At 42.7% G+C, this 115343-nt stretch carries 111 protein-coding genes (2 of these 111 cut by a window edge); 55 read left to right on the top strand and 56 right to left on the bottom strand.

The window, feature by feature from the left end; all coding sequences use genetic code 11:
- Both P8629_RS01335 and cynS read right to left on the bottom strand, forming a co-directional pair.
- Nucleotides 1-611, bottom strand: partial view of a 2OG-Fe(II) oxygenase gene (locus tag P8629_RS01335; RefSeq protein ID WP_278163732.1) — the 5' portion only. It extends 34 nt beyond the left edge of the window; the window shows 611 of its 645 coding nt (coding positions 1-611); its start codon is at nt 609-611; the stop codon falls past the left edge of the window.
- A gap of 148 nt (nt 612-759) precedes the next feature.
- Nucleotides 760-1203 carry a cyanase gene (gene cynS / locus P8629_RS01330; protein WP_278163730.1) on the bottom strand — a complete coding sequence of 148 codons (444 nt, stop codon included), beginning with the start codon at nt 1201-1203 and terminating at the stop codon, nt 760-762.
- 236 nt (nt 1204-1439) lie between these two features.
- Between cynS and P8629_RS01325 the strand changes: the two genes are divergently transcribed.
- Entirely contained in the window at nt 1440-2654 is a 1215-nt protein-coding gene (locus P8629_RS01325; protein WP_278163729.1) for a cation:proton antiporter, read from the top strand.
- Between the two features lie 3 nt (nt 2655-2657).
- Here the strand turns inward: P8629_RS01325 and P8629_RS01320 are convergent, their stop codons facing one another.
- Nucleotides 2658-4010, bottom strand: a complete 1353-nt coding sequence (locus tag P8629_RS01320) for an SLC13 family permease (RefSeq protein WP_278163727.1) — start codon at nt 4008-4010, stop codon at nt 2658-2660.
- A gap of 173 nt (nt 4011-4183) precedes the next feature.
- Here P8629_RS01320 and P8629_RS01315 point away from each other — a divergent pair, with 173 nt between their 5' ends.
- The 3 genes from P8629_RS01315 to P8629_RS01305 all read left to right on the top strand — a co-directional run bounded on the left by P8629_RS01315 (nt 4184) and on the right by P8629_RS01305 (nt 9344).
- Nucleotides 4184-4951 (top strand): EAL domain-containing protein, encoded by a 768-nt coding sequence (locus P8629_RS01315; RefSeq protein ID WP_278163725.1) that lies wholly within the window; start codon nt 4184-4186, stop codon nt 4949-4951.
- Between the two features lie 290 nt (nt 4952-5241).
- The gene (locus P8629_RS01310; RefSeq protein WP_278163723.1) at nt 5242-8121 is read left to right on the top strand and encodes a methyl-accepting chemotaxis protein; all 2880 of its coding nucleotides are present in this window, start codon (nt 5242-5244) and stop codon (nt 8119-8121) included.
- A gap of 56 nt (nt 8122-8177) precedes the next feature.
- A complete protein-coding gene (locus P8629_RS01305; RefSeq protein ID WP_336618913.1) occupies nt 8178-9344 on the top strand; it encodes a DUF3095 family protein in 1167 nt (388 codons plus the stop codon).
- Nucleotides 9345-9381: 37 nt separating this feature from the next.
- Here P8629_RS01305 and P8629_RS01300 read toward each other — a convergent pair whose 3' ends face one another.
- The 7 genes from P8629_RS01300 to P8629_RS01270 all read right to left on the bottom strand — a co-directional run bounded on the left by P8629_RS01300 (nt 9382) and on the right by P8629_RS01270 (nt 15749).
- Nucleotides 9382-10101, bottom strand: coding sequence for a VIT1/CCC1 transporter family protein (locus P8629_RS01300; RefSeq protein WP_278163722.1), 720 nt, complete (start codon nt 10099-10101; stop codon nt 9382-9384).
- 21 nt (nt 10102-10122) lie between these two features.
- Nucleotides 10123-10350 carry a lipopolysaccharide assembly protein LapA domain-containing protein gene (locus P8629_RS01295; protein WP_278163720.1) on the bottom strand — a complete coding sequence of 76 codons (228 nt, stop codon included), beginning with the start codon at nt 10348-10350 and terminating at the stop codon, nt 10123-10125.
- A gap of 24 nt (nt 10351-10374) precedes the next feature.
- Nucleotides 10375-11787: an MBL fold metallo-hydrolase RNA specificity domain-containing protein gene (locus tag P8629_RS01290; protein ID WP_278163718.1), complete on the bottom strand. Its 1413-nt coding sequence runs from the start codon at nt 11785-11787 to the stop codon at nt 10375-10377.
- A gap of 73 nt (nt 11788-11860) precedes the next feature.
- Complete coding sequence (locus P8629_RS01285; RefSeq protein WP_278163716.1) at nt 11861-12490, bottom strand: LysE family translocator; 630 nt, start codon at nt 12488-12490, stop codon at nt 11861-11863.
- A gap of 7 nt (nt 12491-12497) precedes the next feature.
- A complete protein-coding gene (locus P8629_RS01280; RefSeq protein WP_278163715.1) occupies nt 12498-12896 on the bottom strand; it encodes a hypothetical protein in 399 nt (132 codons plus the stop codon).
- 77 nt (nt 12897-12973) lie between these two features.
- Complete coding sequence (locus P8629_RS01275; RefSeq protein ID WP_278163713.1) at nt 12974-14233, bottom strand: diguanylate cyclase; 1260 nt, start codon at nt 14231-14233, stop codon at nt 12974-12976.
- A gap of 367 nt (nt 14234-14600) precedes the next feature.
- Nucleotides 14601-15749 (bottom strand): polysaccharide deacetylase family protein, encoded by a 1149-nt coding sequence (locus P8629_RS01270; RefSeq protein ID WP_278163711.1) that lies wholly within the window; start codon nt 15747-15749, stop codon nt 14601-14603.
- Nucleotides 15750-15909: 160 nt separating this feature from the next.
- On the opposite strand from P8629_RS01270, the gene P8629_RS01265 reads away from it, so the two are divergent.
- Entirely contained in the window at nt 15910-16470 is a 561-nt protein-coding gene (locus P8629_RS01265) for an L-threonylcarbamoyladenylate synthase (RefSeq protein ID WP_278163710.1), read from the top strand.
- Here P8629_RS01265 and P8629_RS01260 read toward each other — a convergent pair.
- Nucleotides 16467-17285 carry a M48 family metallopeptidase gene (locus P8629_RS01260; RefSeq protein ID WP_278163708.1) on the bottom strand — a complete coding sequence of 273 codons (819 nt, stop codon included), beginning with the start codon at nt 17283-17285 and terminating at the stop codon, nt 16467-16469. The two genes, P8629_RS01265 and P8629_RS01260, sit on opposite strands and share 4 nt — an antisense overlap.
- Before the next feature lie 89 nt (nt 17286-17374).
- Here P8629_RS01260 and hemF point away from each other — a divergent pair, with 89 nt between their 5' ends.
- The 8 genes from hemF (at nt 17375) to P8629_RS01220 (ending at nt 24621) form a co-directional block, all read left to right on the top strand.
- Complete coding sequence (gene hemF, locus P8629_RS01255; RefSeq protein WP_278163706.1) at nt 17375-18346, top strand: oxygen-dependent coproporphyrinogen oxidase; 972 nt, start codon at nt 17375-17377, stop codon at nt 18344-18346.
- A 14-nt stretch (nt 18347-18360) separates the two neighbouring features.
- Nucleotides 18361-18738: an RNA-binding S4 domain-containing protein gene (locus P8629_RS01250; RefSeq protein WP_278163705.1), complete on the top strand. Its 378-nt coding sequence runs from the start codon at nt 18361-18363 to the stop codon at nt 18736-18738.
- Nucleotides 18739-18825: 87 nt separating this feature from the next.
- On the top strand, nt 18826-19086 hold the full coding sequence (locus tag P8629_RS01245; protein ID WP_278163703.1) for a phosphopantetheine-binding protein: 261 nt from the start codon (nt 18826-18828) through the stop codon (nt 19084-19086).
- A gap of 5 nt (nt 19087-19091) precedes the next feature.
- On the top strand, nt 19092-20468 hold the full coding sequence (locus tag P8629_RS01240) for an AMP-binding protein (RefSeq protein WP_278163701.1): 1377 nt from the start codon (nt 19092-19094) through the stop codon (nt 20466-20468).
- Complete coding sequence (locus P8629_RS01235) at nt 20469-20813, top strand: hypothetical protein (RefSeq protein ID WP_278163699.1); 345 nt, start codon at nt 20469-20471, stop codon at nt 20811-20813.
- Nucleotides 20813-21718: an LpxL/LpxP family acyltransferase gene (locus P8629_RS01230; protein WP_278163698.1), complete on the top strand. Its 906-nt coding sequence runs from the start codon at nt 20813-20815 to the stop codon at nt 21716-21718. Before P8629_RS01235 ends, P8629_RS01230 begins: the two co-directional genes overlap by 1 nt.
- Nucleotides 21719-21725: 7 nt before the next feature.
- Complete coding sequence (locus P8629_RS01225) at nt 21726-22325, top strand: LolA-related protein (RefSeq protein ID WP_278163697.1); 600 nt, start codon at nt 21726-21728, stop codon at nt 22323-22325.
- A gap of 28 nt (nt 22326-22353) precedes the next feature.
- A complete protein-coding gene (locus P8629_RS01220; protein WP_278163695.1) occupies nt 22354-24621 on the top strand; it encodes an MMPL family transporter in 2268 nt (755 codons plus the stop codon).
- A 21-nt stretch (nt 24622-24642) separates the two neighbouring features.
- On the opposite strand, the gene P8629_RS01215 is transcribed toward P8629_RS01220, so the two are convergent.
- The 11 genes from P8629_RS01215 to P8629_RS01165 all read right to left on the bottom strand — a co-directional run bounded on the left by P8629_RS01215 (nt 24643) and on the right by P8629_RS01165 (nt 32967).
- Nucleotides 24643-25860: an NAD(P)/FAD-dependent oxidoreductase gene (locus tag P8629_RS01215; protein ID WP_278163693.1), complete on the bottom strand. Its 1218-nt coding sequence runs from the start codon at nt 25858-25860 to the stop codon at nt 24643-24645.
- Between the two features lie 71 nt (nt 25861-25931).
- Nucleotides 25932-26687 (bottom strand): glycosyltransferase family 2 protein, encoded by a 756-nt coding sequence (locus P8629_RS01210; protein ID WP_278163692.1) that lies wholly within the window; start codon nt 26685-26687, stop codon nt 25932-25934.
- A 4-nt stretch (nt 26688-26691) separates the two neighbouring features.
- Nucleotides 26692-27378, bottom strand: coding sequence for a YdcF family protein (locus P8629_RS01205; RefSeq protein WP_278163690.1), 687 nt, complete (start codon nt 27376-27378; stop codon nt 26692-26694).
- A gap of 9 nt (nt 27379-27387) precedes the next feature.
- On the bottom strand, nt 27388-27792 hold the full coding sequence (locus P8629_RS01200; protein ID WP_278163688.1) for a hypothetical protein: 405 nt from the start codon (nt 27790-27792) through the stop codon (nt 27388-27390).
- A gap of 26 nt (nt 27793-27818) precedes the next feature.
- On the bottom strand, nt 27819-28379 hold the full coding sequence (locus P8629_RS01195; RefSeq protein ID WP_278163686.1) for a hypothetical protein: 561 nt from the start codon (nt 28377-28379) through the stop codon (nt 27819-27821).
- Between the two features lie 70 nt (nt 28380-28449).
- A complete protein-coding gene (gene fabG, locus P8629_RS01190; protein WP_278163684.1) occupies nt 28450-29178 on the bottom strand; it encodes a 3-oxoacyl-ACP reductase FabG in 729 nt (242 codons plus the stop codon).
- A 3-nt stretch (nt 29179-29181) separates the two neighbouring features.
- A complete protein-coding gene (locus P8629_RS01185; protein WP_278163682.1) occupies nt 29182-29631 on the bottom strand; it encodes a hypothetical protein in 450 nt (149 codons plus the stop codon).
- 5 nt (nt 29632-29636) lie between these two features.
- Nucleotides 29637-30416 (bottom strand): beta-ketoacyl synthase chain length factor, encoded by a 780-nt coding sequence (locus tag P8629_RS01180; RefSeq protein WP_278163680.1) that lies wholly within the window; start codon nt 30414-30416, stop codon nt 29637-29639.
- Nucleotides 30413-31612 (bottom strand): beta-ketoacyl-ACP synthase, encoded by a 1200-nt coding sequence (locus P8629_RS01175; protein ID WP_278163678.1) that lies wholly within the window; start codon nt 31610-31612, stop codon nt 30413-30415. The genes P8629_RS01180 and P8629_RS01175 overlap by 4 nt, the downstream gene beginning before the upstream one ends.
- A gap of 61 nt (nt 31613-31673) precedes the next feature.
- Entirely contained in the window at nt 31674-32183 is a 510-nt protein-coding gene (locus tag P8629_RS01170) for a hypothetical protein (protein WP_278163676.1), read from the bottom strand.
- 1 nt (nt 32184) lies between these two features.
- Nucleotides 32185-32967, bottom strand: coding sequence for a MipA/OmpV family protein (locus tag P8629_RS01165; RefSeq protein WP_278163674.1), 783 nt, complete (start codon nt 32965-32967; stop codon nt 32185-32187).
- A 220-nt stretch (nt 32968-33187) separates the two neighbouring features.
- Here P8629_RS01165 and P8629_RS01160 point away from each other — a divergent pair, with 220 nt between their 5' ends.
- Nucleotides 33188-35071 carry a DUF389 domain-containing protein gene (locus P8629_RS01160; RefSeq protein ID WP_278163672.1) on the top strand — a complete coding sequence of 628 codons (1884 nt, stop codon included), beginning with the start codon at nt 33188-33190 and terminating at the stop codon, nt 35069-35071.
- Nucleotides 35072-35141: 70 nt separating this feature from the next.
- On the opposite strand, the gene P8629_RS01155 is transcribed toward P8629_RS01160, so the two are convergent.
- From P8629_RS01155 to P8629_RS01085, 15 genes are all read right to left on the bottom strand, one after another.
- Nucleotides 35142-36083, bottom strand: coding sequence for a phosphoribulokinase (locus P8629_RS01155; RefSeq protein WP_278163671.1), 942 nt, complete (start codon nt 36081-36083; stop codon nt 35142-35144).
- 175 nt (nt 36084-36258) lie between these two features.
- A complete protein-coding gene (gene gyrB, locus P8629_RS01150) occupies nt 36259-38700 on the bottom strand; it encodes a DNA topoisomerase (ATP-hydrolyzing) subunit B (RefSeq protein ID WP_278163669.1) in 2442 nt (813 codons plus the stop codon).
- Between the two features lie 296 nt (nt 38701-38996).
- On the bottom strand, nt 38997-40031 hold the full coding sequence (locus P8629_RS01145; RefSeq protein WP_278163668.1) for a ChaN family lipoprotein: 1035 nt from the start codon (nt 40029-40031) through the stop codon (nt 38997-38999).
- Between the two features lie 10 nt (nt 40032-40041).
- On the bottom strand, nt 40042-40602 hold the full coding sequence (locus P8629_RS01140) for a lipid-binding SYLF domain-containing protein (protein WP_278163666.1): 561 nt from the start codon (nt 40600-40602) through the stop codon (nt 40042-40044).
- 115 nt (nt 40603-40717) lie between these two features.
- Nucleotides 40718-41623, bottom strand: coding sequence for a DMT family transporter (locus tag P8629_RS01135; protein WP_278163664.1), 906 nt, complete (start codon nt 41621-41623; stop codon nt 40718-40720).
- Nucleotides 41624-41708: 85 nt separating this feature from the next.
- Nucleotides 41709-42029 (bottom strand): DUF3240 family protein, encoded by a 321-nt coding sequence (locus P8629_RS01130; protein WP_278163662.1) that lies wholly within the window; start codon nt 42027-42029, stop codon nt 41709-41711.
- A complete protein-coding gene (locus tag P8629_RS01125; protein ID WP_278163661.1) occupies nt 42026-45112 on the bottom strand; it encodes an efflux RND transporter permease subunit in 3087 nt (1028 codons plus the stop codon). The genes P8629_RS01130 and P8629_RS01125 overlap by 4 nt, the downstream gene beginning before the upstream one ends.
- A gap of 1 nt (nt 45113) precedes the next feature.
- Nucleotides 45114-46250 carry an efflux RND transporter periplasmic adaptor subunit gene (locus P8629_RS01120; protein WP_278163659.1) on the bottom strand — a complete coding sequence of 379 codons (1137 nt, stop codon included), beginning with the start codon at nt 46248-46250 and terminating at the stop codon, nt 45114-45116.
- A complete protein-coding gene (locus P8629_RS01115) occupies nt 46247-47440 on the bottom strand; it encodes a TolC family protein (protein WP_278163658.1) in 1194 nt (397 codons plus the stop codon). The genes P8629_RS01120 and P8629_RS01115 overlap by 4 nt, the downstream gene beginning before the upstream one ends.
- Before the next feature lie 112 nt (nt 47441-47552).
- Nucleotides 47553-48893 carry a sensor histidine kinase gene (locus P8629_RS01110; RefSeq protein ID WP_278163656.1) on the bottom strand — a complete coding sequence of 447 codons (1341 nt, stop codon included), beginning with the start codon at nt 48891-48893 and terminating at the stop codon, nt 47553-47555.
- Nucleotides 48890-49561: a response regulator transcription factor gene (locus P8629_RS01105; RefSeq protein ID WP_278163654.1), complete on the bottom strand. Its 672-nt coding sequence runs from the start codon at nt 49559-49561 to the stop codon at nt 48890-48892. The genes P8629_RS01110 and P8629_RS01105 overlap by 4 nt, the downstream gene beginning before the upstream one ends.
- Nucleotides 49562-49661: 100 nt before the next feature.
- On the bottom strand, nt 49662-50750 hold the full coding sequence (gene recF / locus P8629_RS01100) for a DNA replication/repair protein RecF (RefSeq protein WP_278163653.1): 1089 nt from the start codon (nt 50748-50750) through the stop codon (nt 49662-49664).
- Between the two features lie 98 nt (nt 50751-50848).
- Nucleotides 50849-51955 (bottom strand): DNA polymerase III subunit beta, encoded by a 1107-nt coding sequence (dnaN, locus tag P8629_RS01095; RefSeq protein ID WP_278163651.1) that lies wholly within the window; start codon nt 51953-51955, stop codon nt 50849-50851.
- A gap of 173 nt (nt 51956-52128) precedes the next feature.
- A complete protein-coding gene (gene dnaA / locus P8629_RS01090) occupies nt 52129-53535 on the bottom strand; it encodes a chromosomal replication initiator protein DnaA (RefSeq protein WP_278163649.1) in 1407 nt (468 codons plus the stop codon).
- A gap of 343 nt (nt 53536-53878) precedes the next feature.
- Complete coding sequence (locus tag P8629_RS01085) at nt 53879-54667, bottom strand: sulfite exporter TauE/SafE family protein (RefSeq protein ID WP_278163647.1); 789 nt, start codon at nt 54665-54667, stop codon at nt 53879-53881.
- A gap of 103 nt (nt 54668-54770) precedes the next feature.
- Here P8629_RS01085 and P8629_RS01080 point away from each other — a divergent pair, with 103 nt between their 5' ends.
- The 9 genes from P8629_RS01080 (at nt 54771) to P8629_RS01040 (ending at nt 62410) form a co-directional block, all read left to right on the top strand.
- Complete coding sequence (locus P8629_RS01080) at nt 54771-55109, top strand: MGMT family protein (RefSeq protein ID WP_278163645.1); 339 nt, start codon at nt 54771-54773, stop codon at nt 55107-55109.
- A 110-nt stretch (nt 55110-55219) separates the two neighbouring features.
- The gene (gene rpmH / locus P8629_RS01075; RefSeq protein ID WP_011371608.1) at nt 55220-55354 is read left to right on the top strand and encodes a 50S ribosomal protein L34; all 135 of its coding nucleotides are present in this window, start codon (nt 55220-55222) and stop codon (nt 55352-55354) included.
- A 9-nt stretch (nt 55355-55363) separates the two neighbouring features.
- A complete protein-coding gene (rnpA, locus tag P8629_RS01070; protein ID WP_278163642.1) occupies nt 55364-55852 on the top strand; it encodes a ribonuclease P protein component in 489 nt (162 codons plus the stop codon).
- 118 nt (nt 55853-55970) lie between these two features.
- Complete coding sequence (yidC, locus tag P8629_RS01065; RefSeq protein ID WP_278163641.1) at nt 55971-57626, top strand: membrane protein insertase YidC; 1656 nt, start codon at nt 55971-55973, stop codon at nt 57624-57626.
- Between the two features lie 20 nt (nt 57627-57646).
- On the top strand, nt 57647-57976 hold the full coding sequence (locus P8629_RS01060) for a hypothetical protein (protein WP_278163639.1): 330 nt from the start codon (nt 57647-57649) through the stop codon (nt 57974-57976).
- Nucleotides 57977-58069: 93 nt separating this feature from the next.
- Complete coding sequence (gene mnmE / locus P8629_RS01055) at nt 58070-59425, top strand: tRNA uridine-5-carboxymethylaminomethyl(34) synthesis GTPase MnmE (protein ID WP_278163637.1); 1356 nt, start codon at nt 58070-58072, stop codon at nt 59423-59425.
- Between the two features lie 51 nt (nt 59426-59476).
- On the top strand, nt 59477-60700 hold the full coding sequence (gene rlmD / locus P8629_RS01050; protein ID WP_278163636.1) for a 23S rRNA (uracil(1939)-C(5))-methyltransferase RlmD: 1224 nt from the start codon (nt 59477-59479) through the stop codon (nt 60698-60700).
- Nucleotides 60701-60756: 56 nt separating this feature from the next.
- Entirely contained in the window at nt 60757-61728 is a 972-nt protein-coding gene (locus P8629_RS01045; protein WP_278163634.1) for a cation diffusion facilitator family transporter, read from the top strand.
- Nucleotides 61729-61813: 85 nt separating this feature from the next.
- Nucleotides 61814-62410 (top strand): YigZ family protein, encoded by a 597-nt coding sequence (locus P8629_RS01040; RefSeq protein WP_278163632.1) that lies wholly within the window; start codon nt 61814-61816, stop codon nt 62408-62410.
- Nucleotides 62411-62425: 15 nt separating this feature from the next.
- Here the strand turns inward: P8629_RS01040 and P8629_RS01035 are convergent, their stop codons facing one another.
- Nucleotides 62426-62620 carry a hypothetical protein gene (locus P8629_RS01035; protein ID WP_278163630.1) on the bottom strand — a complete coding sequence of 65 codons (195 nt, stop codon included), beginning with the start codon at nt 62618-62620 and terminating at the stop codon, nt 62426-62428.
- Between the two features lie 74 nt (nt 62621-62694).
- On the opposite strand from P8629_RS01035, the gene queF reads away from it, so the two are divergent.
- From queF to P8629_RS01005, 6 genes are all read left to right on the top strand, one after another.
- Nucleotides 62695-63528: an NADPH-dependent 7-cyano-7-deazaguanine reductase QueF gene (gene queF / locus P8629_RS01030; protein ID WP_278163628.1), complete on the top strand. Its 834-nt coding sequence runs from the start codon at nt 62695-62697 to the stop codon at nt 63526-63528.
- A 119-nt stretch (nt 63529-63647) separates the two neighbouring features.
- Complete coding sequence (locus P8629_RS01025) at nt 63648-66530, top strand: EAL domain-containing protein (RefSeq protein ID WP_278163626.1); 2883 nt, start codon at nt 63648-63650, stop codon at nt 66528-66530.
- 34 nt (nt 66531-66564) lie between these two features.
- Nucleotides 66565-68052 carry a sensor histidine kinase gene (locus P8629_RS01020; RefSeq protein ID WP_278163624.1) on the top strand — a complete coding sequence of 496 codons (1488 nt, stop codon included), beginning with the start codon at nt 66565-66567 and terminating at the stop codon, nt 68050-68052.
- Complete coding sequence (locus tag P8629_RS01015) at nt 68049-68654, top strand: hypothetical protein (RefSeq protein ID WP_278163622.1); 606 nt, start codon at nt 68049-68051, stop codon at nt 68652-68654. The genes P8629_RS01020 and P8629_RS01015 overlap by 4 nt, the downstream gene beginning before the upstream one ends.
- Complete coding sequence (locus P8629_RS01010; protein WP_278163621.1) at nt 68635-70005, top strand: sigma 54-interacting transcriptional regulator; 1371 nt, start codon at nt 68635-68637, stop codon at nt 70003-70005. The genes P8629_RS01015 and P8629_RS01010 overlap by 20 nt, the downstream gene beginning before the upstream one ends.
- Nucleotides 70006-70524: 519 nt before the next feature.
- The gene (locus P8629_RS01005; RefSeq protein ID WP_278163619.1) at nt 70525-70764 is read left to right on the top strand and encodes a hypothetical protein; all 240 of its coding nucleotides are present in this window, start codon (nt 70525-70527) and stop codon (nt 70762-70764) included.
- A 173-nt stretch (nt 70765-70937) separates the two neighbouring features.
- On the opposite strand, the gene P8629_RS01000 is transcribed toward P8629_RS01005, so the two are convergent.
- On the bottom strand, nt 70938-71837 hold the full coding sequence (locus P8629_RS01000; RefSeq protein ID WP_278163617.1) for a LysR family transcriptional regulator: 900 nt from the start codon (nt 71835-71837) through the stop codon (nt 70938-70940).
- A 107-nt stretch (nt 71838-71944) separates the two neighbouring features.
- Here P8629_RS01000 and metE point away from each other — a divergent pair, with 107 nt between their 5' ends.
- The gene (gene metE / locus P8629_RS00995) at nt 71945-74293 is read left to right on the top strand and encodes a 5-methyltetrahydropteroyltriglutamate--homocysteine S-methyltransferase (protein WP_278163615.1); all 2349 of its coding nucleotides are present in this window, start codon (nt 71945-71947) and stop codon (nt 74291-74293) included.
- A 121-nt stretch (nt 74294-74414) separates the two neighbouring features.
- Nucleotides 74415-75572, top strand: a complete 1158-nt coding sequence (locus P8629_RS00990) for an NnrS family protein (RefSeq protein ID WP_278163613.1) — start codon at nt 74415-74417, stop codon at nt 75570-75572.
- A 188-nt stretch (nt 75573-75760) separates the two neighbouring features.
- Here the strand turns inward: P8629_RS00990 and P8629_RS00985 are convergent, their stop codons facing one another.
- Entirely contained in the window at nt 75761-76390 is a 630-nt protein-coding gene (locus P8629_RS00985; protein ID WP_278163612.1) for a hypothetical protein, read from the bottom strand.
- Nucleotides 76391-76560: 170 nt separating this feature from the next.
- Between P8629_RS00985 and mnmG the strand changes: the two genes are divergently transcribed.
- The 18 genes from mnmG to P8629_RS00895 all read left to right on the top strand — a co-directional run bounded on the left by mnmG (nt 76561) and on the right by P8629_RS00895 (nt 92276).
- Entirely contained in the window at nt 76561-78462 is a 1902-nt protein-coding gene (gene mnmG / locus P8629_RS00980) for a tRNA uridine-5-carboxymethylaminomethyl(34) synthesis enzyme MnmG (protein WP_278163610.1), read from the top strand.
- 8 nt (nt 78463-78470) lie between these two features.
- Complete coding sequence (gene rsmG / locus P8629_RS00975; protein WP_278163609.1) at nt 78471-79121, top strand: 16S rRNA (guanine(527)-N(7))-methyltransferase RsmG; 651 nt, start codon at nt 78471-78473, stop codon at nt 79119-79121.
- On the top strand, nt 79122-79889 hold the full coding sequence (locus P8629_RS00970) for a ParA family protein (protein WP_278163607.1): 768 nt from the start codon (nt 79122-79124) through the stop codon (nt 79887-79889).
- 11 nt (nt 79890-79900) lie between these two features.
- A complete protein-coding gene (locus tag P8629_RS00965) occupies nt 79901-80770 on the top strand; it encodes a ParB/RepB/Spo0J family partition protein (protein ID WP_278163604.1) in 870 nt (289 codons plus the stop codon).
- A 232-nt stretch (nt 80771-81002) separates the two neighbouring features.
- The gene (locus P8629_RS00960; RefSeq protein WP_278163603.1) at nt 81003-81305 is read left to right on the top strand and encodes an AtpZ/AtpI family protein; all 303 of its coding nucleotides are present in this window, start codon (nt 81003-81005) and stop codon (nt 81303-81305) included.
- 1 nt (nt 81306) lies between these two features.
- Nucleotides 81307-81657: an ATP synthase subunit I gene (locus tag P8629_RS00955; RefSeq protein ID WP_278163601.1), complete on the top strand. Its 351-nt coding sequence runs from the start codon at nt 81307-81309 to the stop codon at nt 81655-81657.
- Nucleotides 81658-81668: 11 nt separating this feature from the next.
- Nucleotides 81669-82496, top strand: coding sequence for a F0F1 ATP synthase subunit A (gene atpB / locus P8629_RS00950; protein WP_278163599.1), 828 nt, complete (start codon nt 81669-81671; stop codon nt 82494-82496).
- Nucleotides 82497-82647: 151 nt separating this feature from the next.
- Nucleotides 82648-82932, top strand: a complete 285-nt coding sequence (gene atpE, locus P8629_RS00945; protein ID WP_011371579.1) for a F0F1 ATP synthase subunit C — start codon at nt 82648-82650, stop codon at nt 82930-82932.
- Between the two features lie 60 nt (nt 82933-82992).
- Complete coding sequence (locus P8629_RS00940) at nt 82993-83463, top strand: F0F1 ATP synthase subunit B (RefSeq protein WP_011371578.1); 471 nt, start codon at nt 82993-82995, stop codon at nt 83461-83463.
- Between the two features lie 10 nt (nt 83464-83473).
- Nucleotides 83474-84010 carry a F0F1 ATP synthase subunit delta gene (locus P8629_RS00935; RefSeq protein ID WP_278163596.1) on the top strand — a complete coding sequence of 179 codons (537 nt, stop codon included), beginning with the start codon at nt 83474-83476 and terminating at the stop codon, nt 84008-84010.
- Nucleotides 84011-84025: 15 nt separating this feature from the next.
- Complete coding sequence (gene atpA / locus P8629_RS00930; RefSeq protein ID WP_278163595.1) at nt 84026-85567, top strand: F0F1 ATP synthase subunit alpha; 1542 nt, start codon at nt 84026-84028, stop codon at nt 85565-85567.
- A 13-nt stretch (nt 85568-85580) separates the two neighbouring features.
- On the top strand, nt 85581-86444 hold the full coding sequence (atpG, locus tag P8629_RS00925; protein WP_278163593.1) for a F0F1 ATP synthase subunit gamma: 864 nt from the start codon (nt 85581-85583) through the stop codon (nt 86442-86444).
- Nucleotides 86445-86473: 29 nt separating this feature from the next.
- Nucleotides 86474-87856 carry a F0F1 ATP synthase subunit beta gene (atpD, locus tag P8629_RS00920; RefSeq protein WP_278163745.1) on the top strand — a complete coding sequence of 461 codons (1383 nt, stop codon included), beginning with the start codon at nt 86474-86476 and terminating at the stop codon, nt 87854-87856.
- Nucleotides 87857-87862: 6 nt separating this feature from the next.
- Nucleotides 87863-88297, top strand: a complete 435-nt coding sequence (locus tag P8629_RS00915; protein WP_278163591.1) for a F0F1 ATP synthase subunit epsilon — start codon at nt 87863-87865, stop codon at nt 88295-88297.
- 122 nt (nt 88298-88419) lie between these two features.
- Complete coding sequence (gene glmU, locus P8629_RS00910; protein ID WP_278163589.1) at nt 88420-89784, top strand: bifunctional UDP-N-acetylglucosamine diphosphorylase/glucosamine-1-phosphate N-acetyltransferase GlmU; 1365 nt, start codon at nt 88420-88422, stop codon at nt 89782-89784.
- Nucleotides 89785-89839: 55 nt separating this feature from the next.
- On the top strand, nt 89840-90112 hold the full coding sequence (locus P8629_RS00905) for a hypothetical protein (protein ID WP_278163587.1): 273 nt from the start codon (nt 89840-89842) through the stop codon (nt 90110-90112).
- Entirely contained in the window at nt 90109-90966 is an 858-nt protein-coding gene (ubiA, locus tag P8629_RS00900; RefSeq protein WP_278163586.1) for a 4-hydroxybenzoate octaprenyltransferase, read from the top strand. Before P8629_RS00905 ends, ubiA begins: the two co-directional genes overlap by 4 nt.
- Before the next feature lie 206 nt (nt 90967-91172).
- On the top strand, nt 91173-92276 hold the full coding sequence (locus P8629_RS00895) for a hypothetical protein (RefSeq protein ID WP_278163584.1): 1104 nt from the start codon (nt 91173-91175) through the stop codon (nt 92274-92276).
- Nucleotides 92277-92404: 128 nt separating this feature from the next.
- On the opposite strand, the gene P8629_RS00890 is transcribed toward P8629_RS00895, so the two are convergent.
- Genes P8629_RS00890 through P8629_RS00880 form a run of 3 tightly spaced genes read right to left on the bottom strand, consistent with a single transcriptional unit; the run spans nt 92405 to nt 94744 of the window.
- Nucleotides 92405-93721 carry a porin gene (locus P8629_RS00890; RefSeq protein ID WP_278163583.1) on the bottom strand — a complete coding sequence of 439 codons (1317 nt, stop codon included), beginning with the start codon at nt 93719-93721 and terminating at the stop codon, nt 92405-92407.
- A gap of 53 nt (nt 93722-93774) precedes the next feature.
- Nucleotides 93775-94263 carry a DsrE family protein gene (locus P8629_RS00885; RefSeq protein ID WP_278163581.1) on the bottom strand — a complete coding sequence of 163 codons (489 nt, stop codon included), beginning with the start codon at nt 94261-94263 and terminating at the stop codon, nt 93775-93777.
- A gap of 25 nt (nt 94264-94288) precedes the next feature.
- Nucleotides 94289-94744, bottom strand: coding sequence for a DsrE family protein (locus P8629_RS00880; RefSeq protein ID WP_278163579.1), 456 nt, complete (start codon nt 94742-94744; stop codon nt 94289-94291).
- A gap of 211 nt (nt 94745-94955) precedes the next feature.
- Between P8629_RS00880 and P8629_RS00875 the strand changes: the two genes are divergently transcribed.
- Nucleotides 94956-95534: an RNA polymerase sigma factor gene (locus P8629_RS00875; RefSeq protein WP_278163577.1), complete on the top strand. Its 579-nt coding sequence runs from the start codon at nt 94956-94958 to the stop codon at nt 95532-95534.
- Nucleotides 95531-96235 carry a hypothetical protein gene (locus P8629_RS00870; RefSeq protein WP_278163575.1) on the top strand — a complete coding sequence of 235 codons (705 nt, stop codon included), beginning with the start codon at nt 95531-95533 and terminating at the stop codon, nt 96233-96235. The genes P8629_RS00875 and P8629_RS00870 overlap by 4 nt, the downstream gene beginning before the upstream one ends.
- Here P8629_RS00870 and P8629_RS00865 read toward each other — a convergent pair.
- The 5 genes from P8629_RS00865 to P8629_RS00845 form a co-directional block, all read right to left on the bottom strand.
- Nucleotides 96232-96789, bottom strand: coding sequence for a chorismate--pyruvate lyase family protein (locus tag P8629_RS00865; RefSeq protein WP_278163573.1), 558 nt, complete (start codon nt 96787-96789; stop codon nt 96232-96234). The two genes, P8629_RS00870 and P8629_RS00865, sit on opposite strands and share 4 nt — an antisense overlap.
- Nucleotides 96782-98854 carry an ATP-dependent DNA helicase RecG gene (gene recG, locus P8629_RS00860; protein ID WP_278163571.1) on the bottom strand — a complete coding sequence of 691 codons (2073 nt, stop codon included), beginning with the start codon at nt 98852-98854 and terminating at the stop codon, nt 96782-96784. Before recG ends, P8629_RS00865 begins: the two co-directional genes overlap by 8 nt.
- Before the next feature lie 89 nt (nt 98855-98943).
- Nucleotides 98944-99297 (bottom strand): putative quinol monooxygenase, encoded by a 354-nt coding sequence (locus P8629_RS00855; protein ID WP_278163569.1) that lies wholly within the window; start codon nt 99295-99297, stop codon nt 98944-98946.
- 105 nt (nt 99298-99402) lie between these two features.
- A complete protein-coding gene (gene amt, locus P8629_RS00850) occupies nt 99403-101241 on the bottom strand; it encodes an ammonium transporter (protein ID WP_278163567.1) in 1839 nt (612 codons plus the stop codon).
- A 214-nt stretch (nt 101242-101455) separates the two neighbouring features.
- A complete protein-coding gene (locus tag P8629_RS00845; protein WP_278163565.1) occupies nt 101456-101842 on the bottom strand; it encodes a RidA family protein in 387 nt (128 codons plus the stop codon).
- A gap of 218 nt (nt 101843-102060) precedes the next feature.
- On the opposite strand from P8629_RS00845, the gene P8629_RS00840 reads away from it, so the two are divergent.
- From P8629_RS00840 to P8629_RS00825, 4 genes are read left to right on the top strand one after another with little or no spacing between them, the layout of a single operon-like run.
- Complete coding sequence (locus P8629_RS00840; RefSeq protein ID WP_278163564.1) at nt 102061-102963, top strand: metal ABC transporter solute-binding protein, Zn/Mn family; 903 nt, start codon at nt 102061-102063, stop codon at nt 102961-102963.
- A 9-nt stretch (nt 102964-102972) separates the two neighbouring features.
- Complete coding sequence (locus P8629_RS00835; RefSeq protein WP_278163562.1) at nt 102973-103764, top strand: metal ABC transporter ATP-binding protein; 792 nt, start codon at nt 102973-102975, stop codon at nt 103762-103764.
- Nucleotides 103757-105154: a metal ABC transporter permease gene (locus P8629_RS00830; protein WP_278163559.1), complete on the top strand. Its 1398-nt coding sequence runs from the start codon at nt 103757-103759 to the stop codon at nt 105152-105154. The genes P8629_RS00835 and P8629_RS00830 overlap by 8 nt, the downstream gene beginning before the upstream one ends.
- Nucleotides 105151-106041: a metal ABC transporter permease gene (locus P8629_RS00825; protein ID WP_278163557.1), complete on the top strand. Its 891-nt coding sequence runs from the start codon at nt 105151-105153 to the stop codon at nt 106039-106041. The genes P8629_RS00830 and P8629_RS00825 overlap by 4 nt, the downstream gene beginning before the upstream one ends.
- 42 nt (nt 106042-106083) lie before the next feature.
- Here the strand turns inward: P8629_RS00825 and P8629_RS00820 are convergent, their stop codons facing one another.
- From P8629_RS00820 to gmk, 8 genes are all read right to left on the bottom strand, one after another.
- Nucleotides 106084-108096 carry a cache domain-containing protein gene (locus P8629_RS00820; protein WP_278163556.1) on the bottom strand — a complete coding sequence of 671 codons (2013 nt, stop codon included), beginning with the start codon at nt 108094-108096 and terminating at the stop codon, nt 106084-106086.
- Between the two features lie 241 nt (nt 108097-108337).
- Complete coding sequence (locus tag P8629_RS00815) at nt 108338-110497, bottom strand: RelA/SpoT family protein (protein WP_278163554.1); 2160 nt, start codon at nt 110495-110497, stop codon at nt 108338-108340.
- Nucleotides 110498-110521: 24 nt separating this feature from the next.
- Nucleotides 110522-110746 (bottom strand): DNA-directed RNA polymerase subunit omega, encoded by a 225-nt coding sequence (gene rpoZ, locus P8629_RS00810; protein WP_011371552.1) that lies wholly within the window; start codon nt 110744-110746, stop codon nt 110522-110524.
- 115 nt (nt 110747-110861) lie between these two features.
- Complete coding sequence (locus tag P8629_RS00805) at nt 110862-112088, bottom strand: 3-deoxy-D-manno-octulosonic acid transferase (RefSeq protein WP_278163552.1); 1227 nt, start codon at nt 112086-112088, stop codon at nt 110862-110864.
- 24 nt (nt 112089-112112) lie between these two features.
- On the bottom strand, nt 112113-112859 hold the full coding sequence (gene kdsB, locus P8629_RS00800; protein ID WP_278163551.1) for a 3-deoxy-manno-octulosonate cytidylyltransferase: 747 nt from the start codon (nt 112857-112859) through the stop codon (nt 112113-112115).
- Nucleotides 112860-112932: 73 nt separating this feature from the next.
- Nucleotides 112933-114006 (bottom strand): iron-containing alcohol dehydrogenase family protein, encoded by a 1074-nt coding sequence (locus P8629_RS00795; protein WP_278163549.1) that lies wholly within the window; start codon nt 114004-114006, stop codon nt 112933-112935.
- A gap of 21 nt (nt 114007-114027) precedes the next feature.
- Nucleotides 114028-115212, bottom strand: a complete 1185-nt coding sequence (locus P8629_RS00790; protein WP_278163547.1) for a DegT/DnrJ/EryC1/StrS family aminotransferase — start codon at nt 115210-115212, stop codon at nt 114028-114030.
- A 12-nt stretch (nt 115213-115224) separates the two neighbouring features.
- Nucleotides 115225-115343 carry the final stretch of a guanylate kinase gene (gmk, locus tag P8629_RS00785; RefSeq protein ID WP_278163545.1) on the bottom strand. 499 nt of this gene lie beyond the right edge of the window, so only the last 119 of its 618 coding nucleotides appear in the window; its start codon lies beyond the right edge, outside the window; the stop codon is at nt 115225-115227.

Below are 115343 nucleotides of genomic sequence, written 5' to 3'. Positions count from 1 at the left end.
TTATTACAGTGGAACCAGCCAGCAATACTGATACGGGCTTGCAGGGTTGGAAGCACTTCATGTGGAATCTGTTCGCTCATAAATACCACCAGTTTGCCTAGCTCCGGTGTCACGGTGGCCAGTTTTTCAGAAGAGTCTTCATTATAAATAACCAACTCACCCCCCCAACCCGTCTGCCAGCCCGGATTTAGATAAAGCACCGTGGTAACCATTCGGTTGGCGCGCCCACGAAAGCTATCTAGGTGTTTTTTATAGAAAGCGCCGGCTTTATAGACCGCAAAGTGGCTTTCATATTCAAACAACCCAAGAAACAAGGCTCTGTTCAGCTGGTACTGCAGCTCAGCCATTTGTTTGAAATAAGTTTGCTGCGAGGCCGAAGCGCCGTCTAACCATTTGATTTGATCGCGACGGATGTCGGTATTGAGTTGATGCACATCTCCGCGACCGATACCCGCACGTTGCAGATTGCCTTGGTCGTCATGATGTTCAGCTTCAGTCAACAATTGTTGACAAAGTTCATCCGTCACGGCATGCGGCCATTCAAACCAGCCTTTTTCAACCAATGCATCTAATAGCTGATCCATGATTGAATCGGTTAATTTAAGTGCCATTATTACACCTCATATAAAGAAGCGAATTATGCGCTTAAGTGATTCTTTTAGCAATTAAAATTATGGATGTGGGAGGGAAGTAGATTATAGGTCTGGCAAAGATGCTGGGCGTTGAATGTGTAGTTGCCCAGCAACGGTTATCTAAAGGTTACCAAGCCTTGTAAGGTAAGAATTTTCCATTCATCGTGACCACGACGCGATCACCCGCTGGGTTTTCTTCTTTATCGATGTCCATAGAAAAATCAATGGCACTCATGATGCCATCTCCGAATTTTTCGTGAATCAATTCTTTCATGGTCGGACCATACACACCGACAATTTCGTACAAACGATAAATCAAAGGATCGGTTGGCACCAATTTGTCCCATGATTTATGCGGGAAGTCTTGTAAAGCCGTTTCCACTTCACTGCCTAACCCTAATAAAGCACATACTTTTGCTGCGGGTTCGGCTTTCAAGTGGTTCATTCCCATGCAGGCAGAGGTGGTATAGACTTCACTTAATCCCGCAGCTGCGGCGATATCACACCATCCAACAGACTTTTCGGCCTTTGCCAAAATAATCGCTTCCGTCATTTCTACTTTTGACATCATAGTCTTTATCTCCAACGAGGTTAATGAAAATCATTGAGGGTATTGCAAAGCGTGTGCCATTTTTTATATTATTGATTTTATTACTAATATTGTTATTTTTGTTTTTGTTTTATTAAAAAGGTGCAACATTTTGTTGTTTTTTGGTGCGTCATTCAAAAATACATAATTAATCATAAGCAAGAAATAACGCCTTAGATAAATTCGCTTTCTGCTCATAAGGCGATAAAATAAAATCTATGACACATCCCGACCTTATTCCCAGCATCTTACTCACTTTTGGTGGTCTATTCCTGATTGGGTTGACCGCTGACCTATTAGGACGGCATACGCCTTTACCACGAGTGACTCTATTAATTTTTACCGGGTTTTTGATTGGTCCCGGTACTTTGGATTGGTTACCTACATTTGCCTATGATTGGTTTCCGCTTCTGACGGACATCGCTTTAGCGATGATTGGGTTTTTACTTGGGCAGAATTTAACGCGTGAAAAGCTAACCACCATGGGGCGGCCGATTATCGGAATTTCCATCAGTGTGATGTTGATGACAGCGACATTGATGTTTTTCGGCTTATGGTTGCTGGGTGTGCCGATTGAGATGGCATTAATCTTGGCGGGAATTGCCCCTGCGACAGCCCCTGCACCGGTGATTGATGTGACGCGTGAAATTGATGCAAAAGGACCCTTTACCGATACGCTACTGGGGGTGGTGGCGATTGACGATGCCTGGGGCATGTTGCTGTTCAGCTTCTTGTTGGTAATGGCGACGATTGTGGGCGGGAACGGCCATAGTCTAGATGCGATGAATAACGGCCTTTGGGAAGTGTTTGGTGCTTTGTTGTTAGGAGGTATTTTAGGCTTTCCGATGGCCTTCTTAAATAGTCATCTCTATCCTGGAAAGTCATCCCAAGCAGAGGTGTTGGGGTTGGTGTTATTGTGTGCAGGCCTGGCTGAAATGATCGGGGTGTCTTATATTTTATCCGCGATGATGATGGGCACCGTGGTGGCAAATTTCTCAACCCGTCATCGCCATCGCCCCTTTGATGAACTGGAAATGTTTGAGTGGCCGTTATTAATTTTATTTTTCCTGCTGGCGGGGGCTTCATTGGATTTATCAGCCTTGTATACGATTGGCTATATGGGCGTCGGGTATGTTGCTTTTCGAATTTTAGGACGGATTTTTGGATCCTACATCGGCGCCAAATGGGCGAGATGTGATCAAAAACAATATGCTTGGATGGGATTCGCTATGTTGCCCCATGCCGGGGTGCCGATCGGGATGGCGCTATTAGCCATTCAACAATTTCCACATTTAAAGGGATCCATTTTGGCCGTTATTTTAAGTGCTACGATTGTCTTTGAGCTGGCAGGTCCAATCGCGACGCGCTGGCTGTTAATCAAGTCGGGTGAATCGGCCAGACAAACTGAATTGGACTTCGATTCCAAATCTTAAATGTTATAAGAAAGCCTGCCAATAGACTGTCGCGGTTAAGGTCACCAGCAGAATGCCTAAAAAGTTAAAGATAATGCCATAGCGCGCCATGATTTTAACGGTGACGGCACCACTACTCATGGCGATAGCGTTAGGCGGTGTGGCAATAGGCAACATAAAGGCATAACTCGCGCAGATGGTGGCCACCATCATGAAAAGCCGGCTATCCAGTCCATTTTGTTCGGTAACGGCATAAATCACCGGAAGCACCATGGAAATTAGGGCGGTGTTGCTGGTGATTTCGGTTGAAAAGGTAACAGTGGCCGCAATCAAGACTAATAGTAGTAGCGGAGGCAAGCTCGTTGCGGTCTGTAACCAAGCTGCTAATTGATCCGCTAACCCGGTATCGGTAAAGGCATTGGCGATGGCGAATCCGGCGCCGAATAAGAAAATGATTTCATAAGGAATTTTATGAGAGTCATCCCAGTTTAAGATATTGAAAGGGGGCAAAAACATCATCAACCCGAATCCCAATAAGATCCCCTTTTCGCTTAACCCTAATCCACTGTAATAAGGTTCAATTGGAGAGTTAATGAGCAGTAGTCCGACTAAAGTCATGAGAGCAAAACTGACCTTTTTCTGGTTGGAAGACAAACTTTTGCTGTCTTCTTTCGTTGGAATGGGTTGATTATCGGTTCCCAGTGAGAGCACCCAACCCACCACACAAAACATCATCAGTGCCAATGGCAGAACTAACGTAATCCATTGCACAAATGGAATACTGGCGATCTGGTGTTCTTCAAAGATACCAAATAAAATGAGATTCGGGGGAGTACCGATGGGTGTGATAATGCCGCCGATACTGGCCCCGTAAGCAATGGCTAAAGCAAACCGGACTTTGAGCTTCATATCTTCCGATAAGAAAATTGCCAGCGGAATGAGTAATAAAGTGGTGGTGGTGTTGGATAAAAAAGCGCTTAAGGTACCCGATGTGATGGCTAAGGCGAAAATCATGCCGCGTGCCGTGTTGGGAAAAATCGCCAGCATTTTATTGGAAATGACTTTATGCAGGCCCGTTTTTTCAACCGCAATCGCCAGCATGAAACCGCCTAAAAACAAGAAGATGATCGACTTGGCATAATTGGGCGCTACAGTATTGGTGTCTGCAATGCCGAACATGGGAAAGGCGACAATCGGAAACAAGGCGACCCAGCCTAAAGGCAGCGTTTCATTACTCCATAAAATCACCATAAATGTCACTAGCCCAAGCAGAGCGGCTTGCTGAAAAGGCAATAAAGCACTCAAAAGGCCCCATACAATGACCCCCGCCAAGATGGCAATGAATAACCCAGTGGTTGTTTGTTTTGTATTCGTCATGCTCATTCCTTTTAGGCCTCTTCTTGGTAAGATTCTAATCAAATTAAAAGCATTTTATTCATGGTTTAATGTCTTTTCCTAGAGAGAGAGCAAAATGAAGTGAAATTTAGCATCAGTGCAATGGCTGTAATCTTTCTCTATAATGATTTTAACCATCAATAGAGCTTATTTTTATGACGACCCATTTTCCAGTAGAAAAATCCCAGTCTGGGTGTTTTCAGTGCCATGCCCCATTAGGGTTTGAGTTTACCTTCGCATTTCAGCCGATTATTCATATTTTTGATCAGGAAATATGGGGGTATGAAGCCTTGGTTCGCGGCATTGAAGAGAAGACGGCATGGAGTGTTTTAAAGAGAGTAAACGATGATAATCGTTATGCTTTTGATCAGGCATGTCGAACGACGGCCATTGCGCTCGCCAGTCGATTGAAGCTGGACAAAATGTTGAGTATTAATTTTTTACCGAATGCGGTTTATGAGCCGAAACATTGTATTCAAAGTACGTTAAAGGCGGCTAAAGAGCATCATTTTCCTTTAGAGAAGATCATGTTTGAAATCACTGAATCAGAGCAGGTGGTTGACCGAGCCCATTTAACGAATATTTTTGAATATTATCAATCCCAAGGTTTTACCACGGCTTTAGACGATTTTGGAGCGGGCCACGCCGGCCTGAACATGTTGGCCAGCTTTGTACCGAATATTTTAAAAATCGACATGGAATTGGTTCAAAATGTTGATCAAAGTCCGGTTAAGCAAGCCATTACAAAAAATTTAATTCAGATGTGCAATGATCTCAATGTCACGGTATTGGCGGAAGGAATAGAGCGGATTGAAGAGGTAAACTATTTTAAAGATCTTGGCGTGCCATTAATGCAAGGTTTTTTCTTTGCCAAACCGGGGTTTGAGTCGTTACCAGAAGTCGATTTTTCATCGTTAGACTGATGTTTTCTAAAAATCGTTAAAAAGCAATTGCTTAATAACATAAGTAACCTTTCTTATTTTCTAACTATTAATATCCTTAGTATTTACGCATATCTATTTTGTCAGGTGCTTAGATAACTTATTAGCATAGTAGTAATTTTTAAAGTGATTGCTTTTAGTAATTTACCGCATTATAGTGCCCTTCCTAAATGGCCTGTAAATAAGGCTTAGAGCAAATTTGGCTTGTGTTGTTAATCAATAATATGCCGTTTCATTAAACTTCAACGAAGAAAATTTAAGGAACAAGTTAGATGGTAGGTAATAAAATCAACCTAAGATTCATTGTCAAAGTCGATAAGCAGAATCGAATTAATTTTATCAATAATGAATATTCAGACTGGTTGGGCTATCAGTCAGAAGAATTATTGGGAAAATCTACCAGCGTATTACATGTCGATGAAACACCGGAAATCGTCCAAAAGAGTATTGATGTAGATGTTTCTCACGGAAGGGCTGTTAGTTTAGCAATTAAAGAAAAGAAGAAAAACGGTGAAACTTTCTGGGTAGATATCCGAATTCAGCCCATTATGAAGGCTGGACAATATCAAGGCTATACATCAATTAAGCGATTAGTTCTGCAAGAGGATCGTATTGCAGAACTCGAAAAAACCTATCAAGAGATTGGGAAAGGTAAAAAAACGCTTATTAAAGGTGAAGTTGTTAATTGTAGTAGTCATCGTTTCAGTAAATGGTTTCGTTTAGATAAGTTAAATATTGTTCAAAAAGTATTAGCAGCCGTTACCTTGACGGCAATCGTTTTGTTGTCATTGGCTTATATCTATGAAAATCAACAGAAAGACTTTATCTTTAATGAAGTAATCAGTGACCAGTCTGGTAATGTGCAAGATATGGTTGATACTTATTTTAATAATAAGTTGGATATTGGTGAGGCAGCTTTAGCCGGTATTGCAAAAATGCCAGGTTTTGCTGATGCTTTTGCGCAAAAAGATATGTCAAGGCTGGATGCTATGCTAGGGGGCTTAGACGCTTATTTTGCCAAGAACAGTAACAATAAAGGTGTAAAGCTGCAGTTAGTGGATAAAGATGGCATGTCTTTTTATCGAAGCTGGGTAAAAAAGCATAAACAGTTTGATGTTTCTTGGCGGATAGATGTTGCTCATCAGAACAAGTCACCAGGATTGCAAAGAACTTATTCCATTGGAAAAATGGCTTTAACACTTAAAAACCATATTCCAATTTATGACGCGAATAACCAATATTTAGGCTCTGCTATCTTAATACAAGGGTTAGGTTCTATTCATAAAGCTCTACTATCCAAAAATATCGTATTTATCACGGCCGTTAAAAAATCGTATTTAACGAAAAGAAACCAAGAAGTGGCTAAGTTTCCAGCTGTATTTAATGATGATAAGTTAGTTTTATCGTCTAAAAAGCATTATGAAACGGAAAGAGGGCGTCAGCTGATCAAAGATTTACAAAACATGTCCAGCCAAACTTTATTGAATAAGGGTCATATTCTGGACGATAAGTATTTGCATATTGCGTTGCCGTTGCAAGATGAACAACAAAAGGTCATGGGATATATCATTGCGTCTCAAACAATCAATAAGTTCATTAACACATTAAACAATCGTTACAAAGCAGCAGAAGATACAACCACGGCTATTTTAATTACTTTCATTATCGTCACCATCCTATTAATGATTATTCTGCAGTATGTTGTTATTCGCCCATTACGGAAAGCCGAAAAAACGATGCAGACAGCTGTTAAAAATTCTGACTTGTTCGCGCGCTTGTCCAGTTATGGAGAAGATGAAATTGCAAAACTGGGTTATGCCTATAACCAACAGGCCATGTTATCTCAGATAGCCATTTCGGAAATCAATACCGCCATGGAAGAAATTGTGGCTGGTCGTTTAGATCATCAGGTGACATTCCCGTTTGAATCAGATTACGGGTTATTAAAAGATCGTATGAATGAAACGTCACAGAGTTTGAAAGATACTTTTGCTGCCATTGCGGATGTGATGAATGATTTGAAAACGGGTCATTTTGATGCTCAGTCTGATGCGTGTCTACAAGGCGCTTACGCAGCAGTGGTAGAGGACTGTCTCAGTGCCATGCATGATTTGAATGTGATTTTTTCGGACATTTCTCGAGTGATGGAATTGGCTGCGAAAGGAAAATTTGATGAGTTAGTTGATGTTGCTGCAGAGGGTGATGTTAAACGTTTAATAGAAACATTAAACACAACCTTAAAACAACTGGATACTGGTTTCAGTGATGTAATCAGCGCCGCACAGCGTTTGGCAAAAGGCGATTTAACTCAGCCGATTGAAACAGCTTATGAATATAAAATTGGAGAAGCAAAGCAAGCCATTAACGAATCGATGTCTGGACTGAATGTCGCATTATCTAGAATTTTAGAAATCACCAATCAGTTGTCTTTGGATGTGAGTACAGTGAGTGAAGGCACACAAAGTTTGAATAGCCGAACTCAAGAACAGGCAGCTTCTTTAGAAGAAACATCGTCAGCAATGGAGCAGACAGCCGCTCAGACGCGTGGTAACTTGGATCACACACAGGAAGTGAATCGAATTACGGAAAATCAAAGTGGGCTGTTAACGGATGCGAATAAAGTGATGGTAGACACCCAAACTTCAATGGAAAGCATTGAACAGGCTTCTAACCAGATCAAAGAAATTACCACCATGATTGATTCTATTGCTTTCCAAACCAATTTATTGGCCTTAAATGCTGCTGTAGAAGCGGCACGAGCAGGAGATCATGGTCGTGGATTTGCTGTAGTCGCGGGAGAAGTTAGAAATTTAGCCGGAAAGTCTGCTGATGCAGCTAAACAAATTGGTAAACTGGTGGAGAACACTTCTGAAGCAATTGCAATTGGTGCCAACCAAGTAGAGGAAGTGGCACAATCACTTAATAATATTACCAGCGAGACGCTTAAAGTAAGAGAGCTGGTAGAAAATGTGACCCGCGCTTCTACAGAACAGTCGCATGGTATTGATGAGATCAATAAAGCGATTACAACCATAGATGGGGTGACACAGCAAAATGCCGCTTTAGTTGAAGAAACCACCGCAACAACTGAATCAATGAGTCGTTCCGCTGAAGAACTGACAGAGGCAGTAAATGCTTTTAAAATAAAGTAATTAATTATCGCCAGGCCTGGAAGGGAGTTTGCTAATGAATCAATGTTTAAAAGGAAATAACACTGAGTTTTCATGAACAGATTCCGGTTGTTCACTATTTAAATGACACGCTTCAGCCGGATGCTTATCTCGAACTTCTTCCAGATTGGTTGGTTGTGATTGCTGATGTGCAAAATTCCACTCAAGCCATTCAACAAGGTCGGTATCGTGATATTAATACCGTCGGTGGCAGTACGATTTCCGCGGTGCTTAATGCAGTTAAGCCCTTCAAAATTCCTTATGTGTTTGGTGGTGATGGTGCCTCTTTTTGTGTACCGCCCGAATTTATTGAAGCCGTAGAAAAAGCGTTGAAAGGGTGTCAAGAAATGGCCTCGAAAGGGCTGAATCTTGATTTACGTGTCGGCATTGTGCCTTATTCTGATTTAACACGCTCGATTCTTCTGTGCCGTTATCAAAGCACACCCAGTTTGACACAGTACTTCTTCATGGGCGGAGGCATGGAGGAAGCTGACGATAAGGTAAAACAACAAACGGTTTATCATTTATCAAAAACCATTGAACCCGATGCTGACTTTAGCGGCTTTGAGTGTCGTTGGAATGAAGTGCCAAGTGCCCAGGAAGTCACCTTCAGTTTGTTGGTGAAAGCGCGAACTGAAAATCAACAAGATGCCCTTGTTTTATATCAAGCCCTACATCAACATTTGATTGACTTATTGGGTGAGGTCTTGAGTCATCATCCTCTAAGTGAGCAAGGGTTGTCTTTATCGTTTAAGCCCAGCAAGCTTAAAGGAGAATCAGTCATAAAGAGTTTTCAGAATGCCAAAGGCATTTCTTGGGTAACTCGTTGGATAATGACTGTAAAACTGTTGTTTCAGAATGTCGTGGGACGATATTGGATGCGTTTTAACAAACATGAGATAGGCGCTGACTGGGGACGCTATAAGTCCGATTTAGTGATGAATTCAGACTATTTAAAATTAGATGATACCTATCGTACCGTGATGAGCGGTACTTATAAAACGGTTTCTGAGTTGTTATCTTGGTTAGAATCAGAGTACCAAAAAGGTCATTTATTCTATGGCTATCATCAAACCCATTCAGCGGTTGTGACCTGTCTGGTTGCCAAAACCGGTATTGAGCACATTCATTTTGTGGACAGCGCAGAAGGCGGTTATGCGATGGCCGCTAAACAACTAAAGAAACAGGTTCAACAAGCCAGTTAATTTTCAGTCGGTAAGTCTGTCTAGAAAGGCTTTTGACTTAGCCCATCGCGCCAAACACAAGACCGACATAAGTGGTTAATGCCATCGCTAAAAACCCCCATATTGACATTCTTAAAGCCCCTTTCAACATATCAGCACCGCCGGTTTTGGCCGCAATAGCCCCTAAAACAGCGAGTAGCATTAAAGAGCTGGAGGCAATAATGATCCCTAAATTTTCCATTGGCAACATTGCAACCAGAATAACGGGCACAGCAGCCCCCGAAATAAAGGAAGCAGCTGAGGCAAAGGCAGCTTGAAGAGGGCGTGCGGTATGAATTTCTGACAGCCCAAGTTCATCTCTGGCATGAGCACCGAGTGCATCATGTTCCATGAGCTCTGTTGCGACTTGGTTTGCAGTCGTTTCGCTGACACCGCGTTGTCGATAAATTAAAGCCAATTCGGCATGTTCGGTTTCCCAATCGTCTTCCAAGGCCTTTTTTTCTTTTTCAAGATCGGCTTTTTCTGTATCGGATTGTGAACTGACAGATACATATTCGCCAGCGGCCATTGAAAGCGCCCCTGCAACAAGTGCTGCCACGGCTACCAGTAAAATGGCCTCTTTTTCAGCGCCTGAAGCAATGACCCCCACCAATAAACTGACGACGGAAATAATGCCATCATTAGCCCCTAATACGGCGGCTCTTAACCACCCCATTCGGTGAGAGAAATGCTCTTCGGTTAAATGGGTATCCAGCATTTCTTCAGTAAAGTGCGCCATGGTTTTTTCCTTGAAGTGTTTTTATGGGTTGTCTGTGGGTGGATTTGGAAGTTTACTGTGGTTAGAAAAATTGGAAACCAGTAAGCCAATAATAAAGCCAATACCAATGAGAATAACGACCATTAATGCTCTAGGAACCGCTAAACTCCAGATAAGAAACTCAATTCTGACGGTAACCATATTCTGCAGCAAAAAAATCACTGACAAAGTAATCAAGATGATGGATAGAATCGATTTTGCATTTTTCATATGAACTCCTAAATTGAGCAGGGTTTAAATCCAGACTTCTTCAGCATATTCTACAATGTGAACGGTTTTATGGAACCGTTCTTCAATTGCTGTTTTAAATATTTCCTGTTTGTCTCTTTCACCGTGTATCAAGAAAACTTTGTCGAGTTTGTTAAAGTTTCCAATCCAATTCAATAATTCAGATTGATCGGCATGGGCAGAAAAGCCATTAATCATATACATGTTAGCGCGAACTTTGATCTTTTCTCGGTAAATACGAATTTCTTCAGCCCCATCCACCATTAAACGACCCAGCGTTCCTTGTGCTTGGTAACCGACAAAAATCACACTGTTGCGAGCATTCCACAAACGGTGCTTAAAGTGATGCAGGATTCGCCCTCCATTGCACATCCCGCTACCCGCAATAATGATACAGCCACTTTCTTCATCATTAATCTTTATCGAATCTGACCCTTTTAAAGTATATTCCAAAGGTGGGAAATCGAACACTGAACCATCTTTTTTAATGAACTCATTGGCGGTTTCATTTAGATCGTCATGATATTGATTGTAAATATCCGTGGCCCGGATGGCCATTGGGGAGTCTAAAAAGATTTTGCAGGGCGGGAGTTCATCGTCATAGTACATTTGCTTAAGTAACAGCAAAATCTCTTGTGAACGTTCTACTGCGAAGGAAGGAATCAGAACATTTCCCTGATTCATTAAGGTGTTAATAACAGCCTCTTTAAACTCTTGGATACTGCCTTCTAATGCACGGTGATTTCGATCGCCATAGGTAGATTCGATATAGAGCGCATCTGCTTGATGAACTGCTTCGGGTGGTGGCATGATCACATCTTCATCATTCCCTAAGTCCCCTGAGAAGACCACGGTTTTGCTTTGCTCTTCTTCTTTAAAATCAATCTGGATGGTTGCAGACCCTAAAATATGTCCTGCATTACGGAAAGTCGCGTGTACGTCTTTTGCAATGGAAACCGGTTCGTCATAGTCGGCATATTGGATGTCTAGGTCAAAAACGGATTGAACGTCTTCCAGTGTGTATAGCGGTGGCTTCACTTTGTCTTCTTCGCCGCGACGTTGCGCCTTTTTTAAGGTGGTGGCATAGTCTTCACGCATGATTTTAGCACTGTCTAGCAGAATCACTTCCATGATATCAATGGTCGCTCTTAGGCTTATAATACGGCCTTTAAATCCTTCTTTGACCAGTTTTGGAATGCGCCCGACATGGTCCAAATGGGCATGGGTTATCAGTAAAACATCGACTTTTTTAGGATCAAATCCAAAGTCTTCATAAGCACGTTTTTCAGCATAGCCTTGAAACATTCCACAGTCGACAAGAATTTGAGGCCCCTGTTTGAGTTGTAGAAAGTGACAAGAACCGGTAACGGTTTCAGCCGCCCCAAAGGATTGAATCGGTGTCATAGTGGTATCTCCCATTGGTTTATCGTTAAGCCGGGGTTTTAATAATTGTACATAAAATGACGCAGATTAGGCGGAAACAACTCTTTTTTTAAATGTCACTTAGCAGGCTAATGATGAGTTTGAGAGCAATGAGGACAAAGATTAATGCGGCAACTTGATGTAATCTTCGTTGCATCGTTTCCGATTGAAGCCAGTATTTGGTATATCCCGCCAAAATAGCAATGCTGCTGAAGACCACCAGTGTAACCACAATGGCAATGCCGCCTAACAGCGCCATTTGTTGAGCGATAGAAAAGGCGCCTGTTTCAATAAACTGTGGCAACAATGCGAGAAAGAAAATCGATACTTTGGGGTTGGTCAAGTTCATCCAAATGCCGCGTTGATATAGGTTTCCCGCAGATAGAGACGCCACAGACTTTTTTCTTAAGTGTATCGCGCTCGATTGATAGGTTTTCCAAGACAAATACAGCAGATACCCGGCGCCCATTAGTTTTAACAAAGTGAAAGCCATTTCAGAGGTTTGGAAGATAACGGTGACCCCAAAGATGGCTGCCATTGTGTGAATGAGCAGGCCGGTACAGAGTCCCAGCGTGACCCAAACTCCGGACATGGGTTGATAAAGCGCGGATTGCATTAACACATAAAGATTATCTGGGCCGGGGGAAAGCGCCAGTAAGAACATGATTAGAATGAAAGAAAAGAGCGTATCAAGAGGCATTGTGATGTTAAATCAAGTGCTTAATTTTAGCGACCAGCCAAGGAGAAAAGATCGAAGTCAGTAAGGCTAATACGAATAAGTTGCCTTGTTCAAAATTGAAGACTTGATGAATCTCTTCAAGAGAATGATGTAATACAAAATAGCCAAATCCATATTCAAAGCCGATGGTTAAAACTCCCCAAAAAAGACCGATTTTGATAAAAGTGTTCGGGTCTGTCGCTTTAAACCAATTAATAAAAAGATAAGTGACTGCCAAAATCATTGCCGATAAGGTTACCCCGCTGATTGGTAAGGCTAATTTGTTCCCAAGCATCGGATTTAGTATAGACTCTCTGATGCCGCCGTTTAAAATGGCGACTAAGACAATTAAACACCATATTGTCGACGCTTTTATCACGATTTTCATACGTTGCCTTTTTATAAGATAATGCCTATTTTGCCAGGCCTGGCTGATTTTTGAAAAGAGCTGAACAGGAAGAACAATCAGCTTGAATAAACGGTGACACGATTACGACCAGCATGTTTGGATTCATACAGTCCTAAATCAGCCATATGAATGAGTTCGGAAATGGTTTGGTTGGTTTCAACGGTTGAGACGCCGATACTGACTGTAATCTTATCCACTTGCGTAAAGGGCATCTCCGCAATTTCTTGGCGTAATTTTTCAGCAGCAGCTACCGCTTGTTCTAAGAAATCATTTTCTAAGATGACGATGAATTCTTCTCCCCCCCATCGTCCAATATGGCCATGTTGGGTAAAAGACTGTTTGAGTTTATCTGAGAGTTGTTTTAAGACGTCATCACCAATGGTATGCCCATAAGTGTCATTGATTTTTTTAAAGCAATCGATATCTATCAACATCACACTGTAGATTTTTTGATGATCTTCGTATTTTTGATGTAAGTACTCTAAAACGCGCTCGATTTTTAAACGATTGCATAGTTGTGTTAAAGGGTCAGTGGTAGAGAGTTCTTCCAGTATTTTGTTTTTTTGCAGAAGATCTTCTCTGGCTTGGCTGAGTTTTTTTGTCCGAGAGCGCACTTCTTTTTCGAGGGTTTCATTACTGGTTTTTAGCTGGTAATTGATGTGATTAAATTTACGGGTGACCATCATGGCAAAGGCCAAACTCACTAAAATGAGTAACCCCGCGACTGTGGCAATATTGTGCATTAACTGATCGACTCGGGTTTTAGAGTCTGCGATAAGATTTTTCATTTTCCGAGCTTGATATAAAGAAAAGTCATTGACCTTTTGACTAAACTGTTCGAGACGCGGAATCGTCTGATTCATGAGCATCTCTCTTCCTTTAGCGCTATCTCCATCCATGCCAAGCCGTGCGATGATTTCCTGTATGGGAGAAGCTGTCTTTGCCATCGTATTCATTTCTTTTAACCATTCTTTTTCAGCAGGGTTGTCACTGACTAAGACCGCTAACTGGTCACGGTACTTCATATAGTTTCCACCATCGCGGTAAAAATCCATTAAAGCCGCATCTTTTTCGAAAGGGTCTTCTTGCAGGTAAATACGCTCTAATTGAATGGTCCGTTTTTGACCATGAATATGTAAGTTAAGCAGACTATGGAGTTTCTGGTATTGAGTGATGATGATTTGCGAAGTATTTTCAAGAGTGTTGTTGGTCAATTGTTTGGCACTGAAAACAAGAATTGAAATCAAAAACAGCACTAATATAAAGCCGGTGATCACCATTAGGTTATTAGTGTTGAGAAAGGTTGATTTAATCATCGTTTAAAAATTCATTTTGTCAGTACTTAGCCAGTATGTGGTTAATTTTACAGAAAAAATTAGAGTCATTAATAAACATTAATTGTACATAAATATGCTTAGCTTAGTAAAATATTTTATGATTTTTGAACTTAAGTTTTTGAAAAAATAGGCAAAGCCTTTACTGTAAAAGGATTCAGACCCTTTATTTTTTAAACTTATTTTTTGATACAAAAGCGCTGATATTTTCTAAGCTTAACAATCATTTTTTCGGCGGATTCAATAGTTATAAAACCAATGGGCAAGTCAAAACGATGGCCAGATATGGACTGAGTAATGCGGTTCGTTGCAGTCAGTTCCCAGGGGTTTCTAACAGCGGCGTATTGGATTAATCAACCGTGCTTGAAGCAGGAATGACCCAACTGTGACTCATCCATTGCCACTTGTCGTTGGACATTATTTGGGTACAGGCATAGCGACTGCGAGGCGGTTCTAAAGCTTCATCACTGATAACTTCTAATTTGGTTTCAGTAATCCAATTAAGCAATAAGGGGTCACCATGTTGGTTAAAACATTGGATTTTGTTTTGAGGCGGCGTATCAAATTCTAATACCAGTTTGGGCGGGTTTTCAGTCACGATTGGGTCAAAAGGTGTGATTTTTTTGACCGGAAAAACTTGAGTGTTGACTTTTAATTTAAAGGATTCCATATCTGCATAAGCTTCACTCATTGGAAAACGCATGAGTGCTCTTAAGTCTGATTGGTGCCCCACCGCACCTGAATTTTGTGCAATCCCGACATACCCCATTTGGCGAATAAGGTTTGCCAAGGATTCAGAATATTCCCCGTAAGGATAAGAAAGGAGTTTGGCTTGGTTGGTTGATTCACCAAGTTCAGCTTGAAGCCGTTGTTGCGCGATCTTAATTTCTTGAGAGACCCGTTTTTGCCAGGCATCATCCGATTCGTTCGGCTTTTGAACCAGTTTATTATGGGTTTTGGCATGGTTGGCGAACTCTGCGCCATATTGTTGCATTTCTTGCATTTGATCCCAGGTCATATTGGATTGGTAGCCCTTATCGATCGCATCGCTATTCACAAAAACGGTCATGGGCCACCCTCGTTTTTTAAACCGTGGAAAAGCTTCGGTGTACACACTTTTCCAAGCATCATCAATGGTAAAAACCACGGTTTTATTGGGAATAGGTGACTGATTTTTCAATGCTGTCACCAACTGAGACAAAGACCAGACGTTAAAGTGGTTTTGCTCCAAATAGTCAAGCTGAGCATCAAATTGCGCTAAACGTATATTGGTACTTGGAAGTTCATCTTTCCCGAAGTGGTGGTAAATTAAAATGACCGCACTGTTTGAAAATTCAGTTGGTGCTTGCGTTGTATCAGGCTGTTTTGAAGAAAAAGACGTCGCGCTGGAAGGCCAGAAAAAGAAAAACGACAATATGAAAGCGATTATGACGATACCGCTCAAAAATAAAATGGTTTTGACCTTTATAAATGAGCTTAATTTTTGTGTCATTGGCATTGTGTTCATCCAGTAATAATTATCTGATTATGAGATAGATTGTACAAGATTTTAAGTGAAAACCCATCCCCCACCTAAAAATAGCCAGGTCTGGTCATTTTTGGGTGTGATAGATTCAATTTTGCTAAAATGTCATTTCATTTTTTTAAGGATTGATTGTGTGAATTGTCCCATTTTAGACAGTAAAGCGGCTGCCAATTTGATTGCTGAAGGTGGGGTGTTAGCGTATCCGACTGAAGCAGTGTATGGGTTGGGGTGTGACCCATTCAATGAGGCAGCTTTTCAGCAATTGCTTTTGGTAAAACAGCGCCCTTTAGAAAAAGGGGTGATTTTAATTGCCTCGAGCATCGCACAAATTGAACCTTTTGTGGCACTGCATGATCAGCCTTGGACAGAAAGAGTATTAGCCAGTTGGCAGGTGCTGAATCAGCCAGTGAGCTGGGTCTTGCCGGCGACAGAAAAAGTACCGGATTGGATTACCGGTGGCAGAAAAACCGTCGCGGTACGTATCACCCAACACCCTGATGTGATCGCTTTATGTGACCAATTGGGGTTTCCGATTGTTTCAACCAGTGCTAATCTGAGTGGAAAAGACCCGATCACAACCATCGCAGACTGCTGTCATGCTTTTCCAGAGCTGTCTATTATGCAAGGAAACCTGATGGGCATTTCTTCGCCCTCTCAAATTTGGGATGCACAAACGCAAACCCGCCTTCGTTAAGGTTTCTTTGCTTTTTGATATAAGGGTTCTACTTTTTTGGCGTATCGTTTCAAGTCTTCAATTCGCGTCTCGTTAGAAGGGTGAGTGCTTAAGAATTCAGGTGGCGCATCTTTTGAGATCTTGGCCATTTTTTTCCAGACACTGACGGCGGCATAAGGGTCATAACCTGCTCTAGCGGCAAGCTCAACACCCATTCGGTCAGCTTCGGTTTCATGCGTTCGACTGTTTGGCAGTAAAAACGTGGTTTGCACCACCATGCTGCTGGCATCCATTGCCGCGCCTTCCATTCCGGTGATGATACTCAAAGCCGTTAAGCCTACTTGGCTGACTAAGGCTTGAGAGGCACGCTCACGACCATGCTCTCTTAGAGCATGAGAAATTTCGTGCCCCATAATGGCAGCAATTTCTGCATCGGTCAGTTTGAGTTCAACAATAATGCCGGTATAAAACGCAATTTTACCCCCAGGCATACACCAGGCGTTAAGCTGTTCAGATTTTAATAAGTTCACTTCCCAATTCCAATTAGGCGCATCCTCTCGAAAAATTTTGGTCTGGGGAATGAGCTGATCAGCGACCGTTCTGATGCGCTTTACCATCACAGGATCGGTGTTGAGCGTTTTGTTCTTTTTCGCTTCCGCCAAAATCTGACCATAAGCTTCTTTAGCCCCTTGCTGCATTTCAGCTTCGGAAACTAAGAGCATCTGCTGGCGTTCGACACCGACCGTTCCTTTTTTGGTTGTTACGCCACTACAACTTAATAGACCAAGGGCACTGATACAGACTACAGCGGGGAGTAAAAAGGATTTGAATTGCATGGCATTTCTCTCAGATATGATAAGAATATTTTAAAGAAGTTATAAAGGTTTTTCTATAAAATACAAGTTAAATAAACGAAGGAAATTCTATGTCTGATCATACTCAAGATACCGTTAATGTCGAAAAGGTAAAAAATTATTTACTCGGGTTACAGGATGATATCTGTCAGCAACTTGCCGAAGAAGATGGTTCAAAAGAGTTTATCGTGGATGCATGGGACAGAGAACCAGATGAAGGCGTGATGGGGTTAACAGGGGGTGGCCGAAGTCGAGTGTTGGAAGGCGGCGACATCATTGAAAAAGGGGGTGTGAACTTTTCGCATGTTCGAGGTAAAACCTTACCTGCTTCTGCCACTGCGCACCGTCCTGAGTTAGCGGGTCGTTCTTTTCAAGCGCTCGGAGTTTCTTTGGTGATTCATCCTCATAACCCTTATGTGCCGACATCGCATGCCAATGTGCGTTTATTTATTGCAGAAAAAGAAGGTGAAGAACCCGTCTGGTGGTTTGGGGGCGGGTTTGATTTAACGCCTTATTATCCTTTTGATCAGGATATTCTTCATTGGCATCTGACATCCAAAGAGGCTTGTGACCCTTTTGGTGAAGAGGTGTATGAAAAATATAAAAAGTGGTGTGACGAATATTTCTTCTTAAAGCATCGCAATGAAACTCGCGGTGTAGGCGGATTATTCTATGATGATTTGAATGACAGCACGTTTGGTTGGGACTTTGACAAATGTTTTGCTTTTATGCAATCGGTTGGAGACCACTTTATTAAAGCGTATCGACCTATCGTTGCGCGCCGTAAAAATATAGATTATGGAGAGCGCCAAAGAGACTTTCAGTTATATCGTCGAGGGCGCTATGCTGAATTTAATTTGGCTTTTGACCGTGGCACGATATTTGGGTTACAAACAGGCGGGCGAACAGAATCCATCTTAATGTCGATGCCACCATTAGCAACTTGGAAATATGATTATCATCCAGAGCCGGGCACTGAAGAGGCAAAGCTGTATGACTATCTTTCTCCAAGGGATTGGTTAGAGGACTTTAATAGGCTTTAAATAGGAAAGTTTGAATGGATAAAGTCCGTATTGATAAATGGTTGTGGGCCGCACGTTTTTTTAAAACACGCGGCGTGGCATTAGAGGCTGTGAAAGGCGGAAAGGTTGACCTGAATGGGTCTAAACCAAAGCCGAGCAAGCAAGTCTGTGAAGGGGATAAGCTGAAAATTACCCAACCACACCGAAAAGTCGAAGTGACAGTGATTGGTGTTTCTGACAAGCGCGGTTCTGCGGAAGCGGCTGAAATGCTTTATCGATTGGATGTTGAGCTTTTAAATCAAAAAGTGCCCTCCCCGTTATTAGCTTTAGCAGGTTATCGTGAAAAGGGAGCGGGTCGTCCAACCAAGCGAGATCGTCGAAAGATTGAACAGTTGTCTTTTGGAGAGGAGTAAGCGTCTTTTTTAACCATAGATTTTTTATGGCTGATATAATCTGCGCAATTATTACAAATAATAAGACGATACAATTAGGAATTAACAATGACACCTGAACAAAAAGAAATTGCGGAGATGATTATTGAAGCTGTCAATCTTGAAGATATTTCAGTTGATGAAATCGATGTGAATGAACCGATTTTTAATGATGGTCTCGGGTTAGATTCGATTGATGCATTAGAAATTTCTTTAGAATTGAATAAGCGTTATGGTATTAAAATAAAATCTGGTGATCAAAATATTGGGAATATCTTTGCTTCCGTTGCGTCATTATCTGACTTCGTACAAACCAATAAACAGGCCTGAGAAAGGTGTCCAGCTCGGCACAATCGATTGATTCGACGATAAAAGGGTTGCTATCAAGCGACCCTTTTATGGTTTTAGAGCATCATACTTTGACACGGCCACAAATCTTGTCGGCAGCATATTATTTAAGCCTTGCCCTTCCTTCAAAACCAATCGTTTTTAATCTTTATACACAAAGAGATTCTTTTTTAGTGATGTTGCTTGCTGTCGCTATGAAAGATGGCGTGAGTATCTTGCCACCCGATACAGCAGAAAATACGCTAACACAATTGTTTCATAGCGCAGTTTCTGAAACAGCGGGATCGGTGTTTTTAGCAGTGGAGCAGGGGCAATATGCCTCTTTGGAAGGACATGAGGCATTGCGTTTTAAATCTATTGATTTCACGCCTTTGTATGCCAAGCCTTTAGTGGAAGAGGCCCTTCTGTGTTCAGCGTTTGAAAAGGCGTTAGTAGCGCCGATCTGGTTATTTACTTCAGGCTCAACGGGAAAGCCCAAGCGGGTTGTTAAAACCTGGCAAGAAATGATGTTGTTAGCTTTACAAGCGATTAAACGATTTGAACTGATGCAGCCAAAATGTTTTGTGGCAACGGTACCAAGTCAACATATGTTTGGATTGGAAACCACGATTTTCTGGCCGTTGTTCTCAAAAGCGTCTATTTGGGCTGGCCGCCCGATTTTTGCAGAAGATATTAAATCGGTGTTGGCACAGTCAATTCATTGTCCTGTCTTGATCTCGACGCCGTTACACCTAAAAAAGTTAACGCAGTTTGAGCTGGATTGGAAAGTTTCTGATTTGATGGTTATTTCTGCCACGGCACCTTTAAATCATGAGCTGGCGGAAACAATTCAATCACAGATGCAGGCAAAGATATTTGAGGTGTACGGCTGTACTGAAACAGCTTCAATTGCTTCACGTGAAACATTGCAATCTGATGATTGGTCTTTGTATGATGGAAATCAGTTGTTGATTGAAGAAGAGTCACACTTCTGCGAAGTGCATCTTCCGTCTTTGTCAAAAAGCTATCCTTTACAGGACGAAGTAGAGTCATTGTCGGATAAGAGCTCTTTCAAGTTGCTAGGGCGTCGGTCGGACTTAATAAAAGTGGCTGGAAAAAGAAGCTCTTTAATGAACTTGAACCATCATCTTTTGGGGGTTGATGGCGTGAAAGATGGTGTTTTTTGGGTGGATGATGATGGTGAGCGTTTACAAGCATTGGTGGTGTCAGACTTAACCACTCAGCAAATCAAACAGGCGCTTTCAAAATCATTAGACCCGGTTTTTTTACCAAGGCCGATTCGGTTTGTTACAAAAATTCCTCGCAATGCTTTAGGAAAGGTACAGTATCAGGCAGTAAAAAAACTGATGAGCAAAGGGTCTTAAGTGGAAAAGAGCGTATTATCCAGCACGTTTATGATCTCAAAGGAGCATCCCGCATTACCGGGGCACTTTCCTGGGCATCCAGTGGTGCCTGGCGTTGTTTTATTAGAACAGGTTGAGCAACAGCTACAAGAAGCTTTCCAGGCTTATGAAATCATTAAACTTACTCAAGCAAAATTCACTCACTTGGTGTTACCAGAGCAACGTATTGCTTTGGTGATAGAGATTCTTCCTGGAGCGGATAATATAACGATAAAAGCAAAATGGAGAGTAACTTTGGAGCAGGATATTGTGTGTGCAACGGGTCAGTTTGTGCTGGCAAGAAAAAATGAAGAAGGTAGCCTGTAATGTCTTCCAATCCCCAATTGGAATGGACGGCTCAAAAAGAGCGCACCTCAAGTTTTTGGTTAAAACTGATGCGTGGGCTGGCTTTAATGTTCCCACGCTGGTTAATTAAGCCTTTGTTGCATCCGATTGTATTGTTTTATTTATTGATTTCACGCCAACAAAAAATGGCGTCCCGTCATTACTTGAATCAGGCGCTTGGACGTCCTGCGAGGTTTGTTGATGTCTACCGCCATTTTTTATGGTTCGCGATCACGATTTTGGATCGGGTGTATTTTCTGACCGGAAGAACAAGCGCTTTTAAGGTGCGTTATAACAACCTGGAAGAGTGGTATGCTTCAATGCGGGAAAATCCTGCCCAATTATACTTTGGTGCGCATTTTGGGAGTTTGGATGCCATTCGCGCCTTGTCTTCCGACGTGCATAATATTCAAATCAAGGTCGTTTTAAAGGTGGATCAGAATGAAGCATTAGTTAAGCTTTTGAATGAGCTCAACCCGAACTTTAAAACAGCCGTCATTCCTTATAATGGCATGCAAACTATTTTTGATATTCATGAGACGATTGAATCTGGTCAATCGGTTGCGATCTTAAAAGATCGCCCTGTTGGGCAAGAAGCAACCGTATCGGTTCGATTTTTTGATGATGAAATGAGAATTCCTATTTCCGGGTTTAAGCTCGCTAAGCGGTTTAAAATTCCAGTGATGGTTTTTTTCAGTCGGTTTGAAGGGGGAAACCATTATTATGTTGTTGGCGAACAGCTTCAATTTGATGAAACAGCCTCTTTGCAAGAAATGGCCCAGTGCTATATGGATAAAGTAGCGGAACAGTGTCGTTTATCGCCTTACAATTGGTTTAATTTTTATCATTACTGGGTTGATAAACCCGATTCCGATGAACACAAGTGATCTCAAAATGAAACGGTTTATCAACGGTAAATGGTTTATCTCTTTTGTGATATTCAGTTGGGTCATTTGGCAAACGACAGCCAATGCCCAACTGGGCATGTCAAAAGAAAAAATCTACCAGGCCTGGCCAAAACCTTTGCCACATCAAGCTTTTAAAGAAGTTCGTTATGATGCGTTGCTTGAGATCAAATCTCATTATGAAGGCGAGTTTAAAGCTGCTCAATCTCAAGGGTTTACCCTTCAATACCTGCGACCGATTCAAGGAAGCTTGTCGTTAAATAACCAGATAGTAACCATCAATTTTCCAAGCCGAAATATGCAAATTTCGTTGAACCAACTGCCAGAGTTGTCCCAGTTTTTACGACCGATAAAGGCATTACTTTATGGTGACCCTAAAACTGTTGAGTCTCAGTATAATGTTTCTTTTAGCGCTTTATCTGAGCATGCTTGGCAGCTAAGTTATTTGCCTAAAAAAGCCATGCCATGGGTGGCAAATCATTTAGTGGTTACAGGTCGTTGGGCTGCACAACGAAATCAAGTGGACACTATTCGACTGGAATTTGCGAGTGGTGATTGGCGCGAATTTGAATTGATATATGATGATTAAACGATTTTTAGCATGGCGATCCGTTTGGATGCTTTTAATTTTGGCAGGGGTTGCGCTGTTTGGACTGCCCAAGCTGACAATACAAAACCAACTAACGGCTTTCTTTCCTTCTGCAACTACTTCAGACCAAGCTGTGTTATTGCAGACACTCAAAAACTCATTATCGGATCAAGCGCGCACCTCGCCCTTAATGGTTTCCATTCGGTTACCAAAACAAATGGAAATTTCTAAGATGACGCGTTTTAGTGAAGATTTACGCGCATCCTTACTCACAGAAACAGCCATTGAATCTGTCCAAAATCAGTCTCCTTCTTTGGCTAAATGGAACAAAGCTCCGCTAAGAGGGTATCGTTATTTATTGTCGGACTTTGAGCTTGAAGCCTTGCCGGAAAACATTGAAACGTTATGGCAGGCTTGGCAATTAGGTGTGGTGCTGGATAAATCTGCTGCCTTATCTGACCCTTCTCAACAATGGGGAGGTTATCTCGGTCAATCACACATTCAAGGATCACCTTCTTCTCATAATGGTATTTGGGTGTCTACAAACTCTTCAGATAAAACGCACAGCCTTTTAATGCTGATGACGTTTAAACCTGGGCATCAAATGCAAGGACTGGAAACGATAAAAACAGTTCTGTCTGAAAAGATCAGCGACTTGCTAGGGAATGACCAAGCTCAGCAGGTGGTGCTAAAACTGTCTAATGCCGCCTGGATTGGACAGCAGGCCAAAAAAGAGATACAGCAGGAGATAAAATGGCTGTCGGTATTGGCTACATTGTTTATATTGGGCTTCTTGCTCTGGGCATTTCGTAACGTTTATTGGGTGTTATTAAGTTTTATACCGTTAGTGGCAGCAACCTTGATTTCAACCGTAACTGTCAATGTTATTTTTGGTTCGGTCGAGGCGTTAACGCTCGCATTGGGTGTCGTGTTAATCGGTGTTACAGTGGATTATCCGATTCATGCTTTTGCGGCTTACCGTAAAAATCGTTTATTCGGGATGGATGCCTGGCCTATTATCCGTTTGGGAGGCATCACCAGTCTGGTTGGTTTTTTATGTTTATTGTTTTTGGACATAAAAGGGATTCAACAGATGGGCGTGTTTGCCAGTATGGGGATTTTGATTGCGTTGTTAATGACCCGGTTGATTTTATGGCAATTACACCAGAGAGAACCGAGCGTGGCTTTGGTCGATATTACACCGAATTCAACAAAAGCAATCGAATCTACAGCGAAGTTTGAATGGAAGCTTTGGTTGCCTTTGATGTTTTTAATCGGCTGGGTGTTATGGATGAAACCAATTGCTTGGCAGGATGATCTTGCCAATCTAAGCCCCGTTCCTCCTAAGTTATTACAGCAAGATGGTGCCTTGAGACAACAGTTTCAGCAAACGGAAGCGTCACAATTTTTAGTGATACAGGCTGGCTCGATAGAAGCTTTATTACAGCAACAAGAGGCCTTGCAGCTATCTTTGGCTGAATTACGAAAACAGGGAATGGTCTCGGGAACTTTGACATTAGCAAACTGGTTACCGAGCCAAGCTTTGCAAAAAAAGCGCCAACAAGCGCTACCGGAGAAACAGGCAGTCATCAATGTGTTGCAACAAACTGATACTCCATTGAAGTTGAAGTATTTTGGTGGATTCTTAGAAGAAATTAGCCGTAGTCAATCCTTAGAGCCGTTGACGTTAGATACCTTCAAGCCTTTAGCTTTGGATTGGCAACAAGCTTTATTGCCATTACTGGTTTCAGAAAGTGAAAAAGGAGTGACGGGTAAAATTCTATTACAAGGTGTAACGGATACCGCTGCGATAGCGCAGTGGGCTCAACCCCATTCATTATTGTATTTCAACCAACGCCACTTAGTGGCGGACTTGGTCAGTGAACTTAGGCACCAATTGTTGTGGGTGATTGCAGTTTTATTATTGGTCTTTTGGGTGTTTTTAAGTGTTCAAAGGCGCAATATTAGCCAGGCCTGGCAGATTTTAATGCCGGTTGTCACGGGGGTTTCTTTGACGCTGGTCACGCTGATCGTGCTGGGTCAACAAGTGACGATTTTTCATTTACTGGCGAGCCTGTTAGTCATCGCCATTGGCCTCGATTATAGCCTGTTTGGCCATCGCGCTCGTGATCTCAATAACAGTTTGCATTCAGTTAATATTGCGTTATTGACGACAGTTTTATCATTTGGGTTTTTATTGCTCACCGAAATCCCTATTCTCATAGCGATTGGGCAAACGTTAGTCATTGGCGTCTTGTGGATCTATGGTTTAACGCGGTTGCAAAATCGTGTATGAACGAATTCGTTGTAATACCCGTTAACGCGCTTCTATCATTGCAACCAATGTACTGACCGCTTGAGCAGGGTTTTTAACAAAAAAGTTCTTTTCATTCCAAACATAACCGCTGAGTACCGATGTGATGGCTTGCTTAATTTTTTCGTCTTTTTCTTCGGTAAAGAAAATGGTTTGTAAACGCCCATCATACCAAGACTCTACAAACTCTCGGAATACATTAATGCCGCGCATCATGTAATCTTCATACTCTGTTTGCCAGTCCACCTTGTTACCTTGTAGCTCTTTTAACGTTAAGTCCGCCGCTAAGGCACCGGATTCAAGCGCCAAAGTGACACCAGAGCTAAACACAGGATCAAGAAATTCAGAGGCGTTACCAACCAAAACGAAGTGATTACCAGACAGTTTTTTAACGGCTGCAGAATATCCACTGAGTGAACCGACCTCGTTGACTTTCGTAGCGTTCACATACCGTTTTTGGGCAGAGGAATTGGTTGCAATAATATAATCCCAGAATTCAGTATCCGTCATGTTGAACGATTGAAAATATTCCTCGGTACAGACAATGCCGACCGAGGTGATGCCATCGTTAAAAGGAATGTTCCAGATCCAGGCATCATTGTTACCATGAATATCGACGTAAATATAACCTTCTGTGCCATCGGTAGGGCGGATATCGTGTTTGACACGGCAAAAGGTGGCTCGTCTTAGCGCCAGCTTTGGTTTGGCTTCAAGGTTAAGCAGTCGGGGTAAAACGCGCCCGTAGCCGGACGCATCGATGACTTTTTTGGCTTGATAGGTTTTGATATCCCCTGTTTTTGTCTTAACAGTGACGATATTCTTTTCAGCATCATAAGCAATGACTTCGGATTCAAATTCAACATCCGTCCCCATACGTTCGGCTTCTTTCAATAATTCATGATCAAAAGTTTCCCTTTTGACCTGGAAAGAACTGTTGAAAGGCTCTCCTAGGTTATTTTCAAAATGAAAAATTTCAAAATTCTGTTTGGTCTCAAACGCGACCCCGCCTTTGACCTGAAAATTGGCTTGTTGTATTGCATCGAGTAAATTGGCTTCGGCCAATAACTGATTGCAACGGGGCAGTAAAGATTCACCTATAACGAAACGAGGAAAAACTTGGCGCTCTACCAGCTTTACCGTAAGGCCCGATTGAACGAGCTTTGCAGCAGCAATAGAACCGGCCGGCCCGCCACCAATGATAAAGACATCACAAAATTTCAAGCAATTTTCCTTTTGAATGAAGCGAAAATGATAAGTTTATTAAATCTAGTGGGTGCCAGTTTTGTTTCATGTCATTTAGCTTCTTTAAAAATAATGGGTTTCTGGATAAGAGATTTCACTAGGCCTGGTAGATTCAACCCTTTTTTTAGCAGTTTTTTAGCAACCATAATGGTGATTTGAGAAATATCGAACCCAGGTCGGAAATGACTGGCGCGTCGTATGTCTGGATAGCAAGAAGCAATCGGTACAAAAATAAATTGATATCCATTTGCAGCTGCATCAATCAAAACTTCGCTTTCAAAAACAAAGCCAGAAGGATTGGTTGAGTGGGGTTTGAGCTTTTTTAATAAGCCGGTTGGATAAAGACGAAAGCCTGATTGACTGTCTGAGATAGGGCAAGATGCAGCCCAGCCGACCCAAAAATCTGCAATTTTGTTGGCCAAGAGTCTTGCTTTCGGCGCATTATCACGGTTTTTTAATCGGGCGGCGATAATGAGCTGACCAGGGTTCTTGTCAAAAGCATTCATCAATAAAGGAATGTTTTTTGGGTTATGCTGACCATCCCCGTCCAAGGTGATGACATAGTCCACATCAAGTTCAATGGCTTTTTGAAACCCAGTTAATAGTGCGCTCGCCTTTCCTTTGTTAACCGAATGTTCCAGCAAGAGTGCGGGGGTCTGCTTAACAACGCTGGAGGTGTCATCTTGTGATGCATCATTGACCACAATAACATGAGGGGTAAATTGTAAAGATGCTTCAATAACACCCGATATGGTGGTGGCTTCATTATAAGCAGGAATGAGAATGGCGAATTGAGTGGGCATCATATAATTATTTTATCTTTGAAAGCATTCTTTGGTTGTTAAAAAGGCGGCTGATGAAAGCGCCTGTATGATACCAGTGATAAAAAAATCCTTCTATAACGATTTTGTAACCATTCTGCCAAGAGAAAACGAAGTTGGTTTCAGCCGCTATGATCTCAGTGTTAAACCCCATTTCTGTCGCTATGCGTTTGCATCGGTGAAGATGATAACGGTTAGAAACCAATCGGACATCTAAAGTCTGCTGTCGAGCGAGTAAATATTGTTTCGCATGTCGAAGATTTTCTAACGTATTCTGGGATGCCTTTTCTATAATAATCCGGTTTGACAGGTCTGGGTGTTGTCGTAAAAGATAGCTTTGACCGGCCTCAGATTCAGAAATTTGATTGTCATGGGTAATACCGCCTAACAAGATAATTGAATCTGTAGGGACCTGTTCGATTAAGACCAAAGTTCGGTCTAGCCTGAGCTGGTAATCCGTGTCGATTTGGTTTTCGGTTAATTGTTTTCCAAAAACAATAAGAGGACTCTTAGAAGCGCTTATTGACGAGGCTTTTTTAGCCGTTAAGTAAGTCTGCCTTGTTACATAAAGCCATGAAAGCCCTAGGCTGATCCCAATAAAAAAGATCGACAAGGACAGTGTTAATAAACCATCTTTATCGATCTTTTGCTGCGCTGCGCTGGAAGTTAAGCGCATACTGTATCTTTACATTCCGCTTAATTGGACTTGGATGTTATTGTTCAGGTTTTGAATCCAGCCGTTATAGTTGTTGTGAATGGTCTTTTCAGTAGCATCATAGTCTAAGTTGACACTAGATTGATAAATTAAACTGTATTCTTTCGTTGAATAAGGAATTGAAATGACCGCTTGGTGCGAACGAAGATTCAAAACCCCTCTTAATTTATTGGAGCCATTTTCTGTGATAATCCAACCTAAGCTTACGCCAGCAAGTTTAATCGCTTTTTTGACTTTATCGGCCGACGTAATGTTCGTTGGTACAGGTTGAGATTCGAGGTCTTTAACAGGTGCTGTACGTCCGCATGCAGATAAGACGATACTGAACATGACAATAGCCGCCAAGAGGCTCTTTTTAGAGATAAGCGTTAACATTTTTGCTCCTTTCTTAGAGTAGATAATTAATTCATGTCACCCATTTTAGCGCCATCAACTGGAGAATTTAACCAAACCACAGCATCTTGAGCATTGGCTTCAACCGTTCGTCTCAAAACAGAGCATGAACCTTTGAATCCGGCAAACATACCTCCGCCTGAGTATCTGCCTAAATCTGATTCCGACAATTTTTTACCATCTTTATACAATGTTAAATGAATTTGAGAGTATTTACGATGACCAATAAAGGCATTGCCCGCACTCATGATTTGTGTAAATTCGGCTGCCAGTTGATAGCCTTTTGCATCTTTATTAAGTTGATCAACAAGCGTGACGTTGATGTTATCATCAGCCGCTTTTTGTTTAAGTAATTGTGGAAACTGGGAAGGCAATTGGCATTCTACAAGGGCTGATTGACTGACCATAGGACCTTGTTTGACTTTGATTATTTTGCTGATAGACATGTTTTGAATTTTTGAATCAATAGGCAACTTTGCAGTTGAAGAAGGTTGAACTGTATTTGTGCCACCACAAGCTGCCAAGGCTGACAGAATGATCATCATAAAACTGATTTTTAGCTTAGTCATAGTGTTCCTTTTAGAGTTAAATAATACGCATATCTAATTATAAAATAATTTGCGTACTATAACTAAGTTTTTAAATCATGCCACCGTTGATATTCAAAACTTGGTTGGTGATGTATTTGGCTTTATCAGAAGCTAAGTAACTAACCGCATAAGCAATGTCTTCAGGTTGACCGGCGTGTTGCATGGGAACGGTTTTCTTAATGACTTCTTCAGGGAAAATATCTTGAGTCATTTCACTTTCAATAATGCCGGGGGCGATGACGTTGACGGTGATTTTGCGGGAAGCCAATTCTAATGCCAGTGATTTACTGGCGCCAATGAGACCGGCTTTTGCGGCTGCATAGTTTGTCTGACCACGATTACCCGTGACGCCGGCAATGGACGCAATATTGATAATACGTCCCCAGCGTTGTCGAATCATAGGCATCAGCAACGGTTGCGTGACATGAAAAAAACCATTTAAGGATACATCAATGACTTTTTGCCATTGTTGTGATGACATACCGGCCATGACGGCATCGTCGTGTATGCCTGCATTATTAACAATCACATTAATGGCGCCTTCTTCTAATAGCTTTTCTAACACGGGAGTCACTTGTTTAGGGTCGGTGACATCAAATTGAATCGCAGAAGCTTTGGCACCATTCGCATTGAGTTCATTGGCAATCTGTTCGGCTTTAGACAAATTGTGATTGGCATGGATAATCACTTCAAAGCCATCTTGTGCCAGTTGTTTGGCAATGGCGGAACCAATGTCGCCACTTCCACCTGTAATTAGAGCACGTTTTTGGGAGACCATAACTTAATCCTCTTGAGTGTCTGGATGAACGACCAAAGCACGGCCTGAACAAATGAGTTGATGTTCGTAATCGGTCAGCTCAAACTGATACAGTTTAGATTGATCATCTGCCATTATTTGATTTGAAAAACAGTGTATATAGAGCGTTTGGTCATTAAATGTTCCAAAATTAATATTTTTTAGGCTGGCTAAATAGCCAGGCCTGGGTATTTTTAATGTTTGTTGATGTAACAAACCACCATGAATAGCAATGGATTGCGCACCAAATTCAATTAAATGGAGTTTGGACAAACGCCCCTTTGTCTTAAGAGGGTGGGTTTGCGATAAATGACGTTGGGTTCTGCACTGAATAGTACTTTCGTCAAATGCGATAACACTGTCCCATAAACACATATCGCCATCATGGGGAATCAATCGGTTTATGTCGTCAAATGTGTAGAGTGGCTCAGTCATAAGCATTACAAAGTGGATATGGAAAGCGTGGCATAAAGCGCTTCGGAGATAGGGTATTCAAATGTATCGTTTTGTTGCCGAGCTATGGTTTTCAATGCGGGTAAAAATTGTGCCGCGATGTTGTCCCCGCACCAATTATTTTGGGGGGAAGAAGCGCGACCAGGGTTCAAGCTTAAATTAAGCTGGGCAATCGATTTTTCCGTTTTTTGGACAGTAAGGATTAACCCAAACCCGAAAGACTGTATATCAGGCTGGAAGCTCTCAATGATTGGGTCAATGGGCAGGTCATACACCACCAAAAGAACTTTTGAATGAGTTTCATCGAGTTGGGTCATTGCTTCAACCAGGCTGTTCCCTATTTGATATTGACCGGCCGAAATGGCAGAAGCAGCTTGTTGATTGCCTTGACCAATCATCCAATACCCAGCCGGTGCATTATGCACGGAATTATGGAAATGAATCGGAGAGATCATCGGGTCATCCTGTAAAGTCGCATGGGTCATCTTAGCGGAAACTTCTGTATCGCCATCAACACAACAAAATAAAGTCGGCATGCTTGCGATATCCTCCGTAGAGTAGTTTTGGACCGTTTCTTGAGCCGTTCGGAGTGCTAACTTAATGGTTGGGGTGGTTCTACGGCGTTCATTAGCAGGCAGAAACTGGGGGCTATATTTTGAAAGCGGTAGGCTTTCGTAAGGCGTTTGGCCTTGCAGAATTGGCAGAGAATTTTGCCAACCTTCCAGTCCGGGGGCTTGCAGCCCGATACTTTCAATATAGGCAATCATGAAAGGTTTCCTATGCTGAATACAAGCGAGGCATTGTTACCACCAAAGCCGAAGGAGTTACTCATGCAATGTTGGATGTTGGCAGGCTGCGGTTCTTGCACAGGGTGCAAAGACAGATTTTCGTCAAGCGTCTTCAGATTTAAATTTGGTAATGCCATTTGTTCTTGTAAGGCGATTTGGCAGAAAACGGCTTCGGTAATACCGGCGGCACCAAGCGTATGACCTGTGAAGCCTTTGGTAGAGCTTAACAGCGGCATTTGATTGGCAAAGACCGTTCCTACAGCTTGGGATTCCGCTAAGTCATTACTCGGAGTACCTGTTCCGTGAAGGTTTAAATAATCAATGTCATCAGCCGTCAAACCGGCCATTGTTAAAGCTTGTTGCATGGCTTTTTGCGCCCCTTCACCTGTAGGGTGTGGGGTTGATATGTGGTAGGCATCGCTGGTTTCACCGAAGCCAGTCAGCTGAATGTTGTTCTGGTGAGGACGTGCTCTTTCCAGCAACATAAAACCACCCGCTTCTCCAATATTGATGCCATCTCGGGCTTGATCAAGCGGTTTTACAATCTCTTGACTGATTAGTCCGAGTGCATTAAATCCATGAATTGTGGTTAGGCATAATGTATCTACGCCACCCACAATCACCGCATCAACCAGCCCATGATCAATCCAGCGAGAAGCAGATGCAAACACCTTAGCACTGGATGAACAGGCAGTAGAAATAATCATTCTTGGACCTGTTACATTGAGCGCTTCGGCGCAAAAATCGGCTAATGCATTCATTCGGTGGGTGGTTTCGTAATGGTAGCTGTTAGAAAAAATACCGCTGTTTTCTTTTTCAGCGAGCACTTTTTCGGTTTCAAGAATGCCCGATGTACTGGTTCCCAGTGCAATACCAATTCGGTGTGCCCCGTAATGTTTGGACAAGCGGTGTACTTGTTCAGAAAACCCATCTGTCTGTAATGCTTGCCAGGCTAACTGATGATTTCTACAGAGATAAGGTGCTAATTTCGCAGGAAGCGTAATGTCTGGTAGGCCTTGTACTTCGCCATAAAAAACATCCAGTTTGGTTGGTAACGAAGAGGCACTTTTTTTCAAGCCAGTTTGTTTTGCTTTTAATGCATCCGCGTGCGCTTGAATACCAGATCCCATTGAAGAGATTAATGTTGAAGCGGTGATTTGGATTGGAAAGCGCATAAGTATTTGTTCATAAAATAATGACCTAATTATAAAGTATATGGTCGGTTTTGTGGTGAGTTCATTTGAATTCTGAACGCTTAAATTTCCAAATATCCTGTAATGAAATATGAGTGATTTTCTGAAAAAATTGTTTTAATGAATCATGTGTCTTTTCTGGAAAAATCCAACGCCTTAAGTAGAGTTCACCGATAAATAGGAAAGCTGAGCCTAACATAAATATTACTTCCAGATAGTTATTCAGATAATATCCCAAGAACCACCATTCAGTGTTGAATAAAACAATCCCCGTTTTTTCAATAAAGAGCATGCTCAATAATAGGACCCATGCCCAGGTTACTTTTCGAGTATAGCGCAGTTCTTGCTCGCTGATTTCAGGTTCCATCAGAATGGCATAACGACTGATTAAAGGCGTTTTATTAGGCCACAAGCTACTTATAAATAAGCTGTAGACCGACAGCATTACGACCAAAGAGGCGATTTGCACAAGATCCTGTAACCAGCCAGTTGAGAAAATCAGTAAGGCTAAAATAGTCATTAAAACTGTGGCTGACCAAAGCGTTCTTTTCACGTTATTCCAATCCTTGAACTGTTTCATCAGAGGTATAAAAATTCCAGGTTATGGTGATGCCAAATGTTTCTGATCGAGTCGTTTCGATTAAAGGGCTGTTTTCGAAAACGGTGTTTTTTAAGTCGCGTAATCGATAAAATGCGCCCATCCAGTAGTCTCCCATATGCCAGTTCAAACTCATACCGTAAAGCATCCCTGAAAAACCTCCCGTTGGACGATAAGCAGGTCGAGTAGCTGTGGCTTCACTAGGTTTCACACCATAAAAATAATTATTGTTTTTGGCGGTGGCGAAGTTGGCATTCATTTGCAAAGTGATTTTGAGCCGTTTTTTATGAGCAAAGCTTTGACGATAATAATAATAAAGCCCTGGAGAGGTGACAAAGCCTTCTTCATGGATGGAGCGAAAATCCGTTGCCAGAACCCATCGGACAGGCCATACAAATTTTACTTGGTTTAATTGGTTTTGATATAGCGCTAATTTAATGACGGGTCCAATTCCCGCCGAGCCATCTAAATCTTCCATGCCTTCTCGTGCAGCATTATCCTTGCTTGAAACGGGAATGGTTCCAGAAAGGCTTAAATCTAATTCAATATTTTGATATTCATAGAGTGGTTTTTTAATTTCCCGTTGGTTAATTGTAAAGTCAGGGCTGCGATAAATGATGTAAGGGAAGGGAAGAATTAAATTATTTTGTTCTTTTGAGCCAGGGTAATCCGGGTAAGATAACAAAGAAGGACCCAGACCGAATTCCCATTTAGGCAAGGTTTGTTCTTCTTTAGCCATTGCTAAAGTGCTAAGAAACGCCCATAGAAAACAAAAAAACTCAATTTAATCATCATGTGTTTAATTATGCCTTGAAAGGATTCAATAAAAAAGTAAAGAATCTTTTCACGGGCTTCTGAGGCTTTATCGTTTAACCAAAAGAAGTAAGTTATGCTAAAGTCTTACGCATAAGAAAGTGACTCTAATCGAGTCATAGAGGCGAACTGTCTAGGAGTAAAAGGTGACCAAAAAATACCTGGTTTTATATGACGCTAAAATCGATTCAAATGCTTTTGAACAAGAGATTAAACCCTTATTGCCGGACTCTTGTGAGTGGGTCGCTTATCATGGTCAATCTTTAGACGGTTTGTCTCCTTCAGTCCCTGTGCTAACCTGGTTGGGGGATGAAGATTTATGTCAAATATTACCCATTGCATCAGCTAAAAAATGGCAAATTGGGTTTATTCCACACCCTGAAATGGTTCGAGCTTACCGCGCATTCTTTATTCCACAAAAGCCATCTGAAGCGATAAACGATATTTTGGCGGTAACGGACGCTACGTCAGCCGATTTAATGTTATGCAATCATGAAGTGGTTCTCGGCACGGTCATGATTGGGAATCCTGACATCATGAAACCTGCTGCTTTGGTTGATGAAAGTCTCTGGTGTAAGTTTAAAAATTTAGCGTTATTGACGTTTAATTTAAAGAAAACCTGCTTACTCCCTTATCAATTTTTGACCAATAAAGAAAACCAGGTCAATACGGCGGCTTTAGGCATCACGATTGTGTACCGTCCTGGCAACAGTGAATTTACAAAAAGGGTGGTTGGGGAAACGGAAAAAGATGAAGCGACCTTGAATGCGGTGATTTTGGCGCCTCGAAGCATCTCTGAAGTACTACACTTTATATTAACGCGTGTGTTACCAAAAAAAGTATACGCAAAAGGCTCTTTGCCAAATTATTTAGGGCACATCAAAACAGAAAGTGTGAAGGTGAGCGGGAATGACGTGGTGGACTTTAGCATTGACGGTGTGCCACATAATGCAGAAACGGTTAATGTGGCGGTAGAAAGTGATGCATTACAAGTGCTCAGTGGAACCATGCCTGAAAAAGTCAAAAGCCAGGATCAGAAAGAATCAGTCCGAGTTGACCGGCTTCCAAAGGGGCAAGTGGTAAAGGAGTTGATTACTCAACATTTACCTTTGATTCACCATGCTGACCAGGAAGAAGTCAAAGAAGTCTTCATGACCTTGAAAGAAAACGCTCAAGCATCGGAAGCCTATTTGGTTTTGATGGTACTGGCGATTTTGTTGGCAACCGTTGGACTGTTTGCCAACTCTTCTCCAGTGATCATCGGGGCGATGATTTTAGCGCCTTTAATGTCACCCATTGTGTCGCTTTCAATGGGGGTGTTAAGACAAAATGGGGACCTGGTCACCACCAGTGCGAAAACCCTTTTCATCGGTATTGTCTTGTCATTATTTTTTGGTACGTTACTCACTTTATTAACCCCGTTATATACCGTAAATTCTGAAATCAGTGCTCGATTAAGTCCGACCATCTTGGATTTGGGCGTCGCTATTATTTCAGGTATCGCTGCGGCCTATGCCAGCGCACGGTCAGAAGTTGCAAAGAGTTTGGCAGGGGTTGCCATTGCAGTAGCCTTGGTCCCTCCTTTAGGGGTGTCGGCTATTGGGATTGGCTGGTGGGACTGGAATGTGTTTTCAGGCGCTTTCTTGCTGTTTATGACCAACTTGGTCGGAATCGTGTTGGCTGCGGCTGCCACTTTTTTGGTGATGGGATTCAGCCCATTTCACTTGGCCAAGAAAGGGTTGGTTTTATCTCTAACTTTTGTGATGATCATCAGTATTCCCTTAGGGTTTGCTTTTAAGAGTTTGGTGACGGAGCAACGTGCGGCGATGGCGTTAAAAGATCTGACCATTGAAGGTGTTATGCTGAAAGATGTCAGTATCCGAAATGACGATCCGATTTATGTGTCGGTTAAGTTGCTATCGGAGCATGGATTGAAAAGCGAACAAATTAATGCAGTGAAACGTCAGATAGAAACTCGGTTAGGGGAGTCGATTCAGCTAGAAGCGACAACGGCGGTTCTTAAGAAGTAGTTTGTGCCTTTTGGAAGCTCATAAAAAAACCCGCTTTAAGCGGGTTTTTTTATGATTGCCAGTTAAAAAATTAACCGTTCAATTTAGCCATGGCATCACGTTTTTTTGCAATGAGGTTTTGAATGATAGGTGTCATCATTAAATCCATTGCTTCAACCATGTGCTCACCACCACATACTAGAGTTTCTTCGTTTTGAAGGAAAGCTCCTGGGATTTTGGCTTTAACCGCTTCCAAATCAATATCTTGGTGACGGACGTGACAGATGATTAAGGAATCTTCTGGAGCAGGTCCCATCGGTGCATCTGGAGACATAGTTGAAAATGGATCAGACGTATCAATTAACGGTACACGGTGGAAGTTGATATGTGTACGGTGGAACTGAGGGACGATGGTTTCAATATAGTCCGGCATACGCTCAAGGATAACATCACGTACCTGTTCAACTGAATAAGGACGTTCAGACGTATCACGATAGATCTTTTGCATCCACTCGATGTTGATGGACGGCGCAACCCCAATCCCTAAATCGACGTATTGTGCTACGTTATGCATGCCTTCTTTAGGTCCGTGATCCATACGTTTCACCATACCGTGAAGACCTTCGTAGAACAGTACATCTGTCCCTTCTGGAATTGGTTCCCAAGGCGTGAATTCACCTGAAGAGAAGTTTGTGCCTAGACGAGCGTTATGTTCATCTGCTTCCTCATCACTGTGAATATAGTAACGTTGCTTACCCGTTCCGTTTTCTTTATATTCTTTAAAAAGCGCTTCCAGTTCACCAAACTCATTCGCATTTTCAGAAAAGTGCGTTAATACTGGACCACCGCTTTCTTTTGATGCAGCAACTTTTTCTTTCATTTCTGCACGGTTGTATTTGTGGTAACTATCCCCTTCAACAATCGCAACATTTAAGCTTTCGCGATCGAAAATTTTCTCTACCGCACGCTTAACAAATGACGTTCCAGCTCCTGAAGAGCCTGTTACTGTGACAATTGGATGTTCTACTGACATATCCGTCTCCTATCGTTTTTATAGCTTTTCCAACAGGTTCAGCTATAAACTTAGCGTCTTAAAGAGCGCCAAGTTTTAAAGTTTAAAAATAAATTTTGGGTATTAGAATCGATTTAACGTAATTCTTAAAGTAATTTTCGATTCTTTTTATTACTTTTCAGCAAATGATGTGGTTTTACACATCAATGTTTTCAGCTTTTAACGCATTAGATTCAATGAAATTACGTCTAGGTTCAACTTCATCTCCCATCAGCGTTGTAAATACTTGGTCGGCTTGAACCGCGTCCGAAATCGTGACCTGTAATAAACGTCTGGCTTCAGCGTTCATGGTGGTTTCCCATAGTTGTTCAGGGTTCATTTCCCCTAGACCTTTATAACGTTGGATACTTTGACCGCGTTTCGCTTCGCTTAACAACCAATCCATTGCCTCTTTAAAGCTTGCAACATCTTCCTGCTTTTCACCACGTTGAATATAGGCGGTTTCCGACAGCAAGCCTTTCAGTTGTTTTGCCACTTTGGCAATGTGGTCATATTCTGCTGCAGCGAAGAAATCTTCGTCATACACTTGCGATGTTAATGTACCGTGTTCGCGTTGCTGTAAACGAATTTGGAATTGCGTTTCGCCTTGTAGTGCCGGTTCAACTTGCAGTTGGTATTCTACTTTTTGAATTTCACCCAGTGCTCTCAAACGCGGTAACGCTTCAGCAATCCATTTTTCACAGGCATCATAATCGTTTAATGTTTCAACATGAATAGGGCTTAAATCCAGCATGAGTTCTAAGAACGTTTTGCTGAAACGGCGCGCTAGACGATCAATGATGCGGTTGGTTTGCAAGAAGCTTTTTGCCAAAGTTTCCAATGCCACCTCTTTAATCGCAGGAGTCTCCTTAGAGGTCCACAAGGCTGCTTGGTCTAGCGCAGACTGAAGTAAATAGTTCTCTAGTTCAGCGTCATCTTTTAAGTAAGCTTCCTGTTTTCCTTTCTTCACTTTATAAAGAGGTGGTTGAGCGATATAGATGTAACCACGCTCAATCAATTCCGGCATTTGGCGGTAGAAGAAAGTTAACAGAAGTGTTCGGATGTGAGATCCATCAACATCGGCATCCGTCATGATGATGATGCGGTGATAACGGAGTTTGTCTGGATTATATTCTTCATGCCCGATCCCACAGCCCAAAGCCGTGATCAAGGTGCCTACTTCTACGGAAGCCAACATTTTATCAAAACGTGCTTTTTCAACGTTCAGGATTTTCCCTTTTAACGGTAGGATGGCTTGAGTACGACGGTCACGCCCTTGTTTGGCAGAACCACCGGCTGAGTCACCCTCCACCAGATACAATTCAGACAATGCCGGGTCTTTTTCTTGGCAATCGGCCAGTTTGCCAGGCAGTCCTGCAATATCAAGCGCACCTTTGCGGCGTGTCATTTCACGGGCTTTACGAGCGGCTTCACGAGCGCGAGCGGCATCAACAATTTTAGCGAACACTGACTGAGCATCTTTTGGGTTTTCCATCAGATATTCGGCCAGTTTTTCATTCATAGCCGTTTCGACAGCGGTCTTCACTTCAGAAGACACCAATTTGTCTTTGGTTTGTGATGAGAACTTTGGATCAGGTACTTTAACCGAGATGACTGCTGCGAGCCCCTCACGTGCATCATCACCCGATACACTCATTTTGTATTTTTTAGTCAGGCCTTCTTTTTCAGCGTACTGGTTCAGAGTACGTGTCAACGCCGCACGGAAACCAGATAAATGCGCGCCCCCATCTCTTTGAGGGATGTTATTGGTGAAACAGAAGATTGATTCTTGATACGCTTCAGACCATTGCATAGCCACTTCAACCGTAATATCGTCTTTAATGGTTGAAAAATAAAATGCTTCTTGGTTAATAGGGGTTTTATTGACATTGATGTAGTCAACGAATGCTCGAATGCCACCTTCAAACTCAAAAACTTCATGACGATCGTCGCGTTTGTCCAACAATTCAATGTGCACGCCTGAGTTCAGGAAAGATAATTCACGAAGGCGCTTTAACAAATAGTCAAAACTGAATTCTGTTTGTGTGAAAGTTTCTTTACTTGGCAGAAAGCGAATTTCTGTCCCTGTTTCATCTGTCTCAGAAACTGGTTTTAGAGGCTCGTCCGGCACTCCATGACGGTATGTTTGTTTCCAAACTTGACCTTCACGTTTAATTGTCAGGTGAAGCTCTTCTGATAAGGCGTTAACAACTGAGACCCCAACCCCGTGTAACCCACCGGAAACCTTATAGGAATTATCATCGAATTTCCCACCAGCATGAAGAACGGTCATGATGACTTCTGCAGCTGAAACGCCTTCTTCTTCATGAAGGCCAACCGGGATTCCTCGACCGTTATCTGAGACAGAGACAGAACCGTCGGTATGAATGGTCACGACAACTTTATCACAGTGTCCAGCGAGGGCTTCATCGATCCCGTTATCGACCACCTCGAAAACCATATGATGCAGGCCTGTACCGTCATCGGTGTCACCAATATACATTCCAGGGCGTTTACGAACGGCGTCTAGTCCTTTAAGAACCTTAATCGAGGAAGAATCGTATTCTGGTTGGATCGGATTTTCAGCTTCTTGAGTCATAAATGAGTATCTTCAATGTATTATTTTTTAGGGGGTTAACGTGCAAAATTAGCCAGACAATTTTACCATAATTTGTCTTTTTTTGTAGTAGTTAAAATGCGATCAGAATTAGAGTTTTAACTTGTTGAATTTAAAGTAGAAAGCAAATGTATTGTTGGAGACGTGGACCAGGGTGGGAAAAGCAAAATCTGTTTTTGCAAACCCTCGTATATTTGCCTAAAATTTAGCCAGTCCTGCTATTGAAAGAAAAGATCATTGTCTTGAGTGTTTCACATGAAACTAACAGAATCGCTCTACTAAAGGCAAGGTTTTTGTGCGGCCTTTTTAAACATGGCTTTAAAAGCCTTTTGACGTTTAGAAGCCTGAACATAGGCTTCCGGTTGAGGCTGGAGAAGGTATATAAAATCCCCCAATGCTAAATCAGATGCTTGATAGGCCGGCGCTTGTGGATCCATCACACGAACCGGGCTAATCACGGCTATGTTAAGCGTTGGATTGAGCCGTTTTAAGGCGGCGACAGTGCCTAAGTATTCATTGCTGTGGAATGCGCCATTTATATGAAGTACTTGTGCTTCTGGCGATTGCTTTAAAGCCTGATTAATGGTTTCCGCCATTGTGTTATCTCTCAACAGTTGCGCTAACAAACGATTATCTTGATGGGCATTTGAGTGCGTATCAGGCATCGCGGTTCCCATTTGTTCAGCTAAAAACTGTTCAAATTTTTCGGTATAGGCAGGGGTCGTCAGAAAAGGATTTTTGGCAGTCAACGTGCGTTCATTTGGGGGCAGCTTGTCAAGATAATCTTTACCTTGTCGCCCCACACAACGTACTGTCTGAGCAGGTGCATTCGCTGCAATCACCGGTAAAAAGTGTTGTTTGGCAAATTCAATCAAGGGTCGGTAGCTGCCAGCATAATTTGGCCAAGCAGGAGCCTCTTTAATTAACGTTTTTTCACCAATGGTACTGTCTAAATAACGGTTTAGAATCGGCTGTTGATCACGATTGAACTGCTCTAAAGAAAGAATTTGATTGGGATGCTTTTGATAAAGTGCGGCTTGTAATTGGGCTTCCAATAGATGAGATGCGTGATTACCATGAAACTCACCAATAAAGATGACATCTTTTTGTTTGAGTTGCTCAATCAGTTGACTGAGCGTAATCGGTTGATTGGTCTCGGTTTCAATTAAATGATAGTCATAAAGCGTTTTAAAAGCAGACAGAGACGAACCTGAGGACGGGTCGTTGGGGTTATTAAGGTGCGTGACAGAACTGGCACAGGCAGTAAGGAGTAAGCCTATGCAGAAAAGAGCCAGATAACCAGGGACACGCACTTAATTCACCTTATTTAGGGGTGAAACTGAATTTTTGACCTGCGATAGTGGCTTCATACATTAATCCACCTTTGGCGATGACGAAGGTAGCCATGCCACGGTAGTAATGAGCAGAAGTGGCTGCGTTATTTTGTCCACCACTGGCTGAAGCACCGGTACCTTTAGTTCCTGCCTCTGCAGACGCGCCAGCCGTAATTGCGATTGCGCTGGCTTGAGCGCTGAATTCAAAATTGCCACTGGTAAATTCATTATATGCGCGCGCATCTTCAAAGAAGATGACTTGGCTATATGCCTGACCGCCAAGCTGAAACCCAATGGAAGCTTGTGTCATGGTTGTTGTTCCGGAATATTTATTGTGCTTGTAAACGCGCCCTTCACCATAGGCACCGCCAATGACAAACCCAGCTTTTCCGATGGTTGGAAACACAGCATACCCATAAGCAGATTTAAAAAACGGGCTAGGGGCGTCTGATGCCTGAAACATTTTGACGGTGTCCTGATAATCATCCGCCAAGATCGTTGACGAAAAGAACGACAGTGTTAAAAACAATGGCAATAGTAGACGATGCATGAAAACTCCAATAAACGAATTAACTTAAAAAATTATTATAAGCCTCTTCTTGAGAGGCATGTTAACTTTACGTTTCTTATCTTGTTAAACATTAGTATGACAAAACCCGATAGAGTTACAAGTCGAGAGGCTTGTTGAGCGCACTTTTTTTAAAAAAACGAAAGCGAATCAATTCATTCGTAAGTGCGACAGCCAGCAATATTAATCCGCCACCGATCAACAAATTCCAGCCAATGGTTTCATCCAAAAAGCCGTAGCCCCAAAGTACACCAAAAACCGGAATAATAAAGGTAACCGACAACGCTTTGATCGGCCCTTCCTCTTCTATGATTTTGAAATAAATCATAAACGCCAAGCCAGTGGATAACAGGCCTAAAGCAAGCGCCCAAACCCAGTCCATCGCAACAGGGGAATGTTGAATGGGAATCAGCAAGGCAATAGGTAACATCAGTAAACTGGCGGCCCAAAGCGTGCCAAGTGCATTGTCAAAGGGCGAGATGGTTTTACTGGTTTTTTTGGTATAAACGCTGGCAATCGCATAACAAGCGGCACCAGCGAGGCTAGCCAATAACGGGAGCCAATCAATTTCATTCTGAACCATCAAGCCGTCCCAAGACAGTATGACCACCCCGGCGACACCTAATAAAAGCCCCAGAAAAATACTTGGCGTGAGTTTGGTTTTCAGCCAAATTAAACTGAATAAAGCGCCCAATATTGGGGCGGAAGAGTTTAAAACCGCCATCAAGGACACATCTAAAGACTGGGCAGCATAAGCGAATAATGTAAAGGGCAATGCTAAATTGAAAAACCCGATAATGAAATAGTGCGCTTTATGTTCTGCAAAGTTCAGTTTGCGTTTCATCCACCAAGCAATCAGTGTTAACAACAAGGCGGCCGAAAAAACTCGAATTTCAATTAAGATGCCCGCACCAAAGACTGAAGCGCCCAGTTTTAAAAATAAAAAGGAAACGCTCCAAAGAACAGAGAGCAAGAGGAGTCGAAATAAGTTGATTAAAGACATGGATTTTTCACGGAATCAAAAGTCTGTTTGCAAAAGGCGTATTCTGCCTTAAAAATAGCCAGGCCTGGCTATTTTAAACAGAAAATTAATAAATGCCATGCGCTAGGCATGGAAACACTTGGTAGTATAATCGGGTATGGGGCACGGCCTTTTTGAGGTGAGCCAGTATTTCCGGGTAAAAGGTTTCTGTCGTTTGAATATTCAGTATGATCTTTGGCTGATAACCTGAGACCTTTTCTGAGGTGGTTTCCAAAGACTGTTGCTGATGATAAGACTTGACCTCATAAAGCTGGAAAGACACCGCTGGGTTTAGCACCAGCAGTTGATCCGTCAGGTCATGTTGCTGCTTGCAATCAATCAACAGTTGTAAGGTGACTGAAGCAGAAGATTCGGTCGTAGCACTCATGTATTTGACTCCTGTGATTCAGCGGGCAGTCCTAAAGATTTCAACCCAAAGCGTCGGTAAATAATCGGTAAAATCATCAGCGTTAGCAAGGTTGAGGTAATCAATCCGCCAATGACCACGATGGCTAATGGGCGTTGGATTTCAGAACCGGCGCCTGTTGCAAACACTAAAGGAAGCAACCCGAGTGCGGCAATCGAAGCCGTCATTAACACGGGGCGGAGTCGTCTTAAGGCACCTTCCACAACCGCTTCCGCAACCGTTAACCCGTTTGCAACCAGTTGGTTAAAGTAGCTGATCATCACCACCCCATTCAAGACCGCAATCCCCAGTAGAGCGATAAAACCGACCGATGCGGGAACCGACAAATATTCACCAGTAAGCCAAAGCGCCATAATGCCTCCAATCAATGCAAATGGAATATTCACCAATACCATTAACGCTTGAGCGATGGACTGGAAGGTGCTAAACAAGATAATGAAGATCAAGATCAGCGCAATCGGTACCACCACGGCCAGTTTAGCAGCCGCTCTTTGCTGGTTTTCGAATTGGCCGCCCCACTCAAAATAATAACCGGCAGGGGTCTTCATTTCAGCGGCTTGTTTTTTGGCATCTTCAACGAAGCTTACCAAGTCGCGTCCAGTGACATTTGCAATCACGGTGGAGTAGCGTTTGCCTTGTTCACGACTGATGGAAACCGGTCCGGAGACTTCTTCAGCCTCCACCAGCTGGCTTAATAACACACTGCGACCATCTTTCAAACTCACGGGTTGTTGCAGCATTTCCAGTTTGGAGGTTTTCGTTGTTTCCGGGCCGCGGATAATTAACGGCGTTTGACGAATGCCTTCATAAATGGTGCCGATGTTTAAGCCATTAATTTGCGTACGAAGAATGTTTTCCACTTCTGAAACCGACAGGCCTAAACGTCCTGCCATCAAACGGTTTACTTTCAGTTTTAAATAACGCAACCCATCATTTTTCGGCGTATAGACATCAACAGCACCTGGAAGTTTTTCGACACGCTTCACTAAGTTTTCTGCCAAAGCCGTTAACTCTTCTTGAGATTCGCCAAAAATTTTGATGGCAATGTCGCCTCGTGAACCGGTCAGCATTTCATCAACACGCATTTGAATTGGCTGGGTGAAGGCGTAATTGATCCCCGGAAAAAATTGCTCAATCACACGGCGAATTTCGGCAATAAGTTCTTCTTTGCTTTCCATGCGCCATTCCGATTTCGGCTTCAGAACCATGAACGTATCAGTATCATTCAAGCTCATCGGGTCTAGCCCGAGCTCATCCGAGCCGACTCGTGCAACGATTCGGGTAATTTCCGGCACTTCTTTTAACAAGCGTTTTTGAATACGCATGTCCATCCGGACCGTTTCTTTCAAACCGATGGATGGGATTTTTTCAACCTGCAAGATGATATTCCCTTCATCCATTTGTGGCATAAAGGTTTTCCCGACCTGAGTGTAGACAAAGGCAGCAAAAGTCAGAGCGATGACGGCACCACCAATCACAATCTTGTCGTTTGCCAAACCCCAGTTTAAAGCAGGGCGATAAGCGCTGGAGAGTTTTCTAACCAGCCAAGGCTCTTGATGTGAGGGCTTGCCTAAGATAAAGGACGACAAGGTTGGAATGACTGTTAAAGATAAAATCAATGAACTGCCCAAAGCGAAAATAATCGTTAAAGCCACTGGAACAAACAGTTTTCCTTCGAGTCCTTCCAATGTCAGTAGGGGCAAGAAGACCGTCATGATAATGAGAATACCTGATACCACGGGAACTGTTACTTCTTGCAAAGCACGATAAATCAAATGGAGTTTTGGTAAGCCGGCTTTATCGCGTTCTTGCGTGGTGACAATATTTTCCACCACCACGACTGCGGCATCCACCAGCATCCCGACAGCAATGGCCAAGCCGCCAAGTGACATCAAGTTAGCGGAAAGCCCATAAAGGTTCATAAGAATAAAGGTCATTAACGCCGCTAAAGGTAAAATCAAAGCAACCGTGACAGCCGCACGAATATTGCCCAAAAAGACCAGTAAGACCAGAATGACCAACACCACCGCTTCGATCAGTGCTTTGGAAACGGTATAAATGGCTTTATTCACTAACTCACTGCGGTTATAGAAGACGCTGAGGGAAATCCCTTCTGGCAGCGCAGATTGAAGTCCATCCAGCCGTTGTTGAACGTCTTCCACGACTTCCTTCGCATTGGCGCCTCTTAGCCCGATGACTAAACCTTGCACCGCTTCGGCTTCCCCATTTTGAGTGACGGCGCCATTACGGTATAAAGAATCAATTTTAACGGTGGCGAGATCCTTAACCGTCACGGGTACCTCATTTTGATAACTCACAACCGTTTGTTCGATATCTTCGATGGAGGTGAGGTTGCCTTCCGTTCGCACCAGCAACACTTCTTCCCCTTGGTTCAGACGACCGGCACCATCATTTTGATTGTTGTGGCGAATGGCGTCCGCAAGGGTGTTTAGAGAAATCTGGTAGCTTTGTAACTTGTTAAAATCTGGTTGAATACTGAATACTTTCACCAGTCCACCCAATGCATTGACATCGGCGACGCCGGGAACCGAGCGTAACGCTGGACGAATCACCCAGTCCAGCAATCCCCGCTTTTCTTGGTTGTTTAAGGTATCCCCTTCAATGGTGAACATAAAAATATCACTTAAAGGCGTTGATAGAGGGGCGATACCTCCTGTCACGCCAGAAGGTAAGTCCACATTGGCCAATCGTTCCGAGACTTGCTGACGAGCCCAGTAAATGTCAGTGCCTTCTTTGAAATCAAGGGTCAGGACGGCAATGGCATATTTCCCCAAAGAACGCAGACTGACCTGGTTAGGAATGCCGAGTAACTCCATCTCTAATGGGCTGATGACACGCTGCTCAACTTCACTGGGGGTCATGCCGGGTGCTTTAAAGATGACTTTGACTTGCACGGGCGACACATCCGGAAAGGCATCAATCGGCGTTTTCTGAAACGCCATCCAGCCACCAGAGACAATCCCAAAAATCAACAAGACCACCAGCATTCGCTGGGTTAAGAAAAACTGAATCAATCGACTCATACTATTTGCCCCCTTCCGAGGAAACATCTAACAGGCCTTTGACGGCAGACGTACTGCTGATAATGATTTGAGCATTTTGTGGCAACGGTTGAGTCGTTTTGAAGAACATCTGTGTTTGGGAGAAGTTCAGCACCTCAACCGGAATGACTTGAATGTGTTCCGCTTGCTGAAGATAAACCACGTCTTGGTTGTTATATTGACTGATCGCATCTCGGTTTACCTGATAAAGAAAGCTGCCATCTTGTTGTTCGAAAATAAACTGCAGTTGAACCATTTGACCGGGACGTAGGCTTTGCTCTTGGTTATCGAACTCGATATGAACATTGACCGTTTGGGTCATAGGATCGGTAAAGTTCGGAATATATTCGATTTTTCCGTTGACTGCAGGTTCCACCAATTGTGCGGTTTGTTCCATGCTCAGTTGTTGCGCTTCTTTTAAAGGAATTTTGGCTTCCACCACTATCGGCGTGATTTGTGCCACTGAAATAATAGCTTGATTGGTGCTCAGGCGTTGCCCGCTACGAATTTTTAAATCGTAAAGCTCCCCTGCTTCTGGTGCTGTGATTTGAATGATCGCAGGTTGCAGACGGTGTGTTTTCTCCAGTTGTCTAATCGCTGAGTCAGCCATGCCGAGTAAAGCGAGATCTTGCTTTTGCTGGTATTTGATCTGACGATTTTTTTTCAGGTTGGCTTCGGCTTGCTGGTATTTTTTGGTAGAGACCACGCCTGATTGAGATAGCTTTTTAGCTCGGTTCAAATCGGCTTGTGCCGCCTTTAAATCCGATATGGTGTTTAAAAAATTCTTTTGTGCCTTAAGTAATTCAGGACTTTGCACCTCTGCGATGACTTCACCTTTTTTAACGGGTCCGTGAATATGAATCACTTTCGTCACCATACCCGATAAAGGCGAGGTCACTAGAAAGGTCTGATTTGGTGGCAGAATGGTTTCTCCAGGATAGGTCTTTCCTGGAAAAGAAGTCAGAGATTTCACCGAAGCTGTTTGAATACCCAAAAAAGCTTGTTTTTCAGGTGCCAAAGTCAAAGTGTTGGCTGCCTGGCTTTGCCAAGGCATCATCAAGCCAGTCACCCATAATAGGGTGTGGAGGAAAAAGGTTGAGGGTGGGTTGAAAAACTTCATTTTAGGCTCACTCCTAAGGCTTGATTCAGATTGGCAATCGTTTCTAGGCGAGTTACCTTGGCTAATTTAAAATTTAATTTATCTTCAAAATATTGTTGTTTCATCAACAGTAAGTTTTGGATGGAGGTTTCACCTTGGCGATAGGCCATTTCGGACAGTTTCATGGCCTCTGTTGACAAGGTGTTTTGTTGCTCTGACAATCGTGCTGTTTTCTGGGCAGCAATCCAAGCTTCTTTGGCTTGAAGCAAATTCAGTTGTAGTTGCTGCTTAGCCTGATTTTGCGCAATTTGGCGTTGTGAGACGGCTTGGCGCTGTTCCGCAATCCGTGATGGCGCTGTCGGGTCGACACCAATGGGAAAACTGACTTCAGCAATTAAGATACTGTTGTCAGCGGTCTGGTTATCCCGTTCATTTTTAGCACCGACATACACTGTAGGATTCCCACGCTGGCTAGCTTTGGCAAGTTCAAGCTTGGCTTGTTCTGCTTTGACTTGAGCTTGCATCATCTGATAATTTGGGTGTTGTTCCAGCGAGAGGGTTTGCGAGGCAAGTGTTTCTGCTAAAGGAGACGGTAAATCCGTTTGCTGAGTCCATTGTGCATAGTTTTGTTGCGCCACTTGATAAGCCGCTTCTTTTTGAGCGACGTTTTTCTGAGCCTTAAGTAGCGATTTCTGTGCTAGGAGTAAATCGAATTTTGGGCTTTCTCCTGCATCGACTTTTTGTGAAACAAGTTCTACCAATATTTGGGTTTGTTTTAAATCTTTATGGGCAAATTTAAGACGAACTTCAGCTTTTTTGGTTTGCCAGACTAATTGTCGAAGTTGTTTAGAAGCCATGAGCTGAATGTGTTGCTGTCCGAATTGGCCTAACGATTGATACGCATCACCGATTTGTTGGCGGCTACCGGATTGGCCAGGCAGCCAAACCGGAAAACGCGCGCCACCTTCCCAGGATTCAAACCCTTGGTTTCCGGTTAAGGAATCGTTTTCATGTTTTAAGTTCAGTGCGACATCGCCAGCAATCCAGCTATCTGCAGCCGTTTGGTTGGCATTTGACAACGTTTGAAAATCGACCAGCTCTTGTTTTTGCGGTAATTGGTTAATGACATTTGGGAGTAAGTCACTGTAGGTCACCGCCCAAACATTGGCACTTAAAGTCAATGCACTTAAAAAGACCAGTGTTGTTTTCATTGGAAGACCCTATGATTGATTGAATAACATTATCTTAAATGATGAAACTGAATTGAACCTGAAAATTCACTAAAAAATGACCAGGCCTGGCTATTTTTGATAAAGAAGGCTGTTATAAGGTTAATGTGACCTTTAAACCGCCTTTGTCAGAAGATCCAAATTGTAAATCAATGGCATAGGCTTCCACGGTTTGTTGCACGATTGAAAGCCCGATACCGTGTCCGGCAATGGATTCATCCAGTCGATGTCCTCGTGTTTGAATCTCGGTCATCTTTTCAATGGGTACGCCAGCGCCATCATCTTCAATTGTAATGCGAGTTTGTGTTTGTCCGGTGCTTTCATCCAAATGGGGGCGGAAAGTAATGTATAGATTGTGTTGTCCAAACTTGGCCGCATTATCCAGTAAATTGCCCAATAATTCATAGCCATCTTCTTTTTCAATTGGCAGGGTTTCCGGCGTGTCGGGCATTTTTTGCAGGTGAAGCTGTTTATCAGGGTATAACTGCTGGATGGATTGTGTCAAATCCGTCAAGTCTTGCAGGGTAGAAAAAGGCTGTACTGACATATTACTAGAAGCCAATCGTGCTTTTTTGAGCTCACTTTCAATCCGGTTGTGAATTTTTTTAGCTTGTTCTTGTAACGTTTTTTGTAGCTCAGGGTGGTCTTTCATCGCAACATCATTCAGCAACTGGTAAATCATATTCAGCGGCGTTTTCAGACTGTGTGCTAAGTTTGCATTCGATTGGCGAGATTTTTGAAGTTGATGGCTGGCGCTGAGCATTGCTTGATTTAGGTTTTCAATCAGTTCACTGACTTCAGCGGGATAATCTTCAGTCTTCAATTGCGAGACTTCGCCTTTGTGTAAGTTTTTTAACGCCTCATGAATGGGGTCGAGTTGTTTAAACCCTTTTCTCAGTAATGTCTTTTGTCCCCAATAAAGCAGTAATAAGGTCAGAAGTGCGAATATACCAATTAGAGTATCGAAGATTTGCAGGGTTCGTTGGATCGGGCTGTGGTCTTCTGCCACGAACAAAGTCATAGGTTGTTGCTGATAAAAGGTATGAAAACGGCGGACGAGAATCGTTCCTTCAACCGGGCCTTTGGTTTCATAATGGCTGATTTTATCTGGGCTGTTTTTTAAAAATAAGGGGTAATCCTGCAGTGATTGCGATTTTAACGTGCGATGCCCTAATTGAATGACGAAATAATGCCCGGAAAGCGGCTGGGCGTAAATAGGGTTGATGGCATCATAATCAATGCTGGGTAAGTTTTGCCCGGTTGATGCCCGGTTGAGGTGTTTTTCAATGGAGACCGTATCATGTTGCAGGCGAGTCAAAATGTAATCTTCCGTAAGGTGGTGAATGGTAAAGACGGAGATCCACCAAAACACAAAAAAGACCAGCAAAACACTGATGGAAAGTGACCAATTGAGCTGTTTTTCGATGGACTTCATAAATCGGCCTCTCCAACAAAGCGATACCCTTGACCGCGTAAGGTTTCAATGGCGGGTTTTCCCATATACTGACGTAACTTTCGAATATAGACTTCAATCAAATTGCCGTCTCTTTCGTGATGTTGATCGCCTAATCGCTGCATTAAGGTCTCTTTAGAGAAAACTCGGTTGGGGTGTGATAAAAACAGTTTGACTAAGGTGAATTCGGTTTTGGTTAACGCAAAACGGTGTTCTTTGACTTTGAGCTCTCTACAGTCCAAGTCCAATGCATAGTCTTGAAACCGTAAGCATTGGGTTTGAGGTTGGACGGGGCGTTTTAAGAGCACTTCTATGCGAGCGGTTAATTCTTCAAAATGGAACGGCTTGCCAAGATAATCATCCGCACCTTTTTTTAATCCTTCTACGCGTTCTTGCCAAGAATTACGTGCTGTTAAAATTAATACAGGGGTTGGGTTTTGTTCGGTTCGAATCTGCTCCAGGACCTCAAGACCGGGTTTTTTAGGAAGCCCTAAATCTAAAATAATCAAATCATATTCAAACTCGTGAAGCAGGTATAGCGCTTCTTCGCCATCTTGAGCACTGTCGACAATATACTCTTGTTGGCTTAAATTTTTTTTAAGATTTTCGACCAGTAAGGCTTCATCTTCAACGAGTAATATCTTGGTCATAACAGTTTTGGCTGGCAAATAGAAAGGTTAAGCGTATTTTAAATCAGCGATGACGTCAATCTTTCTTAAGAGGCAGTGTTCAAAAATCGCCAGGCCTGGCTCAGTGCTGTTCAGTGAGATTGCCGTGTTGAATGTGCCAGATTTTGGCATTCTCGGGGTTCAGAACCGGAATTAAATCTTGCGCGGTACTGGTCAGAATATGTTGGATATTAAGTAAATTGAGTAACTTCAATAAAGTCTCTCGATGTTTTGCATCCAACTCAGCCGGCAAATCATCAATCAACATAATCACAGGTTGATGACTGTATTGTTGATATAAGGTTGCTTGAGCCAATAACAAAGCACAGACAAACAATTTTTGCTGGCCACGCGATAACGTCATTAATGCCTCCTGGCCGTCGAAACGAAACTTGATATCTGCCCGATGACTGCCGTATTGGGTGTGCCCTTGTAAGCTGTCCTTAGCAAAATTGTCTGCCAGAAGTTGACGGTAGCTTTCTGCCGTTTTCGGCCAACCAGGTCGGTAATGGCATTCTGGGCTCACAGAGATTTCAGGCATTAACGCCAGACAAAACTCGACGAGATAAGGGGTGAGCTGCTTGATATAGTCTGCGCGAATGACGTTAATCTTTTCGGCAGAATCGACCAATTGTTTATCCCATAACTGAATTTGCGATGCCGGCAATCTTTTTTTCAACGCATGGTTACGTTGTTTGAGAGCTCTTTGATAATGGCGCCATAAATGAATGAAGTCGGCATTATGGTGAAAGCAGCCCCAGTCCATGAACTGACGTCGTGCTTTGGGTCCTTCTTCCAGTAAACGGTGGCTTTCGGGGGTGAGCAGCTGAACCGGCAGTTTAGCCGACATTTCAGCCTGAGTTTTCGCCAATTCACCATCAATTTTTAAAGTCACCTTATCGGCGGTTCTAGCCAGCCCAATCTTATGTGTTTGCTCCGCTTCGGCCAGCGTACAGAACAGCACCAGTTCGGATTGGTTTTGCTGAATCAATTGCTGGGGTTTTGCCGTTCGAAAAGAGCGACCGGAAGCTAAAGTCCAAATGGCTTCAATTAAAGCGGTTTTTCCAGCGGCATTGTCACCGACAATTAAATTTAACCCTTCGCCCAGTGTTAGGGACGCGTGGTCAATATTGCGAAAGTGTTGCAGTTGAAGTTGAAGGAGTTTAGACAAGTCGGAGGCTCGAAGTGCGAACTAAATTAAAAAGGCAGTGATTTTGAAGCACACCACTTCCATGCATGAAAACATGGAAGTGGGTATTGAGTAAGTTTTTACAGGCGCATCGGCATGATGACATGCTGACAATGACACGTTTCATTCTGAGTATCGATCATACAGCTGCTGTTGGCATCTTTCATATAGAGGGTGACAGCTTCTTCATGCATAGAGTTTAAAACATCGACTAGGTAGTTAACGTTAAAGCCGATCTCCATTTCGGTGCCGTTATAATCAATTGCCATGTCTTCATGTGACTCATCTTGATCAGAGTTTTGCGCATGAACAGCCAACAAATTTTGACTTAAGGCTAAACGAATACCTTTGAACTTATCATTCGATAGAATTGCGGCACGTTGCAATAAGCTACGGAGTAACTCTCGATCTGTTTGAACCAGCTGATCATTATGCTGCGGCAAAACTCGGTTGAAATCTGGGAAGCGTCCATCCACTAATTTACAAGTGAAGACGGTTTCTTCAAATTGCACGGTGAGATAGTTTTTAGCAAGTGAGAAAGCAATTAAGCTGTCATCATCGCCAATCAGTTTTTGAAGTTCCAAAACCCCTTTACGAGGCAAAATCGCTTGAGTCGCGGTTAAGCCTTCCGTTTCCAATAACGTTGAGCAAGTTGACAGACGATGTCCATCAGTTGCAACGACGCGTAAGGTCTGGTTACTGATATCAAACAACATCCCGTTTAAATAAAAACGTACATCTTGGCTGGCCATTGCGAAGGCGGTATTGTGGATGATTTGTTTAAGCTGATTTTGCGCCATTGAAAAAGATAATTCGGTTTGCGTCAAATCAATGGTTGGGAAATCATCAGCCGGCAATGTCGAGAGTTTAAAGCGCGAACGACCCGCTGACAGCTGGCAACGCATTTCATCAAATTCCAATAAGATGGTGAGTCCATCCGGTAAAGAGCGGACAATGCTGATCAGCTTAACGGCGGGCAAAGTCACGCTGAAGTCTCCATCGCTACTTTCCACCTCAGTCGACGCTCGTGTTTCAATTTCTAAGTCGGACGCGGTGACCGTCAAAGTGTTTTGGCTTACGTGGAAAAGTATGTTGGCCAAAATTGGCATGGTTTGGCGTTTTTCAACCACTCCACCGACGGTTTGTAGTACTTTTAGCAGATTCTCACGAGAAAGACTGATTTTCATCTCAATACCTTTAAATATTCTTTTTTGCTATGAAATTTTACGTTGAATTTATTATGCCAACATTTCCGACAATTATGTATAGAAACCTTTGAAAAATTTAAAATAAATTCGGTTTGTATGCATGACATTTACATGAAAACTTTTATTGGACAGGGTGAATACCCTTCCCAGAATTAATTCGTAATAATTCGAATTAAGCTGTTGAAGTCGTCTTCAATACGATGATCGGTTTCTTTGAGCTCTTTGATTTTACGTACTGCGTGAAGAACCGTGGTGTGATCTCGACCACCAAATGCATCTCCAATTTCCGGCAAACTATGGCTAGTCAGTTCTTTTGAAATCGCCATCGACATTTGTCTTGGGCGAGCAATATTTCGCGTTCTTCTTTTGGAAAGTAGGTCCGCTACCCGTATTTTGTAATAGTCAGCAACGGTTTTTTGGATGTTTTCCAACGTGACCATTTTTTGTTGTAAAGCCAGTAAATCTTTCAAAGCATCCTTGGCTAAGTCTACCGTGACCAGTTGTTGGGTAAATTGAGCAAATGCACCGACACGTTTTAAAGCGCCTTCTAGATCACGGACATTGCCGCGTAAACGTTTGGCGATAAAAAAGGCGACTTCATCTGGTAGTAAGAAACCGAATTCAGCGGCTTTTTTCATTAAGATGGCGACGCGCATTTCAAATTCAGGCGGTTCAACGGCAATGGTTAATCCCCAGCCGAAACGTGATTTTAATCGGTCTTCCAATCCATCTACTTCTTTAGGAAAACGATCACTGGTTAAAATGACCTGTTTATTGCCTTCTAATAACGTGTTGAAGGTATGAAAGAACTCTTCTTGAGACTGTTCTTTTTTAGCGAAGAACTGGATATCATCGATTAACAGCGCATCTAAAGAACGATAGAAGCGTTTGAACTCGTCGATTTTGTTATGTCGTAACGCGTTGACCATATCGGCCACAAATCGTTCTGAGTGAAGATAAACCACGCGAGCATTCGGATCCTTACGCATCAACTCATTCCCGATGGCGTGCATTAAATGCGTTTTACCTAGTCCGACCCCACCATAAATGAAGAAAGGGTTATAACTTCCTCCAGGATTGTCAGCTACCTGGCGTGCCGCTGCTGCTGCAAGCTGGTTAGCTTTACCTTCGACAAAGGTATCAAAGGTAAAGTTGGTGTTCAGGTTATGTTTAATGGTTTTTTTGGCAGGCTTACTGTCTGTTTTATGACCTGAAGAGATGGCTTCAGCTTTTTCTGCAGCCTCTCTTTCGGCCTTGGTTTCTCTTAATGGCTGAGGCACCGAAGTGTTTTCAGGTTCATTAAAGCTTTCAATAGCGTATTCACCCACTTCTAGCGTGACTTCGGGCGTATTTACCGGAGCGACTAAATAAACCGCTTGCTTGATTTGAGAGAGCAGTTTTTTGTTTACCCAGTCCAAAATAAATCCGGAAGGCGCGATAAGACGTAAGGTGTTATCTTCTTCTACGGCCTCTAAAGGACGGATCCAGGTTAAAAATTGCTGGTCGTTCAAAACAGCTTCTAATTGTTTTAAGACGTGTGGCCAAAGCGTTGTTGTCAAAATGAGTACCCAGTCGTTGCGCCGATATTGTTTTGATTATGGGGTGGCGCGTCGATTATTTAATTGAATTAATTATTACAAGTTTTTGTTGTGGCGCTTTCTTAGGTGAGCGGCCGACAAATTGGTGTTGTCTATCGTCGATGTTCGGCGTTGAATCACCTTTTTTAAAAGGGGTTGTCTGCCCTAAAAATCGAATGAAATGATTATACCTGTGAATAACTTTAAAAAATAGATGCAACCTGTGGATAAGTTGTTGAAAAAGGGTGTGGATAAGCTTGGTAATCAGGCGGTTAACTTTTTGAATTTAAAATTAATTCTCTGGTTTTAAAAATTAATTGTTTTTTTAAAACCAAAACATTTTTATAGCTAAGATAATTAATAGAATGGCAAAGATTCTTTTTAGGGTTTTTACCGGCAGTTTATGGGTCATGGCAGCCCCTATCGGAGCGGTAAAAAAGCTGGCGATGACAATGCCTAGAAAAGCTGGCCAGTAAATGTAACCAATGGCATGATCCGGTAAATCGGGAATATTCCAACCCCCAATTAAAAATCCAATCGTACCTGCCACAGCAATGGGCAAGCTACAGGCTGCCGAGGTAGCGATTGCCTGTCGCATGGAGACATTATGCCAAACCATATAAGGTGTATTGAGTGCCCCGCCACCAATCCCGACCAATGCTGAGATGCCGCCAATTAAGGTTCCTGCTGCGGAACGTCCTGCCAATCCAGGCATTTCTCGATGTGGATTTGGCTGTAAATCCAATAGCATTTTGATGGCGATGCCGAGTTCAATCACCGCGAAGATTTTTGCCAGCATCGGCGCACTGATATATTGCGAAATCCATCCGCCCAAAATTCCCCCGATAAAAATGCCTGGGGTCAGGGTTTTGACAATATCCCAGCGAACGGCATCATGTCTGTGGTGAGCCTTAACGGATGCTAATGAGGTAATCAAAATGGTTGCCATAGAGGTTCCGATCGCCAGATGAACCAAGTGTGGCCCTTCTATAAAGTATAGAAACACACTGGTCAGTACGGGCACAATGATCAGCCCGCCACCAATGCCGAGTAGTCCGGCAAAGAAGCCTGCTATGATGCCGGTTAAGATATAAATGCTGAATTCGATAAACATGGCGGAACTATAGCATAGTTATAGAAAAACCACCGCCAAAAAGGTATGATTAAAGCATGGATAAACTGTGACAAAAGACTGCTTTAAGCGCTGAGGTTAAGTCATGCATGAGATGAAAGCGTTATCGTTCAATGAGCAATGTTATGCTTTATTAGAGCAAGTGCCCGCTGGTAGAGTGACAACTTACAAGGCTTTAGCTGAGGCTTTGGGAACACGTGCTTATCAAGCTGTAGGACGTGCCATGAATCAAAACCCTAACCCTGTCGTGGTGCCGTGTCACCGTGTAGTGAATCAAAATGGTGATTTAGGTGGGTATGCGTTTGGCATTCAGCGCAAAATTGAATTGCTCAAGCAGGAAGGAATCGAAATCGAAGATAATAAAGTGGTTGAGTTTAAAAACAAAACCGTTAAACTTCGGCCGTTACCAGCTTTTACCCATTAAAGAATCGCCAGGCCTGGTAAAAAATTTAATTATAGTATTGTTATTTAAAGAAGTTTCTATTACAATGCGCGATTCTTTCGAAAGAAGTAATTTCTAATAGGATTGATATCATGAAACGTACATTTCAACCAAGTGTTATCAAGCGCGCTCGTACCCATGGTTTCCGTGCTCGCATGGCAACTAAAAATGGTCGCAAAGTATTAGCGGCTCGTCGTGCAAAAGGACGTAAGCGTTTGGCAGTGTAATCATTTTGAATGATTAACAACACGCACCAAAATTCTGATGGGGAGTTATCGAGCTTGAGTCTAGACGAGCTTGAGTTACCCCATCAAGATTTCTCCCGAAATCATTTCTCTAAATCTCTACGCCTTCTCTCTCCACAAGATTTCCAATTTGTATTTGCGCAAGCTGAAAAGTTTTCTAATCGGCATTGGACCTTTATTGTCCGTCCAAATGACAAGCGATATCCCAGGTTAGGTCTTGCCATTGCTAAGAAACAATTGGCCAAATCTGTTTGGCGAAATCGAGTAAAAAGATTGGCAAGAGAAACATTTCGTCAACATAAACAAGCATTAAGCGGGTATGATATTGTCGTTTTGGGGCGACGAGGCATGCAAGACGTTGACAATGAGACCTTGATTAAAAGTTTTGAACATTTAATCCGAAAAATACAAAAAAGCGGATTAAAAGACGGTAAACCGATGACAAAGACAAAAAAGTCACCGACTCAACGGTCAAAATAAGGTTTAATAGAGACGCTTTGACTTAATTTTTAAGTCGAAAGTATTTGAGATTTGGAACACAAAATTTATCTTCGGTTTTTAGACAAACCGGACTATTGAGAAGTTAGGAACAGTACTGATGAATATGAGATCTTTCTGGTGGTTAGCACTGGCATTTACATTACTCTGGATTTGGATGCAATGGACACAGTTTCAGCATAAAGAGTCGTTGCCCCCTCAGATACAAGCTACGGCAGAACAAACAGAAAAGGGTGTAGAAGCGTCTGACATTAATCAAGATGTTCCAACTGCGCACCAAACAATGGAAGATGTTCCGGCGGCTAAGGAACAAATTAAACAAGCACAACGTATTTCGGTGAAAACCGATGTGTTAGATATCGTCATTGATACACAAGGCGGTGATATACGTGATGTGAAGTTACTGAAATATGCCGCAACCAATGATCGCTCTCAACCGTTTCATTTAATGGGTGACACCGGACAGATGATGTATGTTGCGCAAAACGGGATTGCCCTGCAATCCAAAGCGGTTTTGCCGGCGCCAACGCATAAATCATTGTATCAAGCTTCTCAAACACATTATGAAATGACGGGTGATACGCTGACTGTTCCACTGACGTGGGAACAAGATGGTGTCAAAGTGACGAAAACGTATGTCTTCACTAAAGGCAAGTATGTGATTGGGCTAAACTACCAAATTGAAAACACCACCCAAAAAGAATGGGCAGGTGGGCTTTATTCTCAGTTAGTGCGTAACACCTATGATCCGGATCATAATGCAATGATGTATACCTATACTGGACCCGTGTTATACGACGGTCATGCTGAAAGTAAATACAACAAGCACTCTTTTGATGACTTGAGCAAACAACCGATACAAGGCATTCAAACTACGGGTGGGTGGGCTGCGATGATTCAGCATTACTTTATGTCTGCTGTGATTCCCGAACAAGAAAGTCAGAACCGCTACTATGCGAAGCCGCTTAAAGACGGTGAATACGTTGCCGGTGTGGTTGAACCGATGGAAACGGTTGCAGCAGGTCAGTCGCAGACATTGTCTTCAGAATTATATATTGGGCCGATTATTCAGGATAATTTAGAAAAAATCGCACCGGGCTTAGAGCTGACCGTTGATTATGGTGTATTAACGATTATTGCCGAACCTATCTTCTGGGTATTGGAAAAAATCCATGCCTTGGTAGGCAACTGGGGTTGGTCCATCATTTTATTAACGGTGTTGATCAAATTGTTGTTCTACAAGCTGTCTGAAACCTCTTATCGCTCAATGGCACGTCTGAAGAAGTTTCAGCCTAAGCTGAAGCAGCTGAAAGAAAACTATGGTGATGACAAAGCCATCTTCCAGCAAAAAATGATGAAGCTGTATAAAGAAGAGAAAATTAATCCATTGGGTGGGTGTTTGCCGATTTTGGTTCAAATGCCGGTTTTCATCGCACTTTATTGGGTACTACTTTATTCTGCAGAAATGCGTCAGGCGCCTTGGATTCTATGGATTAATGACTTGTCGGTTAAAGATCCATATTTCATCTTGCCGATTTTGATGGGGATTTCAATGTGGGTACAACAAAAGTTGAACCCTTCTGCGATGATGGATGAGATGCAGCAAAAAGTGATGAAGGCGCTGCCTTTTATTTTCACGATTTTCTTCATGTTCTTCCCGGCCGGTTTAGTGCTTTACTGGGTCGTCAACAACATTCTATCGGTTGCACAGCAATGGTATATCACCCGCAAAATTGAAGCCGGTGAAGAGAAATAATTGAAAGCAAAGGAAAATACATGCAATTAACTTATCAAAAACTGGGTAAGGATCATCCAATGTTCGGTAAGGTCTCGTTCTTAGTTGCAGACGGTACGACCCCGATTTGTTATAAAACTGACAACGGTTATATTCCGTTAGAAGAAGGAGCTGCTTCACCGACCACCGCTGCTTCTGCAGCAGAGTCGATTGAGACGCAACCGCTTTATGTCTTGTCATTCAATGTGAATGATGAAGCAGAAGAAATGACGTTTAAATCAAAAAAGAAGCTGGATAAAACGATTGAAAAGTTGCGTCAAAAAGACTTTGTCACAGACTTGAAAACGACGACTTATAATGTGGTTTCTTAATTGAACTAAATAGGGTTGTAACATCACAAAACGCCCTGAAAAGGGCGTTTTGCGTTTTTAAACAGGCATTAAATTGACGGAAAGGAATCTAAATTGGACTTCTCAACAACCGAAACCATCGCAGCGATAACAACCGCACCCGGTCGGGGTGGGGTTGGTATCGTCCGTGTTTCAGGTGCAAAGACGGCTGAGATTGCGGAGCAAGTATTGGGAAAACAGCCTAAGCCGCGTTATGCCCATTACGGTCCATTTCTCGGAGCAGACGGTCAAGTATTAGATCAAGGTATCGCGCTGTATTTCCCGAATCCCCACTCCTTTACCGGGGAAGATGTTCTGGAATTACAGGGGCATGGTGGGCCGGTTATTTTGCAATGGCTGTTGGAGCGTGTTGTTCAGTTGGGTGCACGTTTAGCAGAGCCAGGTGAGTTTTCCAAGCAAGCCTTTTTGAATGATAAGCTTGATTTGGCACAAGCGGAAGCCATCGCCGATTTAATTGATGCCAGTTCTCAGCAAGCGGCCAAATCAGCGCTAAGATCATTACAAGGTGACTTCTCGAACCAAGTCAATGAATTGGTTGAGCAACTGATTCAGTTACGAATTTTTGTGGAAGCCGCAATTGATTTTCCAGAAGAAGAAATCGATTTTTTATCAGATGGTAAGGTCGCTGGGCAGCTACAACATATTTTAGAACAACTACATCGTGTTCTTGCTGCGGCACAGCAAGGTGTTCTGCTACGCGAAGGCATGTCTGTCGTTATCTTAGGACGCCCGAATGCCGGTAAATCGAGTTTACTCAATGCCTTGTCTGGGCGTGAATCCGCCATCGTAACGGACATTGCCGGCACCACACGGGATATTGTTAAAGAAGAAATTCAGATTGATGGCATGCCATTGCATGTACTCGATACCGCCGGACTGCGTGAAGCAACTGATGCGGTTGAACAAATCGGTATCCAACGCGCCTGGGCAGCCATTGAAGAGGCTGATCGCATTTTGGTGATGGTTCAAGCCAATGAGTCCATTCACCCAGAAGACCAGGCGATTATCGATAAAATGCCATCACATATTCCGGTGACCTTGATTCATAATAAAATTGACTTGATGGCAAAATCACCAGGCCTGGCAGAAAAGGATGGGGAAACGGAAATCTGGTTGTCGGCTAAACACCAATTAGGGTTGGACTTGCTTAAAAAACACCTTAAAGCCGAAATGGGCTATGCCCAAACGGAAGAAGGTGTCTTTATGGCTCGAAAACGTCATCTAGAAGCTTTGGAAACGGCGTTGCACTTTGTTGAAACAGGTCAACAGCAGTTGGAACATTATGCGGCAGGTGAGCTGTTGGCAGAAGACTTACGTCAAGCACAGCAAGCGCTGTCTGAAATTACCGGACAATTTACTTCTGATGATTTGTTAGGTCGAATTTTTACCTCTTTCTGTATCGGTAAATAATGATCTTGCCGACACGTTTTTAACCCTGTAAAACAACAAAAGAAAAAATAAATGAGTACAGTCATCGTTAAAATCGAAACATTATCTCATGACGGCCGTGGCATCGGTCGTTTGGACGGTAAAGCTATTTTTGTGAAAGAAGCCGTGCCAGGCGATATGGCAGAAATTCGTATTACAAACCGCCAGCCAAGCTATGATGAAGCCGAAATAGTGCGCATAGTACATGCCTCTGATGATCGAGTTGAAGCTTTTTGCCCGCATTATGAGGTCTGTGGTGGCTGCCAATTGCAGCATCTGTCGATTGAGGCGCAACGAAAATGGAAAGCCTCCCATTTTTATACGGCCTTGTCGAAAGCGTTAAATATGAAAACGTGTCAAATCGAAGCTCCTTTGACAGGGGAAGATCAAGCTTATCGTCGACGGGCAAGATTGGTATTGGGTAAAAATAAAACCGATAAAGAAGCTCGCTTTGGGTTTCGAGCACAAGGATCGAATGACATTGTCGATATTGAACAATGTCCATTATTGACCCCCGCTTTAAATGAAGCGCTAAGCGAGAAACGTCTTGCCGTCTTGCCTGAAGCAAGTCGAGCATTTAAAGAAGTCAGTGTGGTGGAAGCGGATAATGGTATTTTTTGGTCTGATGAAATCAGCGACGATAAAATTTTGCCTTTTTATCATTTGAATACCCTGAATTTACACTTCCCAGCACAAGGGTTTGTGCAGGTGAATGCCGAATTGAATCAGCAGATGGTTCAACAGGCGATGGATTGGTTGGATTTAAACAAAGAACAACGCGTATTAGACTTGTTTTGCGGCGTAGGGAACTTTACCTTGCCCATTGCGCAAGCCGTTAAAGAAGTGGTGGGTATTGAAGGCGAAACAGACCTAGTTCAGATGGCACAGCAAAACGCTGCCGACAATCTTTGTGAGCACGCCCATTTTTATCAAGCGGATTTGTTTAAAGATGTGACACCGCAAAACTGGTTTAGAAAACAAAAATATGATCGGGTTCTGCTTGACCCAGGACGTCAAGGGGCTTTTCAACTTTGTAAAGTGCTGGGACAATTAAAAGCCGATAAAATCGTTTATGTTTCATGCAACGCTTCCACCTTGATTCGGGATGTTAAAGAACTCGAAAAACAAGGTTATCAACTGAAAAAAGCGATTATGGTGGATATGTTTCCACATACTTCGCATACCGAAGTGATGGTTCAATTAATCAAAACCGGTAAGAAACCGAAAAAACGAGGCCCGGGTATCTTTAAATTATAAGGGTCGGCAGGAGTTACCTGTTATTCATAATGTTAATCTTTAAAAGAGCTAAAAAAATGACAGCGGTTAGAGTACCTTTAGAACAAAAAATTGCGACGGAAAAGCGAGCCATCAAACTGGTTATGTTTGGTGACGTGATTATGGCCGTACTGGGTTTAGTATTCTTTTATTTGACCAATTCTCAAGCGATCTTGATGGACGGGGTTTACCCTTTTATTGATTTGGTGGCTGGGTTGTTGACGTTGCGTGTGGTTGGGTTGATGGCCAAGCAGGCCAGTCAGTCTCAACCGTTTGGATATGCTATCTTTGAACCCGTTTTGAACTTTATCAAAGGCATTTTAATTCTGTTGGTCATTCTGGTGGCCTTTTACGCTTCGGTGGGGGCTATTTTGCATGGCGGCCGTCACATTGATGCCAATATTGCGGTTTTTTATTCCATTATTTCCTCCGTTCTCGGATTTGGGTTGGCGGCAATCTTATATCGGATGAATAAGACTGCAGAATCTTCTTTGATCGATGTCGATTTACAAGGTTGGCTGGTCGGGGGCATTCTCAGTATCGCGGTCGGGTTGTCTTTTGCGGTCGCAATCTGGATGGAGTCGATCGGTCAAAGTGAATGGGTGCCTTACACCGATCCAGTCGTCATTCTGGTATTGATTATGATGATGTTGCCGATGCCGCTGAAAATTTTGAAAGACAACGGGCTTCAAATTATTGGCCGCACCGATAACAGTGGTCATATGTCTTTATTGCAAAAAGAAGTGGAAACCATTTTTGCGGCCGTGCCGTATCTGGATATGAAGATTCGCTATTTGCAAGCCGGTCGAATGATTTACGTGCAAGTGTATATTCAGATGGAGTCCGATATTCCGTTTGACTTAAATCAGCAAGATGCCTTGCGGGATCGATTGTTCCAGCATTTGAAGCTGACTTATGATTATTTGTCTTTGGATGTCATTTATACCGCACAACCGATTTGGGTAGCTCGTAGCGTGGGCGAAGACACGGTAGAAACGGCCTCTCCTTAGTCTTTGCCATATCGTTAAAAACGACCAGGCCTGGTCGTTTTTGCATGAATTACCTACTTGCCTATATGAAATTGATAAAAGGATTATGTCGTACTTTACGCCAACTGAATTAGCGCAAGCTGAAATAGAAATCAAAAAAAGTCGCTTTATTGCGTTTGCCAAAGGCATTCAAAGCCGGGCGGAAGGAATGACTTGGTTAGCCGAAATGAAAAGCGCCTATCCAGATGCCCGTCACCATTGTTGGGCCTATATTTTGGGAGATCCTGCCTGTGCGACAAATGCGGGCATGGGCGATGACGGCGAACCGTCCGGAACGGCTGGGAAGCCGATTTTAAATGTTCTTCAACACAAAGATGTGGGCGATCTTATGGTGATTGTGGTGCGCTATTTTGGGGGCATTAAGTTAGGTGCAGGAGGATTAACGCGCGCCTATAGTCAATCTGCTCAAGCGGTGATGGAAGCTTTGCCGACGCATCAACAAATCCCGTTCACGTCGGTAATGATTGATTGTGATTTTTCACAAGAGCAACCAATCCGCCATTTGTTGTCCACGCTTGACGGTCAGGTCGAGTCGATTGACTATCGTCATCAGGTAACCATCGAAGCGCGTCTGCCCGCGGTTCATATTGATTCGTTCACAGACTCGCTGAATGCCATTGGCTGCCCATTCAAATGTCTTTGAGGTGATTAGCGCTCACTAAGCCATCCAGAAAATTGTTAATGCGATTCCAATAAAATAAAGCAATAGTGACAGTTGCAACATACGTTTATTGGCATGTCGACTGTTGAAGTGTTCAAAGCGCGGCGATTGTCGTAACAAGATAAAGCCACCCCATAAGGCGCCCAAAGCCAAAGCGGTTAGCAGCATGCCGGTAATCAGGGTAATTAACATTCAAGCTCCATTCAATTCGATAGACAGTTCAACGTATAATACCCAAAGTCCCCCAGATTTGTGTAGAGAGATTTATGACAAAACCTACTTCAACAGCGAATAAAAGCCTTTTAGGGCAAACAACTCCTTATTGTCAGGCGTATGATCCGGCTATTTTATTTCCGATTCCTCGGCAGGAAAAGCGAGATGAACTGGGATTTGATTTAAAGACGTTGCCTTTTTCTGGGGAGGATGTCTGGACGGGATATGAAATTTCGTGGCTCAACCTCAAAGGTAAACCACAGGTCGGATGGGCAGAGTTTGTGTTTCCAGCCGATTCCCCTTATTTGATTGAGTCCAAATCTTTCAAACTATATCTGAATTCCTTTAATGGCACTCGATTTGAGTCTGAAGAAGCAGTCATTAAGTGTTGGCAGAAAGATTTGTCACAAGCGTGTGGGAAACCCGTGACTGCCCTATTTTATCGTTTAAATGAATCGGTTGTATTGCAAGGTGATCTGCCAGGAAAGTGTCTGGATTCATTGGATATCGAGGTTGATGATTACCAAGTAAATCCAGATTTATTGCAGACTGAATCCGATCAAGCCGTTTCTGAAACTTTGAACAGTCATTTATTGAAATCAAATTGCTTGGTGACGGGGCAGCCAGATTGGGGGTCGATTGTTGTACGTTATGAGGGCGCGCATATTAATCACGAAGCCTTATTGAAATACCTGATTTCGTTCCGCGAACATAATGAATTTCATGAACAATGTGTAGAGCGTGTCTTTACAGATATTATGCGTTTTTGCCAACCCAAAAAATTGACTGTATATGCACGATATCTGCGACGAGGTGGATTGGACATCAACCCTTACCGTTCAAATTTTGAAGTGACATTTGATCGTGCAAGATTAGTACGGCAATGATTGAATGATACACAATCGTAACTCTTATCGCGGATGAGAATAATTATTGATATTATTTTTGTCTACTTGCGCAGGATTGTGTCTAGTGGCGGTAAAAAACTTAGTGTAGAATGGCGCATATGACTGATCACCCCGACCCCGAAATTAAAACGACTCTAGGACAACAGCCTCTTGTGGTGTCACAGTTCATGCATATGGGGTTGGAAACTTGTGCGCCAGACACGTGTATTAAAACGGTTATTAGCTATTTAAACGAAAAAAAAATTGGCTCAATTTTAATCGAAGATGCGGGCGAAATTGTCGGAATTTGGACTCGATCAGATTTGTTAAAGCTCGATTTATTCTCTGCTGATATTTTAGAAAACCCCATCTCATCGGTCATGAATTCACCGGTTTGTCGAATCCATAAAGACGAACTTATTTCTTCCGCGACATATCTATTCCATAAAAAACAGTTTCATCACTTATTGGTCGTTGACTGTGATGAAACCCCGATTGGGGTTCTTGCGGAATCGGATTTGGTTCAAGCGCAAAGCTGTGACGCCTTTTTAGATGGGATTACCATCCAAGAATTATTGGCTGGCCATTTATTTTATATTCAAGCAGACAGTGGTTTAGATCAAGTACTGTCAATGATGTCGGAACACAACGTAGATGCATTGGTGGTCAAAGATGTTGATCAGCTTGGTATTGTCTCGATGCGCGATTTACTAAAATGTTTTGCACAACAAACAGACTATCAGACCCTTAAAGTCAAAGACATTGCTTCTTGGCCGTTGATCTCGGTTTCACACTCTCAAAGCTTATCTTCTGTGCGACAATTTATGATTCAGCATAATTTTCATCATATTGGCGTGGAAGATGAAAAGGGTAAGCTCCTGGATTTAATCAGTTTTTCTGAATTATTGCATCGTATTGAAGAAAACTTTTACTTCCAAGCTAGCCTTAGTATCAAGGAAAAAGAACAACGTATACTGGAAGCCGAGACACTTTACCGTGATTTATTGAGCATGTCCTTGAACGGAATTATTATCTATCAAGATGATAAGATTGCCTTCGCAAATCATGCTATTCATCAATTACTGGGATATGAAGACAATGCATTGTTGGAAAGTTGTCTTTTGAATCTGATTCCGCCGGCTCATCAAACGTTATTCATGCAACGCTTACAAGAGATTGATCAGCATCATCCAGATTTCATTGAACAGACGATCTTAAGTCAAAACGGTTCTGAAGTTCGTGTTGAGATGACACATAAACCGATTACGTATCATGCAGAACCCGCGCATTTGATCGTGGTAAATGACTTGAGCTTCCGCAAAGAAAGCGAACGGTTTCAAATGCTGACACGCTCCGTGTTTGATAACGCTGGCGAAGGGATTTTGGTCACGGATATTCACAATCGTTTTGTGGTGGTAAATAAAAAATTCGAAGAAATCACCGGTTACCGTCAGGAAGAAGTGATCGGTAAAAACCCTTCGATCTTAAGTTCGGGCCAGCAATCGATTCTGTTTTATCAAGCGATGTGGCAGGAGTTAAATGACAAAGATACTTGGCAAGGCGAAGTCTTAAATCGGAAAAAAGATGGCACGATTTATCCTGAGTGGCTCACCATTAATGCCGTGAAAGACAAAGAAGGTCGATTATTACATTATGTCGGATTAATGAATGACTTAAGTCAGCAAAAAGCGACGGAGCAAGAAATTAATCGCCTCTCTTTTTATGACATTCTGACCGGACTTCCTAATGTTTCTTTGTTTAAGAATCGTTTGCAGCAATCGATTCAAATGTCCGTTCATGAGTCCAATCAGGTGGCATTGCTGATTGTCGACATTGCACGTTTTAAAATGATTAACGATGCCATTGGTTATGAACATGGTGACCAGTTGTTAAAGGGCGTTGCTCAGCGTTTAAACCAGTTGCTGGATGCAGAAGATTCTGTCGCTCGATTAGGCGCGGATAATTTCCTAATTTTGATGGAATCATTTCACCATAAGCAGGATGTATCTAATTTTGCTGAAGAAATTATCAATACTTTTTTAAATCCTTTCGAAGTTGAAGGGCATGAACATGTGCTGGATATTAAGATTGGTATCGCGCTTTCGGCTGAAGATGGTGATTCGGCGTTAGACTTAATGAAATCAGCGGATGAGGCACTTTTTGAAGCGAAAAAATTACCTCATAATGGATATGTCTATCATTCCTCCGAACTCGCCACCACTACGTCAGAATATTTCTTTTATGAAAAAGCCTTACGCCAGGCAATTGATAATAATGAGCTGATTGCTTATTACCAACCACAAATTGTTTTTGAGACCAATCAAGTGATTGGTGCAGAAGCTTTAGTGCGTTGGATTCACCCGGAAATGGGAATAATTTCTCCGGTTAAGTTTATTGGTATTGCCGAATCGACCGGGCTGATTATTCCATTGGGACGAGAAATTTTATTTCAGGCTTGTCAACAATGGCTAGCGTGGCAGAAACAAGGCTTGAGTCTAGAGCGTATTTCGGTGAATGTCTCCACGGTGCAATTAATGCATCAAGGATTTGTGCAAAGCGTTGCCCAAGTGTTGGAAGAAACAGGGCTGGATCCGAAATATCTTGAATTGGAGGTAACGGAGAGCTTTTTATTGCAAAATGAGCAAGAAGGGATTGCAGTTTTACACGCTTTAAAGGCATTAGGCATTTCCTTATCAATGGATGATTTTGGAACCGGCTTCTCTTCCTTGTCTTATTTAAAGAAACTGCCTTTAGATCAGCTTAAGATAGACCAATCTTTTATCCGTTCTTTACCACATGATAAAGAAGATTTAGCGATTGTCGATGCGATCATTGCGGTTGGTTTGGCCGTAAACGTTGAAGTTATCGCAGAAGGGGTCGAAACCGAAGCACAAATGAAATATCTTCACAATAAAGGCTGTCAGCTAGGGCAAGGCTATGGTTTTAGTCCGCCAATCAAACAGGAAGACTTTTTACAATGGTGCCAAACCTTCCAGTCATAAAGAAAGGCTTAAACAGTCTATTTAAAGGTCTTCCATGTCAGTGCTTTTGTCTCGTTTAAAAACATTCAAGCGCCAGTTTTCGCTGCCATGGAAAGGCACACTTTATCAGTGGATGTTGGCCAGTTTTATGCTCGTCAGTGTGCCCCTGATTTTTGCCATTGTCTATGCGCTGATGGCAATGGATAATTACTCAAAGCAAGCGCACAAAAGTGTCTTTCAGACTATTGTGGTCACTGAAAACAGTCGGTTGGTTTTAGAAAGACTGGTTTCGATGGAGCGAAGCATCCGTCAATATCAGGTACTTAAAGAAGCATCTCTCTTAGAGGTTTTTGTCACCCATCATCAACAGTTAGTGGACTTGATCAAAGACTCACAATCTGAACATTTACCCGCTAAGCTGGATGAACGGTTACAACAGTTAAAACAAGACGAGCTTAAGCTGTTTCAATCCATTCCAATGCAAAAAGAAGCTTACAAACCGCTTTCGGAAGACGTGTTAGGGCAGTTTGCAGGGCTGGCGCAACAAGCTCGGCAGATTATCGAATTCGGCACAAAACAACAATCGTTAGAAGTGATCGCTTTATCAGAGTATGAAAGCCAAGTGCGACAACGATTGGTTTTTATCGTCTTAGCCAGCGCATTACTCGCGTTAGCGCTCAGTATCTTCTTTGTTCATTACATTACACGCCCTATTAAAAAAACGCGTTTGCAGATTCAACGACTCGTCAAAGAGGATTTCGAAACCCCTATTGCCATTAATGGCCCTAAAGATTTGCAAGAGTTGGGTGAAAATTTGGAAGGTCTTAGACAAGAGCTTCGCCACCTTGAAACGGAGAAACAGCAGTTTATTCGTAACATTTCTCATGAGCTTAAAACACCGCTGGCAACCTTGAAAGAAGGAACCGACCTTTTATCAGAAGAATTAATCGGTTCTTTGAATGTCGAGCAAAAAGAAATCGTTCAATTGATGCAAGTCGGAAATTTTAATATCATGAATCTGGTCGCCAATTTATTGGAATATCAAAAAGCGGTTTCTATTCAATCTACTTTGGATAACCGCTTTTTTGCCCTCCCAGACCTGGTTAATTCTTTGCGACAGGAGTACCAACTTCTTTTACAAAGCAAGCAGTTGGATCTGAAGGTCGTATTACCAGAAACAACACTTTACGCCGATTATGAAAAGCTAAAGGTGGTGCTAAGTAACTTCATCTCGAATGCCATTAAATTTTCTCAATCTGGCGATTGTATTTCTATTTCTGCTGAAGTCAGCGATAATACTCTACAACTTTTGATAGAAGATCAAGGGCCTGGCATTTCTGATGAAATCCATAAACTGATTTTTGAAGATTTTTTTCAAGGCCAGCTGCAACCAGCTTCGACGATGAAGGGCACCGGACTCGGCTTAGCTATTGTCGGATATTATGTTGATCAGCATGGTGGAGAAGTTTTATTGTTGCCGCCGAATGAGGCTTTTTCCGGCGCACGTTTTGTATTGGTTATACCTTTGGAGCAAAAAGAATGAAATGGTTTTGGGGGTTGGGAATCGCGTTTTTTTTGTCAGGCTGTGCAAGTTTAAACAGTCAAACGAATCAAGAGAAGTCAGTGACTTCATTTCCGTTGGCGACACCTGAAGATGCGAAAAAACTAACACAGCCTTTGTTTTGTGGTGTGCAAGACCGAGCGACGGCTCACTTGCTGACACAAGGGAACTATTATGCCGGCTTGACTGGAGAGCATCGCCAAATCGTGTGCCATAAATTACACAAACTGTACCAACAAGACAAAGGGCCGTGGCAAGCAGGTTGGTTGTTGGCGTATAGTTTTTCGGGCGAAAAAAGTTGTATTACCCACGAACAGCGTCGTTCGATTGTGCAGTCTTTACAAGACCAGTCCGTGCTTAATCATCAGTTGAGCTGGTTGAATGTTTCCTATATTCAAACGTTGGACACGATTGATACATTGAAGGCACGCAATGGCGCCTTATCTGACAAACTTACGGAAAAAGATACTCTGCATCAGCAGTTGCAGCAAGAAAATGCGCTGTTAAAATCACAAATCCAGGCTTTGAAAGCCATTGAAAAAAACCTTAATAAAAGGATTGGTGATGACGCTCAGCCCAGATAAAAATGCACCGACTTTCGATGGGCAAAAAATTCTGTTGGTTGATGATGATGCCAGCTTGTTAAAACTGCTCTCAATTCGACTGCGTTCATTGGGGCTGGTGGTCGAGGCAGTGGAAAGTGCTGCTGAAGCCCTTGCGAAATTACCGACATTTAAACCCCACCTGGTTTTGACGGATTTGCGGATGTCGGAAATGGATGGCTTGGCTTTGTACGAACAAATTCATCAGCAATCGCCAACCTTACCCGTCATTATCATGACCGCACACGGCACTATTAAAGAAGCGGTCGAGGCCACCAGTTTAGGGGTTTTTGGGTTTCTAACCAAGCCAATTAACCATACCGAACTCAATCAGAAAATTCAGCAGGCTCTTACGGTTCATAATCCGCTCGTGGCAACGGAAAAACAGGCCAAATGGCGTCATAACATCATTGGCCAGAGTCAGGTTGTGGAAGCCTTGTTGCAAGATCTGTATCACGTTGCTCAAAGCGACATCAGTGTTTATGTTCAAGGTGAAAGTGGAACGGGGAAAGAGCTCATTGCCCAAGCGATTCATGCCGCTAGTCCACGTCATAAAAAACCATTTATCGCCGTTAACTGTAGTGCGATTCCTGAGGACTTATTAGAGTCTGAGTTATTCGGCCACAAGCGTGGAGCTTTTTCGGGCGCAATTGAAAACCGTAAAGGCTTGTTTGAACTGGCTGATGGGGGTGTTTTATTTTTGGATGAAATCGGGGATATGTCGCCCGCCTTTCAGGTAAAGTTGCTCCGCGCTTTGCAAGAAGGCGAAATTCGCCCGGTCGGCGCGGATAAAACTGTTTCAATTGATGTGAGAGTGGTGTCAGCCAGTCATAAAGACCTTAAGCAACTGGTGGAAGAAAAAGCATTCCGGCTGGATTTATATTATCGATTGAACATTGTCACCTTGCGACTGCCGAGTTTGAAACAACGCCCGGAAGATATCCCACTGCTAGCAAACTATTTCATTTCACAACAAAGCAGTAAAGCGAAGAAGCTGTCGAACGATGCAATGGAACTGTTACTCGGGTATGACTGGCCCGGGAATATCCGTGAGTTAAAAAATGTGATTGAACAGGTCTGTACCTTTGCAACCGCACCTTTGATTCCTGCCAGCTTGATTGAGAAAGCCTTGCAGCAAGAAAATTTGACCATGGTTTCGCTACAAGAAGCCAAGTTGAATTTTGAACGAGACTATCTCATTCGAGTGCTGAAACTGGTCGGCGGGAATGTATCGCATGCCGCCAGAATCGCTCAACGCAATCGGACGGAATTTTATCGTTTGCTGGATCGTCACCAGCTGAAACCTGCCGAGTTTAAGCAATACTCAGAATAAGATCCTTCTGTCGTTATTAGGCGACAGATTAATTTGTGCCTCTATCGCCGTCTTAGCGCTAGTTTTCCGCAATCTTTTCTTTTTTAAGAATATGGGTGTCGTGATATAGCGACAATTCTTTATTATTTCTTTTTTATTCCTGCAAACAAAAACGATTTATTTTTACCTTAAAAATCAATCGTTTTAAGCCTATTTAAATATTATCTGGTATGTATGTCGATTTAAAATGCTGTTAATCCGCTGACAGCACATTTCTTTTATAAAAGTGTCGTGATTTGGAAACACAAAAAGTCGCTTTTCGGAGCTTTTGAACTCAATCCAGCAAAAAATCGTCTTTTAGATCTAAAAAATAAAATAATCTAGTTTATAAACAACAGGTTATTGGTGTTATATAAAGTTGGCACTGCCGTTGCTCTAAGAGCAGGGTAAAGTGAATAATCCACTTGTTTTATCGGTCTGCACTGTTGTTTAGTCAGGCTAAAAATTAACCATAACATCAATCATTAACAGGAAAAAAAGATGAAGAAAGTTCGTTTAATTTCAATGTTTATTATTTCATTAGGTGCTGCTGGAGCAGCGATGGGAGAATCCTCTCTTGATATGCTCTGGAAAACATTAAATGAGAATAAAGATGATGTTATCAGTGCGACCGAAGCGATTCATTCCCTCAAAGTTCAAGAACAGTGGAGTTTGTTGGATATCAATCAAGATGGGGTTTTAAGTTATAAAGAATTCGCTTTAATTGATTTAACGAAGTGATTACAGGTTAGTTAAGATTTTCGTTTTATATTTTTATCTCTCCAAGTTGTATTAAGAAGTTTTATTACTAAGTTTCCTTAGTTAGTTCCTCAGGGTTGGGAGCCAAGTGGCTCCCCTTTTTATATCCGTCTTCTTCTCTTTCTTAATTAAAAAATGACCAGGCCTGGTCAAATTTAAGTCATCTTTTGTTTCACTCTTTCAATAAAGCTATTCAAATATGCTTTGTTCTCTGACTCGCGGTGAATGGCAGCATATAAGTTTGCCCAAAGTCCTTGCGAACCGATTCGTACTCTCGGCAAGTGTTGAAAGTCAGAAAGGGTTTCCAATAACCATTTCGGTAACACGCAAATGCCTTTATTGCCTTCAACCAGTTGTAACATCATCAACGTCATTTCTGAATGCCGTTCAGCAATGGGTTCAATGCCAGCGGGGCTAAGAAAGCGTTTAAAAATATCCAATTTTTCTCTCGGTACCGGATAATGAATTAACGTCTCTTGGCGAAAATCTTCCGGGCTCACCCAAGATAAATCAGACAAGGGGTGGCCAACAGGGACCACCAACACCAGCTCAAAACTGAATAAGTCCTTAAAAACCAACTCAGGCATCGACATAGGATCAGATGTCACCACCAAATCCAATTTTTGATTTTTAAGGTTCTGTAAAGCAGAGGTATTGGTTGAATTCGCCAGACTGTTAATAATGTCTAAATCCACGCCTTGCCACTCTTGTTGATAAGCGCGCATCACGGGTAAAAGCCATTCAAAACAGGTATGACATTCCACCCCGATAAACAACCGACCTTGCTCGCCTTTTTCTAAACTCTTTAACGTGACTTCAGCTTGATCCAATTTAGGCAAAATATCTTGTGCGGTTTTTAATAAGATTTTGCCGGCAGATGTCCATATTAATGGCGAGCTTTTTCGTTCAAACAGTTTTAGGTTTAAAGATTGTTCCAGTTGTTTGATTTGATGTGATAACGCTGATTGAGTGACGAAAAGGGCGTCAGCTGCTTTATTGACACTGCCTTCTTGTTGCAAGGCCTGTAAGGTTTTTAAATGCTTAAGCTCTATCATTATGAAATATTCTCATGTTAGGTTGAATATTATTCGTTTGTTTTCATGTTGCCATCATTCTATCATCTTTTCAACTCAAAGCATTTGATAAACGAAAAGGACATAATATGACAACCCACCTCTTAGGTTACCCCCGCATTGGCGCAAAGCGAGAACTCAAGTTTGCTCTGGAAGCTTACTGGAAAGGTGAGTCTAACGAAAAAAGTTTATTTGAGGTCGCCCAAAACCTTCGCCAAACGCATTGGCAAACTCAGTTAGACGCAGGAATGGACTTATTACCCGTCAATGACTTTGCCTATTACGATCAGGTGCTGAATATGAGTACGCTGTTAGGGGTCATTCCAAAACGGTTTCGTCAAACGCCATATACGTTAGACGTCGCATTTCGAATGGCGCGTGGCCGTGCATCTTCGGACGATGTTGTTCATTGCTGCGCAGGGCATGCCGACCCTTCGGGCGAACAAGCATCGAAAGCGGATTACGCTGGGGCGATGAAAAAATGGTTCGACACCAATTACCATTACATCGTGCCGGAGCTGGAAGACGACACCGAATTTGTGATGACTGACACACGATTGTTTGAAGAAGTGGCTGAAGCCATTCAGCTTACAGGCAAAGCAAAAAACGTCAAACCGGTTTTAGTCGGTCCGGTAACGTATTTGTATCTGGCCGAAAACAAAGGCACCGCAATTCCTAAATTAAGCCGCTTGCCAGCGCTGCTGGATGTCTATACTCGAATTTTGCAAAGACTGGTGGAGCAAGGCATTGAATGGGTTCAAATCGACGAACCGATTTTGGTGTTGGATCTGAGCAATGACTGGCAAACAGCCTTTAAAGATGCCTATGAAAGATTGGCACAAACACCTGTGAACATTTTGCTGGCCACCTATTTTGAAACCTTAGGCAACAATCTTAATTTGACCTGTCATCTTCCGGTGGCTGGGTTGCATTACGATGGGCTACGAGGCGCTCATCAATTAAACGATGTGATTGCAAATTACCCTGCAGAAAAGGTTCTGTCGCTTGGGTTGGTGGATGGCCGTAATATATGGAAAACCGATTTAACCGATGCCGCCCGACAATTAGAACCCGCCAAAACCAAATTCGGAGATCGTTTGTGGCTGGCACCCAGTTGTTCGTTACTGCATGTGCCGGTCAATCTGGAAGTGGAGGTCAATCTCAATCCTGAGTTGAAGAACTATTTGGCATTTGCCAAGCAAAAATTGGCGGAAATCAAATTGCTAGCCGATGCGGTGGAAGGGAAAACCAATGAAGAGGCATTACAGATCAATCGCCAAGCGATTGAAGAAAAAGCGGCCTCCACGTTAATTCATGATGCTAAGGTACAAGCGCGAATCGCAACATTGGACAGCATCGCGTTGGATCGAGCGACGGCTTATTCCGAACGTACGAAGGGACAAAAAGCCAAATTTCAGTTACCGCTTTTTCCAACCACTACCATCGGCTCTTTCCCGCAAACCCAAGCCATTCGTCAGGCAAGACGTCAATATAAAAGTGGCGATCTGTCTGAAACGCGTTATATTGTCGCGATGCAAGCCGAAATTCATGGGGTGATTGAACGACAGGAACGGATCGGGCTGGATGTGTTTGTGCACGGCGAGCCGGAGCGTAATGACATGGTCGAATATTTCGGAGAGCAGTTGGATGGCTATGCCTTCACTCAGTTCGGCTGGGTGCAGTCTTATGGGTCACGTTGCGTGAAACCGCCGATTATTTTCGGCGATGTTTCTCGCCCGAAAGCCATGACCGTGAGTTGGTCGCAATACGCACAAAGCCAAACCGATAAAATCATGAAAGGGATGTTGACCGGTGCGGTGACCATGTTGCAATGGTCGTTTGTGCGCAATGACCAACCACGTGAAACCACCTGCAACCAAATCGCCTTGGCGCTGCGAGACGAAGTGCAAGACTTGGAAGCCGCTGGCATTGAGATGATTCAAATTGATGAAGCCGCTTTGCGAGAAGGCTTGCCATTAAAACAATCCGATTGGGCAGATTATCTGCGTTGGGCGGTGAACAGTTTTAGGCTCACCACGTCAGGCGTGAAAGACACCACCCAAATTCACACCCACATGTGTTATTCCGAGTTTAATGACATTATCGATGCTGTAGCGAAGATGGATGCCGATGTCATTACCATTGAAACCTCTAAGTCGCAGATGAAATTGTTGGATGCGTTTGTGGATTTCGATTATCCGAACGAAATCGGGCCGGGCGTGTATGACATTCACTCACCGAATATTCCGAGCGTGGAACAGATGGTGGACTTGATTCAAAAAGCAGCTGAAAACATTTCGGTGGAGCGTTTGTGGGTGAACCCGGATTGTGGCTTGAAAACCCGGAGCTGGCCCGAAACCGAACCGGCGCTAAGCCATATGGTGGACGCCGCTAAGGTGCTCAGAAAGCAATTTGAAAAACAAATTAAACGAGCGTGATGGCTTTAATAGTTTTTTAACACACCTAATAAAAAATCACCAGGCCTGGCTATTTTTAGAGTAGAATTAAACATTCATTTAAAAAGAATCTTTAATTGTTATTCAGGCAAGGAGGTCTGGGATGTTCTTTTTTGATCGCGCTTTTCGCTCCTTTTTTCTCGGCGGAAGCTTTTTTGCGGTGGTTGCGATGTCGGTTTGGTGGCTGAATTATCCGGTGTCTTCTTATACTTTTTCGGGCGTGTCGCCGATGATGTGGCATGCACATGAGATGGTGTTTGGATATGCCTTAGCGACGGTGACAGGGTTTTTATTGACGGCGGTGATGAATTGGACACGGTCTGATTCGGCATCAGGCGGTTCATTGATGTTGCTGTTCTTGCTTTGGGTGAGTGCGCGCATTGGGTTTCTTTTTGGCGCGCCGCTGGAAGCTTTGATGATATTGGATATTCTGTTTAATGTGGGGTTGTTCTTACACTTTGCGGTACCAGTTTATCATCGCAGATTGTGGGCGCAATCAGGGTTGGTAGCAAAGTTTGGATTGTTGATTTTCGTCAATATGTTGTTTTATGCTGGCGCACTGGGCTGGATTGAAGGCGGTCTTTTGTGGGGGGTGATACTGGGGTTATTTTTGGTGCTGGCGATTAATTTAACCATGATGCGCCGACTGATTCCTTTTTTTACCGAAAAGGCTTTAGGTTTGGCAGAACGCCCTAACAGTAACTTATTGGATCAATTGGCGTTGATTGGGTTTTTGGCCTTGATGGTCGCCGCGACCTTTTTCCCGACACACTGGCTAACCAGTGTGATTGCGTTTCCTTTGGTTTGGGTGCATGCACTTCGCTTTAAGACTTGGTATCACCGTAAAGTCTGGTCGGTTTTATTGCTGTGGCCGTTACATTTTTCGTATGGGTTTATGATTCTTGGCATGCTGCTTTACGGGTTTTCAGGGTTGAACTGGGTGGCACCGTCTTTGGCTTTGCATGCTTTGGCGGCAGGGGGTATTGGCTTGCTGTGTTCTTCGATGACGGCGCGTATTTCGTTAGGACATACGAATCGAAATGTATTTGAACCGCCGAAAGCGGTGGTTTGGGTCTTTGGTGTTTTAGCCTTGGCCGCCATCGTGCGAGTCATTTTCCCGATGGTAGATGACAGCCATTATGTTTTATGGATGCATCTCAGTCAGTTGGGTTGGGTGTTTGCTTTTGGGTTGTTGACGCTTTTATATGTGCCGATTCTTGCCCGTCCAAGCCCAGAAAAAGACACTGGAATTCGATTGTAAAACAGCCAGGCCTGGCTGTTTTTGGAAGCTCTTAAATTGGTTAAACTTGTCTAGTTGAGCTTCCTATATTCAAGTGCGGGTTACACGGTTTTTTATTAATCTCGCGACACTCTCTTTGGCTTTGCATCTCACTGCATTTCAAGTTAAATCCAATCTACGTTGTTTTCTAATTTGTAAAACTCTCAGCGCTATGGAGATGTCGTGATCTTGCCGTAAGCCCCTAAAATCGTGTTAATTTGTTTTTGTTGCGGGCGATAGCTTCTTGGGGCATCTAAAGGGTCTCCCGTACTGAGTGCCCCTGCACAAGTGAGTCTTAGAATATCGGGTTGAGTTTTGGAAGAGAGATATAAATGAACAATATCCATCGTTTCAGGGGGTTCGCTATCCCCGCCTAAAGAGAGTCTTACCCAGCTTGATTCGGTTTGCACAAATTTAGATTTTGGGAAATAATCAGTATCATTCATCGCATAATGAATCGTATCGTTTGGTGACGGTGTTTGAGAGGCGATCTCTTCCACGTCAATTCGCACTTGTGTGATTTTAAACGTGTCCGGCTGTAGGGTCTGAGGGTCGCTTTTAAGGGTTTTGATTTCTAAGCGACAGTGTTGATCATACTTTTCATAAGTGGATTGGCGCGTTTGTTTGCCATACTGGATAAAAACCCGTGCATGGTCAGGTGCAAAGGTTACGGGCTTGTTCAATATAAAGGTGTCTCCCGCTTTGATATCCATTCTGTTTCCTGAAGGAATTGCGGAGCAAGCCGTTACGAACAGGATTGATAAGGTTGCCGTAGAAAGTGCTGAGATTCTTTTTCGCATGAGATTCCTCCTTTTATGTGTCTTTTCAACATTATAGAAGAAATGCAAAGTTGAAATGTGAAATATAATACGGGTTAACTATGCTATAATGCTTGGCTTTTTAAAATGAATAAAATTTTTAAGAAGTTCAAGTAGTTAGCGCTTGGACGGATTGAATATCGGGATAGCGAATGGATAGCAAGATTACCAATTTTGATGTGATTGTTGTTGGTGGCGGACATGCAGGCACCGAGGCGGCGCTGGCGGCTGCCCGGATGGGTGTGAAGACGCTGTTGTTGACTGATAACATTGATACGCTGGGGCAGATGTCTTGTAATCCGGCTATTGGCGGAATTGGTAAAGGGCATCTGGTGAAAGAGATTGATGCTCTTGGCGGTGCGATGGCGATGGCGATTGATGAGGCCGGTATCCAATTTCGAACGCTGAACGCTTCAAAAGGACCTGCTGTCCGCGCGACCCGTGCTCAAGCTGACCGAGTGTTGTATCGCCAGGCGATTCGTATGCGCTTGGAAAACCAAGTGAATTTGACGATTTTCCAGCAGTCGGTTGAAGACTTGATTTTGGAAGGCGATAAAGTGGTGGGCGCCGAAACTAGAATGGGGCTGAAGTTTTACGCGCATCAAGTGGTGCTTACCGCAGGTACTTTTTTAGCAGGCCGCATTCATATAGGTTTACAGAACTATGAAGGCGGACGAGCTGGTGATGCACCCTCAAATCGACTCGCCGCCAAATTAAGAGAATTAGCATTGCCCGTGGGGCGTTTAAAAACAGGTACACCACCGCGTATCGATGCACGCACGGTTGATTTTGAAGCGATGCAAATTCAGCCGGGAGATGACCCGATGCCGGTGTTTTCTTATATGGGCAAAGTGTCGATGCACCCCGAGCAAATGCCGTGTTATATCACTTACACCAACGAACAAACGCACGATTTTATTCGTGATTCGTTAGATCAGTCGCCAATGTATTCTGATGCAGGGGAGATTGATAGTGTTGGGCCTCGCTATTGCCCGTCGATTGAAGATAAAGTGATGCGTTTTTCAGAAAGAAATCAGCATCAGGTCTTTATCGAGCCGGAAGGCTTAACGTCGAACGAGCTTTATCCGAATGGGATTTCAACCAGCCTCCCTTTTGAAACACAAATTCAAATTGTTCAATCCATGAAGGGGTTGGAGAATGCCCGTATCATGCGTCCAGGGTATGCGATTGAGTATGATTATTTTGACCCGAGAGGGTTGAGACCAACGTTGGAAACCCAAGCGATTCACGGGCTGTTTTTTGCCGGTCAGATTAATGGCACAACCGGGTATGAAGAAGCCGCTGCACAAGGGTTGTTGGCGGGAATGAATGCCGCGCGCCGTGCTCAGATGAAAGAGCAATGGTATCCGCGTCGGGATGAAGCTTATATCGGTGTATTGGTTGATGATTTGATTACGTTGGGAACCAGTGAGCCTTATCGTATGTTTACCTCTCGTGCCGAATATCGTTTGATGCTACGTGAAGACAATGCCGACCAACGTTTAACGGCGATTGGTCGTGAATTTGGCTTGGTGGATGATGGCAGATGGTTGGCTTTTGAAAGCAAGATGGAAACTATGGAAACTGAGTTGTCACGCCTTAAGCAGACATGGATTCACCCAAAACATGCAGAAGCGAAAAAAGCCGAGGCGTTAATGAATTTGCCGTTGAGCAAAGAACAAACCTTATTTGATTTATTAAAGCGCCCTAATGTCAGTTATGATGCATTAGCCACGATGGAGATGTTTGGTCATGCGGTGACAGAGCCGACGGTGGTTGAGCAGATTGAAATTGAAGCCAAGTACGCTGGGTATATTGCGCGTCAACAAGAAGACATCGATAAATTGCGTCGCGCAGAAAATGTGGAGATTCCTGAAGCATTGGATTTGGATAAAATTTCGGGATTGTCCAATGAAGTGAAACAAAAATTACGTGACCATAAACCGGCTACATTGGGGATGGCTTCGCGTATTTCCGGCGTTACGCCAGCCGCTGTTTCCTTGTTATTAATTTACATTAAAAAATTGCGCAAAACGTCGCAATCCGTTGGTTAGGAAGCGCTGTGACAGAGAACGAAAAACTTCTTTATTTGGCTCGATTGGATAAGGCAGCCGAGAGCTTTGGGTTGCCGAAAAATGACCAGGCCTGGGCAAAATTGCTCGATTATTTGGCCTTATTGCAAAAGTGGAATAAAACCTATAATTTAACGGCTATCCGTGATGTGGATGAAATGTTTATCAAACATATTCTAGATAGTCTGAGTGTGGCGCTGCACATTGACAGCGAGCGTTTGATTGATGTCGGTACAGGGGGCGGATTGCCTGGTATTCCGTTGGCTATTTTGTTCCCTGAGCGTCAAATAGATTTATTAGACAGTAACAGTAAAAAGACCCGTTTCTTAGTGCAGGCAAAAGCAGAGCTAGGATTGCAGAATGTGGAAGTGATTCATCATCGGGTGGAGGCTTATCACCCAGAGACTTTGTATGATGGTGTGGTTTCGAGAGCCTTTGCTTCGTTGGACGATATGTTGGGCTGGACACACCATCTTTTAAAGCCGCAAGGATATTGGTGGGCAATGAAAGCACAAAAAACACAAGATGAAGTCGCACAATTACCTAATTTTGCTAAAATGTCGCAAGTTTTTGAATTACACGTTCCCAGCTTAGATGCAGAAAGAACATTGATTAAAATCGAAAAATGCCAGGAAACATAAATGGGTAGAATCATTGCAGTTGCGAATCAAAAAGGCGGTGTAGGCAAAACCACGTCCACCGTTAATTTGTCTGCCGCTTTCGCACGTATGAATAAAAAAGTCCTGATGATTGATTTGGATCCACAAGGCAACGCCACGGTTGCCATCGGGGTCGAGAAAGACGACTTGGATGTGTCCGCATATGATGTGCTGGTGGGTGATACTAAAGCTCGCGAAGCGGTATTGGGAACAGCGGTTGAAAATCTTGATTTGATTGCAGCCAATGGTGATTTGACGGCCGCAGAAGTCGAGTTGATTGAGGAATCCAAAGGGCCTAAAAAGCTACGCAAAGCGTTAAAGAAATTGCGTGATAGTTATGATGTGGTGTTGATTGATTGCCCACCTACTTTGAATATGTTGACTTTGAATGCCTTGACGGCGGCAGATGGTATTTTGGTACCGGTTCAGTGTGAATATTTTGCATTAGAAGGCTTGTCAGCTTTGATGGATACGATCGAAGCTGTGCAGTCTGAGTTGAACCCTGATTTGAGTATTGATGGATTGTTACGAACGATGTATGACCGACGTAACAACTTGGCGAATGATGTTTCAAGTGAGTTGGTCGCTCATTTTGGGATGAAAGTCTTGCAAACCATTGTGCCTAGAAACGTCCGGTTGGCCGAAGCCCCGAGTTATGGTGAGTCGATCTTGGATTATGATCTTGGTTCAAATGGTGCGGTCGCGTATCTGGCTTTGGCAAATGAATTAATCAGAAAAACAAAAATGTAATTGGAATTAAAATGGCAAAAAAACGATCTGGCATGGGAAAAAGAGGGGTGAATGCCCTAATTGGCGGGAAGCAGAAGGCAGACAGTAGTATTGCAGACTTACGGGTCGATAAAGTTTCGGTCAGTCGTTTGGTGCCAGGCGAATACCAGCCGCGTCAGCAGTTTGGTGAAGAGGCCTTACAAGAGCTAGCGGATTCCATTCGCATTCAAGGTATTGTTCAACCGATTGTCGTCAAATCCATTGGTAATGAGCAATTTGAAATTATCGCGGGTGAGCGTCGTTGGCGAGCGGCTCAAAAAGCTGGCTTGGAATTGGTTCCAGTGGTGATTCGTAAAGCAGATAACCAAACGACTCTGGCGATGGCGTTGATCGAAAACATTCAACGCGAAGATTTAAACCCGATTGAAACGGCAGTGGGCTTAAAGCGATTGATGCAAGAGTTTGATTTAACTCAACAGGCTGTTGCTGATGCGGTCGGGCGTTCTCGTGCAGCGGTGACAAACCTACTGCGTTTATTGAAATTGCCAGATGCTATTCAAGATTGGTTGCACGAAGGCAAGCTTTCAATGGGACATGCACGTGCCATTATTACGCTACCAGAAACGATTCAGCTTGAAATGGCTAAGCAAGCAATTCAAAAGAATTGGACAGTCAGAGAAATTGAAGAAGCGGTTCAAAAGGTATTAGTGCCTTCCGCGCAAAAGAAGACAAATAAACGTCAAGAGCTTCCAGCTCAGTTGCAAAAACATCAGCAATTTTTAGCTGACAAAGTGGCGGCAAATGTTAAAATTTCGCAGGGCTCAAAAGGGCGAGGAAAAATCGAGATCGCTTATGGTTCTGAAGAGGAATTAAACCGAATTTTAGCAGAGCTAAGTAAATAGGCGAACACCTCGAATTCTATATGCTTTGAGCTGAAAGTTGACTTAAAAAAATTAAATGAGACTCGGTGCATATATAGTAGTTGGGTTTTGAGCTTATTCTATATGTTGTGGTTAAAAAAATTAATTCGATTATCACTAGATTTTAAGACGAGAAACCGCTATTATTCCTGACCGTTTAACTTGAACCAGTAAAGTGTTCAAAATAAGATTTTTGGAGCAATAGATCAGCGTGATGAGTACTGAACAGAAACCGGTTAAAAAATCATCACGCCAGAACAAGCCCGCGCTGAATTTTTTGCTTTTAAGCGCAGGCTCTATGTTTACTAGCATGATCGTCGCCGGTTTCATGGTAGGCTATGTTTTTGATCTATTGTTCGACACCATGCCGTTATTTTTATTGAGCTTTGGTGTCCTTGGCTTTATCGGTGGCATGATGAAAGTCCATAAACTGTTGGGGAAGATGGATTTACTGGATACGCCATCAAAAACACAAGATACCCAAGAGAAGAGTAACGAAAAAAATGCAAGTGAATAACATGTCTCAAGCACTGAAAATACAAGGTGCTATTGGTTTGATTGCCATCGTGTTGTTTGCTATTCAAGGATCATTGTTGGCAGCGGTATACGGAATTATGATCGGTATTGTGAATGTTGTCATGCTTGGAAGCGCTTTTAATAAAGCGAACCTAAAAGCCAAAGATGATCCTAAAAGAGGAATACAGGTTTTATATTTGAGTGCAGTTATCAGGTTCGTTCTGTTAGCTGTGTTATTTGTTTTGGGGCTGCAAGCTTTTGGATTAGAGCCGATGCCAGTTGTACTCACCTTTGTGGCGATGCAAATTGGACAGGTTTTTAATTTGAAGGGGAAACAGCGTTTGACTGACTAAGGAGAAGACCCTTGAGTGCTGAAAAAATGGGAACTGTCGAGTATATTCAACATCACTTGACAAACAACCACATTGGCGAAGGTTTTTGGACATTTAACCTCGATACTATCGTGGTGAGTTTTTTATTAGGTGCATTAATCGTTTTTGTTGCTGCGCGTTTAGGAAGACAATTAGAGTCTGGAAAGCCTGGCGGATTTCAAAATTTTGTTGAAAGTATTTTAGATTTCGTTGCAACGAATGTAAGAGATGCTTTTCCTGGACACAATCCAATTATTGCCCCACTTGCATTAACGATTTTTCTATGGGTATGGTTGATGAACTTCATGGATTTAATTCCGGTTGATTTATTGCCTTACTTATATCAATTAATAACAGGTGATCCACATGCGCACTTGAAAGTTGTACCGACTACGGACTTAAACACAACTTTGGCGATGGCCTTCACTGTATTTGCATTGATTTTGTACTACAACATTAAAATAAAAGGTGTTGTTGGTTTCATTAAAATGTTTTTATTCCACCCTTTCGGTAAGTTCTTCGTTCCGGTGAACGTAGTGATGACGCTTATCGAAGAGGTGTCAAAACCGCTTTCACTTGCTCTGCGTTTGTTCGGTAACATGTTCGCAGGTGAGTTGGTATTCCTACTAATCGCTTTGATTGGTGGAACTTTGGCAGTGGGTGCCGCTGCCTTATTCTGGGCGCCACTACAAGCCATATTGGATTTTGGATGGTTGATTTTCCACTTGTTGGTAATCACGCTTCAAGCCTTTATCTTTATGGTGCTAACGATTGTTTATCTTGGAATGGCTCACGAAGATGATGCTGAAATGGGTCATTGATCCTCAGGATAAATAATAAAAGGAATAGGGAGGGTCTTATCGACCCTTTCAAAAGGTTTAAGCGCACCTACCTACTTAGTTTCATTAGTCGAAACGATATTAGGTAAAAAGCTTTTTTAACTTTAACTTTAAACTTTAAGGAGTAATCTAAATGGAAGCTCAATTTATTGCGGACATTTACGCTGCTACAGCAATTGGTGTTGGTGTGATCTTGGCTGCTGCCGGTCTTGGTTCAGCTATCGGTTGGGGTCTGATTTGTTCTAAGACTCTAGAAGGTATTGCACGTCAACCAGAAATGCGTCCTGCATTAATGACTAACATGTTCATTTTCGCGGGTCTAATGGAATCTTTCCCATTCATTATCTTGGCATTTGCTATGTGGTTCCTATTTGCTAACCCATTCGTTGGAGCTATGCAAGCTGCTTTAGGTGCTTAATCTAAGCGGTTTTCATAACCCAAGAATTATTTTTAATAAACGAATGGCGAGGTAACCACTGTGAGTATTAACGCAACGCTTCTCATCCAGATCATTGCTTTTGTGCTGTTGATTTGGTTTGTGAATAAAGTGCTGTGGGGGCCGCTTTCAAAGTTAATGGAAGACCGTCAAAAGAAAATCGCTGACGGACTTTCTGCTGCTGAGAAAGGTAAGCATGAACTTGAATTAGCTGAACAACGTGCTAAAGAAGTACTGAAAGAAGCTAAAGCTCAAGCTCAAAATGTGTTGAGTCAAGCAGAAAAAAGAGGTTCTGAAATCGTAGAAGATGCGAAAATCAAAGCCACTGAAGAAGCTGACCGCATTAAAGCTGCCGCCCAAGCAGAATTAGAGCAAGAAGTGAGTCGTGCAAGAGAAGATCTTCGTAAAGAAGTTTCAACTCTAGTTGTTTCTGGTGCAGAAAAAATTCTTAACAAAGAAGTTGATGCAGCAGCACATAACGACATGCTTGAAACCTTAGTAAAATCAATCTAAGGATAACTCTATGGCAGAATTAATAACAATTGCAAGACCGTACGCTGAAGCTGCTTTTGAAGTAGCTAAGGATGAAGGTAAACTTGTAGAATGGTCAGAGCAGTTAGCCAATTTATCGACTATTGTTTCAGATGAAGCAATGGTTGCCTATATGGCTAGCACTTCTGTAACGCCTGAAGATGTATTAAAGCTTCTTGTGGATGTTATGGATTCTAATCTGAATTCTGAAGTTAAAAACCTTCTGACTGTAATGGCGGAAAACAAGCGTTTGGATGCATTATCAGAAGTTGCTGAAGTTTTTGAAGAATTGAAAGCAACAGAAGATAAGCGCGTAAGAGCGACTGTTATTTCAGCTAGAAAAGCGACAGTTGAGCAGAAGAAGAAATTAAGTGCTGCTTTAAATGCTAAGTTTGACGCTGAAGTTGAGATCACTTATGAAGAAGATCCAAGCTTGATCTCAGGCATTAAGATTAAAGTAGGTGACTGGGCTATTGATGGTTCAGCACTTTCACAACTTAACAAACTTGGCGCAGCAATCGCCCAATAATGGAGAGGAACACACATGCAATTGAATGCCTCTGAAATCAGCAACCTAATTAAAGACCGTATTAAAGGGTTTGACGGTGCTGCAGAGTCTGGCAGTGAAGGAACGGTTGTCAGTATCGCTGACGGTATCGCTCTTATTCATGGCGTGTCAGATGTAATGTATGGTGAGATGGTTCAATTCGACGAAGCCACTTTCGGTATGGCGCTTAACCTTGAGCGTGATTCTGTAGGTGTTGTTGTACTTGGCGAATATGAGCACATCTCTGAAGGTGACAAGGTAACTTGCACCGGTCGTATTTTAGAAGTACCAGTAGGTCCTGAACTGAATGGTCGTGTTGTTGACGGTTTAGGTCGTCCAATCGATGGTAAAGGTTCAATTGACGCGAAGGTCACTTCACCAATCGAGCGTATCGCGCCGGGTGTAATCGAGCGTCAATCAGTAGATGAGCCAATGATGACAGGTATTAAGTCAATTGACTCAATGATTCCTGTGGGTCGTGGACAACGTGAGTTGATCATCGGTGACCGTCAGACAGGTAAAACAGCTATTGCTATCGATGCAATTATTTCGCAAAAGAATACTGGTGTGAAATGTGTTTACGTTGCAATGGGTCAAAAAGCTTCTACGGTTAATAATGTTGCTCGTAAGCTTGAAGAATATGGTGCGATGGATAACACAGTTATCGTTGCGGCAAATGCTTCAGATCCAGCTGCATTGCAATATTTGGCAGCCTATGCGGGTTGTGCGATGGGTGAATACTATCGTGACCGTGGTGAAGATGCGTTGATCATCTATGATGACTTAACAAAACAAGCTCAAGCGTATCGTCAAATTTCATTGCTACTTCGTCGTCCACCAGGACGTGAAGCTTTCCCTGGTGATGTATTCTATCTACATTCACGTCTACTTGAGCGTGCTGCTCGTGTAAACGCTGATTATGTTGAGAAGTTTACTAACGGTGAAGTAAAAGGTAAAACTGGTTCTTTGACTGCGTTACCAATTATTGAAACACAAGCGGGTGACGTATCTGCATTCGTACCAACTAACGTAATTTCGATTACAGATGGTCAGATCTTCCTTGAAACAGGTTTGTTCTCTCAAGGTATCCGTCCTGCTGTGAATGCGGGTCTATCAGTATCACGTGTTGGTGGTTCTGCACAGACTAAAGCAATCAAGAAATTGGGTGGTGGTATCCGTCTAGATTTGGCTCAGTATCGTGAATTAGCGGCATTCGCTCAGTTCGCTTCTGATCTTGATCCTGCAACAAAAGCACAGCTAGAGCGTGGTAAGCGTGTAACTGAGCTAATGAAGCAGAAGCAGTATACGCCATTAACTATCGCTGAGATGGCTGTATCTTTATATGCTGCAAACGAAGGTTACTTGGATGACATTGAAGTCGAAAAAGTACTAGATTTCGAAGCAGCTTTACATGCCTATCTAGGTTCTAACAATGCTGATTTAGCGGCGAAGATTAATGCTAAAGGTGACTGGAATGATGAAATCATTTCAGAAGTTAAAGCAATGATCGATGCTTTTAAAGCAAACGGCGTTTATTAAGAAGGGGTAGGCCATGGCAGGCGGTAGTAAAGAGATTAAAGCTAAGATTAGCTCCGTAACAAATACGAAGAAAATCACCAAAGCCATGGAAATGGTGGCGGCTTCCAAAATGCGTAAAGCGCAAGCGCGCATGGAAGCTACCCGCCCATATGTCGAAAAAGTGAAGAGAGTAATTGACCATGTTTCAAGTGCTCACCCTGAATATAAGCATCCTTATACTCAGGTAAGAGAGTCGGTGAAACGTGTTGCATTGATTATGGTTTCTTCTGATCGAGGCTTATGTGGTGGTTTAAATTCAAACTTATTCCGCAAAGCATTGCCATTATTTAAAAGATGGCGGGAACAAGGTGTACAAGTTGAACTTGCACTGGTTGGTAGCAAAGCACAAACATTTTTCAAAAGCTACGGCGGGAATGTTGTTGCGACAGTAACTGATCTGGGTGATACACCTCATATTGAAGATTTAGTGGGAACCATCAAAGTGGTTCTAGATCGTTTTGATGCAGGCGAAGTAGATGAAGTTCATCTTGCTTCAAATGAATTCGTTAACACGATGACACAAGATCCGACAATTAAGCAGCTTGTTCCTTTGCAATCTGATGAAAAAGCAAGCGAAACGCATTGGGATTATTTATATGAACCTGATGCTAAAACAGCATTAGACCTTTTAATGCGTCGCTATGTTGAAAGTACTGTTTACGGTGCTGTTGTAGAAAACGCAGCCTGTGAGCAAGGTGCTCGAATGATTGCAATGAAGAATGCGACTGATAATGCGGGTGAGATGATTAATGAGCTCAAACTGTCTTATAACAAGGCACGACAAGCTGCAATCACAGCCGAACTTTCTGAAATTGTGGCTGGTTCATCAGCTGTTTAAGTTTGAAGTATTTCAATAAAAGGTTAAAGATTATGAACGGAAAAATAGTACAAATCATCGGCCCGGTAATCGACGTCGAGTTTAAAGGTGCTGATTTACCAAAAATCTATGACGCGTTAAAAGTTGATGAACTGGGTCTTACTTTAGAAGTTCAACAACAAGTTGGTGATAACGTTGTACGTGCAATCGCAATGGGATCATCTGACGGTTTAAAGCGTGGCATGGCTGTTTCTAACACGGGCGAAGCGATTTCAGTTCCGGTTGGTAAACCAACACTAGGTCGTATCTTTGATGTTCTAGGGAATCCGATTGATAATGCGGGTCCTGTTGAATCAGAAGAAAAAATGACAATTCACCGCCCTGCTCCAGCATTTGACGAGCTAGCAGCTTCTCAAGAATTATTGGAAACAGGCGTTAAAGTTATCGATTTGATCTGCCCATTTGCTAAGGGTGGTAAAGTTGGTCTATTTGGTGGTGCCGGTGTTGGTAAAACCGTAAACATGATGGAGTTGATCCGTAACATCGCGATTGAACACTCAGGTTACTCAGTATTTGCTGGTGTAGGTGAGCGTACTCGTGAAGGGAACGATTTCTATTATGAAATGGAAGAATCAGGAGTACTTGATAAAGTTGCTCTTGTTTATGGTCAGATGAATGAGCCACCAGGTAACCGTTTACGTGTTGCTTTGACGGGTCTTACAATGGCTGAGTACTTCCGTGACGAAGGTCGTGATATCCTATTCTTCGTAGATAACATCTACCGTTATACTCTTGCGGGTACAGAAGTATCAGCATTGTTAGGTCGTATGCCATCTGCAGTAGGTTATCAGCCAACTTTGTCTCAAGAAATGGGTCAAATCCAAGAGCGTATCACGTCAACTAAAACTGGTTCGATTACGTCGATTCAGGCCGTATACGTTCCAGCGGATGACTTAACGGATCCGGCACCAGCAACAACATTTGCTCACTTGGATGCGACAGTTGTATTGAACCGCTCGATCGCTGAAACAGGTATTTATCCTGCCATCGATCCTTTGGATTCAACTTCTCGTCAATTAGATCCATTGGTCGTTGGTGCTGAGCACTATGACACAGCTCGTGGTGTTCAAGAAACGTTACAGCGTTATAAAGAGTTGAAAGATATTATCGCTATCCTTGGGATGGACGAGCTATCTGAAGAAGACCGTTCATTAGTTGCTCGCGCACGTAAAATGCAGCGTTTCTTCTCTCAACCATATTTCGTAGCAAAAGTTTTCACAGGTGAAGACGGACGTTATGTCCCATTGAAAGAAACTCTTCGTGGTTTCAAAATGATTATTTCAGGTGAACTTGATGATATCCCAGAGCAAGCATTTATGTATGCCGGTGATATCGATGAAGTGCTTGAAAAAGCTAAGAAATATAAGGATTAATTGATTATGGCAGTCTCAATGCAAGTCGATATTGTAAGTGCTGAAGGATCTTTGTTCTCTGGTAAAGCGGATATGGTCTTTGCACAGGCTGCCGATGGTGAAGTCGGCATCCTGCCAAAACATACCCAGTTGTTAACGCAGTTAAAGCCTGGTCAAGTTCGCGTTGTCAGTGGTGATGAAGAAGATAGTTTCTTTATCAACAGTGGTGTCCTAGAAGTTCAACCAAGTGTTGTAACGATTCTGGCGGACACGGCAATTCGTGCAGAAGATCTGGATCAAGCTGCGGCTGAAGAAGCAAAACGTCAAGCTGAAGAGGCGATGGCGCAAGCAAAATCTGATACAGATATTGCGCGTGCTCAAATCGAATTAGCAGAAGCCGTTGCGCAAATTCAGACGATTACGAAGCTACGTGATCGTTTACACAAGACAGGATTGTCTTAAATCAATTTTTTCTATTAAAGAAAAGCACCTTCGGGTGCTTTTTTTTTAGAACCGCTACCAAAATTATTTTATACAATAAGATAAATTTGTTTGCTGTTTTAAAGGTTTTCTAGGAGCCCTACATGTCTTTAAAAGTCATCATTTTAGCTGCAGGAAAAGGCACGCGTATGCGTTCTAATCTGCCTAAAGTTTTACAACCCTTAGCACAGAAGCCTTTATTGTCTCACGTGATCTCGACAGCGCAGCATTTAACCGATGAAGCGATTATCACGGTGATTGGACATGGTGCTGAGCAAGTTGTTGATGTAATCGGTAGTGAAGGTATTCAGTATGTTGAGCAACTTGAACAGTTAGGTACCGGGCATGCAGTGGTTCAAGGAAACCCGCATTACGATGATGACGATACCGTTTTAATTCTTTATGGGGATGTTCCTTTAACTCGGCAAAACACTCTAACGGATTTACTGAATTTAGTGGATGAGGTTCATCCTTTGGCGTTGCTCACGATTAATTTAGAAAATCCAAGCGGTTATGGTCGTATTGTTCGTAATCAGCATCATCTTGTACAGTCGATCGTAGAAGAAAAAGATGCCTCTTATGAACAAAAAGCTATTCAGGAAGTTAATACTGGGATGATGGCGGTTAAAGGTCATTATTTACAAAAGTGGTTAAGTCAGTTATCAAACAGTAATGCACAAGGCGAATATTATTTAACCGATATTATCGCGATGTGTGTAGAAGAAGGTTTTGAAGTCCATACGACTCAGCCGGCTTTAGAAATTGAAGTACTTGGGGTCAATAATAAATCTCAGCTCCAGTCTTTGGAAAGACAGTATCAAGCACAATTAGCGGAAGAGTTAATGGAGCAAGGCGTAACGTTATTGGATGCTTCTCGTCTTGATATTCGAGGTGATTTAACCGTTGGGCAAGATGTGACTATTGATGCCAATGTTATATTTGAAGGGACTGTCGTACTGGATGATCATGTTTCTATTGGTGCAAATTGCGTAATTAAAAATGCTGTTATCAAGTCTGGCTCTGACATAAAACCTTTTTCGCATATTGAAGACGCTAAAATTGGTCATAACTGCGAAATTGGCCCTTATGCAAGACTTCGTCCAGGGACAGATTTGAGCAATGACGTTAAGATTGGGAATTTTGTAGAAACCAAAAAATCCCAAATTGGGCTAGGTTCAAAGGTCAATCACCTCTCCTATATTGGCGATACTCAAATGGGTGCCGGTGTTAATATTGGCGCGGGGACGATTACGTGTAATTATGATGGGGTCAATAAATACCAGACAGTGATTGGTGATAATGTTTTTGTTGGGTCGGATTCGCAGTTAGTTGCCCCTGTTGCCATCGAAGCGGGCGCAACCATCGGGGCAGGGTCGACCATTACTAAAAATGCACCGGCAGGCACCTTGACCTTATCACGCAGTAAGCAGTTAACCGTTAAAGGCTGGCAAAAACCAACCAAAAAGTAAAACAGCCAGGCCTGGTTACTTTTTAGCATATAAATAATAGTTAAACGAGGTCAGTATGATTTATCTGACGATTACACCCTCACAAGCTGAACCATTTCAAAAACAAATGCAGCGTCATGAATGGGAAATGGTTTCCCAAGAAGGCGGGCAAAGTCAGTTTATTGGATGGGCTTATGTTATGCATTGGCAAAAAGAGATTGATGACAAGATGGCCAAGGTCTGGCTTCATTATTCCGATAACCAAGGCCAGTTGGAAGCTTATCTTGAGATGAATCCAGCCGCAAAACCTCTTATTGATCAGATTGTCGCTGAGATTTCTGAAGAATGATTCACAAAGCGCAGTTCAAAGCTTATCTTCAGCTTACTCGTCTTGATCGACCGATTGGGATTTATTTAGTTTTATGGCCTGCGTTATGGGCATTATGGTTGGCAGCGGATGGTATGCCGCCTATTTCTATTTTGATTATCTTTGTGCTGGGGGCTGTTATTATGCGCTCAGCAGGCTGTGTCATTAACGATTATGCGGATCGTCATTTTGATGGCTATGTTTCTAGAACTTGTACTCGCCCTTTAGCAACCGGCCTACTGACCGAACGCCAAGCATTAAAATTCTTTTTGTTACTGTGTTTGCTGGCCTTTGGACTGGTTTTGTTTCTCAATCCTTTTACGATTTTCTTATCTTTCGGCGCGGTGCTGCTGGCTGTGCTCTATCCTTTTATGAAGCGTCATACGTTTTGGCCACAAGCTTTTTTAGGTGCGGCTTTTGCCTGGGCAATTCCGATGGCTTTTGCCGCGATTCAAAATGACGTGCCATGGCAGGCCTGGGTGGTTTTTGCGGTGACTTTAATTTGGGCGCTTGTGTATGATACTGCCTATGCGATTGCTGATAAAGAAGATGACTTAAAACTGGGCATTAAATCGACAGCGATTTTATTCGGTCAGCATGTTAGGGCAATCATTGGCCTATTTCAGTTCTTGATGTTGCTAGGTTTTATCTGGATTGGAAATTTGTTTGATTTATCATGGCTGTATTATGGATCAGTTTTAATTGCAGCGATGCTATTCCTGTATCATCAATACTTGCTAAGCTTTAATCAGACGCAAAAAGCGTTTAAAGCTTTTTTGAATAATCATTGGGTTGGGTTGGTGATTCTGGTTGGGATCATGCTTGATACACTGTAAAGATTTATGTAAAAGTGTTTAAAACAAACACGATAATAATGCGCTTAATTCAGTTCTGCTTGTAGAGTGATATTGAATCACTTAATATAACAAAGGCCCTTACCAAATAAGTAGAGTTCAGTATTAAAAAGAGCTACTTAAGTAAGGTTTGATGAGATAGCAGAGGCAATCTTTTGCAAACGACTTTAAAGACATTTTCATGGATAATGGCCGCCTTATTATATTCCTCTTCGTCATTTTCTGAGACGACTCCAACCAACGCGGCACAACCTGAGACACCCTCCAAATCCACGACCAGCTCTAAAGAAAAAGCTTCTGATTCTGTGAACGCAGCAGGGGATGAAAAGGATTATTTTCTAGAAGGAAGCAAAAGTCCTCTCATTAATTCGACTTTAAATTATCTTGATACCATGCATGATTGGTTAGGGACTTATGTGGATGATTTCGGTGAAAATGCCGATGATTTCTTTGGAACAGAAGAATCTTTCGACCGAACTCGGGGCAGCCGGCTTGATATTATGACGCCCATTCGATTTCATGCCGATGGCGGCATTGATACTCAAGTGAAATTTAGGGCGAAAATCGCTTTACCGCGGACCAATAAACGCTGGCATTTAATGGTTTCTTCTGCCGAAGACACGCTACAAGAACTCGCCAACGAAGATCAAGGAGCCTCATCCAGTGCGATAAATAATAACACGTCTGCAACCTCAACCAATCAAGATGGGTCAACCGCGGTAGGGTTTCGTTTTCTATTAGACGCAAAAGACTTTACAGAATCTTATTTTGATTTTGGTCTGAATTTTCGCAATATTATTGAGCCAGACCCTTATGTCAGAGTTAAAGGAACATACAAATGGAAGTTAAGTAAGAAGTGGTATAGTCGAATGTATCAGGACTTGTTTTGGGAGAATTATGATGGAGTGGGATTGCACTCAAGACAAACATTCGATTACCAAGTTAATAACCGTTATTTGTTACGCTCTGAAACCAATGGCACTTGGTGGGATAAAGAGCAATATTATGATTTATCACACAACTTTATTTTCTTTGATCGTGTTAATGTGCATCGAGGGGTAGCTTATCATTTGGGGTGGAACTGGAATTGGAATACGCGATCGCCGGGGTTTCATCTAACCGCTTATCATACAGGGGTTAACTGGCGAGAACGAATTTATAAAAAATGGTTATATTTTGAAATCGAACCTAGAGTCGATTTTAGAGAAGATGCGAATTTTCAGACAGCTGATCCGAGCATTTTATTTATGTTGGAAGCGCAATTTTACGACGACAGTAAGCAGGTGAGGTAAAAAAACCCTGCTATAAAAAATTTATAGCAGGTAATTCACTTTAGAAAAGCAACGAAAAAAGTATTCAGAGAGATCAAGCTCTACTCAATAACTTTTAGAGTAAGAGCTTGAATCAAGAGGTTATATTGTTAGTAAAGAATAGACAGTTGCAGTGCGATGCGGTTGTCGACACTTTTTAAAATATCATGTACCGGAGCACCTGCCGCTGCTTTTGGTGCTTTGATATCGCGAATTTCATAGTTCGCTCTCAGCACGGTCTTTTTATTGACGAAATATTGAGCACCCAGCGTTGTGGTTCTGAATTCACGATACTTATCTGCTCCAGTTCCACTAGCAGCATCGTTTTCAGTCGCGCTGTCTAAAGCATCATAACGTACGTTAAGTTCCAATTGAGGAATGATGCGATACCCAAAGTCTAGGTAGTAACCATTCGCTTTCTGGTCTGTAAAGACGTTAAAGGTCACAGGGTTCCCGTTATTATATTCACCGCCTGGTGCACCAGCGCCTTTGGTTCCACCAAAAATCATGCCGTCAGCTTGCACATATTCTGCGGCGAAACGGTATTTACTGTTTAAGAAGGTCGTCCCTAATCCTGAACGCGTGCGGTTTTTCTCAACGCCATCAATGGTACGCTTACCATCTTGATTCCAGACATAGAATTTCAGTCCGTTTTTACGACCTTTTTTACCACCGGCGATATCCATTTCTGTTGATAAATAAAGATAAGTATCTTTGGCATCATTATTATCAATGCGCCCCAGTCCATTACCATTCCCGATCATGACAGCATAACTGGTATCCCAGCCGTTGTGTTTGAACGAATCAAACACTTCGATCCCTTGGTCACGAAACGCGCCAACAGGTCCATTACGCCCTGTAGAGGAGGTTGATGTGTCGAAATGGCGCTCCAATAATAACCGGTCAGTCATATTGGTAAAGTTAATGTAGTTAAAGACCGCGATGCCCTGAAACCCTTCTTCAGAACCGGGTGTTTTAAACTGACCTACACGAATACGAGCGCCAGGGATATGATTTAAGGTAATACTGGCATCGGTTAATTGACCCTTCGAAGCGTTTTGCCCTGTGGTAATACCATTGTTCCCGAACTCAGCCAGTAAGAAATAATTCACCTTATTGTCGAGTGGTAAGTTGGCACCACGAACCCCAATTCTTGCTCGGCGAATGTTAAAGCTGTTGGCAGAAGTATTCTGAGGTTTAACCAAGTTAAAGGCCGCACTTTGCCCACTGGCAGGCCCTGCAGTCAGTTTGGTGTCGTCCGTTTGTTGATATTCGGCTTGTATGAAGCCCCACACTTTCGCTCTAGGCGCTTGGTGGTCTGCTTCAGTTCCTTGTAGCATTAACCAGTTGGCGGCTTGTGCAGGCGTTGCCATGCTTGCTGCAATGATTGCAGCGGGAAGTAATTTGATTAAAAATTGTTTTTTCATAAATAACGTCTCTTATATTTTTAATGAGTTTCGTGTTAGTCCGGAACTTAAGATTACGGTCTTAGGTAAACGAATCCTTGTTGCTGTAAATGAGCCAGTTCTGCGACGCCGCTGGCGACGATATCTTTTTGATCGACATCATATAAATCTCGATTGATATTCACTTTACGGCCCTTAACGGTATTTGCACAAACATTGAACATCACGCCTTGCATTTTCAGGTTGTCGATTTTTTGCTGCATTGTGACTGAGGCATTAGCCGCTTTAAACTTAGGGACGTTTGTCAACGCATCTTCATTTAAAACCAAAGACAGTCCATTACCATGCATGACGACACGGATATCTAAATTTTTAGAGCCAACCGCATTGATATGGTTTTGAATGTTTCGTAAGGTGCTTGACTGCTTTTTAGCATCATCATAATTGATGTGATAAACCACCTTTTGTTGGCCATAGTCATTTGCCGCTTGGCTAACCTGTGTCAAACCCAATAGCAAAACTGCACTTGCCAAAACTGTAGAAAGTAATTTTTGAATGCTCATGATGTTTCTCCTAAGACGGTACCAATTAAGGTTTTAAGATTTGGTAGCCTGCAGCGTTGAGCTGTAAGATACGTGCTGCGCCGGCTGGTACGACATTTACACCCTCTACTAATGCTGGCTTGCTGCCTAATATTTTTGAATAATGATTCAGAGTATTGGCGCATCCACTGAATCGAACCCCTGCGTTCATCAAAGATTTGATGCGCGGTGTATTCACGTTTCCTTCAAGCATGAGTCTTAAGCCAGGGCCAAATGCGACGATTTCTAAATCTAAGTCGCCAGCGTCATAGTGCTTCATCAGGTTATTGGCCACATTCAGAACTAATGTTTGCTTGAATGGGTTCGGATCACTGATTTGTAATACAACTTTATGTGTCGCAAAAGTGTCCGGTAATGTTGGTTCTTGAGCAGAAAGCACGTTCAAGGAAACGAGCATCGACATCATCCAGGTTAAAATTAGTAAGGGTATTTTTTTATTCATCACGATTTTATTCCTCCGATTTCGTGAGTATTTAAATAAGTACTCATCCTAATAACGTAAAACATTCCAACTTTATTCCAACTTCTTGAGATGGTTGTTTCTATGGGCAAATAACGGAATCTTATTTAATGAAATGGTTATATTCTTATGAGTGAAAATAGAGTTGTCTTTAAATATGTTTTTGCCTATGATGAAAAAAAGGAATTTTTTTATGATTGGTAGCTGGGTTAAATTAAAAACAAATCAAGTCAAGTTGAATGCGGTTTTAGAATCGAATTATGCAAACTTATATCGCATTGCTTATGCATGGAGTCAGGATGAATCCCTTGCGCAAGATTTAGTGCAGGATACAATGTTAAAATCGCTGCAAAAAGCGGATCAGGTTGAAAGTTTTGAAAATATCGATCGATGGCTTTGTAAGATTATGCATAACATGTTTTATGATAATTGTCGGAAAAGTGCGCGTTGGCAACAGGTGAATGTGGATGAATATGAGGAGCAGTTGCGAACCGAATCAATCGAAACGCTTTATATTCAAAAGCAGGACGTTCGTAACATCCATGCAGCCATCGGTAGTCTGCCAATTGATCAACGAGAAGTAATGGTATTAGTTGATTTGCAGGGGTACTCTTACCAAGAAGTTGCTGAAATATCAGAAGTTCCAGTAGGAACGGTTATGAGTCGATTGTCGCGAGGTCGTGCTAAGTTGAAAAAGCTCATAACGAGTGAGAAATTTATTCCCCATTATGCCAATAATGTTGTGGATTTGAAAAAGAGTAATTCAAAATGAATCAAGACCAAAGAGCGGCTCATCCAGATATTCATGCCTATATTGATGGTGAATTGACTGGAGACGAGCGCGTAGCTTTTGAGCAGATTTTGCAACAAGATAAAGTGTTGCAGGATGAAGTATGTGAGTTGAGAAAAATTAAGCAGCAAATGCTAGAACATTACCAAAGAGTTCCGATTCCGAAAAGAAAGCCGCTCGAATCTAAATCATTCAGTGCACGATGGGCGGTTGCTGCGTCATTTGTGGCTGCGTTTGGGTTAGGATTTCTAGCTTCTTCTGAAGGCGTGATATCGCCACAATCTTCATCAAGTTCCATGCTCATTGCTGCAAATAGCCCCCAGAAGCTGTTGTTGCATATCGACTCTAATCAGCCAGCAAAAACTCAGGCGGTATTGCAGAAGGCCAGTGCCTTGTTAAGTGTCCAGTCAAAACAGGTCGGGGCGCCTAAAATGCAAATTGAGATAGTTGCTAACGATCATGGTATCGAGCTTTTCGAAGAGGGAAATCCAAGTCGTGAAGCCATTGTGAATTTATTAGCCCAGTACGATAATTTGAAGTTGATTGCCTGTCAAAGAGCCTTGAAACGCCGTGCAGATGAAGGCAAGCCTTTAACTATGATTAAAGGGGTTGAAACCGATAGAGCTGCGCTTGATGAAATTGTGAATAAAATGCAAAAAGGGTGGGGTTACTATAAATTTTAAGAGGCGCTATCTATGAAAGCTTCTGTCAATAAAAGTGGATATTTGTTTTGAATGAAGACCGATTTTCTGGCAAAAGTTTTAATTTGTTCTGAAGATGGTAAGTCGATATGTGGCCAGTTGGTTGCGTGAGTTTGGGTTACCTGAAAAGGGGTACGTTTTAAACCGGGGAGTTGGAATAAGATCTCGCCGAGAGGACGGTTCCCCAAATGTTTAAGTGCATACCATGGGTTGCCTGTTTGCCAATAAGGTATCACGGTTCTGGCATAGACGATCGGTTGCCCATCGCAAGTTAAGAAGACGCATCGAATCCATGCTTTTTGTGACAGTGGGATGTTGAGTTGCTGCGCCTCTGACACCAGAGGTTTTTCATAGGTTTCTGACAGAATATTCACTTCCATATCTGGGCAGCCTAATCGAATTTTTGCTGTCAAAGAACCCGTGTCCAATAACCAGTTATGCAATTGTTTCGGGCCCTTTAAGCGGTCAATCAATCCGGTGGGATACCAGTGAGGTTCTTGTCTGAGCGTAACGCGTGTAATGGCGTGTTTAGGCATGCTTATAATCCATTTTTTCTCCAACCCAACGTTCATTTAAGGCATCTGCCACTTCTGGGTGCTCTTTGGCTAAGGTTTCGGCACAGTGTTTAATCACTGGAATCATTTCTTGATCGCGTTTCAGATCTGCAATTCTAAAATGTAATCCGCCTGTTTGTCGAGTGCCCAATATTTCACCTGGGCCGCGAATTTTTAAATCTTCTTCCGCAATTTTAAAACCGTCATTAGATTCTCGCATGATGTTAAGGCGTGCTTTACTGGTTTCGCCCAAGGGGGCTTGGTAAAGTAAGACGCAATGACTTTTTTTGCTGCCTCGACCAACGCGTCCACGTAATTGATGCAATTGAGCTAGCCCAAGGCGCTCGGCATTTTCGATAATCATCAAGCTTGCATTTGGGACATTAACACCCACTTCGATCACTGTGGTTGCCACCAATAGATCCAGATCATGGTTTTTAAAGGCTCGCATGCGTTCTGTTTTTTCATCCGCTTTGAGACGACCATGAATCAATCCAACGCGTAAATCCGGCCAATGATCCATGAACTGCTGTGCGGTCACTTCAGCGGCTTGTGCATGAAGTAGCTCTGATTCCTCGATTAAAGGACAAACCCAGTAAGCTTGCACGCCTTGTTTGCATTGTGCATATAAGTGCGTCATGACATCAAAGCGTTTGCTGTTGTTTAAAACAGCGGTTTCAATCGGTTGTCTGCCCGGTGGAAGTTCATCAATAATGGATAGATCTAAATCGCCATAAGCGGTCATTGCCAAGGTTCTGGGAATGGGGGTCGCTGTCATAATGAGCTGGTGAGGATGGCTTTCATTTTGCATTCCTTTGTCATGTAGAGCCAGTCGCTGGTGTACGCCAAATCGATGTTGCTCATCAATAATCACAAGACCTAAATGATGCAAGGTAACACTGTCTTGAAAAAGCGCATGGGTACCAATAATGACTTTTGCTTTGCCAGATGCTGTTTTTTGGAGCATATCCCGTTTTTCGGCAGCCTTCATTTGACCATTTAGCCAAGCAACGGATATATTAAGAGGTTCCAGCCATTCAAGAAAATGGTTTTTATGTTGTTCCGCCAAAATCTCAGTCGGTGCCATAATAGCAACTTGATAACCGGCATCTGCTACTTGCAAGGCAGCTAAAGCAGCGATAATGGTTTTACCGGATCCGACATCCCCTTGCACTAAGCGTTGCATGGGGTGAGGTTGGCTAAAATCCTGCTGGATTTCATTTAAGACACGATTCTGTGCGCCAGTGAGTTTAAAAGGAAGGCTTTTTAATAAATGCGAAACAGTCTCACTAATAGGAACTTTGGGCGCCATTCGCTGTTTATCGTGTTGACGTAAAAGCTGTAAACTCAATTGATGAGTTATCAATTCTTCAAAAATCAATCGTCGCTGTGCCGGGTGTTCAAATCGCTGAATCTGTGACAAGTCGTCTTCCGGCTGGGGTTCATGCAAAGTTCGCAAGGATTGATTGATCGGTGGGATATTCATTTCTTCTAATAGCGTTTGGGGTAAAGCTTCTTCCAGCGGATATTGTTTCAACAGGAGTAACGTTTGTTGCATCAGTTTGAGCAAAGTCGTCTGCCCCAATCCTTCTGTAATGGGATAAATTGGTGTAAGGGTGTTTTCAAGAGGGGGTGGATTTTCTGGGCTGAACAATTGATAGGTCGGATGCACAATTTCCAATCCGTTTGGCCCTGAGCGCACTTCACCATAAGCCCGTAATTTAAGGCCGCGTTTGAACTGTTGTGCTTGTCGGTAATGAAAGTGAAAAAAACGGCAACTAATAGGGCGGTTTGAACCATCAACCAGTTTCACGATAAGACTGCTGTTACGGCTTTGGGTCATGTGCTGGCCGATGATTTCCCCTTCAATCAGCGCTTCCTGACCAATGAATAATTGACTAATAGGAGTCAGTTTGGTCTTGTCTTGATAGCGCAAGGGTAAGTGAAACAGTAAATCTTGAACGTGAAAAAGCCCTAGGCGATTCAGTTTTTCTACCTGTTTGTCACCAACCCCTTTTAGTGTGGTCAGTTTGAGTTGTGCGAGCATAACGTTTGATCCGACTTGGTCATGGGGTTAAGTTTCGTAAACCGCCCAAAAATGGCCAGGCCTGGCTGTTTTTGGAAGAAGGTATGATGTTACTTTAATACGTTAGGCGCATCATAACCTTGGGGTTCATCCGTGTAAATGCAGACATTCCAGTCTTGCGCCAACCCGGTTTCTGCTAAGCAATAGGTGTTGAAGAAATTAACGATTTCATCTCGCTGACAGTGAGCTTCAAACGCGTTGATATCTGACCAGATTTCATTAAAGACAATTGGAAAGCTTTTGCCATCTGCATAAGGGGTTGGCACTTGGCGAGTCACGCGATACTGTAAGCACCCATCCTCCCTTAAGGTGTTGGGTTCTAAGCTTTGCAAGATTTGAAATAATTCAGCCTCTTTACCTGGTTTAGGTTGAAATTGTGCGAGGCAGTATACTTTTTTAGACATGAATTTCTCTTTGATATAAAGGGGTGGCTTTATTTTAGCGAAATTCATTCAGGCGGTTGGAGGAATTTAAAAAGGAATCGGGTATAAAGCTTACTTGCTAAGGTTTTAGGCTAGTACCCATTGGCCTTTGCCGCGTCGTTTGGCTTCGTACATCGCTTTGTCGGCCTGGTTAAGAATGTCATCAGCATGATGTTTTCTGCTGGATTGGTCAAATATTTTAAGGCCAATGGAAGCGCTCACTTGCCCTTCTGATTGGTCGGTGAGCGTGATGGGGTGTCGGATCGCGCTAATGATTTTGTCGGCAACCTGAGCGGCAAAGCTTTCATTTTGAATATTTTCCAAGAGGACCACAAATTCATCTCCGCCAAATCGGGCTGCTAGGTCGGTTTTTCGAATGATTTTTTGAATGCGGTTGGCCGCTTCTTTTAGTACAGCATCACCTGCATTATGCCCATATTGGTCGTTGATTGACTTAAAGCCATCTAAATCAATAAACAAAATCGCGTTAGATTGTGAGTGCCTCTCAAGCCGAGAAATGGAACGCCCCAATTCATTCACCAGTAACCGCCTTTTTGCCAACCCGGTTAGCTGGTCATAGTTTGCCATTTGATAGCTTTCTTCAATTAAGGCTTCTTTTTCGTCGTTGAGTTGATTAAATGCTTGGGTGACGTGGTTGTAATAGGTTGCGATTAAAGAGGCATCAGAATAGGGCTCCACCATGATTTTTTTTGAAAAATCCTGTTCTTGAGCTTGATTGTTCATGGCTTGTGCTAGATCAAACATGGAGGTTGAAGCTTGGTGCTCACTGATATTAAGTCCCAGTATCTCTTTTGATTCGCTGACTCTCAAAGGGTAAAGGCGATTAATAATACTTAATAAACTGTAAGTTACCAAGAAGGTGAGTAGTCCAACGACGATAATTCCGAGGAGTTGAATTTTAAGTTGTTGCCAAAAATTAGCCTCTGCGACCAAGAAAGAAACCATCAGTGTACCGGCAACTCCAGCAAAAAGGTGGACAGGTACAGCTTCAAGCGCATCATCAATTTTCCATTTAACCAATAATATTTTCCCGCCCAAATAGGCAAGATAGCCCAGTATGCCTATCAAAATCGCTGCTCCAGGAGAGGCAAGATGGGCAGAAGCGGTAATGGCGACCAAGCCAGCTAAAATGCCATTGATGATGTCAATAACTTGATAGTAGCCTGTATAAAGACGGCTGACAATCAATCCGGTTATACCGCCAATCGCACCTGCAATGAGGGTGTTCAGAATGACTTTTCCTGTCTCATAGTTAAGCGCCAGAACACTTCCTCCGTTAAATCCTATCCAGCCAAGCCAGATAAGAAAGACGCCTAATGCGCTATAAGCTAAATTGGACTGCTCAAAAGGGTTTTTCTGGGTTTCAAATCGGCCCAAACGCGGTCCAATGATTAATATGGCTGCCAGCGCTGCCCAGCCGCCGACAGAGTGCACAACCGTTGAACCGGCAAAATCTATAAACCCGAGTTGAGCCAGCCAGCCGTCAGCATTCCAGATCCAATGTGCCTGCACAGGGTAAATAAACAAGGAGACAATCACTGCAATAATTAAATAAGACGTGTATTTTGTTCTTTCAGCGATTGAGCCTGAAATAATAGTGACAGCAGTGGAGACAAACATAGCGTGGAATAAGGTGAGGACCAGCTCCGAAAGAGAGTTTTCATAAAAGAAAACAGGACTCCAGCCAAATACCCCGTGATGACTGGTGCCAAGCATGATGCTAGCCCCCAAGACAACAAAAATCATAAAAGCGATTAAAAAGTCACTGACATTTTTGATGGCGGTTGAGATGGAATTTTTGGTTCGAGTTGCGCCTGCTTCAAGCGCAGTGAACCCTGGTTGCATAAGCGCTACCAAAACCGCACTGATTAAAACCCATAGAATATCAATTAACTGATCGCTCATCGCCGGATGCTCTCTTTACGATGTTTTTAGTTAATAAGCAAGAAAAGAGCCTAAATTAATAAAAGCTTATATAGCTTGGAGATAAGAAATTTTAAGTAGCTATAATATGATTTATTAGATGAGTTTTGCGCTATTGTGATTCTTTTTTGTATGGTATGGGTGCAATTGGAGAATGTTACTTCGCCTTATAGATTAAGGCGAAGTATAAAGAGGGTTAGTAAGAAGACAGTTCTAAAATCCCATCCATTTCAACATCAGTCCCTTTGGGTAGTTCTTTGACCCCTACGGCCGCGCGTGCAGGGTAAGGTTGCTGAAAATATTGCGTCATAATGTCATTCACTGTCGCGAAGTGGCTTAAGTCGGTTAAGAAGATATTGAGCTTTACAATATCTTGCAAAGAGCCGCCTGCTGCTTCGCAAACAGCGGTTAAATTGTGGAATACTTGGTGAATTCGCTCTGAGATATCGCCTTCCTTCACTTCCATTGTTTCAGGAATAAGAGCAATTTGTCCGGATAGATAAACCGTACTGCCTACTTTAACTGCTTGAGAATAGGGGCCAATGGCCTCAGGTGCTTTGTCGGTTGAAATGATTTCGCGCATGAGAAATTTCCTTTTCATTAAATCGTTTTCGGCATGAATTTTATCATAAATAAAGTAAAAGGCTTTTTTGTAATCGGGATCCTTTTTAAGGATGTTGTTCATTATTTAGTTGTTTTGTACGCTGTTTTCAAATAATTAACTGTGATAGAATTTTTATTATTAGTCTTGGCTAACTTTTTACTTAGGGTTGTTTATTTTTTAGGAATATTATGGTCTTTATGTCTACATTTTTGAAAAAAAGTTCGTTAATCGGGTTGTTGTGTTTAGTCGGTTGGCAATCTTCAGTCGTGGCCAAACCCGTAAATGTGGTGGTGACAACTGGTATGATCGGAGATTTGGTCTTGAATATTGGTCAAAAAAATGTCGAGATGACGGCCTTGATGGGAGTTGGTGTTGATCCCCATTTATATAAGGCGACACACGGCGATCTCAGGCGATTACAGAAAGCAGATGTTATTTTTTATAATGGATTACACTTAGAAGGCAAAATGCAGGATGTTTTCGAAAAGTTATCACGCAGAAAACCCGTTTATGCCGTGACTCAGGATATTGATGAACAGCAATTGCATCGTTACGGAAAAGCGCATGATCCGCATGTCTGGTTTGATGTCGCCTTATGGTATGCAGCAGGTCAACTTGTGTTGGAAAAATTGATTCAGCACGACCCTCAGAATGAAACGATCTACCGACACAATGCGGCACAGTATTTAAAACAATTATCGAAACTCGATGATTGGGTGGAGCAACAAGTCAGCCAAATTCCGAAACAGCAGCGAGTGTTGATTACAGCGCATGATGCTTTTGGCTATTTTGGAACGGCTTATGATATGGAAGTGAGAGGATTACAAGGCATCAGTACGGCGACTGAATTCGGATTGCATGATATCAAAGCATTAAAAGAACTTATTTTAGCGAGAAAAATAAAAGCCGTTTTTGTTGAGTCCAGCGTTCCCAAACGGTTTTTGGGGGCTTTAGTTGCTGGCGTGAATGAAGTTGGACGGCCACTTAAGATTGGTGGGGAGTTATACTCCGATGCGATGGGCTTGTCTGGAACGCCAGAAGGAACCTATATTGGCATGGTTAAACATAATGTGAATGTCATTGTTCGGGCATTGAGATAAGGATATTAGATGAAAGCGATTCAAAACTCTCCACTGATTGTGGATCAACTGAGCATGCGATACCAGTATAAGCCTGTGCTGACCGATGTTAGTTTTCAGATTCCAGAGGGAAAGACTATAGCGGTGGTAGGCCCCAATGGGGCCGGAAAATCCACTTTATTAAAAGGCATTATGGGGCTTGAACCTACGATGAGTGGGAGCATAAAGTTTTTTGGGCAGCCCCTTGATCAGAAACGTTTGGCCGTTGCTTATGTGCCTCAAAGAGAAGAATCTGACTGGGATTTCCCAATCAATGTGATGGATGTCGTTTTGATGGGACGACATGGGCAGCTCAAATTTTGGCAGCGGCCTTCTGCTCAAGATATTTTGATTGCAGAGCAGGCTTTAGAGCAGGTGAGTATGTTGGATTTCAAAAGCCGTCAAATCAACCAGCTTTCTGGCGGTCAACAACAGCGTGTATTTTTGGCGAGAGCTTTAGCGCAAAAAGCCAGCCTTTACTTAATGGATGAGCCTTTTGCCGGCGTTGATGTCACCACTGAAAAGGCAATTGTTGAATTGTTTGAAACGTTAAAAACTCAAAACAAAACCATTGTATGTGTCCATCATGACTTGAATACAGTGAGTGAATATTTTGATTGGGTGTTATTGATCAATGCGCGTTTGATTGCCGCAGGCCCTGTCAACGAAGTATTGACGCCTGAGAATTTGAATAAAACCTATGGCGGACGTTTATCTTTATTGAATGAAATGACCGAAAAGCTTTATCGCTCTAATATTGATCGGGTGCATGATAATGGGTGATTTTGTAGCCTATAATCCTTCCTATTGGGCATTGTTTGTTGAGTTTTGGCAGTTGAATGATCCCAATGCTGTTTGGGTGCTCATTGGGTCGGCATTGTTAGGGCTCAGTGCTTCGGTTATTGGAGGGTTCGCTTTTTTAAGAAAGCGTTCTCTGATGGGCGATGCATTAGCTCATGCTGCACTCCCGGGGGTTATGACCGCGTTTATCTTATTTCATGCTAATACCCCCATATTGATGTTTTTAGGGGCGGTATCGAGTAGTTTTCTTGGGTTGTTTTTGATGGACTGGTTACCTAAGAACACCAAAATAAAGCCCGATGCGGCAATGGCGATTACCTTATCTTTTTTCTTCGCACTCGGCTTAATGGAGTTGTCTTACATTCAAGGGTTAGAAGTAGCGGGAAAGTCAGGCCTGGATAAAATTCTATTCGGCCAAGCCGCTGCAATGTTGCCGCACGACATTTATTTATTGTCTATTGTCGCCATCATCGTTTTGATTATGGTCGCGTTATTTTTTCAAAAATTTCGTTTGATTGCTTTTAACCGCTCCTATGCGAAATCAATTGGGCTCAATATTCCTTTTTATGAGGTTTTGTTGGCACTTTTGATTGTGATGTCTGTGGTCATTGGGTTGCAGATTGTCGGGGTGGTATTGATGGCTGCAGTCTTGTTAACACCTGTGGCGGCCGCTAGGTTTTGGAATCAGAATTTACCGGGTATGTTGATGACGGCAGGGGGGATTGGTGCAATCAGCGGGGTGCTGAGTGCCAATGTTTCTTACATGGCCCCTGCCATGCCAACGGGGCCTTGGATGGTAGTAATGTTGTTTATTTTGTTTGTAATCTCTTTCTTATTTGCACCCCGAAAAGGGTTATTGTCAAACCTTGCTCAACAAAGGCAGCTGCGACGTCACGTGTGTGACGAAAATGTACTTAGAACCTTTTATATTTTGAATGAACGTCATCCCGTTAATGATAAGAAAGAACACTCTGCAATTGATTTAGGGTTGGCTTTTGGTGAGGAAGCTATCTTAGCTGTGCGGGGTATAGCGATCGGAAAACTCAAACAAACATTACAACGTTTAGAGCAAAAGGGTTTACTGAGTCGAACGCATGACACGGATGGTTGGCGTTTAACTGAAATGGGAATGTTTGCTGCGATGACTTTAACGCGTCGACATCGTTTGTGGGAGAGTTATTTAACCGAACAACTCGATATGGATGTCAATAAGGTGCACCATTATGCAGAGCAGATTGAACATTTGCTCACCGACGAAGAGACGCTGCAAATAGAGCAAGCTTTAGCACAGCAAGGAGCGTTGCGAGATCCGCATGGCCGGAAAATTCCGGATAGCCGTAATCACCCTATTCAGGATGAGGTGGCAAAATGATCAGTGATTTATGGATTCTTGCAACTGCCAGTCTCGTGGCAATTAGTTGCTCTATGGTTGGCGTATTTTTGGTGTTGCGTCGTATGAGTTTGCTGGGAGATGCGATTAGTCACTCGGTTTTATTGGGGATTGTGTTGGCGTATTTGATTGCTGGCAGTCGCTCTGTAGTGGCAATGATGATTGGAGCGACTTTGATAGGGTTGCTGACTGCATGGCTTTCCAATGCTCTACATCGTGTCAGTAAGTTACAAACGGATGCCAGTATCGGTATTGTTTTTACTTGGTTTTTTGCACTGGGGGTGATTTTAATTTCCATTTACGCAGGGCAGGTCGATTTAGATCAGGAGTGCGTTTTGTATGGCGAAATCGCATTTGTTCCGTTTGATACCATTATCTGGGGAGAGCAAGACCTCGGTCCTCGCGCCTTATGGATTATCGGTGGTGTCTTTATAGTGAATTTGATTTTAATTTTATTGGCTTTTGAACGATTTAAGTTGGTAGCGTTTCACCCTGCTTTGGCCCTTTCTTTAGGCGTGAGTGTCTCTTTTTGGCATTATCTATTAATGACGATGGTGTCTTTAACTACGGTTGCTTCATTTGATGCCGTAGGGGCGATTTTAGTTGTCGCATTATTGGTTATTCCAGCCAGTAGTGCTTATTTATTAGCGAGCTCCTTAAGGTCAATGTTATGGTTTGCTGCGGGTTATGCTCAAGCTGCTGTTTTGTTAGGGTATGCACTCGCGGTATGGCTCGATAGTTCTATTGCTGCTTCAATTGCTGTGATGGCTGGCGTGCTATTGATTGTGACGGTATTGGTGTTGCAATGGCAAAAGCAACGCCACGGCATTAAAGTTAAAGCGACAGTGTTGGATGACACTTTTCACTAAAACGTCCAGACCTGGGCGTTTTTAGGGATGCTGAGTATGTGTCTAGAAACCGGTAAAGACTAGGGATAGGACATTGTTTTCATACCCATCGCCGTTTTTATATTCACGATAGCCACCACTCATTTTGTAGCCCAAGATAAAGCGTTGATCGCCAATATGCCAATTGGTAGAACCAGACTCTCCATTCTGGCAGTGTTTGACTTTATCTGGTAGATCAATCATGTCCCCAATTTGGTAATGCTCTGAGGTGGTCGCAATAATTTCGCCTTCTGCTGTCGTGAAGAGGTTGAACGTCGATTCATCTACTTCTTTGTTGACATAAGTCGGCTTGGTGTCCTCTAACATAGCTTTAAATTCAGGTTCGCTGTCAAACACCAGCGCAATGCCACCTACATTTTTATGTTCACTGTGCCAGTGTTTTACAGCGGCGTGGTAAATATAGGTGTATCGTCCATCATACAGGTCGGTTTTATGGAAATTCGACACCACATAGTCTTGTGTGTCTTGTATGGATAAGCAAGAAGAGGTGTCTTGCGGTTGAGGCAAAATCGTATCGACTAAGTGACCTTCTGCAGGATTGGAAACCGCAATGATTTTTCCTTTGCGGTCATACAGCATGATATTAGTGTAGACGGTATAGAGTTGATTGATATATTGCAGAATATCCGTCAGGGTTTCAGTTTCTTCTTCCCCTACGGGCGCTTTGTCTTGATGATCGCTGAGAATTTTTCTAAAAGTACTGTTGAGTGCCCACCAGCGACTATCATTGGCACGTTCATAAAGATTTCGATCCATGATTTCAATCGCTAAAGTCGCGCTGAAGCTGACTTTATTTTGAATGGTTTCGACCAAGACCGTATGAATATGGTGAATAAAATCACTGAAAATGGTTTGGATATCCTTACTGATGTCTTGAAAGCTGTCTAAAACCGGTAAAAAAGATTTTACATCCTTTTTTAAAGAGGTGATTTTGCCGTTTAGAATAACAATGAGCAGCAAGGTACTCACTTTTAAGTTGGTTTCATCTAAGTCTTTAAGGTAAATGGGGGAATCTTCTTCAATCACCACACCTAAGTCATCGCTGGACTCGCTTCCAGAAAAAGCCACATTGTGAGAAGCATGGGTATGACAAAACCAGGGGAGGCCTTTGAATCCTTGGTAACCATGGGTTTGTGTGGTGTAATTTAATCCTTTATCGCTGCCTTGAGGTGTGTGCATTTGGCTCGGTGGCGGAAATTTTTTTCCTAGTGGGTGTTGAGAAGGGGTATTGCTGGCAATTACAGTCCCTTTCTCATCCTGTAGCATAATTTCATAGCCTTCCTCAGCACTGCTTAGCTTTGGAAAGATGGACGCCATCTCTTCATCGAACTCAAAGCTTAAACAAAGCACTCCCACGACCTTAGATTCTCCATTTTGAGTCGCTTCAATGCGTTTTGCATAAATCAAGCTATTGGGTTTATTTGGAAATAAATCCGATGGTCTATAGACCTCCAAATAAGGCTCATTAGTTATTAAGGCTTCTTTAATGATGGGGTCGTTGCTACGGGTCACCGGGTTATTTGGGTTGAGCTTGGCTTTCACATCCCCTGATGGGGTAAGGAGTAGAATGTCATCATAAACACTGTACTTAGCGACATACTCTTCAATGCGTCTATGAATAAATTCTTGATCTTCTTCTGTGGTTTCAGCTTGAGATAGATAGTCAATCAAGTCGTCATCAGTGGCGAGAAAACCAACGTCGGCGGTTCTCTCAAATAAATTACGAATTAAAATATCGATGGTGGCTTGTGACTTGAGAATGATTTCACTGTTCGCTCGGTTGAGATAACGACTGACAAGTTCATCAATCATTAAGTTACGAAGACTTTGAAATTCTTTTTGGGTATCGACAATCGATTCCAACAGCTGAGGATCAATATTTTCATTATTAATCTTGCCAACCATCGCAACCGTTGTCCACCAAAGGTCTTGATGTTCCAGTTCTCCCAAGTAGCGCTTCACTTGCGGTAAGTAATGCGTATATTGTTTTAGGTTTTGTGAAGCATTTAATTCCATTTTATCTTCGCTATGTATATTCAAGTCTCGGGGAAATTGCCGCCCCTTTTTTTAAGGGTTAAGTCATATTAGAAGATACTTAAGCATTTTGGATGCCATGGTTAGGTTTTTAAAAGAAATCAGGGTTATAGGGGCAAAAACAGCTTTTTTAGCTACACCAAAAGTGATTCATTTTAATGCATGTTTAATCAATATACGGGTGGAATGATGGGTTTTGGTGCGGCTCTTATCAGGGAAAGAATTACAATCGTTGGATTTTTTCAACAATAGGAAGGCGTTTTAATTTACGCATTACATCTGCTAAATGTTTACGGGTATGAACACGAACCACAATGTGCATTAAGCTATAAGTTTCGTCTTTATCTTCTGAGCGTACTCGATCAATATCGGTTTTCATTTCTGCAATGTTACTGGCAACAGTTGCTAAAGCACCGCGTCGATTCAAGATTTCTAGTTGTAGTTCAACATCGAACGTTTGGGTGATGTTTTCTTCCCAGTTAACGTCCAACCATTTTTCAGGGTGGTTTTTGAATTGCTTAACATTTTTACATTCTTGTCGGTGAATCACTAAGCCTTTTTCTGCACTGATGAAACCGATAATTTCATCCCCTGGAATAGGGTGGCAACACCCTGCATAATTAACGGCCATTCCTTCTGTTCCCGAGATAACCAACGGCTGAGCCGACTCCTCTGCACTATGAGGTCTAAGGATAGAGTCATCCGACCCTAAAACAACGTCATGGATTTGCTTAGCGACCAAATTTGCCAGACGTTTACCTAACCCAATCTCTTCTAGTAGATGAACCCAGCTTTCCAATTTGAACTCGACCACGATGCCTTCTCGAATGACATCTGTTAGACCGGTGTAAGACATGTTGAAGTTACGCAAGCCTTTTTCAAGTAATCGTTTTCCAAGTGCTTGAGCAGATTCAGATTGCTGATTTTTTAAAAATGCTCGAATTTGTGAGCGGGCTTTGGCCGTGGTAACAAATTGTAGCCAGGAAGGGTTGGGCTGTAATTCTTTACTGCGAATGATTTCAACCGTTTGCCCGCTTTCCAGATGTGTTCGAAGAGGAATGAGTTTTTTATCGACCCGACAACCAACCGTTCCGTGACCGACATTAGTGTGCACCGCATAAGCAAAGTCAACCGCCGTCGCGCCTGCGGGTAAGGTAATGATATCTCCCTTCGGAGTGAAGACGTAAATCACATTTGGGAAAAGATCAATTTTAACATTCTCTAAGAAATCTAAAGAGTTACCGGCACCTTGTTGGATTTCAAGCAGGTTTTTAACCCATTCTTGAGCGCGGATTTCAACGGCTGAAAGCGGTTGTTCAATAGGGCGCCCATCTTCACTGACATCTTGTTTGTACACCCAGTGTGCAGCGATGCCATGTTCGGAAACTTCATGCATTTCATTGGTACGAATTTGAATTTCAATATAGGCACCAAACGGTCCAAAAAGCACCGTGTGCAAAGACTGGTAGCCGTTAGATTTTGGAATGGCGATGTAGTCTTTAAAGCGTCCTGGAAAAGGCTTGTAAAGAGAGTGAACGGATCCCAATACGCGATAGCATTCATCAGCACTATTCACAACGACGCGAAAAGCGAAAATATCAAGAATCTCATCGAAACTGAGATGTTTATACTTCATTTTCTTATAAAGGCTGTATAAATGTTTTTCTCGCCCGATGACATTGGCTGGAATGTTTTCATCATGAAGACGGTTCGTGATCGATTCGTTAATTTGTTCTACGATCTCCGCCCGATTACCGCGTGCTTTTTTGACAGCTCTTTCTAAGACCGCGAATCGAAAGGGGTGCATGGCTTTAAACCCAAGGTCTTCAAGTTCAATACGGATAGCGTTGATGCCGAGACGAGCTGCGATGGGGGCGTATATTTCAAGTGTCTCACGGGCAATTCGACGTTGTTTGTCTGGGCGCATGACGCCAAGCGTACGCATATTGTGAAGTCGATCTGCTAACTTAATTAGGATGACCCGAATATCACGAGACATCGCCAGTACCATTTTACGGAAGTTTTCAGCTTGAGCTTCTTGCGGGTTATCGAATTCCAGTTTCCCAAGCTTGGTGACACCATCTACAATCTCGGCTACATTTTTGCCAAAGCGATCGATAATATCTTGTTTGGTATAAGGAGTGTCTTCAACCACGTCATGCAGGATGGCGGCAATTAAGCTTTCATGGTCGAGTTGGATGTCGGCGAGGATTTCTGCTACGGCAACTGGGTGCCAGATATAATCACCGCCAGTCTTTCGAGTCTGTCCTTTATGCGCTTCTTCCCCGAACTCAAAAGCAGCTTTTATTTGCTTAAGATGTCTTTTCTTAAGGTACGCTGATGCTTTTTCGATTAAGCCATCAAGTGAAGTTGGGGTGGGCATAAAAAGAGTATTGGATCCTATCGATTATCCGAAAAAAGGAGGAGTATCAGGGTCAGACATTACGACTTCTTTGTTAATCGTGTTTTCCGCTAACTCACGTAATGCCATAACGGTTGGTTTGTCTTTATCCCAGTCTAGAGTTGGTTCTGCACCATTTGATAATTGGCGAGCTCGTTTAGAGCTTAAAATAACCAGTTCAAAACGATTTTCAACTTGGTCTAAACAATCTTCTACAGTTACGCGTGCCATGTGTAATTAGTCCTTAAAATTCAGTAAATTACTATTTTACCGAATTATGGGAAAGAGTTTCAATTTAATAATGACTATTTGGCAAGAAAAACCGGAAAAAGTGGAACTTTTCAAGCTAGGATTCGTTAAAGCCTAGTGCTTTCAAATAGTCGTTGAGGATATGAGATTGAGACTTTATGACCTGGTAAGCTGCTAATCCCATGGTTTGTCTTTTTGAATCGTTGTTAAGTAGTGCCGGGATGGTGTGTTCTAGCTCGTTAATTGAGTTCAGCTGAATCATTGCCTGTTTGTTTAAAAGAAGTTGAGTTTCGGCTTCGAAATCGGACATATCTGATCCGGTGATGATAGTTGCCTTAACCGCAGCTGGTTCCAATACATTATGACCCCCTTTCGACACAAAAGCACCTCCCATAATAACCAATTTAGCATGAGCGTATAAGGGCATTAAGGCGCCAATTTGATCATCTATGTAGATTTTGGTTTGGTCGGTCACTAACTCATTTAAACTAAAGACGGCGATAGACTGTCGATTTGATGACAAAGCTTTTAAAATTTGATCTCGACGCTTTGGATGCCGAGGAACGATGACTAGCAATTCAGGACGATTAAGCTTTAACCAGATCGACACGAGTTGTTGTTCTTCATTATGGTGTGTTGAAGCGGCCAGTACATATTCTCTGTCAATAATAGGTGGATAATCCGGTTGATCTACGAGCCCTGCATACTTTAAATTATCCAGCACGTGTATTTTTTCGACGGGTGCGCCTAAGGTTTCAAAGCGATCAGCCTCTAATTGACTTCTAGCCAAAATTTGGTTTACGGACAGCAGCGTTTTACGATAAGTGGCTTTCAACCATGCCGGACTGTTTAGAGTTTTTTGGGATAATCTTGCGTTGATCAGGCTAATCGGGATCCCTTTTTTTTGAGTTAAACGGTATAAGTTTGGCCAGATTTCCGTTTCAACTACCCAAAGAGCTTTAGGTGTAAATGTCTTTAAAAAGTTTTGAATGGCATAAGGCCAATCAAAAGGTAGGTAACTATGACTGACAGAGTTTGAAAAAAGCTCCTGCACGAGTGTCGCGCCAGTCGGCGTGCTGGTTGTTATCAAAATGTCTTCAAAAGAAGTTAAATGTCTGATCAGAGATTCTGCCGCTTTAACCTCGCCAATGGAAGCACAGTGAATCCAGATGGGGGAAGAGACGTTTTGTCCAGTTTTTTTTGAAAATTCAATCCCTAAGCGTTGACAGAAAAAGCGTTTCCCTCCTTTCCGCTTAATCGCCTCGATAGCAATAATAAGGATAATTAAAGGACTGAGTAAACGAATCAGAGATTGGTAAATCATTGAAGCAGTCGCATAGTAATCGGGTTAATGGCCTGCGTTTAGCAGTGCTTCCATCATTTCGATGTCACCAGGTAAGTCCACTTCAGGCGAATCCCATTCACTTTCAACTACCTTGATTTTATGTCCATATTCGAGTGCGCGAAGCTGTTCAAGTTTTTCGATGTCTTCTAGATGTCCCATCGGCAAGGTATTAAAAAGATCCACAAAGCGTTTGGTGTAGGCATAGACACCTAAGTGCTTAAAAGAATCATGATCCCAATAGTCTCGGCCGTGAGGAATGGTTGCACGAGAGAAGTAAAGAGCAAATCCATTGATATCGGTGACTAACTTAACGTCTTTCGGGCTGGTTATTTCCGCTTCATTGACGATTTTAAAAGAAAGAGTGCTCATTTCAAACGAACCATCATAATCCGCTGCTTTGAAAGGGGCGATCACTGCTTCAATCGACCCTTGATTGACAAGCGGTTGGTCACCTTGGACATTGACGATAAGGTCATCATCCTTTAGCCCAATTGCTTGTGCTGCTTGTGAAATTCGGTCTGTCCCAGATTCTGCTTCAGGTGCGGTCATGACAACGTTTCCACCGAAACCTTCAACCACTTCTTTGATGCGTTCGTCATCGGTTGCCACATAGACGGCTTCAATGCCTGTTGCTTTTGAAATGCGCTCAAAAACATGTTGGATCATCGGTTTGTCATTAATTAATTTAAGCGGTTTGCCAGGCAGTCTCGAAGAGCCATAACGAGCAGGAATAAAGACGTAAGTTTTCATGAAAAATCCTTAAAAGAACGGGCGTGCCTTACAGTCTTAGGTTGAAAGACTGTAAGCGACAGAATGGAAGAAATTACATTTTTAGATAAAGCGAACGCAACAATTCTGGGGTTACTTTTTCTTTCCAGTCTGGACCATAGACATTATCCCAAAGCGGTGCCATACCAGAGGAAACCTGAATCATTTTATCCATTTCCGCATCAGTTAAATCCTTACAAACGTTTGTAGGCAAAGTGATGTTGTGTTTATCCAGCATCTTTCTAAAGGTTGCAACGCCTTCTGGATAGAAGTCTTCTAATGCATTAAAAGCAATGCAGTTACCGATTCCGTGGTGATATCCCATTACATAAGATAAACCATAAGATAAAGCGTGACAGGCACCCACTTGACTATACGCAATGGATTGGCCTCCCATATAAGACGCCATCATTAGTTTCTCATCGGAATCTGGGTGATCTTCTAAAAAGACCTGATTGCAAAGTTCGGAAGACTTTTCACCAAATGCTCGCGCAAATTCATTGATATAAGTTCCATTTAAAGCTTCAACATTGTGGATGTAACAGTCCATTCCCGTGTAGAACCATTGATCTTTTGGTACACCGGCAATTAGATCAGGATCCATGATGATTTGGTCGAATACAGTATAGTCTGAGTTCATACCTAATTTCTTATCCGGTCCAGTTAAAACCGTTGTTCTAGATGCTTCGGCACCGGTTCCAGAAATGGTTGGAATACCGGTATGGTGGATTGCCGGATTTTTGATTAAATCCCAACCTTGGTATACAGCAGCGCCGCCCGGGTTGGTTAATAATAATGCAACAGCTTTGCCGATGTCTAAAGATGATCCACCGCCGATACCGACCACACTGACAGGGTTTTTGCCTTTGCCAAAAGCTTGAACCTGTTCGGTTAAAGCATCGACATAAGTGGTTTTAGGTTCATCGGTGACATCTAACCAAATAACCAAGTCTTGTGGTTGATTTGGCAGACGTTCTTTTAAAGGTTTATTTTTATGAACTTCATCCACTAAAAAGACGACAAAATCATCCGGGTTTTGACGTTCATCGGTTAAAACATCATCAAGTTGGTCAAAAGAACCTCGGCCAAAAATCATTCTCGGAACAGTTTTAAAATTACGATGTTTCATTGTGGAATTCCTTTAAAAATCTTATTTAAATACTTTTGAAAATGCATCAATGCGCTGCTGAATATCGGCTTCTGACCAAGATAAGTTAATCAACATTGAGAATGTTCGGCTCATAATGTCATCTGATTTCGGTGTTTCAACTTTGCTATAGTCAGGACGGTCTGCGATGAGTTCAATCGGCAATTTAGCAGGCCCTGTCATATTCTGAATATGATTCCAGTTTTTTAGATAATGCCAGTTGTTTGCATACCAGTAAAATACGGCAGGAATATTTTCTTCCCCTAACGCGTTTACGACTTCTTTTGCACGAGCTTCTGTTGGCATAATCACGCTCAAGAATCCGGCATTATCCCCTGCTTCATCTGGGATTACTCGGAAAGAAACTTCATCATATTTTGATAAGGCATCTTTGAGTGCTTTTTTGTTTTTGCGTTGAATTTCAAGAATGCGATCTAGTTTTTTCCATTGTGCAACGCCTACCGCGGCATTCATTTCTGAGATACGGTAGTTGCTTCCCATGATGGGGTGGCTTTCAGCGCCACGATCCAAGCCGATATGGTCATGTCCATGGTCGGAATATTGATGGGCGTGATTATAAATGGTTTCATCATTGGTGAGAACTGCGCCGCCTTCTCCACAAGAAATGGTTTTGACGGAGTCAAATGAAAGGGTTCCGACTTGACCAAGGGTTCCCAAGGCTTGCCCTTTATAAGTGCCTCCAGTGGCCTGGCAAGCGTCTTCCAATAACACCAGATTATGTTTGTTGCAAACGGCTTTGATTTTATCCATATGTCCCATTGATCCACACATATGAACAAAATTGACGGCTTTTGTTCTAGGGGTGATGGCCGCTTCAATGCCTTCTGCAGAAAGGGTTAAGGTTTCATCAATTTCCGCAAAAACCGGGATGGCGCCTGCCAATACGATGGCTTCAACTGAAGCAACAAATGTGAAAGGAGGGACGATGACTTCATCTCCAGCACCAACGCCTGCCGAGGCAAGCGCTGTCGATAGAGCTGTTGTTCCGCTTGAGACAAGGTGAGCATGCTTGACTTGAAGCGTGTCGCGAATCATGTTTTCTAATTCGCGAGCTTTCCAGACATCATTTCTCATGCCGTCAAAGTTGTAGCGGAAAGTGAAGCCCTTTTCCATGACTTCATTTACTTGTTGTTTTTCCGTCTCGTCAAAGAGTTCAAAGCCAGGCATTGAATGTTCCTTTTAATGTTGTTGAGTAAGTTCGTTAATCATCACACTGTGCTTGTCATATTGCTTCGCACAGGTTTGACGGTTCGCTAAAAAAATACTGTGTAGTTCTGTCAGAGCGATATCAAAATTAT

Source organism: Hydrogenovibrio sp. 3SP14C1 (assembly GCF_029625905.1).
In the GTDB taxonomy this organism is placed as follows: Bacteria; Pseudomonadota; Gammaproteobacteria; order Thiomicrospirales; family Thiomicrospiraceae; genus Hydrogenovibrio.
The sequence above is the reverse complement of the archived record's forward strand: the minus strand, read 5'-3'. Positions and strand labels throughout refer to the sequence as shown.

What these genes read in the sequence shown, in the direction of transcription:
- cynS (WP_278163730.1), bottom strand. Translation starts at nt 1,203, where the DNA reads ATGATGTCAAAAGTAGAAATGACGGAAGCGATTATTTTGGCAAAGGCC.
- P8629_RS01325 (WP_278163729.1), top strand. Translation starts at nt 1,440, where the DNA reads ATGACACATCCCGACCTTATTCCCAGCATCTTACTCACTTTTGGTGGT.
- P8629_RS01320 (WP_278163727.1), bottom strand. Translation starts at nt 4,010, where the DNA reads ATGACGAATACAAAACAAACAACCACTGGGTTATTCATTGCCATCTTG.
- P8629_RS01315 (WP_278163725.1), top strand. Translation starts at nt 4,184, where the DNA reads ATGACGACCCATTTTCCAGTAGAAAAATCCCAGTCTGGGTGTTTTCAG.
- P8629_RS01310 (WP_278163723.1), top strand. Translation starts at nt 5,242, where the DNA reads ATGGTAGGTAATAAAATCAACCTAAGATTCATTGTCAAAGTCGATAAG.
- P8629_RS01300 (WP_278163722.1), bottom strand. Translation starts at nt 10,101, where the DNA reads ATGGCGCACTTTACTGAAGAAATGCTGGATACCCATTTAACCGAAGAG.
- P8629_RS01295 (WP_278163720.1), bottom strand. Translation starts at nt 10,350, where the DNA reads ATGAAAAATGCAAAATCGATTCTATCCATCATCTTGATTACTTTGTCA.
- P8629_RS01290 (WP_278163718.1), bottom strand. Translation starts at nt 11,787, where the DNA reads ATGGGAGATACCACTATGACACCGATTCAATCCTTTGGGGCGGCTGAA.
- P8629_RS01285 (WP_278163716.1), bottom strand. Translation starts at nt 12,490, where the DNA reads ATGCCTCTTGATACGCTCTTTTCTTTCATTCTAATCATGTTCTTACTG.
- P8629_RS01280 (WP_278163715.1), bottom strand. Translation starts at nt 12,896, where the DNA reads ATGAAAATCGTGATAAAAGCGTCGACAATATGGTGTTTAATTGTCTTA.
- P8629_RS01275 (WP_278163713.1), bottom strand. Translation starts at nt 14,233, where the DNA reads ATGATTAAATCAACCTTTCTCAACACTAATAACCTAATGGTGATCACC.
- P8629_RS01270 (WP_278163711.1), bottom strand. Translation starts at nt 15,749, where the DNA reads ATGCCAATGACACAAAAATTAAGCTCATTTATAAAGGTCAAAACCATT.
- P8629_RS01260 (WP_278163708.1), bottom strand. Translation starts at nt 17,285, where the DNA reads ATGCAATTCAAATCCTTTTTACTCCCCGCTGTAGTCTGTATCAGTGCC.
- hemF (WP_278163706.1), top strand. Translation starts at nt 17,375, where the DNA reads ATGTCTGATCATACTCAAGATACCGTTAATGTCGAAAAGGTAAAAAAT.
- P8629_RS01250 (WP_278163705.1), top strand. Translation starts at nt 18,361, where the DNA reads ATGGATAAAGTCCGTATTGATAAATGGTTGTGGGCCGCACGTTTTTTT.
- P8629_RS01245 (WP_278163703.1), top strand. Translation starts at nt 18,826, where the DNA reads ATGACACCTGAACAAAAAGAAATTGCGGAGATGATTATTGAAGCTGTC.
- P8629_RS01230 (WP_278163698.1), top strand. Translation starts at nt 20,813, where the DNA reads ATGTCTTCCAATCCCCAATTGGAATGGACGGCTCAAAAAGAGCGCACC.
- P8629_RS01225 (WP_278163697.1), top strand. Translation starts at nt 21,726, where the DNA reads ATGAAACGGTTTATCAACGGTAAATGGTTTATCTCTTTTGTGATATTC.
- P8629_RS01220 (WP_278163695.1), top strand. Translation starts at nt 22,354, where the DNA reads ATGCTTTTAATTTTGGCAGGGGTTGCGCTGTTTGGACTGCCCAAGCTG.
- P8629_RS01210 (WP_278163692.1), bottom strand. Translation starts at nt 26,687, where the DNA reads ATGATGCCCACTCAATTCGCCATTCTCATTCCTGCTTATAATGAAGCC.
- P8629_RS01205 (WP_278163690.1), bottom strand. Translation starts at nt 27,378, where the DNA reads ATGCGCTTAACTTCCAGCGCAGCGCAGCAAAAGATCGATAAAGATGGT.
- P8629_RS01200 (WP_278163688.1), bottom strand. Translation starts at nt 27,792, where the DNA reads ATGTTAACGCTTATCTCTAAAAAGAGCCTCTTGGCGGCTATTGTCATG.
- P8629_RS01195 (WP_278163686.1), bottom strand. Translation starts at nt 28,379, where the DNA reads ATGACTAAGCTAAAAATCAGTTTTATGATGATCATTCTGTCAGCCTTG.
- fabG (WP_278163684.1), bottom strand. Translation starts at nt 29,178, where the DNA reads ATGGTCTCCCAAAAACGTGCTCTAATTACAGGTGGAAGTGGCGACATT.
- P8629_RS01185 (WP_278163682.1), bottom strand. Translation starts at nt 29,631, where the DNA reads ATGACTGAGCCACTCTACACATTTGACGACATAAACCGATTGATTCCC.
- P8629_RS01180 (WP_278163680.1), bottom strand. Translation starts at nt 30,416, where the DNA reads ATGATTGCCTATATTGAAAGTATCGGGCTGCAAGCCCCCGGACTGGAA.
- P8629_RS01175 (WP_278163678.1), bottom strand. Translation starts at nt 31,612, where the DNA reads ATGCGCTTTCCAATCCAAATCACCGCTTCAACATTAATCTCTTCAATG.
- P8629_RS01165 (WP_278163674.1), bottom strand. Translation starts at nt 32,967, where the DNA reads ATGGCTAAAGAAGAACAAACCTTGCCTAAATGGGAATTCGGTCTGGGT.
- P8629_RS01155 (WP_278163671.1), bottom strand. Translation starts at nt 36,083, where the DNA reads ATGTCAGTAGAACATCCAATTGTCACAGTAACAGGCTCTTCAGGAGCT.
- gyrB (WP_278163669.1), bottom strand. Translation starts at nt 38,700, where the DNA reads ATGACTCAAGAAGCTGAAAATCCGATCCAACCAGAATACGATTCTTCC.
- P8629_RS01140 (WP_278163666.1), bottom strand. Translation starts at nt 40,602, where the DNA reads ATGCATCGTCTACTATTGCCATTGTTTTTAACACTGTCGTTCTTTTCG.
- P8629_RS01135 (WP_278163664.1), bottom strand. Translation starts at nt 41,623, where the DNA reads ATGTCTTTAATCAACTTATTTCGACTCCTCTTGCTCTCTGTTCTTTGG.
- P8629_RS01130 (WP_278163662.1), bottom strand. Translation starts at nt 42,029, where the DNA reads ATGAGTGCTACGACCGAATCTTCTGCTTCAGTCACCTTACAACTGTTG.
- P8629_RS01125 (WP_278163661.1), bottom strand. Translation starts at nt 45,112, where the DNA reads ATGAGTCGATTGATTCAGTTTTTCTTAACCCAGCGAATGCTGGTGGTC.
- P8629_RS01120 (WP_278163659.1), bottom strand. Translation starts at nt 46,250, where the DNA reads ATGAAGTTTTTCAACCCACCCTCAACCTTTTTCCTCCACACCCTATTA.
- P8629_RS01115 (WP_278163658.1), bottom strand. Translation starts at nt 47,440, where the DNA reads ATGAAAACAACACTGGTCTTTTTAAGTGCATTGACTTTAAGTGCCAAT.
- P8629_RS01110 (WP_278163656.1), bottom strand. Translation starts at nt 48,893, where the DNA reads ATGAAGTCCATCGAAAAACAGCTCAATTGGTCACTTTCCATCAGTGTT.
- P8629_RS01105 (WP_278163654.1), bottom strand. Translation starts at nt 49,561, where the DNA reads ATGACCAAGATATTACTCGTTGAAGATGAAGCCTTACTGGTCGAAAAT.
- dnaN (WP_278163651.1), bottom strand. Translation starts at nt 51,955, where the DNA reads ATGAAAATCAGTCTTTCTCGTGAGAATCTGCTAAAAGTACTACAAACC.
- P8629_RS01085 (WP_278163647.1), bottom strand. Translation starts at nt 54,667, where the DNA reads ATGTTTATCGAATTCAGCATTTATATCTTAACCGGCATCATAGCAGGC.
- P8629_RS01080 (WP_278163645.1), top strand. Translation starts at nt 54,771, where the DNA reads ATGCATGAGATGAAAGCGTTATCGTTCAATGAGCAATGTTATGCTTTA.
- rpmH (WP_011371608.1), top strand. Translation starts at nt 55,220, where the DNA reads ATGAAACGTACATTTCAACCAAGTGTTATCAAGCGCGCTCGTACCCAT.
- rnpA (WP_278163642.1), top strand. Translation starts at nt 55,364, where the DNA reads ATGATTAACAACACGCACCAAAATTCTGATGGGGAGTTATCGAGCTTG.
- yidC (WP_278163641.1), top strand. Translation starts at nt 55,971, where the DNA reads ATGAATATGAGATCTTTCTGGTGGTTAGCACTGGCATTTACATTACTC.
- P8629_RS01060 (WP_278163639.1), top strand. Translation starts at nt 57,647, where the DNA reads ATGCAATTAACTTATCAAAAACTGGGTAAGGATCATCCAATGTTCGGT.
- rlmD (WP_278163636.1), top strand. Translation starts at nt 59,477, where the DNA reads ATGAGTACAGTCATCGTTAAAATCGAAACATTATCTCATGACGGCCGT.
- P8629_RS01045 (WP_278163634.1), top strand. Translation starts at nt 60,757, where the DNA reads ATGACAGCGGTTAGAGTACCTTTAGAACAAAAAATTGCGACGGAAAAG.
- P8629_RS01040 (WP_278163632.1), top strand. Translation starts at nt 61,814, where the DNA reads ATGTCGTACTTTACGCCAACTGAATTAGCGCAAGCTGAAATAGAAATC.
- P8629_RS01035 (WP_278163630.1), bottom strand. Translation starts at nt 62,620, where the DNA reads ATGTTAATTACCCTGATTACCGGCATGCTGCTAACCGCTTTGGCTTTG.
- queF (WP_278163628.1), top strand. Translation starts at nt 62,695, where the DNA reads ATGACAAAACCTACTTCAACAGCGAATAAAAGCCTTTTAGGGCAAACA.
- P8629_RS01025 (WP_278163626.1), top strand. Translation starts at nt 63,648, where the DNA reads ATGACTGATCACCCCGACCCCGAAATTAAAACGACTCTAGGACAACAG.
- P8629_RS01020 (WP_278163624.1), top strand. Translation starts at nt 66,565, where the DNA reads ATGTCAGTGCTTTTGTCTCGTTTAAAAACATTCAAGCGCCAGTTTTCG.
- P8629_RS01015 (WP_278163622.1), top strand. Translation starts at nt 68,049, where the DNA reads ATGAAATGGTTTTGGGGGTTGGGAATCGCGTTTTTTTTGTCAGGCTGT.
- P8629_RS01010 (WP_278163621.1), top strand. Translation starts at nt 68,635, where the DNA reads ATGACGCTCAGCCCAGATAAAAATGCACCGACTTTCGATGGGCAAAAA.
- P8629_RS01005 (WP_278163619.1), top strand. Translation starts at nt 70,525, where the DNA reads ATGAAGAAAGTTCGTTTAATTTCAATGTTTATTATTTCATTAGGTGCT.
- P8629_RS01000 (WP_278163617.1), bottom strand. Translation starts at nt 71,837, where the DNA reads ATGATAGAGCTTAAGCATTTAAAAACCTTACAGGCCTTGCAACAAGAA.
- metE (WP_278163615.1), top strand. Translation starts at nt 71,945, where the DNA reads ATGACAACCCACCTCTTAGGTTACCCCCGCATTGGCGCAAAGCGAGAA.
- P8629_RS00990 (WP_278163613.1), top strand. Translation starts at nt 74,415, where the DNA reads ATGTTCTTTTTTGATCGCGCTTTTCGCTCCTTTTTTCTCGGCGGAAGC.
- P8629_RS00985 (WP_278163612.1), bottom strand. Translation starts at nt 76,390, where the DNA reads ATGCGAAAAAGAATCTCAGCACTTTCTACGGCAACCTTATCAATCCTG.
- mnmG (WP_278163610.1), top strand. Translation starts at nt 76,561, where the DNA reads ATGGATAGCAAGATTACCAATTTTGATGTGATTGTTGTTGGTGGCGGA.
- P8629_RS00970 (WP_278163607.1), top strand. Translation starts at nt 79,122, where the DNA reads ATGGGTAGAATCATTGCAGTTGCGAATCAAAAAGGCGGTGTAGGCAAA.
- P8629_RS00965 (WP_278163604.1), top strand. Translation starts at nt 79,901, where the DNA reads ATGGCAAAAAAACGATCTGGCATGGGAAAAAGAGGGGTGAATGCCCTA.
- P8629_RS00960 (WP_278163603.1), top strand. Translation starts at nt 81,003, where the DNA reads ATGAGTACTGAACAGAAACCGGTTAAAAAATCATCACGCCAGAACAAG.
- P8629_RS00955 (WP_278163601.1), top strand. Translation starts at nt 81,307, where the DNA reads ATGTCTCAAGCACTGAAAATACAAGGTGCTATTGGTTTGATTGCCATC.
- atpE (WP_011371579.1), top strand. Translation starts at nt 82,648, where the DNA reads ATGGAAGCTCAATTTATTGCGGACATTTACGCTGCTACAGCAATTGGT.
- P8629_RS00935 (WP_278163596.1), top strand. Translation starts at nt 83,474, where the DNA reads ATGGCAGAATTAATAACAATTGCAAGACCGTACGCTGAAGCTGCTTTT.
- atpA (WP_278163595.1), top strand. Translation starts at nt 84,026, where the DNA reads ATGCAATTGAATGCCTCTGAAATCAGCAACCTAATTAAAGACCGTATT.
- atpG (WP_278163593.1), top strand. Translation starts at nt 85,581, where the DNA reads ATGGCAGGCGGTAGTAAAGAGATTAAAGCTAAGATTAGCTCCGTAACA.
- P8629_RS00915 (WP_278163591.1), top strand. Translation starts at nt 87,863, where the DNA reads ATGGCAGTCTCAATGCAAGTCGATATTGTAAGTGCTGAAGGATCTTTG.
- glmU (WP_278163589.1), top strand. Translation starts at nt 88,420, where the DNA reads ATGTCTTTAAAAGTCATCATTTTAGCTGCAGGAAAAGGCACGCGTATG.
- P8629_RS00905 (WP_278163587.1), top strand. Translation starts at nt 89,840, where the DNA reads ATGATTTATCTGACGATTACACCCTCACAAGCTGAACCATTTCAAAAA.
- ubiA (WP_278163586.1), top strand. Translation starts at nt 90,109, where the DNA reads ATGATTCACAAAGCGCAGTTCAAAGCTTATCTTCAGCTTACTCGTCTT.
- P8629_RS00895 (WP_278163584.1), top strand. Translation starts at nt 91,173, where the DNA reads ATGGCCGCCTTATTATATTCCTCTTCGTCATTTTCTGAGACGACTCCA.
- P8629_RS00890 (WP_278163583.1), bottom strand. Translation starts at nt 93,721, where the DNA reads ATGAAAAAACAATTTTTAATCAAATTACTTCCCGCTGCAATCATTGCA.
- P8629_RS00885 (WP_278163581.1), bottom strand. Translation starts at nt 94,263, where the DNA reads ATGAGCATTCAAAAATTACTTTCTACAGTTTTGGCAAGTGCAGTTTTG.
- P8629_RS00880 (WP_278163579.1), bottom strand. Translation starts at nt 94,744, where the DNA reads ATGAATAAAAAAATACCCTTACTAATTTTAACCTGGATGATGTCGATG.
- P8629_RS00875 (WP_278163577.1), top strand. Translation starts at nt 94,956, where the DNA reads ATGATTGGTAGCTGGGTTAAATTAAAAACAAATCAAGTCAAGTTGAAT.
- P8629_RS00870 (WP_278163575.1), top strand. Translation starts at nt 95,531, where the DNA reads ATGAATCAAGACCAAAGAGCGGCTCATCCAGATATTCATGCCTATATT.
- P8629_RS00865 (WP_278163573.1), bottom strand. Translation starts at nt 96,789, where the DNA reads ATGCCTAAACACGCCATTACACGCGTTACGCTCAGACAAGAACCTCAC.
- recG (WP_278163571.1), bottom strand. Translation starts at nt 98,854, where the DNA reads ATGCTCGCACAACTCAAACTGACCACACTAAAAGGGGTTGGTGACAAA.
- P8629_RS00855 (WP_278163569.1), bottom strand. Translation starts at nt 99,297, where the DNA reads ATGTCTAAAAAAGTATACTGCCTCGCACAATTTCAACCTAAACCAGGT.
- amt (WP_278163567.1), bottom strand. Translation starts at nt 101,241, where the DNA reads ATGAGCGATCAGTTAATTGATATTCTATGGGTTTTAATCAGTGCGGTT.
- P8629_RS00845 (WP_278163565.1), bottom strand. Translation starts at nt 101,842, where the DNA reads ATGCGCGAAATCATTTCAACCGACAAAGCACCTGAGGCCATTGGCCCC.
- P8629_RS00840 (WP_278163564.1), top strand. Translation starts at nt 102,061, where the DNA reads ATGTCTACATTTTTGAAAAAAAGTTCGTTAATCGGGTTGTTGTGTTTA.
- P8629_RS00835 (WP_278163562.1), top strand. Translation starts at nt 102,973, where the DNA reads ATGAAAGCGATTCAAAACTCTCCACTGATTGTGGATCAACTGAGCATG.
- P8629_RS00830 (WP_278163559.1), top strand. Translation starts at nt 103,757, where the DNA reads ATGGGTGATTTTGTAGCCTATAATCCTTCCTATTGGGCATTGTTTGTT.
- P8629_RS00825 (WP_278163557.1), top strand. Translation starts at nt 105,151, where the DNA reads ATGATCAGTGATTTATGGATTCTTGCAACTGCCAGTCTCGTGGCAATT.
- P8629_RS00820 (WP_278163556.1), bottom strand. Translation starts at nt 108,096, where the DNA reads ATGGAATTAAATGCTTCACAAAACCTAAAACAATATACGCATTACTTA.
- P8629_RS00815 (WP_278163554.1), bottom strand. Translation starts at nt 110,497, where the DNA reads ATGCCCACCCCAACTTCACTTGATGGCTTAATCGAAAAAGCATCAGCG.
- rpoZ (WP_011371552.1), bottom strand. Translation starts at nt 110,746, where the DNA reads ATGGCACGCGTAACTGTAGAAGATTGTTTAGACCAAGTTGAAAATCGT.
- P8629_RS00805 (WP_278163552.1), bottom strand. Translation starts at nt 112,088, where the DNA reads ATGATTTACCAATCTCTGATTCGTTTACTCAGTCCTTTAATTATCCTT.
- kdsB (WP_278163551.1), bottom strand. Translation starts at nt 112,859, where the DNA reads ATGAAAACTTACGTCTTTATTCCTGCTCGTTATGGCTCTTCGAGACTG.
- P8629_RS00795 (WP_278163549.1), bottom strand. Translation starts at nt 114,006, where the DNA reads ATGAAACATCGTAATTTTAAAACTGTTCCGAGAATGATTTTTGGCCGA.
- P8629_RS00790 (WP_278163547.1), bottom strand. Translation starts at nt 115,212, where the DNA reads ATGCCTGGCTTTGAACTCTTTGACGAGACGGAAAAACAACAAGTAAAT.